The following is a 115,343-nucleotide window of genomic DNA, read 5'->3' as shown; positions in this document are numbered from 1 at the left end:
GGCCGTCGCGGCAGCCGCCGTACCGGCTGGGGAGGTCGTACCGGCTGGGGAGGTCGTACCGGCCGTTCCGGCCGAGGCGGTCGCGCCGTTGATCCGGGGCGTCTCCGTGCTGCGGCGACTCACCGACGCCGGGGGCACGTTGAGCCCGAGCGCGCTTGAGAGGGCCACCGGTCTCGCCCGCTCCACCGTGGACCGGATCACCTCCACCCTCGCCGCCATGGGATACGTATGCCTCGACGGCCGGGACGTCGTCCTCGCGCCCCGCCTGATGGAACTGGGCAACGCCTACCTGGCCGCCCTGCGCCTGCCCGCCCTCCTGGCCGCCCACGCGGACGCCCTCGCCGACGAGTTGGACGAGTCGGTCTCCCTTGCGGTCGGCGACCTCGACGGCATCCGCTTCATCCACCAGGCCACCCGCCGCCGCGCCATGTCCCTGAGCTTCCGCATCGGTGACCTGCTCCCGGCCGAACGCACCGCCCCCGGCCCGCTGTTCGCGTCGGAATGGACACGGGAGCAGTGGCGGGCGTGGCGGGAGCGCCGGGCGGCGGACCCGGAGGACCGCGGCTTTCCGGCCGTACCGCCACGGGAACGCACCTCCCCGGAGGCCGCCGCGGACTCCGCCGACTCCGACTTCGACTCCGACTTCGAACGGCGTGCCGCCCGTGCGCGCCAGAACGGCTGGGCGCTGGACGACCAGTTGATCGAACCGGGGCTGGTCGCCGTCTCCGTACCGGTACGGGATCCCGGTACCGGCCGGATCGCCTGCGTGGCGAGCGTGGTGAGCCACACCAGCCGCCACACCGCGACCGACCTGCGCGACACGCTGCTTCCCCGGCTGCGGACGGCGGTGGCGGAGATGGAGGGGGTGCTGCGGGATACGGGCGCACCGGAGCCGGTGTCCGGCGAGCCGACGGGCCTGGCAGCCTGGACCGGGGCGTCGAAGCAGAGGCTGGGCAGGGAGTTCATCGAGTCGCTGGCCCGTGGGCTGACGGTCCTGACGGCGTTCGGCGAGGGCAGGCCCGCGCTGACCCTGACGGAGGTGGCGCAGGCGACCGGCCTGGCGCGCGCGACCGCACGCCGGGCGTTGATCACGTACGAGCACCTGGGCCTGGTGGCCCCGGGCCCGCACCGCACGTTCGCCCTCACCCCCCGCGTCCTGTCCCTCGGCTTCCCGCCCCTCTCCCGCACCTCGCTCCCCCGCATCGCCGACCCGCACCTGGCGGAACTGGCCGCCCGGCTCCACGAGTCGGCGTCACTGGCGGTCCTGACCCCGACGGGCGAGGAGATCCAGTACACGGCCCGGGCAGCCGCGGACCGTGTGATGAGCGTGGACATCACGGTCGGTACGCGCCTCCCGGCACCGGCGACGTCACTCGGCCGTGTGCTGCTGGCGGCGCGAGAGGAGAAGGGGACCTCTTCCGTACCTCCCCAGGTACTGGAGGACGTACGAGAGCAGGGTTACGCCCTTCTCGACGAGGAGTGGGAGGACGGTCTGCGCTCGATCGCCGTACCGATCCACGACCGCACCGGCACGGTGGTCGCCGCGGCGAACGTGGCCCTGCACGCGGCCCGCCGCACGGCGGAGGAATGCGTCCAGGACATCCTGCCGGAGCTGAGGACGACGGCGGCACGCATCGAAACGGAGTTGGGAGTGGCGGGACGGTTCGTACGGCTGAAGCTGTACTAGTTACCGTCTGGCTGCTGGCCAACAGCCGTCTGACTGCCGTCTGGCTGTGTCACAGGTACCAGTTGGGCTGGACTCCCGCCTCACCCCGCGTACGCCCGGGCGGTCCGCCCCTCCCGCAGGGTGATCCCCCACCAGGCGAGCTGGTCGAGCAGCACGGCGGCCGCCTTGCCCACACCCTCCGGGTCCCGTGGCCGCCCCCGTTCGTCGAACTGCTCCCAGGCCATGTGAAAACTGACGGTGTCCCGGACCGTGACGGCATGCAACTCGGCGAAAACCTGCCGCAGTTGCTCCACGGCCCGCTGCCCGCCGGCCATCCCCCCGTAGGACACGAACCCGACCGGCTTGGCCTGCCACTCACGGTGGACATGATCGAGTGCCAGCTTCAGCGCGGCCGGATACCCGTGGTTGTACTCGGGCGTGACGACGACGAACGCGTCAACCTCACCGATCCGCTGCGCGAGCCGCGGAGCGTCACGGGATTGACCACCGGAGTCTTCACCGGAGTCCCCACCTGAGTCATCACCGGAGTCCCCACCGGAACCCCCACCGGAATGATCACCGGATCCGTCGACCCTCAGCCCCAGCTCGGCGGCGAGGGCGGGCTCGGCCAAGTCGATCACATGGATCTCCATGTCCTCCCGCTTCCGAGCCTCGGACACGAACCAGTCGGCGACCTTGTCGGCGAACCGCCCGGCCCGAACACTGCCGATGAGAACGCCGATCTTGAGCGGATGTGTATGCATGCAAGGAACGTAAAATCTCAACCTAACTTGAGGTCAAGCCCACACCGGCCCCCTGGCCACCGTGTCCTGATCCTTTCGGACATACGGGCAGCGATCGGGCACATCCCGGGCGGCTAGCAGGCAGCGACCTCCGCGCTCCAGCGCCCTCCACCGCGTCAACCAGGGGATCCACACTCCGAAAAACGGGCATATTCGGTCACGAACCGCGTCGCGGCGAACCTGGCCAGTAACCGCAATCGACTAGTAGAAATTTGGCCACCAGAGCCCGCCGGGCCGGGCTCCGGAACGCAGCCCACTCGGGCGCGACTTGCGGAGCCGTGAAACGGAGGTGTCGCCGTGGACACCGAGGAACGAAGACGCGGAATCCTGGAAACGGCACGCCGTGAGGGATCTGTCGATGTAGGAGAACTCGCCGCCGAACTGGGGGTCTCCAAGGAGACCGTGCGGCGCGACCTGAACGCACTGGAGAGACACGGGCTGGTCCGGCGCACCCACGGCGGTGCCCATCCCGTGGAGAGCGCGGGCTTCGAGACCACGCTCGCCTTCCGTACCACCATGCACATCCCCGAGAAGTCCCGGATCGCTGCCGCCGCGGCCGCACTGCTCGGGGACGCCGAGACCGTCTACCTCGACGAGGGCTACACCCCGCAGCTCATCGCCGCCGCCCTCCCCCGCGACCGGCCACTGACCGTGGTCACCTCCTCGCTGGCCACCGCGGGTGCCCTGGCTCCCGCCGAGAACATCGCCGTGCTGCTGCTCGGCGGGCGGGTGCGTGGCGGGACGCTGGCCACGGTCGACCACTGGGCGACCCGCATGCTGGCCGACTTCGTCATCGACCTGGCGTACGTCGGCGCGAACGGCATCTCCCGCGAGTACGGACTCACCACCCCCGATCCCGCGGTCGGCGAGGTGAAGGCCGAGGTCATGCGGGTCGCCAAACGCCGGGTGTTCTCCGGCGTCCACACGAAGTTCGGTGCCGTCAGCTTCTGCCGGTTCGCGAACGTCATGGATTTCGAGGCCATCGTCACCGACGCGGGGCTGCACACCTCCGAGGCCCACCACTACGCACTGCTGGGTCCCCAGGTCATCCAGGCCTGAGCCGCAGTTCCTCTCCCCATTCCACCCCCCGTAAGGCCGGGGCCCTGGTTCCCCATGCCCTCGCACACTCCTGGAGTCAGTCATGCCATCGACCAGATATGTCCTCCTCGCGGGCGCCGCCGCCACGGCCCTGCTCGCCACCGCGTGTTCCGGAGCCGGGGCCGGCGGGTCCTCCGGCGGCGGCAAGAGCATCAACGTGCTGATGGTCGGCAACCCGCAGATGGAGGACATCGCGAAGCTGACCAAGAGCACCTTCACCAAGGACACCGGCATCAAGGTCAACTTCACGGTCCTGCCCGAGAACGAGCTCCGCGACAAGGTCACCCAGGACATCGCCACCCAGGCCGGCCAGTACGACGTCGCCACCATCGGCGCCTACGAGGTACCCATCTGGACCAAGAACGGCTGGCTGCACGAACTCGGCTCCTACGCCGACAAGGACACCGGCTTCGACAAGGCCGACCTCCTCAAACCGATGGTCCAGTCCCTGTCCGGCTCCGACGGCAAGCTCTACGCCCTGCCGTTCTACGGCGAGTCGTCCTTCCTCATGTACAACAAGGACGTCATGAAGGCCAAGGGCGTCACGGTGCCCGAGCACCCGACCTGGCAGCAGATCGCCGACATCGCCGCCAAGGTCGACGGCGCCGAGCCCGGCATGCGGGGCATCTGCCTGCGCGGCCTCGCCGGCTGGGGCGAACTCGGGGCCCCGCTGACGAGTGTGGTCAACACCTTCGGCGGCACCTGGTTCACCAAGGACTGGAAGGCCCAGGTCAACAGCCCCGCCTTCAAGAAAGCCACCACCTTCTACGTCGATCTGGTCAAACAGCACGGTGAGGCGGGCGCGCCGCAGGCCGGGTTCACCGAGTGCCTGAACGCGATGAGCCAGAAGAAGGTCGCGATGTGGTACGACGCGACCAGCGCGGCCGGCTCGCTGGAGGACCCCGCCTCCAGCAAGATCGCCGGCCATGTCGGATACGCCTACGCGCCCACCGTCAAGACCAAGGCCAGCGGCTGGCTGTGGGCCTGGGCGTGGGCGATGCCCAAGACGACGAAGAACGCCGACGCCGCCTCGAAGTTCATGCTGTGGGCCTCCAGCAAGAAGTACGAACAGCTCGTCGGCGACAAACTCGGCTGGGCCCGCGTCCCGGCCGGCAAGCGGGCCAGCACCTACGACATCCCCCAGTACCAGAAGGCCGCCGCCTCCTTCGGTGACCTCACCCTGAAGTCCATCGAGGCGGCCGACCCGGCCAACCCCGGCATCCAGCCCCGCCCGACGGTCGGCGTCCAGTACGTGGCCATCCCCGAGTTCCAGGACCTGGGCACCAAGGTCACCCAGGAGATCTCCGCCGCCATCGCCGGCAAGACCAGCGTGGACACCGCACTCGACGACGGCCAAAAACTCGCCGAGACCGTCGCGAAGAACTACCAGAAGTGACCCTCAGCGCCCGGCCGGTGCTCCCACCGGCCGGGCGTCACTTCCCCGACCCCGGCCGTCACTGGCGGAGGAACCCTTCATGACCACGCTCACCGCACCCCCCGACACAGCACCACCACCCACCCGTGTCCAAAAGTCCTCCGGCTTCAGCAAATGGAAGCGCCGCGCCCCACTGCTGCCGGCGCTGATCTTCACCATCGTCGTCACCCAACTCCCCTTCGTGGCCACGCTGGTGATCTCCACCTTCCAGTGGAACATCCTCAAACCGGGCCAGCGCCACTTCGTCGGCCTGTCCAACTTCCGGTTCGTCTTCACCGACGAACGGCTGCGCACCGCCGTCCTGAACACCGTCGTCCTGACCGCGTCGGTCGTCCTCATCAGCGTCATCCTCGGCCTCGGCCTGGCCATGCTCCTCGACCGCAGGTTCTTCGGCCGGGGACTGGCCCGCACCCTGCTCATCTCCCCGTTCCTCGTCATGCCCGTCGCCGCCGCACTCTTGTGGAAACACGCCATCTACAACCCCGACTACGGCCTGCTCAACGGCACCCTCAACGCCCTCTGGCGACTCTTCGGCGCCTCCAACGGCCCCACCATCGACTGGATCTCCTCCTACCCCATGCCCGCCGTCGTCGTCTCCCTGGTCTGGCAGTGGACCCCGTTCATGATGCTGATCCTCCTGGCCGGCCTGCAGGCACAACCCGGCGACGTCCTGGAAGCAGCCCGCATGGACGGCGCATCCGCGACGGCCACCTTCCGCCACATCACCCTGCCCCACCTGCGCCAGTACCTCGAACTGGGCATCCTCCTCGGCACCATCTACGTCGTGCAGACCTTCGACGCCGTCTACACCATCACCCAGGGCGGCCCCGGCTCCCAGACCACCAACCTGCCCTACGAGATCTACCTGACCATGTTCCGCAAATACGAGTACGGCCAGGCAGCCGCCGCCGGCGTCGTCGTCGTCCTCGGCTCGATCGTGATCGCCACCTTCGCCCTGCGCACCATCGCATCCCTCTTCCGCGAGGAGGTATCCCGATGACCGCTCACGCAGCAATCGCCGCCCCAGGGGCAAGGTTCAAGAAGCTCCTGCGCCAAGGCGACGACCAGGGCGGTGCGCCTCGGCTGTCGCCGCTGTGGACGTTCGTCGCCTGGCTCGCCACCCTCGCCTTCTTCGCACCCGTGGCATGGATGGTGCTCACCTCCTTCCACCAGGAGGCGGACGCCGCGACCAACCCGCCCACCCCCCTGGCCCCCCTCACCCTGGACCAGTACAAACTCCTCTTCAGCCGGGACATCACCCCCTTCCTCCTCAACTCCGCCATGGCCAGCGTCATCTCCACCCTGCTGGTGCTCGCCCTCGCGGTACCGACGGCCTACGCGCTGTCCATCAAACCGGTCCGCAAATGGACCGACGTGATGTTCTTCTTCCTGTCCACCAAGTTCCTCCCGGCCATCGCGGCCCTCCTGCCGGTGTACCTGATCGTCAAGGACGCCGGGATGCTCGACAACGTATGGACGCTGATCGTCCTCTACACCGCCATGAACCTCCCGATCGCCGTGTGGATGATGCGCTCCTTCCTCGCCGAAGTCCCCAAGGAGATCCTGGAAGCCGCCGAGGTCGACGGAGCGGGCCTGCTCACCGTCCTGTGGCGCATCGTCGCCCCCGTCGCCATGCCCGGACTCGCCGCCACCTCGCTGATCTGCTTCATCTTCAGCTGGAACGAGTTCATGTTCGCCGTCAACCTCACCGCCACCCAGGCCTCCACCGCACCCGTCTTCCTCGTCGGCTTCATCACCAACGAAGGCCTCTTCCTCGCCCGCCTCTGCGCCGCCGCCACCCTCGTCTCCCTCCCCGTCCTCATCGCCGGCTTCGCCGCCCAGGACAAACTCGTCCGCGGCCTGTCCCTAGGAGCAGTCAAGTGAAAGCCGCTGTCATCGAAGCCCCCGGCAAGGTCAACGTCACCACGGTGCCCGATCCCACTCCCGGTCCGCGCGAGGTCGTGGTCGACGTGGCGGCCTGCGGGCTGTGCGGTACCGATCTCCACATCCTCCAGGGCGAGTTCGCGCCGAGACTGCCCATCGTCCCCGGTCACGAGTTCGCCGGGGAGGTCGTGGGCCTCGGCAGCGAGGTCACCGAACTCGCGCTCGGCGACCGGGTCGCCGTGGACCCCTCCCTGTATTGCAACGAGTGCCGGTACTGCCGGGCCGGCCGGAACAACCTCTGCGACCGGTGGCAGGCGATCGGCGTGACCGTGGCCGGTGGCGCCGCCGAGTACGCCGTGGCACCCGTCGCCAACTGCGTACGGCTGCCGGACCACGTGGACGTCCAGGACGCGGCCCTGATCGAGCCGCTGTCCTGCGCCGTACGCGGTTACGACGTGCTCAACAGCCGGCTCGGCTCCCATGTCCTCATCTACGGCAGCGGAACGATGGGCCTGATGATGCTGGAGCTGGCCAAGCGCACCGGTGCGGCCTCGGTGGACGTCGTCGACGTCAACGCGGAACGGCTGGCGACGGCCGAGAAGCTGGGCTGTTCACAGTCGGCATCGTCGGCCGACGAGTTGGGACGACCGACGGGCTGGGACGTGGTGGTCGACGCGACCGGCAACGCCGCCGCCATCCAGGACGGCCTGGACCGGGTCGCCAAGGCGGGCACGTTCCTGCAGTTCGGGGTCTCCGACTACGCGACGACGGCCACCATCTCGCCGTACCGCATCTACAACCAGGAGATCACCATCACCGGCTCCATGGCGGTGCTGCACAGCTACGAGCGCGCGGCGGAACTCTTCGCAACGGGAGTGCTCGACCCCCAGGTCTTCATCAGCCACCGCCTGCCCCTGACGGAGTACCCCCAGGCACTGGACCGGTTCGCCGCCGGCCAGGGACGCAAGATCGTCGTACTGCCCTGACCTCGCCACTCCCCGCCTGGACGGGGCCCCGTTTCAGGACGGACTACGGGACAGATGGCCGGTCCGCCCAGGTCGGCCTGTAGTGCGCGGGCACCAGGACACGTGAGTGGCTGGTCCGGGTGCACCAGGGGAAGACGGCAGCTGGGGACGATGCCCGGCGGGGCGCCGGAGTGAAGGGTTGGAGGCGCGTGAATCTCACGCCTTCCCCTTGCCTCACGGCGTCTGGAGTGATCAGCACATGGCGACATTTCCTTACCGGATCGGACGGTTGGCCTTCCGGCGGCGCCGGCTCGTGGGTGGTCTGTGGCTGGGTGTCCTGGTGCTGGCCGTCGCCGCCGCCGCCATGGCGCCGGCCGGGGAGGAGGACCTCTCCATGCCCGGCACCGAGTCGCAGAAGGCTTTCGACCTGCTGGACGAGCGCTTCCCCCAGAGCAACTCCCAGGGTGCGGAGGCCCGCTTGGTGTGCCGGGCCCCGGACGGGCAGCGGGTGACGGCCAGGCAGAACAAGGCGGCCGTCGAGGACACGCTCGGCTCGCTGGACGGAGGCGATCAGGTCGCGTCGACCACCGACCCCTTTGAGACCGGCGCGGTCAGCGAGGACGGCACCATCGCCTACTCCACGATCACCTACACCGCGGACGCCATCGACCTGACCGAACCGACGAAGAGCGCCCTCGAGAACCGGACAGCGGCACCGACCGCCTGCCGTAGCGAAGTCCGAGGCGGAGGCACTCTTGAGAGTGCGCGGGCGGGGGCGTGCCCGAAGTCAACGGCATTGTGGTCGGGCACCAAGCTGAGTGCGGTTGCCGTATCAAGACCGTTTCCAGTGTGGTGAGGCGGCATCCGGCCACGGAGCCTCCGCGAAAACCCGTTGGCGGACCACGGCGACCGTTGCTAGCCTCCCGGAGGCCGTGCGAGAGAACGAGGAGGTGGTACCCGTGAACGCAGTATCGACATGGGTGCTCCCCTCCGGGGTCACGGTCGGGCGATAGGTCGTCCGGGAGCGCCGTTCAGGAGCACTCCCGAAAGGCACGACCATGCGATTCACTTCTGAAAAGGGCCTCGACGACGGCGTCCTCGAGCGCGAATTCACCCTCGGCGAGATCCCCGGCACCCTGTGGACGCCCGGATCCGCACCGGCCCCGCTGGTCCTGATGGCCCACAACAACGGCCTGCCCAAGGCTGAACCCCGGCTGGTGGCCCGGGCCCGGTACACCGCGGCGCGCGGCTACGCGGTGGCCACCATCGACGCCGCCGGGTGCGGTGACCGTCCCCGCTCCGCCGCCGACGATCAGGCCCGTGCGGAACTCCGGCGGGCGATGCAGGCCGGCGAACCGGTCGACGAGATCTTCGAGTCCTTCATCGGCCCACTGGTCGAAAACGCGGTACCGGAATGGCAGACCACTCTGGACGCCCTCCTCGAGCTGCCCGAGATCGACGGCCCGGTCGGGTACTCCGGGGGATGGACCGCCCTCGGCATCCGGCTGGCGGTGGTCGAGCCGCGCATCGCGGCCGCAGGCTTCTTCGCCGGGGGGTACGTGCCCCGCGCCCAGCGCGAGGAGGCCCGGCAGGTCACCGTTCCGCTGCTGTTCCTGCTGCAGTGGGACGACGAAGGGAACCCCCGGCAACGGGCCCTGGACCTGTTCGACGCCTTCGGCAGCAAGGAGAAGACGCTGCACGCCAATCTGGGAGGCCACACCGGCACCCCGTCGTTCGAGCTGGAGGACGGATGCCGGTTCTTGGACCGACACCTGAAGTGAGGCCGGGCCGTCCGGCGGGCAGCAGACGGTAGGCGGTGCAGGCCAGGATGCCGTCATCGAGGACAGGTCACGGCCCTCCTCGATGGCGGTGGCCGGCAGATGCACAACCGCCCCGATCGCTGCGGTACCGGACATTGGGGGTACCGGACATCGGCGGTAACGGCCATCGGGGGTACCGGCCGGTCGGGGGTACCGGCCGGTCGGGGCGGCGCTCGGTCAGCAGCGCCTCCATCAGCTGGGACCACGCCATGTTCAAGGCCCGGCTGAAGTGCGCCGTGCTGCGGAAACCCCAGCGGGCCGCCACCCCCACGAAGGCGGCCCCCTGCACCGAGGACGAACGCCTCATCTGACCTGCACACCCGACAGCCAACATCACCAACCTCCAGCCGACGGCGCGCCAGCCGCTACACTGTGGGCGGTGGCACAGCTGCAGGCCAGCCCTGCCATCGCAACACTGTCGGCATCCTGTCTGCTTGAGGCCGGCCCACCTGGGCACCAATTTCAGACACGGTTTCCGACAGATCCCCGCCTTCGTAGCTCAGGGGATAGAGCACCGCTCTCCTAAAGCGGGTGTCGCAGGTTCGAATCCTGCCGGGGGCACAGCAAAACGCCAGGTCAGAGGCCCTTCCGTCCATCGGACGGGAGGGCCTTCGTACTCGCAGCACACATATGGCACACATGCGGCTGCGGGCAGAGGTGGGGAGCTGTGCGAGATGCCCGCGAAGGACGAGCTGGCCCGGCGCCGGCACGACAAGCTGGTTGACCGCTTGGAGAGCCTGATGCGGGCTTCACTGAAGCCTCGCCACCGGGGCTACCACGGGCAGCTGATCCTGAGCAGCGGCGATCTTGAGGAGATGGGCGAACTGAACGACGTCCGCCGTGCTGCACGCGAGGCGGGCCGTCGTCTCGGCTGGCAACCGAAGACCCACGTCGTCGACGCAAGACTCTTCGTGTACGACGACCGCGAGGTCCCCAGAGAGATCAGCGAGCTGGCCGCGAGGGATGCTGCTGACGCCGTCGACGCAGCACTCCGAAGAGGCGAGTAGAAGCAAGTACGGTCGGCCCTCGCCGCCCCACCTTTGCCGAAGGGCCTGCGCAGCATGCCGGAAATCTGTCGAACCCGACCCTGTGGTGGCTCTATCCTTCCCGCATGGCCCATGCCAAGACCTCGTACGTTTGCCTGCGCTGCCGGGCCTCGTACAAGCAGCCCTACCCCGGGTACCACGACCACGACCGGATCTGTCCACGCTGCACCGAACCACTGATCCACGTCGGCTCCGCCTTCGCGGCACCCAAGAGGCGGGACACCGCCGCCTGGCGCACCCTCTCCGTGCTGCTGCACGCCGGTGTGCGCTTCCACAAAAGCTGCTGCGGCGGCCCCGGCTACCGCCCACGCACCCTCAGCGAGGTACGCGAGCGGATGGCCTACGCCCGGGCCACCGGTGAACCGTTCGCTCAGGCGTTGGTCCGCCGCGACCTGCCCTAGCAGCCCGAAAGCAGGGGTCGCTCCGCCGCGCCGCCGAAGCAACCCCTGCTGTCATAGACAGCACGGATAAGGCACACATCACGCCGCGGGATCCTCCAGGACGGCCACAGCCTCGGCAGCCTTGCGGGCCTTCTTCTCCGCCTTCTCCAGCTTGGCCTTCGCCTTGGCCAGTTGCTTGGAGCGGCGCTTATGCATCTTTTTCGAGACCTCGTCCAGACGGTCCGGGAAGAGGTGCCCGTACGTGTCCAGGGTCAGCGTCGCGGACTTGTGGCCCAGCATCGTCTGTACGACGTTGACGTCCGCGCCGCTGGCGATGGCGAGCGAGGCTGCCGTGTGCCTCAGCTTGTGCGGGGTGACCTTGAGGTGTCCCAGTCCGGCCTTCGCGACCGCCGGTGCGAAGAACCGCTGGCGGAAGTTGCGGGCCCGCAGTGGCCCGCCCTGCGGGGCGGTGAAGAGCAGGTCCTCATCTCCCCGCCCCTGGACGTGAGGCTTCAACTCCTCGGCCAGGAACCGCGGGATCGGTACCGATCGGCGCTCGTGGTTCTTGGGGGTGTCGAGGTAGAGCTTGCCGTTGTCCTCGGCGTACGCCTCGACGATGTGCGCCCGGCAGGCATCAAGGTCGACGCGCCCTACCTTCAGCGCGGACCCCTCGCCCCAGCGCAGGCCGGTGTAGGCCAGCAGCAGGATGAACACCCGGTAGGCGCCTGACGCGTTGGCCAGCGCGTCGACCTGCATGTCGTCGAGGTAAACGTGGTCGGCCGGCATCGCCTTCGGCAGGGGCACACCGACCGCAGGGTTGACCACCAGACGACGCGCCTGGACCGCGTAGCCGAGAACGCGGCTGAGGACGACGTAAGCCTTGCGGACCGAGCGAGGGCTGAGCTTCCTGCCGCCGGTCGCCTCACCGGACAGCAGGTCCGCGAGCCACTCGGCGATGTCCTCGAAGTGGATGCGGTCCAGCGGGGTGGTGCCCCACTTGGGGATCACGTGGACGTCGAGAACGCCGCGATAGCGGACTCGAGTTGAACGCTTGAGATGGATCTGCGCAGACAGCCAGGACTCGGCTACCTCTGCGAACTTCACTCGCGCGGCGGCCGGATCGCGGTAGGAGCCGTCGTTGAGACGGGACTCCATCCTCGTTCGCTCCGACTCGGCGTCGACCTTGCGGGTGAAGGTCTTCATCTTCGGCTTGCCGTCAGGGTCGTACCAGCGCACGCGGTAGCGCCCCGGTGGCGTACGGCCCGCCCGCTTGGCTTCCGCGACGGACCGTGCGTACGCCGCGTGCCCTATGCGGTCCTCAATCCAGACCCGAGCCAACTAGCACCCCCTCCGGTCATCACTGGACACCGACGGGAGCGGCAGGAGCAGGGTTGCGGGAGGGACGCCGAGCGCAGTGGCGATGGCGACGAGATCGTCTACGTCGCAGCGCCGGTGGGCGCGTTCGGTTCGGCTGAGGGCGGTGTTGCTCATCGGGCGGCCCAGAGCGGTGCAGCGGGCGGCGAGCTGGTGCTGGGTCAGACCGAGCACGAGGCATAGGTGCTCGATGGCGCGGGCGGCGTGGAGGCCAGCGGGGCCTATTTCGACAGGTCGGTTGGGCATGACAGATAGCTGTAACTTGCAGTCGGCCGTTATGGCAAGAGTTAGTTCTTAAACTCTCCAAAAGTCGTTCAGGGGCGAAGTGGTGTTCGTCTCGTCGAATTCCGGTACATCACGAGCCGTTTCCGCAGGGAGGTTGTGCTACCTTCCCTCCGCGGCAAAGAAGTGGGCGATTTGAGCACCTATTGGATGCAGTGTCCGGCGGGCTGGCCGCGTCACTCCTGACCGCAGGACGCCACCTCTGAGCTGCCGAGGTACCGGATTCCGGCACCTCGTCCGGTTGCTTCTTCGCAGAAAATTTCGGCTTCCGCGGGAGCGATTTCGGCAACCGGCGATCCGCCCTTACTGTTTTGGTCTTCCCCGGCCACACCGAGGGAAGTAACGGGGCGTTTCAGAATTCACTCTGGACGCTCCATGGGTGGTGTGGCTGTGTTGCCCACGCCTGCCATCCAAAACCCTGATTCCGATATGGAGACCTCATTGCCGAACCACTCCCCGCGCCTTGCCGGCGCCGAGCGTGACCAGCTCGCCACTCCCACCGACGTGGCCGCGTATCTCGGGGTGCCGGTGAAGACGCTCTACCAGTGGAAGTACCGGGGCATCGGCCCCAGGGTCCACAAGGTCGGCCGTCACCTGCGCTACCGCTGGCGGGAGGTGGACGCGTGGCTGGATGCCCAGACGTCGTACGACCTCACGGCCTGACCCCGCGTCTGGCGCGGACAACGAAGCGGCCCCCGGCGCGCCAACGCCGAGGGCCGAAGACTTCCCAACTGATCGCCCATCCCTGAACGAATGAGCTGGTGAGGGGCGGGACCTTGCCCGTCCTGCCTCTCACCGGAGAGGAACGCCTATGGAGGACTCTACGTCCCCCAGCTCCACGAACACCTCCCCGACCGGCTGGCCCACTCCCGCCGTCCCCGGCGAGGGCGTCCCCTGGCGCCGCAGGGATCAGGCGGACACACGGTCCCCGGCGTCGGGCACCGTCGAGCACTCGGCGGATGTGGAAGCCCACGGAAACCGTCCCCAGCCGCCTGCAGATGCTGCCGTTGGGGACCGTCCCCGCGACGTGCCCGCTGCTCGGTCCCCGCACGTCCCGGTCCCCGTATCGACATCCGGCGCAAACCCGCAGGCCAGCGGCCTGAAATCGGGGACCGGTCCCCAAGAGGCTGCAGTTGCACCAGGGGACCGTGAGCACGGTCCCCGCCAGTCGCCGGGCACCCACACCCTCGTGGCGGACACCGTCCAGCAGGAGGGGACCGGTCCCGTCGACGCACGGGGACCGGAGCACGAGGTCGGTCCCCGGCCTCCTCGGGGGCCGGCAGACCCTGGGGAAAGGGGGTCCGGTGAGGGTGCGGAACTGCTGGATGAGCTGCGGGCGGCGATCGGCAAGTACGTCGTGCTGCCCAGTGACGAGGCGCTGACAGCGGCCACCCTGTGGGTGGCGGCCACGCACATCCAGACCGCGCTGCAGCACGCGCCGCGTCTGGCGGTCGTAGGCCCGACGAAGGGCGGCGGCAAGTCCCGGGTCCTGGACGTGCTCCACGAGACCGTCCACCAGCCGATCATGACGGTGAACATGTCCACGGCGGTGCTCTTCCGCATCATCGGCAAGAACCCGCGCACGATCCTGGTGGACGAGGCCGACACCATCTTCAGCAAGGCCGGAGACAACGAGGAACTTCGCGGCCTGCTGAACGCCGGACACCAGCGCAACCGGCCCGCCTGGCGTATCTCCGGTCCGGAGCACAAACCAACCCCGTATCCAACCTTCGCCATGGCCGCACTGGCCTCGATCGGCGACCTGCCCGACACGATCACAGACCGGGCGGTCGTGCTCCGCATGCAAAAGCGCAAGCCGAGCGAGAAGGTGACCCCCTTCCGCTCGCGCTACGCCACACCGGAACTGAACGCACTGCGGGACGAGTTGGCCGCCTGGCTGGGAACCCTGCGCGGCACGGCCGGCCTCATGGCGCCGACCATGCCGGTGGAGGACCGGGCGGCAGACACCTGGGAACCGCTGGTCATCATCGCCGACCTGGCCGGCGGCCACTGGCCCGCCAGCGCCCGTGCGGCCTGCGTGGCGATGACCCGGTACGAGGCCGTCCAGGACGAGCAGACCAACCTGAAGACACGGCTGCTGCGCGACATCCACCGCATCTTCGAGGCACACGGCAACCCCGAGGCCCTGTCCTCCCTGGATCTGGTCACCGCCCTGCTCCAGGACCCCGACGCCCCCTGGGCGGAGCACGGCACCAACGGGCTCAACGCCTATCACCTGGGCAGAATGCTGCGGGACTTCGACATCCGCCCGGCCAACTACCGGTTCGACAAGGGCAGGCAGGCCAAGGGGTACGCCCGTAACCGGTTCCTCGACAGCTGGGCCCGCCACTGCCCCGACCTCACCGAGACGGCGCCCGCCCCCGCGCACGACGCCACACCCGCGCGCCAGGCTCAGGGCAAGCCACCCGCCGCCCCGGCGGGCCAGCTGCCCATCGGCCCGCCCGGCGGACCCGCCGGCCCCCAACGCGCCCGCTGACCCGCCTCCGCCTGGGTCCGTATCACTGCGTCGCATCCGTCCCCGCGCAGGTCAGCGCGGGGACGGATGTCCTCACCGGGACGGACTTCTCCGTACCTCCTCGAGTGTCCGTACCTGTGCTGACCAGGCATGGGACGGATGCGACGCACCTGACGCACCTCCCGCCCCCTCAGCACCGGAGCACCACCATGCGCGAACAGCACCACGAACTGCCCATACCTCAGGAGCAGATGCACACCACCTCAGCCCCAGACAGCGCAGCAAGGTATCCCGCTGGACCGTCCAAGGGTCGGCTCAACGGGGATCCCTCCGCCCCGGGGGTGGCGGAGGGGCTCGGGCACCAAGGGGCGCCCAAGGGGAAACAGCCCGCAGGCACCGCCGTCGCCCAACTGCCGCGTGCCGCTGACGTCGCCGCGCTGCACCGCGTCGCCCGTCGCCGCCAGCGCGAAGCCGTGCAACGCAAAGAACGCGTCGATGTGCGCTACAGCGTCGACGAGAAGGCCGACATCCTCCGCGAAGCTCGCTTGCTGAACATCGCCGGCGCCCACTACGTCGGCGCCGTCGTCATGGCCCACGTCCATGGTGATCTCGCCATGCCCGGCCAGCGCACCGAACTCGACGACTACATCGACGAGCTGACCGCCCTCCGCAGCGAGGTTGCCAAGATCGGCCATAACATCAACCAGATCGCCAAGAAGCTCAACTTCGGCGGCCATCCACAGCCTGGGGACACCGCCGTCCTGACCCAGGCCGAACGCACCCTGACCGCGGTCGGCGCCACCATCCGCCACATCGCATCCGCCGCGAACCAGGCTGTCGCCAAGAAGGCGGCCCGATGATCGCGAAGATCAGCAGCGGCAAGGAAACCGCCGGATTGATCCGGTACCTGTTCGACACGAAGAAATCCAAGGACCACACCGACCCGCACCTGGTCGCCTCCTGGGACGGCTTCGCCCCCGACCCCGGCCGCACCAACGACTTCGACGCCACCACGAGGCTCCTCGTCGCCGACCTCGACCTGCACGTCAAGCAGGCCCGGAGGCTCGGCCGCGCCCCCGAGAAGTACGTGTGGCACTGCTCCATACGCGCCGCCCCCGAAGACCGCATTCTCAGCGACGAGGAGTGGGCCGCCATCGCCCGCCGCGTCGTTGCCGCCACCGGCATCGCGCCCGACGACGACCCGGACGGCTGCCGCTGGGTCGCAGTCCGCCACGCACCGGACCACATCCACATCGCCGCCACCAAGGTCCGAGCGGATCTGCGCACCGCGCGGCACTGGAACGACTACCTCACCGCCGACCGTGAACTCGCCGCCATCGAGAAGGAATACGGCCTGCACAAGGTCGTACGCGGGGACCGCACCGCCGCCAAGCGGCCCACCCGAGCCGAGCAGGAGAAGGCCCTCCGCGCCGGCCAGGAGAAGCCCACCCGCGAACGGCTGCGCACCACCGTGCGCACCGCCGTGGCCGCCGCCTCCAGCATGGAGGAGTTCATTCACCTGCTCAGCCACCTCAACGGCGTGCTCGTGGAAGTCGTGTATTTCCCCTCCGGCGATGTACGCGGCTACAAGATCGCGGCCGAAGACACCACCACCGCCGGCAAGGACCCCGTCTGGTTCTCCGGGTCCGAACTCGCCCCGGACCTGTCCTTCCCCAAGATCCGACAGCGCCTGGAGGCCATCGACCGGCAGCCCGCCGACCAGCCGGGCCGGCGCAGGCCCAACCCCTGGCACCAGGCCACCGCCGCCGCCGAACGCATACCCCACCACCTCGACCAGGACGACGACCAAGCCTCCCAAGCCCACCTCGCTGCCTTCGGCGAAGCCCTCGACGCCCTCTCCCTCCTCACGCCCCAGACCCTGAGAACTCAACTACGGGAAGCAGCCACGGCGTTCGAGCGCGCCACGCGCTCCCGCATCGGGGCTGCACACCACCACACTCGCGCTCTGCGCGGCGCCGTGCGGGCGATGGTCCGCGAGCCCGCCCCCAAGGACGGCGCCATCCTGGCGATGTTCCTGGACGCCGCGATCCTCGTCGCGATCGCCGCCTCCCGTTGGCACGAGCTGCGCCACCACGACCAGCAAGTCGCCGCCGCCCAAGAAACCCTGCACCACCTCCAAGCCGCCTACGACCAAGCCTCGGCCGAGCCCCTGGCCGCCCTCGCAAGCCGTCGGCCCCCTCGGCAGGCCGCAAATCGGCACATCCGACAACTACGCCAGGTAGTACCCGAGCACGTCGATCAGATCATCGAAGACCCCGCCTTCGACGCCCTCACCACCGCGCTCGCCGCGGCGGAGGCCGCTGGCCACAACGCGTCCACCGTCCTCAGCGAGGCGCTCACCCAGCGCACCCTGGACGACGCCCACAGCCCCGCACGAGCACTGACCTGGCGCATCCACCGTCTCGCCGACAGACACGTACCAGGCCCACGCACGCAGGCAGTAACCCGTGCGCATCACATCGCAGTGCCTTCCACGGCTCCGCGACCGGAGCGGTCTCGGGCTCGGCGGCGCTGATCACCTCTGTGCTGGGCCCCCACCGTCCGAAGTGGGTGACTGGGGTTTGCGGTGCTTGCCGGTGCCGGAGCCGAGCGGCTTCGGCACCGGCCCGGTCGGCGTCGGCTCATTGACCTCGGGATGCAGGAGGCCTTGGCCTCCGCCAGGTTGGCGACGAAGCCGTACGGCTCCCACGTATGTCCGTTCCAGCGCTCGATGGCTCGGGGTGCGTCCGGGTTCAGATGGGATGCCTTGGGGCCATCGCCGGAGACGACAGGTACGGCGCGGAGTCGGCCGATCTTCGAGTCACGGCGTTCCGCCCAGTCCTTCAGCGGCTCGTCGTCCATCCTGCGTTCCTCGCGTCGGCGGTGGTGGCTGTGTCAGGAGGGTAGCCGCCACTGCGGACCGCTCGGGTTTCCGAGCCAGACGACCTGTCCGTCGCGGGAGACGGTCACTCCGAACGCGGCGGTGCTCGGCGCGCCGTGCTCCTCCCAGGTGGCGATGGCCGACTCGATCCCGTCCCAGAGACGCCGGGGGCCGCCCTGCCGGACCTCCCAGCCGCTGTCGGCAGCGGTGAGTACGGCGAAGGAATCGGTGACGCTGTCCAGTACGAACGTGCTGAGCGGGCTGCCGTCGACCGCCATGGAGAAGAATCGGGCGTCCGGTGCGGCGAGTTGTGCCATGAACGCCGGCCCGGAGTCGGTAAGTGCCTCCGGTCCGTACGCGGCCTTCCGCTTCGTTCCGTCGGCAGGTCCCGGGACCATGCCGAGGCTCTCCGGCGCATCCTGCTGGCGGGCGATCATGAAGCTCGGGTCGTCCTCGCTGAACCAGCCGCTCGCGCTGTTGCCAGCGGCGATGAGTTTGACCAGGCCGAGGGAGCGCATCCAGCCGCGCAAGGTGGTGAGGATAACGCCGCCCGGCCGTACCTGTTCCAGCCAGGAGGGTGGGATGTTGCGGAAGCCGCAGGTGGCGATCAGCCGGTCGTAAGGCGCTCCGTCCGGGTGGCCGACGCGGCCGTCCCCCACCAGCAGGTGAGGGCTGTAGTCGGCACTGGCGAGAGCCTCACGGGCGCGTCGGGCCACGCCCTCGTCCGTCTCGATCGAGGTCACTCTGCCGCTGTCGAGCCGGTGGCACAGCAGGGCCGTCGAGTAACCAGTACCCGTGCCGATCTCCAGCACGTTCATGCCGTCGTGCACGTCCAGGTCTTCGAGCATCCGGACGACGAGGCTGGGCAGGGTCGATGACGAGGTCGGGGCCGCGTTGCTGATCGGCTTCGGGTCGGTCCAGTCGATGTCGTGGCCGTCGAACTGGGTCATCCATGTCTCGTCGGTGTAGACGAGCCGGAGCCACTCGTCCTGGTCGACAGTCTCCGGCGTCACGGGCTCCCAAGTGGTTACGCCAGGTGCGTCGCTCTCCCGGTAGAAGCGCGGGACGAACACGTGGCGAGGCACCGCTTCAACGGCGGCTCGCCACTGTGGCGACCGCAGCCGGCCGTCCTCCTTCAGCTGGCGGGCGAGCCGAAGCCGTAGATCGGCAGCGGCCGTCTCGATATCGGGCTCACTGGCCATGGACACCTCCTTCCAGGAGGTCGGCGAGTGCGGCGGTCATTGGCAGACCGGTGGGCGGCTCCATCCATGCCCACTGCCCGGAAGGATTGCACTCGATGAAGATCCACTCACCCGAGTCGGTCAGGGCGAAGTCGAACGCCCCGAAGACGAGCCCGAAGTGCTTCAGGTAGGCGTGCATCGACTGCTCCACCGCGGGCGGGGCCGCAAGCGGCGTGTACGTGTGAGTGCTGTAGTCAGTCCGCCAGTCGAGGAGACCGGAGTCGATCTGCACGGCGAAGATCTGCTCGCCGATCACCGTGACCCGGATGTCGGCGACCTTGTCCACGCGCTTCTGGAAGAGGTGCATGGTGCCGGTCACGGAGTTATCGATCTCGTTGGCACTCACTTCGGTCACCGGGACGGTCTGGGCCTGGCCGTCGACCAGGTAGAGCGGCACCGAGATCGGCTTGAAGATGGCCGGGCCGTACTCCTTGATGAAAGCCCGTGCGTCGTCCGGGACGTTGGTGATGACCGTAGGCGGCACCTTGAAGCCTGCCGCCGCCGCTGCCGCGAGGCCGGCGGGCTTGTACTCGGCGTCGCCGATGCGGTTGGGGTGGTTGACGTAGAGGCAGCCGGGCAGGGAGGTCAGGATGCCGCCGAGCCCGTAGCGAGCTTGGGTCACGGCAAACCGCGCATCCTGCTGGTCGAGGTGAGGGAAGGCGAATCCGGAGGGGCGCCGGTAGTACATGGAGCGGACGGCGCCCAATTCGGCATGTCGGCTCGGGGTCTGCACGCTTCCCCGCCAGCCGTCAGTGTCGCCGCCGATGGCGGCCGAGCACGACAGGGTGGCTGGGAAGTCACCGGAGTCGAACCGCACGACCGGGACACCCCGGTCGTGCAGCTCGGCAATCACGAAGTCCGCGGTCGGGTCGTCAAGGTTGGTGACGACCAGGACCGGACGCTCGTCGTTCGTCACCACAGTCACTGGTCGGTGTCGTTGCCCGTATCGCTGTCCGGGGAGTCGCTGTTGCGGTCCCCCTGGCCGGTGGTGCCGGTCTTGGGGTTCGTACCGGAAGATGTGCCGTGGCCGGGGGACATGGTGGGCGCCCCGGAGGCGTCGAAGTACCGGGCGGTCTGCGTCGCCGGGTCCAACTTCACCGTCGCGTAACCGGAGTCCTCGACGGGCGGGTACGGGGCGATCCGGCGCAGGCCCCATGGGACGGCGGTCAGGTGTCCCTGCGGCAGCGGGCTGCCCGTGGGAAAGCGATCCATGTGGTTGAACACAATCTTCCTTTCGGTGGTGGAAGTACCTGTGTGGTGACTGTCTTGCTTGCCCGCCGGCCACCTGCGGCTTTCATGTGCCCAGCGGGAGCAGTGAGTGCCGGTCGGCGCCATACGGGATCAGACCGGCGCGAGCACTTGCCGTCGAAGGCCCTCAAGCACACGCGTGAGCAGGGCTACTTCCGGCTCCCTGGCCTCGACGGCGGCTCGGCCCTCGGCGTACCAGCGGCCGAGATGCCGCTGCCATGCGTTGTCCGCTCGACCGACCTCGGCGCATATCTCCCCGAGCGCCAGGTCGGACTCCATATGCAGCTGGAGGAGATCGGCCGGTGTGATGCGCAGCGGCTCGGCGAACATCGACGAATCGCAATCGTCTGCCAGCTGGAGGGGCCCGAGTGTGACTTCCACGCAGGCGTCCGGGGCCGGATCGTCCACCAGCTCGTCTGCCCGCATGAGCCGTAACGAAATGCGGGGCCTCAACATGCGACCGGTGCTTCCGTGCCCGGCACTTCCAGCTCGGCCCACACGACCTTGCCCCAGCGCTTACGGTCGTAACCCCATCTCCAGCTAAGGGCTTCGACCAGGAGCAGGCCGCGCCCTCCCTCCGAGTCGTCATCGAGGTTGCCCGGCTCGGGAGTGTCCCGGCAGCTGTCGGCGACACCGATGCGCACCACGCGCTCGGCCGGCCGCGTGACCCGGACCCGGACGACACGGCACCGCGTATGACGGACCACGTTGTTGACCAGCTCGGCGACGACCTGGGCACCGTCCCCAGCCAACTCACCTATGCCCCAGGTATTCAGAGCAGCGGAGACGAGCAGACGGGCCCGGCGAGCGGATTCCGGCTCACACGGCATCGTCTCGGTGTACCCGGGCGCGCCGGTCGCAGTAGGTCGAGCTGCGGTCATGGTCACGAGAACATCACTCCGAGGGTGGGACGCCCGCCCCGCCGACGGGGTGACGACGGAACGGGCTCTTCTCCATGCCGCCGAGAGGAAGGGGGAATCGGAACCTCCCGACGGGCGATGACCAGTCAACGACCCGGAAGGGGACGGGAACAGGAAAGGTCGCTCCCTCGCCGGTCGCCTCGAACCGGAAGACTTTGCGGTCCCGTGATCTGAGGGCTGGTTCGCTCGATGCTGTCGGTCTACCGTCGGAGACATGGCAGCGAACGCCATCCTCAAGAGCCGGATGGACGAACTCGGTCTCACGCAGGAGGAATTAGCAGGCCGGATGAACACCGCACTCGCGGACATCACCGGCCGACCCGGCGACGTCTCCGCCCGAACGGTACGCAACCTGCTGAACGGAACCTCGCGCCGGCCCATCGGACGCACATGCGCCGCTCTGGAGCGGGTGTTCGGCTGTCCGGTCGAGGACTTAGGGTTCAGCGCACCACGCACCATGCACCACCCGCAGGAGGAGGATCCCGTGCGGCGTCGCACCTTCATCGCCTCGGCCACCGGGACCGCAGCTGTAGCCGTCCCCTTGGTGGCCCAACGCCGCGCCGTCGGCATGTCGGACGTGGCACGCGCCGCCGCCGGAATGAACGCACTCGTCGAAGCCGACGACCGCCAAGGCGGTCACTCCGAACTGGAAAGGGCAGCCGCCGCGGGCCGCGACGGCGTCCTGGAGCTGCAACAGCGCAACGCCAGTGAACGCGTCCGCCGCGCCCTGTATGCACTGGCTGCCGAGTACACCACCATCGCGGCCTGGTCCTGCATCGACGCCCGCAACCTCGACCAGGCCCAGAATTACCTGAACGAATCCGCGACCTACGCTGGCCTCTCCCAAGACGGCCCCACCGAGATGCGGGTATGGGTCAACCTCTCCATGCTCGCCTACCAGCGGCACAACTGGCCCGAAGCACTCGCGGCGGCACAAGCGGCACAAGCCTCCTACGCAGCTCGCCGGGACCCCTTCTTCGACTCACTGGGCCGGGTCCGCGCCGCCCTCGCATACGCGGCCCTCGGGGACAGGCGGGCCGGCCTGCGGTCCCTGGGATCTGCCCAGGACACCTACACCAAGACGGCGGAGCGCGAACGCCCTCGCTGGACGGCCTTTTACGGCCAGGCCGAACTCGACCACCTCGCCGCCATCGTGCAATTCAACAGCGGACGCCCCGCCCACGCCGAGGCCATGGCCCACCGCGCCCTGGCCAAGATCCCGGCAGCTTTCCGGCGCAACAAGGCCCTCGCCACCGCGCAGCTCGCCCTCGCTCAGCTCCACCAAGGCGAAGCCGAGCAGGCCACGGTCACCGCCTCCGACGTCTTCGCGATCATGGACGGCGATCCCCTGCCGGGCCGCATGCGCACGCTCATCGGCGACTTCCACCGGGGCCTGTTCGTCCGGGCTCCCTCCACCGCCTACGCACGAGACTGGGCAGACCGCATGCGCACCGAATGGAGTCGAGCGTGACCGACCTGCGTCACTTCCAGCACGGAAACCTCCCCGAGGGCTTCCGTCAGATGCTCATCGACGTACACGCTGACGCCTACGCCGACCAGATGGACGACCCCTTCCACCAACGCTTCGCCTGGTTCGCCGACCATTGGTCCGGTATGGACGGCTTCTCCTGTGTCGTCGCCTACGACGGAGAAGAACCGACCGGCTTCGCCTACGGCGCTCCGCTCGCGCCCGGCCGCGAATGGTGGCGCTCCACCGGGTACCGGCCGAACAATGGCTACTTCTCCACATACGCCGTGTCTGAGGTCATGGTGCGCCTCCACTGGCGCAAGCAGGGAATCTCTGAACGACTCCACGAAGCGCTCCTGAAGGAGCGAACGGAGGACCTCGCTGTACTCCTGGTCGACGTGACCCACCCCAAGGTGCAGGCGCTCTACGAGTCGTGGGGGTACGCCAAGACCGGCGAGCAGCAACCGTTCGCAGACTCACCGGTGTACGCCGTCATGGTCAAGCAGCTCCGAGCCTGACGCAGAAATCCGGGGAGACGCGTTGGGCGGCCCCAACTACTGGCGTACGCCCAAGCACACCGTCACCTGGCAGGCTGCCTGAGCCCAGCGGCAGGCACGGGCAGCGCCTTCAGTCCCGATGGCGCTCCCTTCCGTCGTCGGCACCCAGTAGATGGGACGGCCCAGCCAAGCTGGTCGGCCGGGCCCGTAGACGGGCAGCAGTTTCTTCACGCGCCCAGGCTCATGTCGGCTCCAGCAACTCCCCACCGGCGAATGCGGAAGGGCCACAATTGGACCATGTCACAACGAGATGATCTGCTGCAGGAAATCCGTACGCTCTCCGAGGCGGAGGCCGTTCGGGCGCTGACGGCACTGGTGGAGGATCGCGGGCTCATTTCCTCAGCCAACGACATGCCCGCGAAGGACGACGAGTTGAGAGTCGCCGTAGACACGGAGGAGACGGCGGAGTACCTGCAGTCGATCAGCTCTTCGGTCGGCGAGGGCGACTTGGCGCGCCTCGCGCTGGAGTACGCAGCAGCGCACGAGGACTTGGTGGACGTGGTCGTTGAGGCCGTCGAGTACGCACGGTCGCCGAGTGACCGTTTCGACCCTGTGTCCCTCTCCGTCGGTGTTCTGGCCGTCACGCTCCTCCAGACGGAGGTCATGGTCAAGCGGGATGCGCGCGGCAGATGGAGCCTAACCGTGCACAAGCGAGCCCTGCGGGACTCCACACTGAGTCGTCTGCTGACAGCGCTCCTGTCCCACCTCACCAACGGCAAGTAGTGGGAAGCCGGGGATGACGGTTTCGGTGAGGGCGCCCTACTCGTGGCAGTGCGAGGAGTGCGACAGGGAGTGCCGGGTCCCGGTGTGGCACATCGTCGACGGCCGTGAGCGTGCCGACGTCCTCGGAAGCCCTGGCGCTCCGGATGCTTTCGGCCCCGGCGTGTGGTGGGTGGACTGTCCTGGCTGTGGCACCCGGACGTACATCGAGGCGCCGCTGTTGATCCTGCGCCCAGGGGTGACGCCACCAGCGCTGTACGCGACTTCCATGGCGGAGCTCCAGCAGGATGGGCCGGTGGGAGCAGCTGTTCTGGTTGACCAGGCCGAGCGCGCCGGGGCGTTCCGCAGCGACTTCTTTGCCGGGCAGGTGATTCCACTGCCCCGCAGACTGTTGCCGTTCGCTCTGACCCGCGACGTTGACCGGGACCTGGTGGATCCCGAGAGAGCATGCCAGGAGCTGGTGTCGTACGGGGCGCCGACAGTTGCCAACTACCGGTTCTTCCTGGAGTGCGTGGCGGAGGACCAGGACGAAGAGCAGGCCAGGAAGCTGTTGCGGGCGATCATGGGAAGCCCGCCGGACCAGCTCGCTGACCTGGTTCGCGCCCACCCTGAGCTCACCGGCGACACCCGGGTGCGCGACGCTGGGATGGAGGAGCTGCGCTCGGCGGCCGGCACCCCGGTGGAGGCTGCGCTCCGCATCCGCCACGACCTGCTGGACGGCTTGTGTGGCGGCCGAGTGCCACTGGGGGTGGCGGTGGACCGCTACTTCGCGTCTTTGGCCGCCTTCGGTGACGACCTGCTGGCCCGGTTGCACGCGATGTACGTCGAGGTGCGTACCAGCGACAGCCTGGAGGTGATCCCGCTGGCCCGCGACGCGCTGGAGCTCGCCGAGCAGTTGGGCGAGGAGGAGGTAGAGACGGAACTCGCTGCCCGACTCGGCGAACGTTTGGTGGTCGCCGTACGCACCGGGCTGGATGCCGATCTGTCCGAGGCGCTGCGCGTCCTGGAACGCGCTCTGGTTCGGTTGCCCGAGGGCAGCCTGCAGTGGGTCGAGGTGGCGAACAACCTCGCTGCCGCCCAGCACCTTCGTGACGACGGCGACCGGCTGGAGTGCTGGGAGGCCGCCCGCGACCTACTCGCTCGCGCCACCACTCTGGACCGCCGCTCCCACCCAGAGTTCTGGGCGCGGATCCAGACCAACTACGGGCTGCTGCTCGCCGAACGCCCGAGCGGCGACTCCACTGACCTCACCCTGGGCATCGGCCACGTCAGGGCAGGGCTGAGGAACGGTCCCCCGAGCGCGGCCGAGTCGACTGGGCATACTCCATGCTCAACCTGGGACTGCTGCTGTATCGACGCGCCGAACCAGCAGACGTGCGGGAGGCGGAGCAGTGCTACCGGGACGCCCTGCGACACCTGCGCCCGAGTGATGACCCCGTGCTGTGGTCGCAACTGCAGTGCAACCTGGCCGACCTGTTGCTCTCCCACGAACCTGCGGACCCGCGCGGTGCCTGGGAAGCGGCTACCGCCGTGCTCGAGTTGGACTCCGAGCGCCCGGGCCTCCTCGACACCAGCCGAATCACCTGGCTCCTGGCCCAGGCCACCGACCTCCTCGACGGGCCAGGCAGCGTCGAGAGCGTGCGGCTGCGCCGCGCAGCCCTGGCTACTGCATCACCGCACGTCTCCCCATCCCTTCACCTCGCCATCGCCCGGGAAGTACTCAACGCCCTCGCCACGGCCGAGGACTGGGCCGGAGCTGCCGACGTCGCGTCGGACATGCTGACTGCCGTCCACGCGATGTACGACGCCCAGGTCACCGCCGCCGGCCGCCGGAGCGTGCTCGCCCAGGCAACCGGGATCGCCCGCTGGGCTGCCTTCCTGCTGGCCCGTGCGGGGCGCCCGGAACGCGCCATCGAAGCGATCGAACGAGGTCTGGCCTGCGAGCTGTCGGTGGTGGCCGGGCGAGGCGCGGTGGACCTGGAGGCGTTGAAGCGCGTCGACCCCACCATGGCCCGCCGCTACCAGCAGGCCCGCGAGCGGTACCGGGCCCTGGTCGCGGAAGCACCCGCAGCCTCACCCGGTGGCCCGTCCGTAGGAGCGGCGGACGTGCAGGCAGCGGCGGAACGCGCCATGCGCACGGTGATCGAGGAGATCCGCGCGATCCCCGGCTTCGAGGGCTTCCTGCGCACCACCGAGCTGACCGACATCGTGCGTGCCGCTGGCGGCACGCCGCTCGCATACCTGGTGAACGCTCCCTGGGGCAGTTACGTCCTTGTGATCCCCCGCAAGCCCGACACACCTGAAGCAAGCGGCGACATGCCCAGTGCGGCACTGGGGGCGCCCGCCGTACGGACCATCTTCGTCCCCGAGGTGAGCAGCACTTCGATCGTCCACCTCCTGGCCCTGGACCCGGACGATGCCGCCATAGGACTGCTCTTGGTCCAGCAGGCTGGGGTCCTCAAGCGCCGCCGTCTGCTCCCGACGGCCCTCGAACGCCTCCGGGGCCTCGCCCCGCTCCTGCGCCCCATCGCCCGGCTCCTCGCGGAGGACCCGCAGCGCGAGGTCGTCGTCGTGCCAACCGGTCTGCTGGGGCACGCGCCACTGAACGCCGTACCGTTCGGCCCAGGAACGGACGACGTATGCGACGCCATCGGGACGCTGATGCTCGCCCCGTCGGCGGGCGTGTACGCCGCCTCCCGTGCGGCGGCTGCGCGAACGCCGACTTCGGTGTCTCGGCTGGTGGCCGTCACCGACCCCGACGGTTCGCTCCCAGGCGCTCGGAGCGAGTACGCCGAGATTCGGGCGCTGTTCGAGCCATGGGGCGAGACCGTTTGCGCGGTGGGGACTGATGCCACCGTGAGCTGGTTGCTCGACCATCTCTCCGAGGCATCGCACCTTCATCTAAGCTGCCACGGGGGCGCGGACATCGTCAGTCGGGGCGCCTCATTGGCCCTCACCGACGGCCCTCTTAGCATGGACATGCTCATTCAGCGTCAACTCCCGCACTGCCGCCTCGTGGTGGCAAGCGCCTGCCAGTCGGGACACTACGAGATCATCGAGGCACCCGACGAGTTCATCGGACTCCCTGCGGGTTTTCTCCAGGCTGGAGCGGCCTGCGTGGTCGCCAGTCTGTGGCAGGTGGACGATGTGGCGACCGCCTTGCTGATGACGCGCCTGTACGAACTGCTCGCACCCACCGGTGCCACGCCCGGCGCACTCCCAGCACCCGCGCTGCGCCACTCGCGTACCTGGCTGCGCCATCTCACGTGGGATGACCTCGCGCGGTACACCGCCGCCCACCCACACCTGGCCGACCTGGCCAGGAGGTACGTCCGGCCTGCGAACGCCGTGGACGAGCGGCCTTTTGCCTCGCCCGTCCACTGGGCGGCGTTCACTGCGTGGGGGGTGTGAGCACGCGAAGACACGCGAGCCTGGCCCTCAGTGTCATCGCCCGCCGGAGTGGGCTGACCGGAATCCAGCTGTACCTTCGCCTTCCAGGACGCCGGGCTTCGTGCGTGCCCGATGCGTGAGCTGACGGTCCAGCGCAGGAGCAAGAATTTGACCCAACTCCGGCTGCTCGCAAGGCCGGACGCGGAGCGGCCCTCTTAACCTGCTCCAAGCACTCGGAGACGGCTCCCAGGATCCCCCAGACTACTCGGCGGGCGCAGAAGGCCGGGCAGACTTACCCGCCGAAGCTGCGAGTCACGTACACCAAGTGACCACTCTGTGAAAGAAAAGGCACTCGGATGACGTATGCCTCATGCGAGGTTAGGAAATCTCGGGCGCCATCCGAACTGCCTGAGTCCGACTCTGTCAACGACGACGGCATGGTGCCCCAGTCTCAAGGTGAACGCCTCCTCGGAATAGTGCAGGCCCCGCTTCGGCAGATCCGGACGCTTGAGCATCTCCACAACGCTGCGAAGCGACGGCGGGTCTCCGGCCTCGATGAGATAGCGCAACGAGGTCGGGTAGATGCCCTGCACGGAAATCGGCCGTAGACAGAGCTGCTGGGGTGTGCCCACGCCCCAGGTCATCTCGATCTCACTGAGCTGGGGCCATCCGTCCGACAGCTCGGCCACGGCAGTCCCTGACTCCAGTTCGCCACGCACCCTTCCCAACTGGTCTGCGGCAGAGGTGACCCAGTTCTCCACTTTACCTACTTCCCGCCGCGTGACAGCGTCGATGGGCCACTTGATTTCGAGGCAGATTCCCAGCTTGTTCTCGGCGTCGACAGCTATGACGTCCAGGTCGCCCGCGCGTTTTCCATCAGCACGCAGCACCTTCACACCGCTCCGGGCTACTACCCCCGGAATCGCGGCAAACCAGTCCTCCCACTCTTTTGCCCGTTTCCCCAAGGTATGCCCCACCCGACCGAACCGACTCGCATCTTGAGCCGCCGTTCTCAGCGCAATGACATCAACCGCCCTCGAAGTGATGAGAGGAGGACAAAGAATGATCTTCTCTCCACTCTCAACCAGAGGCGCGGTCCGGGCCGAACGGCCCACCCGATAGGTCAACCGCTCAAGCAGGTCGTCGATATGCGCGGGCGGAACTTCTGGGCACAGCTGGCTCAAGGCATCGACCATCACCTGCCGATCCAGATGAGCAAGCGTGCTCTCCAGTCTCACGGCAGAGCGTGCCGCAAGTTCACAGAGGTCGGCAAGCCCCATGATGCCGGCCAGGAGAACCGCGGCTTCCCTCATAGTGAGTCCGTTGCCGAGGGCGAAGGAATCGGGCAAGTATCCTTCCGGCGCAGACTTCCTCCAAGCGTCAATAGACACCATTGCCCGATCTGCGGACGCCTTCAAAACCTCGAACGGCGGCCCCTCGCGCGAGTCGACGGGGCGAGCCCGCGCCCACCTCCGTTCCACCTCGGAGAGCGGTGGTAGTTCTCTGGGGCGTGCTCGTGATTCCAGATACATGTCGGCTGCCTCAAGGGCCACATCCCAGGCGTGGCGAACTCGAAGATCCCTGCCTCTTCGTCTAACCGAGTAACCACCCATGCGGATACTGTGTTCTATCTGCTCCCACCGTGAGAACTCGATAGCGGAGGTGAGTACTTCGAAAGCCGCCTCCTCATCACATTCACCGTCACCAAGCGGAAACTGGTGATGCCACTCAACCAAGAACTCGAAGAGAGTTTCCCAGGGAACATCAGTCTGCATCCCGGCGTCTATCTCCCTGGCCCTGAACTCGGCCGCCTTCCGCAGTAGCGCGTAGATGCGTCCCTCTCCCGCACTCCATGCACGGTGTAGCCGCAGTGCTGACCTCTTCCTGGAAATCTCCTCCAGAAGCTCTTCCGCCGGTTTCATGTCTCTCCCCCCCCTCACCATCCGAGACCCTCGGCATGGCATCAGTCAGATACCTGGACGCATCCAAGCGCAGACCACGGTCTTGGTCCCCATGTGATCCTCGTACATCAAGCAGTACGACACCACCAGATTGCCAGCACCACATGCGTTAGGCCCCCCGCCCCAGGTGACCCTCCATCGGTCAAAAACGATCACTGCATGAAAGCCGAGATCAGCTATAGACGGTCAATCCGACCTCACCCCGAGCACCGCCGATCGCTTCGGCCTGGACGTCCGTACCGGCGGCGGGCAGCACACCCGCATTGGCTACGACACCACAACCGGCGAGGTCTACATCGACCGCACCGCCTCCGGCGCCACCGACTTCGACCCCACCTTCGCCGGCGTCCAGCGCGCTCCCCTCGACCTGCACGGCGGTCAACTGAGCCTGCACGTCCTCGTCGACGCCTCCTCCGTCGAGGTCTACGCCCAGAACACGCCCGGCGAACAGGTGGTCCTCACCGACCAGGTCTTCCCGAACGCTTCCAGCACCGGGATCTGTGCGAGACCGTCGTTGACGTGCTGAGTTAGACGGTCCGGAGAGCCACGGGGCTCGCCTCCGCCGTGCAGCGGGGGCGGTGGCAGCCTCTCGGGCGCCCCCCAGAACGGATCCAGCACACATGAGGACGGGAAACCCCGTGAACATGCGAGAACCGCAGAGGGCTCTTATCCCAGGCCAGACGCCCTGAAGTACGCATCTCCGCAGGTCACAGCCCCGCCCAGGGAAAACTCCTAAAGCGGGTGTCGCAGGTTCGAATCCTGCCGGGGGCACCAGGCAAAAGGCCCCGGACCGATCATGGTCCGGGGCCTTTGACATCCACTTCTGACATCAACGAGGGCGGTCACTCACAACCGGCCGCCGCTTGAGCAGCCGGTCCATGTGGCTGATGGCCTCGCGCTGCGTGTCCTGAACGACGTGCGTGTACACGTCCGTGGTGATGCTGATCGACGTAACCGGACTCGTGCCACTGCTCCCCCGCCTTGGCCCGAGCCGCCGTCTGCCGCATCCGGTGCCAGCGCAGGGGCGCGATGGACAAGGCAAAGGAGCAGGCCAGCTCGACAAGGCGTAGCCCTGGGGCCCCGGCTGTCGGCGGGCCCCGCTAGCATCGCGGCTCGGCAGCGCGACGATCTGGGGAGAGACCGTGCAGGAAACGAGCACCGTGGAGTTGGCCTACGTGCCGACGACCGCGGACGCAACGGGGGCACTCCGCGCGCGGATGCGGGCCACACCGGCGGGGCGGCTGCAGAGCGGGATTATCCTCGCCAGCGCGATCGTCGTGCTGGGCGCTCTTGTCGTGAGCCTCACGTTGCCGAAGGGACCGCACCTCGGGTTGACGGTGCTCTGCCTCGCGGCGCTGGCCCTGTGCATCGGTGTGTACGTGCTGGTACCCGCCCTGCAGGCCCGGCAGGTACACCGGATGGTCGCCCCGCAGGGGGAATTCCGGGCTGTTGTGGGCGAAGCCGGGGTGCGGCTGACCTCGCAAGACAGCGAGACGACGTTCCGGTGGCCGATGATCACCCGGTACGCGGAGACTGACACGCTCTTCGTGCTGATGACACCCGACAAGCACAGCGTCGGCATCGTCGTCCTCCCCAAGCGCGGCGCCGCGATACCGCCGGATGTCGACCGCTTGCGGGCCATCCTCGACCGGAACGCCACCCGGGTCTGATCCAGGGCATCGCCATACTGCAAGGCTGCCAGTGCGGGCTCACGGTCACCGCGCTCGTGCCAAGCTCATCCAGGCGTGCCCGCGACGTGCCCGAAGCGCGGGGAACCGAAGGGAACAGCGGGGAATCACGGCCACGGCAGCGACAAAGCCCAGGTCACTGGAGTCCCAGCTCAGGCCCCATCTGCATACGCGATCTTCCAAACCGGTGCTCTCGCAATGCTGGCGGCCCGCTCTCTGTAGGCTCGCCGGCACGCGGTACGGACGAGGAGCGTCATGGAGTTGTCGCCGTCGACGTTGAACCGGCTCGCGAACAGCGGCCTCGGAGCCATCCCGGCAGTTGTGGGCGTTGCTTATGGGACTCAAGCCAGTGACGGGTCCCAGCGGCTCGTGGCTTGGGGCGCCGTGATCGGGTTGGTGTTCATCGCTGTCCGGGGATATCGACTCGGTGTCACCTGCGACAGCGATAAGGCGACGATCCGTGGCTACTTGCGCACGCGAGTGATCATGAGAGAGCACATCACCGCGGTCTCGGACTTCCCTGCCATCAGGTGGACGACTGGCACGGGGCGCAAGCGATGGACACCGATCACGGCGTTCATGACAAGCCCGAGCGAGACCGCAGGGACCCGACTCTCGAAGGAGCGCATCACCGCGAAGCTGCGGCGGTGGGCAAGGCCCTAGGTGCGCTGTCCCGGGACGTTGGTGGTTCGGTGTGGATTGCGACATCTACAACCGGCAGCCAGGAGGCCCTCGTTGTCCCACCGTAACGCCCCGCGTCCCACCGTAACGCCCCGCTGACCCCGGAAGCGGATGCGGATTGACACCGGCCTGTACCGTGAGCGCCGCAGGCCTCGGTGAAGGATTGAGTGAGTGTCCATGCAGGTGATCAGACGTGTCGTTGCCGGCGCTCTCCTGCTCTGTGGTGCCTTGCTCAGTGTGCGGGAATTCCAGCGGCAGGCTTCCAGCCGCAACGGGAAGAAGAGCCTGATGTGGCTTGCATTCGTCCTGTGCGCTGTCGGAGTGCTGATCAGCCAGGCATAGCGGAACTCCTCGTCGGTGAACCGAGGCCGGCACCCACCCGCATACGCGATCTTCCAAGCTGGTGGTGGACAGCGCATCGCCGCCATCGACGCCGCGCGTGGCGGCGCTCCATGGGCTACGAGCCGAACAACGGCCACACCCCCACGGACGCCGTGTCCGAGGTGAGGGTGCGTCCGGGCCGGCGCGAGCGCGGCATCTGCGGGCGGCTCCGCCAGGCGCTGTTGAAGCAGCGAGCGGAAAACGTTGCCGTACTCCTGGTGGGGCCCCATGGACCAGTCCCGGCGGCAGGTGCATAAGGGCTGGTGAACGAGCCAGTGGCGCGGTGTGCCCGCGCGGCGGGGCAGGAAGGCTGGGATGCTGGGTGAGGGAGCGCTGCCCGTGACGTGGCCCTGACGGACGGGGATGGTGAGCGGCGTGGCCGAGACCTATGAGAACGCCCGAGGACCGACTCCTTCGATTCCGATCGTTGCGTCTGTTCCGTCCGTTCCGCCTGTTCCGTGTGCCGATCCGCTGGGAGACCCGTTTCTGCGCACCCGGTTCGCCGTCCCCGCGAGGCCCGCCACGTTCCTGCGGCGGCAGCGGCTCGTCCAGCACCTCGACCAGGCTCTCGGCACGCCGTTGACACTGGTCAACGGGGCGGCCGGGGCCGGCAAGACCCTGCTGGCCGCCGACTGGGCCGACGGGCTGCGGCCGCCGGTCGCCTGGCTCACCGTCGAAGTGGGGGACCGGCGTCCCGGCGTGTTCTGGGCGTACGTCCTTGAGGCACTGCGCGCCTGCGGTGCGTCGGCGTCCGACGTGGTCGGTGCCCCCGCGGACGCGACCGGGGTGGACCACAAGCTGCTGGCGGCGCTCGCCGCCGAACTGAACGACCGCGACCGGCCCGTGGTCCTGGTGCTCGACGAGTACGACCGCGTGACCGCTCCCGAGGTCGCGGAGCAGCTGGATTTCGTCCTGCGCCATGCCGGGAGGGGGTTGCGCCTGGTCCTCGTCACCCGCACCGAACCGCTGCTTCCGTTGCACCGTTACCGGGCGGCCGGCGAGCTGACGGAGATCCGTGCCGCCGAGCTGGCCTTCACGCCGGAAGAGGCCGTCGTACTCCTCGAACTGCACGGACTGAGCCTGCCGGTCCACGCCGCGGGCGCCCTGGTGGACCGCACCCGGGGCTGGGCCGCCGGACTGCGCCTGTCCGCCCTGGCCGCTCTGGAGAGCGCCGACCCGGAGCTCTACCTGAAGGAGTTCGAAGCGGACCGCAGTACGGTCGCGGACTTCCTGCTGGCCGAGGTCCTCAAAGGACAGCCGGAGGAGACCCAGGGTCTCCTGCTGCGTGTCAGCGTCCTGGAGCGTTTCTGTCCCGATCTGGCCAACGCGCTGACCCTCCGGACCGATGCCGGGCCGATCCTCGCCGGGCTGCACCGCGACAACGCGTTCGTCGAGCACCTCGGGCACTCGTGGTACCAGCTCCACCCGCTGTTCGGGGAGATACTCCGGGCCCATCTGCGCGAGCGCCTGCCCGGCCTGGAGCCCGAACTCCATCTGCGGGCCGCGCGGTGGCTGCGCCGTTGCGGATTCCTGCCGGAGACACTCGCCCACGGCGCCGCCGCCGGCGACTGGAATCTCGCCGCCGGCGCGCTCGTCGACGACCTGGCGATCGGACAGTTCTTCACCGGCCTGCGCTCGGGTGACCTGGCCGAGTTGTTCTCCCACATGGGGTCTGAGGCCAGGAGTCCAGCGACGGGCCTCGTGCACGCGGCCCGCGACCTGTCCCGGTACGACGTCGACCGCGGACTGACCCGCCTGCGCCACGTGAAGGAGCATCTGGCCGACGCCGCGCCCGATGCGGCGCCCGAGTCGGCGGCCGTCCGGCTGAGCTGTGCGCTCCTCGAGGCACTGGCCGCCCGTCTGACCGGATGTCCCTCGCAGGCCGAAAGGGCCGCCGAAGCGGCCGACGAGCTGCGGCACGAAGTCCCGGCACACCTGCTGGACAGTCATCCGGAACTCACCGCTCTCCTGCTGACCCATCTGGGCTCGGCCCGCCTGTGGGCCGGGCGCTTCGAGGACGCGCGCGCCGCCCTGACCATGGCGGCCGGCGCTCCCGGCGGGGCCTCCACCGCGCTGCCCCGGGAGGACTCGATGGAACACCTGGCCTTGCTCGACTATCTGAACGGCTGGCCCGGCCGGGCGGAGCGCAAGGTCCTGGCGGCGGTGTCCGAGGCGGAGCGGGTCGGTCTTCCCCAGCCGTCCGGCTCCGGCATCGGAAAGCTGGTCCTGGCCGCCGTGGCCGTCGACCGCCATGAACTGGGCCGGGCCCAAGCCCTCCTCGACGAGACGGCCCGACTCCTGTCGGGAACGCGTGATCCGGTGATGGCGGCGGGACGAGCCCTCGCCACAGCTCGTCTCCTGCTGGTGAAGGGCAGGGCACGCGCCGCCGTCGAGGCGGCGGACCCGGCCGTCTCCGCCGCCGTGGCCTCACCCTGGGCGGCGGGCAACGAAGCGCTCGTCGCCTCCGCCGCCCACCTGGCCGAAGGACGCCCGGACGAAGCCGCCGAGGTGCTCCAGGGTGTGTCCGCCGACCAGCCGGCGTGTGCGGTGGAGGCCGCGGCGATCCACGTCGCCGCAGGTCGCACCGGGGCGGCCATGGACCTGCTCGACAGCATCCGCACCGGAGGTCCGGCCGGGCCGGCGGTGACCGTGCGGGCAGCGCTGGTGCGGGCTCGGGCCGCGGAGGGGGCGGGCGACACCGCCACCGCCCGCAGGCTCGTGGCCCAGGCGCTCCTCGATGCTCGGCGGGAGCGGCTGCGGCGTCCGTTCCTCGACGCGGGAGCGTGGATCCGGCCCCTCCTGGCCACGGCTCCGCTCCACGAGCTGGCAGCGGGTTGGCTCACGCCCGGCCCGCCACGACACGGTGGGCAGCCCCGGCCGGAGTCGATTCCCCCGCCGCTCGTCGCGGTGGAGCTGAGCGGTCGCGAGCGCGACGTCCTGGAGCGGCTGGCCCGGATGATGTCGACGGAGGAGATCGCCGCCGACCTCTACGTGTCGGTGAACACGGTGAAGACGCACCTCAAGAGCGTCTACCGGAAGCTGGCGGTGAACCGGCGAGGCGACGCGGTGCGCCGCGCGCGCGACCTGAGACTGCTTTGAGTCGCGCGTCGACGAGAGCGTCCGGCGCCCACCCTCCCCACCAGCAGGACGTCACGGGAATGCCGCCTCCCCACCCGCAGGACGCCACAGGAATGCCGCCTCCCCACCCTCAGGACATCACAGAGGCGCTGTCGTTCCCCCGTGGCGGGTGAGGCACGAGGCGCCCGCTTCGGTTGCGATGGTCGGGAGCGGCGGGGGCGTGTACCGGCCAGTGCCCGGCCGACTCCGTCGGCGTACTGGGGCGGACGGCGGACGACTCGGCGAGGTGGACAGCGTGAAGCGGTGGCGGGCTCTGATCGTCCTCGGTACGGCCCAGTTCCTGATGGTCCTGGACACCTCCGTGATGAACGTGTCCATCAGTCAGCTGGTCGAGGACTTCGACACGGAGGTCACCGCCATCCAGGCCGTCATCACCCTGTACGCGCTGGTCATGGCGGCGTTCATGGTCATCGGCGGCAGGTTCGGGGACATCCTGGGGCGTCGCCGCATGTTCCTGCTGGGGCTGATCGTCTACGGCGTGGGGTCGGCCCTGACCGCCGTGGCCCCCACGCTGTGGGTCCTCACGCTGGGCTGGTCCGTCATCGAGGGACTCGGAGCCGCCATGGTGCTGCCCGCCATGGCCGCCCTCGTCGCGGAGTCGTACCGCGGGCGGGACCGGGCCGTCGCCTACGCGGTCATCGGCGGGCTCGCCGGCGCGGGCATCGCGGTCGGCCCGCTGCTGGGCGGCTGGGTGACGACGTACCTGACCTGGCGGCTGGTCTTCGCCGGCGAGGTCGTGGTCGTCGTGGCCGTCCTGCTGTGCCGCCGGGTGATCGCGACGCCGGCTCCGAGCGGCCCGCGCCCCCGGCTGGACGGGGTCGGTGCGGTGCTCTCCGCGGCCGGACTGGGGCTGGGCGTCCTCGGGGTGCTGCAGAGCAGCACCTGGGGATGGGTGCAGCCCCGCAATCCTCCCTTCACTGTCTTCGGCTTCGCCCCGACGCTGTTCGTCGTCGGCGCCGGGGCGGCCGTCCTGGCCGTCTTCCGGTACTGGGAGCGGCGGCGGGAGGACGCGGGCGCCGACCCCCTCGTACACCTGTCCCTGCTGGGCAGGCCCGTACTGCGGTCCGGCCTGCTGACGCTGCTGAGCCAGAACCTCATCCTGCTGGGGCTGTTCTTCACCATCCCGCTGTACCTGCAGGTGGTTCAGGGGTTCGACGCCTTCGAGACGGGGCTGCGCCTGCTCCCGGTGTCCGCCACCATGCTGGTGACCTCGCTTTCCGCGTCCTCGCTGGGGCGGGTGTGGGGGCCGCGCAGGGTGGTCCGGCTCGCCCTGGCGACCCTGGCGGCGGCCATCGTGTGGCTGCTGGCCACCATCGACCCGGTCATCGACGACGCGCAGTTCGCCGGAGCCATGGCCCTGCTGGGCGTGGGCGTCGGTCTGCTCGCCTCGCAGCTGGGCAACGTCGTGCAGTCCGGCGTCGGCGAGGAGGAACGCAGTGAGGCCGGAGGACTCCAGTTCACGGCACAGAATCTGGGCTCCGCGCTGGGCACCGCTCTCATCGGGTCGATCCTCATCGGTGCGCTGGCCCACGCCTTCACCTCGCAGGTGGCGGACAACCCGCAGCTGTCCGCTGAGACCCGTGAGCAGGTCGGTGTCGCTCTCGAGGCCGGGATCACCTTCGTCCCCACCGATCAGATGCGCTCGGCGGCGGAGCGTGCCGGGTTGCCACCGTCCGAGGTCGACGCCGTCGCGGATTCCTACGCCTCCGCGCAGCTGGACGGCCTGAAGGCGGCGATCCTGGCCACCGGCGGCATCGCGCTGGCCAGTTTCCTGGTCACACCACACCTGCCGACTGCCCGGGACAGCCGGCAGCGGCAGCCGGACGCCGACCCTCCCGCCGGAGTGACCGGATCGACGCGTTGAGTCCGGAGGGAGTCACCGATGCCCAGGACCAGAGTCCGGACCGGCCCGGCCACGGCCCGCGCGGAGCGCCGTTCAGAGCGCCGGGCCCACGCGGACTACACGGGCGGCGTGTACGGATCCATGCTCGCGGCGTCCGTGGTGATCGGCGCCGGCTCGCTGGGCTCGTTCCCGCGCACCGAGCTGGTACTGCTGCTGTTGCTCACCGGCGTGGTGTTCTGGATCGCGCACGTGCATGCCCAGCTGTTCGGGGCGCGCCTGGCGCGACAGGCTCCGGACCGCCGGGTCGTGCTGCACGTCTGCCGCGACGAATGGCCGATCGTCAAGGCCGCCGTCCCGCCGGCCGCCGCGGTGGCCGTCAGCCCGCTCCTGGGCCTGGACGTGCTCGGTGCCCTCTGGCTGGCTCTCTCGGTCGCCGTGGCCGGACAGGTGGGCTGGTCCATGGCGGCGGCACGCCGCGCCGGTGCTTCGCGGCGGCTTCTGGCCGCCACCGCGTCGGTCAACCTGCTGCTCGGCCTGCTGATCATCTCCTTCAAGATCGTTCTTACGCACTGAGGACGCGTTGAGAACACGTTGATCCGTGGTGGCCGTCGCCGGGCCACGGGTCACCTGTACGGGGTGAGGACCGAGGAAGCGCGGAGGCGCACGATCGCAGTGAAGGGCACCGTCCGCCTGTCCAGGCAGTCCACGGGAGGACAGCTCGTGCGCTACGAGATCCGAGTCGAGGGACACCTGTCGGAAACGCTGGCCAAAGCCTTTCCGGAGCTGGGCCACGTGGTGATGTCCGGCCAGACCGTCCTGTTCGGCCCCGTCGTGGACGAAGCACACCTGTACGGGCTGCTGGCACGTTGCCAGTCACTGGGACTGCGTGTCATGGAGATGCGGCAGCTGCCGGAGTGACGGGACCGGGTCGGTGGCCGGGACCGGACGGTGCGCGAGACCGTCCGGTGCGCGGGACCGGATGGTGCGCGGGACCGGATCGGCTTTGACGAGGGCTACAGCAACTCGACGAGGGCTACAGCAGCTCAGAGCCTCTCCGCCCTGATCCGGCCGGAGGGGCAGGCGGCTTCCAGCGCCTCGAAGTCCCGCTCGTTCTGGTCGGCGTAGGACTGGGCGAACTCCGTGAGCGCGCGGTCGAAGCGGTCGCTGCCGCCCAGGTAGGTGGCGAGGGCGACGGGATCGCCCGAGCGGGCGTGGGCCCGTGCCAGGCACGCCCCGCACAGCCGGCCGAAGAGGGTGAGCAGACCCGGCCCCATGGTCTCGGGCTGCGCGATGCCCTTCCAGTCCCACAGCTGGCGCACGTAGAAGTCCCGGCCCTGCCCGTCGAGGCCCACGACGTGCGTCCAGCCGAGGAAGATGTCGCCGGCCGTCTGCATCAGGCGTTGTCCCGTCACCACGCGGCGGCCCTGGTTGTCGTAGCGTTCGCCGCCCGTGTGGGCGGCCAGTACCGACTCCTGGGCCTCCTTGGCCTGCAGCAGCAGTGGGTCGTCGTCGTCCCTGCCGAGCAGGAGCAGCACCCAGCAGCGCGTACCGACGCTGCCGACGCCGACCACCTTCCGGGCCATGTCCACCAGGTGGTAGTGGCGCAACAGGTGCCGGCGTTCGGGCGGCAGGGTCCGCGCGTACCCGTCCAGGAGGGTCTGGAGTTCCTTCTCCCGCCCGGTCTCCGACGAGTCGGTGGCCGGCAGTTGGCCGAGCGGGGTGATCAGCGGTGGGTCGGGGGCGATGCGCCGGCCCTCGGACGTGACACGGGTGAGCTTCTCGAAGGCCCGGAGGTGCGTACGCGTGCGGGCCCGCGCCGTGGCCTCGGCGGTACGGCGCCTGGCCTCCCTGTCCAGGGACTTGGACCTGTCGTTCGACGACGCCAGCAGTTCCCGCAGCCGGTCGGCGTCGTCCTGGGCATACCAGATGTCCAGGGTGCGCATGCCGGCGAACTGGCGCATCCGCTCCCGGTAGGCCCGCACGCAGGCCCGCACGGTGCTGTTCTGCTCCTTCAGCGAGAAGCCGTTCGCCCTCCCCGCCGTCACGAGACCGGCCGCCAGCCGCTTGACGTCCCATTCGAAGGGCCCGGGCAGGGTCTCGTCGAAGTCGTTGATGTCGAAGACCAGGCGGCGCTCCGGCGAGGCGAGCAACCGGAAGTTCAGCGGGTGGGCGTCCCCGCACAGCTGCACCTGCAGCGCGGTGCTGGGGAGGGGCGCCAGGTCGGCTGCCATGATCGCGGCAGCGCCGCGGTAGAAGCGGAACGGCGACTCGAGCATGCGGCCGTAGCGGATCGGCACCAACTCCCGTACCCGCTCCTCGGACTGACGCTCTATCACCTCGATCGGGTCGGGTCGCCGCTGCGCCGTCTCGTACCAGCCGTGGCACGAACGCGGCGCGCGTCTGCGCGCGTTCCTGCCGTACGCCGCTCGCTCGGCCAGGGACAGGGACGCGGTGAAAGCGCTGGGTACGGTCATGGTCCGGCCTCCCGGTCCGGCGTCCCGGCGTCCGTGCCGGAACGCGGCTGAGCCGACGGCTCCCGACGCTGCCGGCGCAGCCCCGTCTGGACCGCGCTCGCCAGCACCCGTACGGCGATGCTGACGAGCAGCAGCCCTCCCACTATCTGCAGCATCGTCAGCACGCGCCCTGTCTGGGAGTGTGCCGTGAGGTCACCGTAGCCGACGGTGCTGAAGGTGGTGAGTGTGAAGTACAAGGCGTCCGTCCTGGTCAGCGGCTCGCTGAAGGAGCCCGGGGTGGAGCGGTCCAGGAGGTAGTAGGCGCCGGCGAAGAGGACCAGGAACAGCACCAGTGTGGCGGCCAGTGCCTCCACGGCCTTCAGGCGCGGGTGGGGTGAGCGGGCGATGACCCGCACCTCCCACCAGAACACCAGCAGCACCGCCGCCAGGCCGCACACAAGCAGCGCCAAACCGCCGGCCGTACCGCTCTTGTCCAGGGGCAGCAGGTAGTAGGCGGTGACAAGGCCGACGGCGATGAGCACGGCGCGGGCGACCGAGACGACCGCCGACCACCGGCGGGCGCGGAGCCGTCGGCGCCACCGGTGGGCGTCCGGCCCGGGCCGGACGCGGTCCGTAGGGGCAGTGCTCGGATCGCTCATCTCGGGTCTCTTGGTTCCGTCCGGCCGGAGGGCGGGAAGCGGAGGGGTCGGTGGGCCGGTGGGCCCGGTGGGCCGGGCGCCCGTGGAATACCCACTCCACCGCTTCGGCGGGGCCGGCGGATCACCCGTGGTGGGTGACCCCGGCACCGGGCGACAGGCGTGACCCTGGAGCGGTCAGGTCCTCGCACACCGCGCCCTCATACAGCGCCCCGGGCCCGCATCGCCGCGGGGATCGTGGTGCACACGCTGCGGGCCGAGTCGGTCCGGGCCCTGACCCGGCTGCTCGGCCTGTGGCCCGTCCTGCTCGGCCTGGGCGAGGCGGCGGTCGCCCTGGCGTGGGCGGCCGCACTCCGAAAGGGGCGCCTTACGGGGCCGATTCCCCCGCCGAGACGGCCTGATACCGCACTCGCCGCTCGGGCGGGCGCGGCAGACACACCGGACCCTGCGGTCGCCTCGACCACCGTCCCCCCGAGCGGCGACCGTCCGTCCTCCCGAGCGGCGACCACCGTCCTCCCGAGCGGCGACCGTCACGACGGCAGCGGCGCACACGGAAAGGAGCACCCATGAACCCGGCCGCGACCCCGGATTCGCCGGACTCCGGCGGAGACTCGCACCAGAAGCACGTCATGACCGCCGAGGAGCGAGCGGAATACGACCGACTGCGCCGGCACGCGGCGGTGCGCCACCGGCGGGTACGTCAGGCAGGCTCCTCCGTCCTCCTCCTGCTGGCCCTGCTGCTCGCGCCCCTGGCCGTCGCCGCGGCCTGGGTCCAGGACACGGTCTCCGACACCGACCGGTACGTGGAGACCGTCGCGCCGCTGGCGTCCGACCCGCACGTGCAGCAGGCCGTGATCAACCGGCTCACGGACCGCGTGGTGGCCAACGTGGACGTCAAGGCGGTGACGGACTCGCTCAGCAGGACTCTCAAGGACGCCGGGGCACCGCCCCGCGTGGTGGCGGGGGCCGAGTCCCTTGAGGGTCCGCTGCGCGAGGCGGTCAGGACCGTCGTGGACCGCACCGTGACCCGCGTGATCACCAGCGACGCCTTCCAGCAGGTCTGGGAGGGCGCCAACCGGCGGTCGCACGCAGCGGTGGTGAACATGCTCACGGGTGACAGGGAGGGTGCCCTGCGCGCGGAGGGCGACACCGTCCAGCTGAACGTGGGAGCGATAGTCGACCAGGTACGGCAGCGGCTCGTCGACGCGGGCTTCGAGAAGGCGGCCGCCATCCCGGACACCGACCGGACGATCACGCTGTTCGAGACCCAGCAACTGGGCAAGGCGCAGGACATGATGCGGCTGCTGGACATCCTCGGCACCTGGCTGCCCGTCGTGACCGTCGTACTCGCCGCGCTCGCCGTGTGGACCGCTCCGGCGCACCGGGCGATGCTGGTGGTCACCGCGACGGGTGTCGCCGTGATGATGGTGGTGCTGCTCGTGGCGCTGGCCGTGGCGCGACGGGTCTATCTGGACTCGGTCCCGCCCACGGCGCTGCCCAGCGACGCGGCCGCGGCGATCTACGACACGTTCGTCCGCTTCCTGCGCGACAGCACACGCACGCTGCTGGTCGTCGCGGTGATCACGGCACTGGTGGCGTACCTGTACGGTCCCGGGCGCCCCGCCCGCGCCGTCCGCACGGCTGCGGATCGGGGCACCACGGCCGCCGGCCGGGGGCTGCGCCGCGTCGGAGTGCGCACCGGGTCCACCGGTCGCTGGCTGACGGACCACCGGGCATGGACCACCGGTGGCGTCATCGCGGCCGGAGCGCTGGCGCTGCTGCTCTGGAACCACCCCTCGGCCGGAGCTGTGGCGCTCGTTCTGGGCATCGCCGTGGCCGTCCTGATCGTGGTGGCGGTCCTCGCGGCCGCCGCCGGCCCGACCGCCGGGCACGAGGACCGGGCGGCGGCCGTGTGAGCCATGGAAAGGAAACCCGGCCCCGTCCCGGCGTCCCGCAGGCGCACAGCAGCGGAACGGGCCCTGACGAGCCTGCGGACCGGTCCGATGGCCCGGCTGCTTCCCCGCCTGGCGGCGCTCAACATCGTGGAGGGCTCCGTGCGGCTGGCCGCGCAGGCCTTCATCACCGCGCTCCCGCTGCTGATGACCGTCGCGGCGTTCGCCCCCCACGGGGTTCAGGACCTGCTGACCGACTCCCTCCGTTCGGTTCTGGGGGTACGCGGTGACACGCTCCGCGAGGTACGCCGTGCCTTCACCGCCACCGGCACACCACGGGACGCCACCGGAGCCGTGGGCGTGGTGGTGACTCTGATGTCCGCCACGGCCTTCAGCCGGGCGCTTCAGGCGGTCTGCGAGCGGTGCTGGCACCTGCCGCGCGCACCCTTGCGGGCGGCGTTCTGGCGCTGGCTGCTCTGGCTGCTGGTCTGGCTGGGCGTCCTCCTGGTCCAGGCACCGCTGCGCGGCGGGTTCGGCGGCGGCGTGGTGATCGGCGGGGCGCTGTCCGTGCTGTCGGCGACTCTGCTGTGGTGGTGGTCCCAGCACCTGCTGCTGAGCGGCAGGATCGGCTGGCGGAACCTGCTGCCGGGAGCGCTGCTCGCGGGCACCGGCACGGTCGTGCTGAGCTGGGCCGCCGGCCTGTTCGCGCCCACGGTCATGGAGCGCAGCCTGCATGACTTCGGCCCGCTGGGGCCCGTCTTCACGTTCCTGTCCTGGCTGATCGCCGTGTTCCTGGTGGCCGTCTCGGGCCTCGCCCTCGGCCAGTACGTCGCCTCCTCCGACTGGTACCGGACAGCCTCCGTCCCCCGCCGTACGCGGGACGGACCCTGATCCTGCCGCGCAAGCGCATCCCTCGGGTGCCGAGCCGCCCGCAGGGTCACCCGCGTCGGGTGAGGCCACCGGGCCGTGACCGTGCCCACGCTGAAGACAGCACGCAACGGCGACCGGGCGAGCGCCCGGGACGGAGAAGTGACATGAGCGCGCAGACGTACCTGGCGTACGACTATCCCTTGCTGAGCGTCTTCTGGAGCATGCTCCTGTTCTTCCTGTGGATCATGTGGTTCGTCCTGCTCTTCCGCGTCGTCGTCGACATCTTCCGCGACGACGAGATGAGCGGGTGGGCGAAAGCCGGCTGGCTGGTGTTCACCATCCTGCTGCCCTTCCTGGGCGTCTTCGTCTACGTGATCGCCCGCGGCAAGAACATGGGCCGCCGGGAAATAGCGCAGGCCCGAGCACAGCAGGAAGCCTTCGACGCCCACATCAGGGAGGCCGCGGGCGGCACGGGCCGGCCCAGCAACATCGACGACCTCGCCAAGCTGTCCGAGATCCGCGCCCGCGGCGACATCACGGACGAGGAGTTCCGCAGGGCCAAGGAACTGGTCCTGACCGGCCACGGCCCGTCGGAGCCCGGCGGCTCCACCGCCGGCACCTCCGGTCGCTGAGCATCCACACCCGACGAATCGAGGCGCAAGATGACCACGACACACACCCGGCCGGCACACACGGCGAAGCAGGAATGGGCAAGCGGGATGACGGCCTTCGCGGCCGTGATGCTCTTCCTCGTCGGCCTGCTCAACATCTTCCGGGGCATCATGGCCATCGCCGAGGACGACATCTTCCTCACGACGCGCAACTACGTGTTCGAGTGGGACCTGACCGGCTGGGGCTGGATCCACCTCGTTCTGGGCGCGCTCGCCGTGATCGTCAGCATCGGACTGCTCAAGGTCTCGGTGTTGGCGCGCGCCGCCGGCGTGGTCATCGCCGGACTCGTCATCATCGCCAACTTCCTCTCGCTGCCGTACTACCCCGTCTGGTCCGTGGTGATGATCACGATCTCGGGCTTCATCATCTGGGCCCTGTGTGTGGTCAAGCGCGACAACCTCTTCGACCTGTCCGAGGAGCGCCCGTCGCACAGGGCGTAGGCGGGAGAGAAGGGCCGGCAGGTGGGACCACGCAGCGGCGGAGGGAACGCGAGCGGACTCGGCGAGGCAGGGACCGTATCGGTACGCGAGGGCAGTGCCGTACGGGCTCGCCTCGCCGTGCTCGCCCTGCTGGGCAGCATCCTGGTGCCGCTCGTCACCGCCGGTCTGCGGAGCGCACTGTGGGCGCTGGCCGGCATCGGTGGACTGGCACTCGCCGCCGTCGGGGTGTGGTGGGCCCTGGCGCACACCGGTGCGCTCCGTGCCCTCGGGGCGGCTCTGTCGGTGATCGCGCCCGTCGCTGTCCTCGCCCTGTATGCCTCGTTCGGCATGCTGGGGCCGGCCTTGCTGTCCCTGGGCCTGTGGCTGCTGGCCGTCATGGCGGCCCGTACGGCCGTGGCACCTGCCGGCCGCACCGCCTCGGGACAGGCTGTCGGGGCGCCCCACGCCCCCTGGGTCCTCATGAATCCGCGCTCCGGCGACGGCAAGGTGGGTCGTTTCGATTTGGTGGAGAGGGCCCGGGCCGCGGGCTGCCGGGTGGTCCTGCTCGACGTGGGCCGGCACCAGGACGTCACCGAACTGGCCCGGCAGGCCGTCGCCGAGGGGGCCGACCTGCTGGCGGTGGCGGGCGGCGACGGCACCCAGGCGCTGGTGGCCGAGGTCGCGGCGTGCCACGACGTTCCCTTCGCGGTGATTCCCGCCGGTACGCGCAATCACTTCGCCCTCGATCTCGGCCTCGACCGTGACGATCCGGCAGCCGCCCTCGCGGCCCTGACCGATGGCGTCGAACTCCGTGTCGACCTCGGGTACGCCGCGGACCGCGTCTTCGTCAACAACGCCTCGTTCGGCACGTACGCGTCCGTCGTCACCGACCCCGCCTACCGGGACGCCAAGACCCGCACGACCCTGCGCACCCTCCCCGGGCTCCTCACCGGCGAGGACGCGCCGAGGCTGCGCGCGCGGGCCGGCCGGACGTACGTCGACGGGCTTCAGGCACTGCTCGTCAGCAACAATCCCTACGGACGTGCCGTCGACGCGGCCCGACCGGGGCGCAGGGAGCGGCTGGACTCGGGGCTCCTCGGTGTGGTGTGCGTGCGGGTCGGCAACACCGCTCAGGCGGCGCGCATGGTGCGCGGTCCGCGCTCCGGGGTGCTCATCCGGTTGAACGCCGCGGTGGTCGTCGTCGAGACCGACACGGACAGCCTCCCGGTCGGCATCGACGGAGAACACGTCGTACTGCCGTCACCCGTCGTGTGCCGCAGCGCGCCCGGGGCGCTGCGGGTCCGCGTGCCGCGCCGTCGCCCCGGTACACCTCGGGCGGGCGGGGCGGCGGCCGACTGGCCACGCGTGGCACGGCTGGCGCTGGGCCGTCCGCTCCCGGGCCGGGGGCAGCAGGTCACGGTGGTTTGAGTCGTCTGGTCCGGCTCCTTCTGTTCGAGACGGTGCCAGATGAAAGCCGGCCTGATCGTGTCGTGAGACCTGTTCCCGTCAGCGGCTCAGCGTCTGTCGGAGGCCGTGGGACCCGTCCGGTTCGTCCCGCAATGGAAGTTCAGACAACTCGCAAAGGCCATCTGGGCGAAAAGAGCTCGTACTAATCTGATCACCCTCAATGGCTTTTCGAACCACTGAACAGGCGAAAGGTGACCGGTGATGTCACTGAGCCCCGGCGATCCGGAGTCCATAGGCGGCTATGCGGTCGTCGACCGGCTCGGCAGTGGCGGCATGGGTGTCGTCTATCTGGGCCACTCGGAATCGGGGCGGCGGGTCGCGGTCAAGGTCGTGCACGCGCAGTACGCGCAGGACGAGGAGTTCCGGACGCGTTTCCGGCAGGAGATCGCGGCGGTCCGCCGGGTGAGCGGGGCGTTCACGGCCCCCGTCGTGGACGCCGATCCCGACGCCGTACAGCCGTGGATGGCGACGCTGTATGTGCCGGGCCGCACGCTGTCGGACATCGTGACCAAGGACGGCCCTATGCGCGGACGCGAGTTGCGCACGCTCGCGCTGGGCCTTGTCGAGGCGTTGCGGGACATCCACCGGGCGGGTGTCGTGCATCGTGACCTGAAGCCCAGCAACGTCCTGATGGCCGAGGACGGACCCCGTGTCATCGACTTCGGCATCTCGCACGCCGTCGACAACGAGGCCCTCACGGTGACCGGGCGGCTGATCGGCACCCCGCCCTTCATGTCCCCGGAGCAGTTCGCCACACCGCGGGACGTCACCACCGCCTCGGACGTCTTCTCGCTGGGGTCGCTGCTGGTGTACGCGGCCACCGGCAACCGTCCGTTCGACGGAAGCAGCCCATATCTGACGGGCTATCAGGTGATGTACGAGACACCGGACCTGGACGGAGTCGCCGAACCGCTCCGGAGCATCGCCGAACGCTGCCTGGACAAGGACCCGGCCGCCCGGCCCGAACTCGCCGAACTGCAGGGGATGCTTCGGGGGTTGCCGGATTCGGTCGCGCCGGTCGCGCCGAACGCACCGAAGGTGCAAGTCGCTCCAGTCGTACCAGTCGTGCCGAACGCGGCCGTCGCGCCCGAAGTGGTCGACGCGGCAGAAACCCACCTCCAGGTTTCCCGTCCGCCCTCCGATCCTCGGGACCCGGCCACCGCAGCGGGGGCGAGGGGAACGCACAGGGCCCGCACCGGAAACAGACGCCGAGGGCGGCACATCCTCGTCGGTCTCGCCGCAGCCGTGGCCGTCACCGGGCTGAGCATCGCGGCCGTAAGACTCGGGTCGCACCAGACCGGCGACTCTCAGGCGCCCACTGACCACACATCCACGTCCGCGCCCGCCACCGCGGTCGTCCTGCCGCCGGAACACGTGCCGTGGGACTACCAGATCGGCGGCGCGTACCCCCTGTCGACCGGTGTGCGGGTGGTCAGTCGCAGCCACGAGGATCCGGCCGCGCCGGGTGCGTACAACATCTGCAACATCAACGCCTTTCAGGCGCAGGAGCACGCGGAAGGTGACTGGGATTCCGACCTGCTGCTGCGCGACGCCAACGGAGATGTCGTCTACGACAAGGACTGGGGCGAGGCGGTCCTCGACATCCGCACGGACGCCAAGCGGCAGCGCATCGCCGCCAAGCTGAACAAGTGGATCGACGAGTGCGCGGCCAACGGGTACAAGGCCGTCGAGCCTGACAACTACGACTCCTTCAGCCGCTTTACGAAATACCTCACAGCCGACCAGGCCGAGGCGCTCATGAAGCTGCTGGTGACACATGCCCACGAGAAGGGTCTGGCCGTCGCCCAGAAGAACACCGCGGAACTCGTGCGCGACCGAGCGTCGGTGGGCCTGGACTTCGCCGTGGTCGAGGATTGCGGCCAGTGGAACGAGTGCGGCGAGTTCGCGGAGGCGTTCGACAACAACGTGCTCGTGGTCGAGTACACGGCGAAGGGCATGTCGAAAGCGTGCTCCAGCTGGAGCAGCCGACTGAGCATTGTCCGCCGCGACCTGGATGTCGCGGCCAAGGGCGCGAGCGGCTACCTCCGCGAGACCTGCTGACCAGAGCCCGTCGAGCCGACGGAACACGTCAGCGGGAGCGTAGGCCGGCCGCGGGCTCGGCAATCACCGGGTCCGCTTCGGGCAGCAGGCTCATGCAGGCGCCGGTCGCCCTTGGGTGGGCGAGATGGCGGCTTTCCTCGGTGTGCCGGAGAGGGCACCGCCTTCCGGCGTGGAGAACCGCCGCCGGTGGCCGCGGCCGGGGATCCGGAGGCCGCGGTCGCGTTGTTCTCGATCAGGACGAGAACGCGCCTCGACGGGTCAGCGCCTTCCGGCGACGCCCGTTGCCGAGAGCGCAGCCGCGAGGTCGCGGCTCGGCGTCACCGTGAGTGCGGCTGGCTGTGCGTGCGGGACAGGAGGGAGGAGGGAGGAGGGACGAGGGAGGAGAGAAGGGTGAGGTTGAGGGGCCGAAGCGTTCGTGGAGCCCGGTCCGTCCTGCGCGGATGCCGGGAACCTGGGAAACAGATACGCCTGCCTCGCGGCCACGTCAAGGGCATCACGGCAACTCCCCTGTCCGCGAGATGCCGCGCGGAAGGCACCCGAAGACCGTGCCCGATACATCTCGGCAACACCCTTGCCATCCGGCGTCGCCGTCTGCATCATCATGGGCATCATCAGGGTTCCTGATATCCGGCGCACTGCCGGCCCTACCGGGACACGAAGGAACCCGCCACTTCTTCCTGTCGCCGACTCCGGCTTCCCCGGCGGCTCCAGCCGCCCCCTTCCGGCCCCCTCGCAGCCTCACCTGCCTTCACTTACGGCTCCCCCGCGGCCTCACCGCCTTCACTTCCGCTCCCTCGACGTGCCCGGAGGCATTCATGAGCACACCCGTCAACGCACCCGCGAACGGCGATTTGTCCCGAAGATCCGTTCTCCGGGGGACTGCCGGAGCCGCCGGTCTGGTCACCGCAGGCGGTCTGCTGACCGCCTGCGGCGGCATCAAGCAGTCCTCGGCACAGACCGATTCGGTGCTCCGGATCGGCTATGTCTCGCCCGACACGGGCCCGGCCGCGGGATTCGGCGAGCCGAACGCGTTCCTGATGAGGAAACTGCGGACCACCTTCAAGAACGGGCTGAAGATCGGCGGCAAGAAGTACTCGGTCGAGATCGTCGACCGCGACAGTCAGTCGAATCCGCAGACCGCCTCGCAGGTCGCGACCGACCTGATCAACAGCGAGAAGATCGACCTGATGCTCGTCACCTCCACGCCGGAGACGGTCAACCCCGTCGCCGACGCCTGCGAGGCGGCCAAGATCCCGTGTCTGTCGACCGCCGTGCCCTGGGAGGCCTGGTACTTCGGCCGCGGTGCCACCCCGGAGAAGCCCTTCGCGTACACCTACCACTTCTTCATAGGTGTCGCGGAGATCCATGCCGCGTACATCTCCCTGTGGACGAAGGGCGGGGTGGAGACCAACCGGCGGGTCGGCGTCATGTGGCCCAACGACCCCGACGGCAAGGCGATCCGGCAGGGGCTCGGGCCGCAGCTGAAGAAGAGCGGGTTCACCATCGTCGACCCAGGGGCGTACGAGGACGGGACGAACGACTACTCGGCACAGATAGCGGCGTTCAAGCAGGCGGACGCGGAAATCTTCAACACCTTCCCGCTGCCGCCCGACTTCGCCACCTTCTGGAAGCAGGCCCGGCAGCAGGGCTACCGGCCGCGCATCGCGTCCATCGCCAAGACCGGTCTCCTCCCGTCCCAGATCGAGGCCCTCGGCTCCCTCGGCCACGGCCTCAGCGCCGGCTTCTGGTGGTCGCCGCAGTTCCCATTCACGTCGACCCTCACCGCCCAGACCGCCCGGCAGCTGGCCGACGACTACGAGAAGTCGACGGGCAAGCAGTGGAACCAGGTCATCGGGTCCAACATGGCGCTCTTCGAGGTCGCGGTCCACGCTCTGAAGGCGACCTCCGACCCCAAGGACCGCAAGGAACTGGCGGCCGCCCTCGGCAAGGCCAGGCTCACCACCGTCGCCGGGCCGCTGGACTTCACGTCCGGGCCGGTGAAGAACGTGTCCACGGAGCCACTGGTCATGGCGCAGTGGCGTGCGGCCACGGGGGGCAGCAGGTTCGCCGTCGAGCCGGTCATCGTCGACAACGGCGCCTTCCGCGACATCCCGCTCGGAGGCGAACTTGAGCCCCTCCGCTGACCCCGTGACCGGCACGGCGGAGACAGGGGCGGCTGCCCCGGCAGCCGTCCCCGCCCCGCCGGTACTCGCGGCGAACGGCATTCACCGGCGCTTCGGCAGCCTGGTCGTCCTCGAAGGCATCGACATCGCGCTCGCCCCCGGCGAGGCCCTGGGCATCGTCGGCCCGAACGGCGCCGGAAAGACGACCCTGCTCGACATCCTCTCCGGGGCCCAGGCCCCCTCCGAGGGCAGCGTCACCTTCCAGGGTCAGGACGTGACCCGCTGGAAGGTCGACCGCCGCTGCCGCAGCGGCATCGGGCGCTCCCACCAGGTGCCGCGCCCCTTCACCGGCATGACGGCCTACGAGAACGTGCTGGTCGCCTCGGTGCAGGGCGGCTCGCACCGGCGCCGGGCCGCGCAACAGCACGCACTCGGCGTACTCGAGCGCTGCGGCATGCTCGGCCAGGCCAACCGGCCCGCGGCCGCACTCACCCTGCTGGAGCGCAAGCGGCTGGAGATGGCGCGGGCGCTGGCGACCGATCCGCAGGTGCTGTTGCTGGACGAGATCGCGGGTGGCCTCACCGACGCGGAGACGGACGAACTCATCGTCACCATCCGGCAGTTGCGCGCCGACGGTATCGCCATCGTCTGGATCGAGCACGTCATCCACGCGCTTCTGCGGGTGATCGACCGGCTGGTCTGTCTCGCGCAGGGCCGGGTTCTGGCCGAGGGCGAACCGGACGCCGTCATGTCCGACCCCCGGGTCGTCGAGGCCTACCTCGGGAGCGCGGCATGAGTCTGCTGTCGGTCGAGAACCTCGAAGTACGGCACGGTCTGCTGCGCGCCGTCCGCGACGTCTCCTTCGCCGTGGACGAGGGCGAGGTCGTGGCGGTGGTCGGGGCCAACGGTGCCGGAAAGTCGACCCTCATGCGGGCGGTCGCCGGAGCACACCGGCCGGCCGAGGGCCGTATCGGCCTGGACGGTGTGGATGTGACGGCCCGCCGCGCCCACGACCGTGTCGCGGCCGGGATCGCGCTGGTCCCGGAGGGGCGGCGGCTCTTCGCCGACCTCACCGTGGAGGAGAACCTGCTGGTCGCCTCCCGGGTGCGGCGCCCCGGACGGTGGGACCTGGCAGCCGTCGTGGCCGCCTTCCCGCTGCTCGACGGGCTGCTGAAGCGGCGCGCCGGCAACCTGTCGGGCGGCGAGCAGCAGGCCGTGGCCATCGGCCGGGCGCTGATGACCAACCCCCGGCTGCTGCTGCTCGACGAGGTCTCGCTGGGCCTCGCGCCCATCGTGGTCGACACCCTCTACGACTCGCTCGGCACGATCCTCTCCGGCGGCACGACGGTGCTGCTGGTGGAGCAGGACCTCGGCCGCGCCCTGGGGGTGGCCCGGCGCGTGCTGTGCATGCTCGAAGGCCGCGTCGTCCTGGACGAAGCCGCGGACGCGGTCACCCGCGAACAGGTCGTCGAGGCGTACTTCGGGCTCAGCCGCGCCGCGGCCGCGACCGTACGGGAGGAGCCGGCATGAACTGGATCAACGCCGTCGTGCAGGGCGTCATGCTCGGCGGCCTCTACGCGCTCTTCGCCTGCGGCCTCTCCCTGATGTTCGGCGTGATGCGGACCGTCAACCTGAGTCACGGCGACCTCTCTGTCCTCGGCGCGTTCCTGGTCGCGGTGCTGGCCGCCGCCGTCGGCATCAGCCCGTTCTTCGCGGTACTGCTGGTCCTGCCCGTGATGGGCCTGGCCGGCGTGGCGTTGCAGCGGGGCATCCTCAGCAGGGCCCTGCGCACCGGCGAGATGTCGTCGATGCTGGCCACCTTCGGTCTCGCCATCGTGCTGCAGAACGTACTGCTGGAGATCTTCAGCGCCGACTCCCGCTCGCTGGACGTCGGTTCGCTGTCCACGTCCGGTCTCCAGCTCGGGTCGTCGGTGAGCATCCCGTACCTCGGCCTGCTCACCGTGGCGGTGGCCATCTCGCTGCTCGGCGGGCTGCAGTTGCTGCTGGCCCGTACGGGCGTCGGCCGGGCGATCCGCGCCACCGCCGCCGACGCGGACACCGCCGAGCTGGTCGGGATCGACAGCCGCCGGGTGTACTCCTGGGCCGCCGCCATCGCCGTCGCCACCGCCGGCCTGGCGGGAGCGTTCTTCGCGATGCGGTCGTCTTTCAGCCCGTCCACGGGGCCGACGCAGCTGCTGTTCGCCTTCGAGGTCGTCGTGATCGGGGGGCTCGGTTCGCTGTGGGGGACGCTCGTCGGCGGGATGGTCCTCGGCGTCGCCCAGACGGTCGGCGCGCAGGTGGATCCGCGCTTCTCCATCGTCGCCGGACACGTGGTGTTCCTCGCGGTCCTGGCCTTCCGTCCGCAGGGAATGCTCGGCATGAGAAGGAGCCGCACATGACCACCGCGTCACCGGTGGCGCCCGCCGCCACCACCGTCACCATCCACCGGTGGACCCCCGTCTCCCGGACGGCGTCCAGTGCCCTGGCCGCCCTGCTGCTCGCCCTGGCGTTCGCGCCCTTCGTCTTCACACCCGAGGCGACCGCGAAGCTGACGACCCTGTTCGTCCTCGTCATCCTCGCGGCCATGTGGAACGCGCTGGCGGGCTACGCCGGTCTGGTCTCCGTCGGCCAGCAGGGCTTCATCGGCCTCGGGGCGTACGGAGTGTTCCTCCTCGTCGACCGAGGCGTCAGCCCCTTTCTCGCGGTCGTCCTGGCGGCCCTGCTCGCGGGTGCCGTCGCCGTACCCACCTCGCTGCTCGCGTTCCGGCTGACCGGTGGGCAGTTCGCCATCGGCATGTGGGCGATCGCGGAGTTCTTCCGCCTGGTCGTGGTGAACACGCCTTCGCTGGGCGGCGGTTCCGGCCGCTCGCTCACCGATCTGTCGGCCACCGATCCGGCGGTACGGCAGGCCCAGGTGTACTGGCTCGCCCTGGCGCTGATGAGTGTGCTGCTGCTGGCCGTGTTCGTGCTGCTGCGCAGCAGGCTGGGGGCCTCGCTGGAGGCGATCCGCGACGACCCGGTGGGCGCGGCCTCCGTCGGGGTACGGGTCACCTCGGCGAAGCGGCTGGTCTTCGTCCTGGCGGCGGTGGGCGGTGCCGCCGCCGGTGGCCTCACCCTCACCAGCACCCTGCGCGTGCAGCCGGACTCCATCTTCGGGGTCCACTGGTCCGCATACATGATCTTCATGGTGGTCATCGGCGGCCTCGGCACCTTCGAGGGACCGATCATCGGGGCGATCGTGTTCTTCCTGGTGCAGGACTGGTTCGGCGACAGCGGAGGCACCTGGTACCTGATCGGGCTCGGCGCCCTCGCCATCGTGATGACGCTGTGGATGCCCCATGGGCTGTGGGGTACCGTGGCTCGCCGACGTGACCTGGAACTGCTGCCTGTCGGCTACCGGGTGAAGACACCGGCCGTCTGACCTCGACGACGGCCTCGCCCGACTCCCCGACGACCGACCAAGAGGTGCGAACGATGGCGGAGGCAGCCGACCGGGATCCGGACCCGGCTGAAGGTGCGGATCCCGATCCGGGCCCCGAGGGCCACAAGGGCCCGCTGACGATCTATCTCGTCAAGCAACTCGAACTGGCCATCCGCTCCTTCATGGATGAGGCCCTGCGACCGTACGGGCTCACGACGTTCCAGTACACGGCCCTGACCGTGCTCCAGCACCGAGGCGAGCTCTCCTCCGCCCAGTTGGCCCGCCGCTCCTTCGTCAGACCCCAGACGATGCACGAGATCGTGCGCGCGCTGGAGGAGCGCGGCCTGATCGAGCGCGCCCACGCCCCGGGCAACCGGCGGATCATGGGGGCCCGGCTGACGCAGAAGGGGGAAGAACTGCTGGCGGAGTGCGCGCCGGCGGTGCAGAAGCTGGAGGACCGGTTGCTGCTCGACATGCCGGAGAAACAGCGGTCGGCGTTCCGTCAGGGCCTGGTGGACGGACTCGCCTCTTTGACGGGGCGGCAGCACGGCTGACGACCTGGATGGGCGGGTTGCCGCCCGGCCCGCCCCGCTTCCACGCAGCACCAGTCCCGGAACTCCGGCGGCCCGTCGAGGATTTGCGAGCGAAGACGAAAAGCGGGTGTGCCCTCGCCGCTGCGGGAATCCGGGATGCCGCCCGCGGTCGTCCATCCCTGCCTGATCAGTGCGCCGCGGCTGACGTGCCGTGCTTCTTCAAGCTTCTCTGCACCAAGCTGAAGATCGCGGTCGCTGTGGGTGGTGCGTGGTGAGCACCGGAACGGCTATCGAGTGGACCGAGGTCACCTGGAATCCGACAACCGGGTGCGATCGCATCTCGCCAGGCTGCGACCACTGCTATGCGCTGACTTTGGCGAAGCGGCTCAAGGCAATGGGCCAGGCGAAGTACCAGCGTGACGGTGATCTGCGGACCAGCGGACCCGGTTTTGGGGTCACGGTGCACGAGAAGGCCTTGTTCGAGCCGCTGCGGTGGCGTCGGCCGCGGAAGGTCTTCGTGAACTCCATGAGCGACATCGGCCATGCCCATGTCCCCACGGAGTTTGTGGCCAGGACCTTCGCGACGATGGCGCTGGCGCCGCAGCACCAGTTCCAGGTACTCACCAAGAGGCCCCGGCGTCTGCGTCGTCTACTGGCATCGCAAAAGTTCGTGGACGCGGTCTGGACCGAGATGGAACGGTTGTCAGAGGACGATGCTGTTCCGCTGGCCAGGCCTGTGCGCGAGGACGTGCGCAAGCGTGTGGCCAACTGGAACGCCTTGAGTTTCTGGCCGCTGCCCAATGTCTGGATCGGCACGTCGATCGAGTCGGATGAGTACTGCTGGCGGGCTGATGAGCTGCGGGGCATCCCTGCGGCTGTCCGGTTTCTGTCGCTGGAGCCGCTGCTTGGGCCAGTGCCCTCCCTGGAGCTGTCGCGGATCGACTGGGTGATTGTCGGTGGTGAGAGTGGCCCGGCTCACCGTCCGCTGGACTTGGCCTGGGTCCGTGACATTCGAGATCGGTGTGTCGATCTTCAGGTGGCTCTGTTCTTCAAGCAGGTCGGCGGGGTGACCCCGAAGGCTGCCGGCCGCCTGCTCGATGGCCGGACCTGGGATGAGTATCCCGCCACGGCGGACGTGATGGGTGCGTGAGGCCCTCGGAGTATCGGAACGCTGATAGCCCGCGGGCCCCTTGCTCAGAGGTGGCCCGCCGTTACGCCGCTCCCTCCTGGCTGGCCTGTGAAGCTCACGCTGCCAGTCGCGACGACATGTTCGGCAGGTGCGGTGAGGTGCCCGGCTGTCCAGGGTTTCTCGGATGCGCTGGGTGAGGGGGTGTCGGTCGGCCCGCATGCGTGATCACCAGACACACGCGGGTTGCCGGTTACTGTGACTGAATACGCTAGTTGGCGTGCTCAGTCACAACCCTGACCCACGCTCCTAGGGCCCGTCGTTTGGATCATCCCGGCGTCGCGGGGCCTGGCACGCACATCTGCCGCGTTGTCGTCACTCGCCGACGCTCCGCGTCGACTCCCTCCTCCGCCTTGCAGCTGCACGCACCAGGCCCCGCTCGGGTAGGCCGAAACGCACCGCACCTCACAGCCGGCCTGATCCAAACGACAGGCCCTAGCCGATCGGCGTTCGAGATGCCGTGAACGACTGAGCGATCTTATGTCAGTGGCGGGTGGGGCGCGCCGGGTGGTCGTCGCGGCCGACGGACAATTGGGCCGGGTAGTACGGGACATACGCCGCGCCGTCCAGACCGAGCGCGGTGGCCGACCGCTGGAGCGCGGCCGGAGTCGCGACGTTGTCCCAACGGCCGGTGCTGACGCGGTGTTCGAGCGCGTGCAGGGCGGCCACGGTCTCTGCGGTGGTGAACGTGCAGTGGCCCTGTCGCTCGACGAACGCCTGCCGCAGCAACGCACCGTCGCCGGAGGCGCGCACACGGGCGGCGAAGCGGTTCTCCTGCTCCACCGGAACCAGGTTGTCGCCGGTGGTGTGGATGTCGAGCAGGGGTACGTCGAGTCCTTGGCCGGCGGAGGACGTCTGCTGCGCTCTGCGGACGGCGGCGGGATCGGCGGTGATGGTGGCGCCCTTGGTCAGCGCGCTCAGGTCGGCCCGCAGGTCGAGGCCGGCCGCCTGGTAGAGGGCGTGGACCTGGGGTGCGTGTGGGGAATTGGCGAACAGGCCGGCGTAGTCCACGCCTTGGTTCCAGGAGTTGTTGCCGCCGACGGACTGCTCCATGGCGTACCGGGGGATCTCGAGGAAGGTCAGGAGGCCCTGCGTGAACCAGTCGTACTGCTGTGCCTCCTGCCCCGCCCAGTCGGTCGCGGCGGGCCGGTCCTTTCCGGGCGACCAGCCGGGCAGGTTGAGGTAGGCGGCGGCCAGCGCGATCCGGGCCCGGCCCTGCGGTGTGGCCTGGGCGGCGGTGACCGCCTTGGTGAGCAGGGTGGCGGTGGCGGTCGCCTCGTCGGCGGAGCCGAAGCGGACCAGCTTGACGTCCTGCCCGGGCAGGAGCAGCTGGGCGATGGTGTGTTCGGCGTCGAGCTGGTAGTTGTCCAGGTCGGTGCCGCCCGCGACCAGGCCGCACTGGTCGAGCGCGCCGTCGATGCGCCCGCCGCCGTCCCGGGCGATCTGCGCGTTGATGAGCCCGCCCATCGAATTGCCGATGGCCAGCGTGCGGCGTGGGGTGCCGATCTGCGAGGTGACGGCGTCGAGTGTGGCGAACTGGTCGCGTTCGGCGCTGTTCAGGGCCCACAACGAGCCGTTGGGGTCGTACGACGACCCGGCCATCGCGTAGCCCTCGGCGAGCAGTTCGGTGCGTACGGCGTCGGTGGGGGCGTCCTGGGCGGTGAGGGTGCCGAAGCCGTGGCTGAACAGCAGCAACGTGCCGTTCCAGTGGTCGGGTACGTCCGCGACCCAGGTGGCGTCGTCGGAGAGGGTGCCGGTGAGGTGGGTGGTGGCTGGCGTGTCCGCCTCGGCGGCCGACAACGGAATGGAGACGAGGGCGACGGATGCCAACGCGGCCAGGGCGATACGCAGGCGGGTGCGGCCGACGCGAGGACGGATGCTTGCAGACATGGAACAGCTCCTTGAGAGCGGCTGCGGAAAGGGACACGGGCTGATACTCAGTGCACTGAACGAAGAGGCCGAGGAATGTTGGGCTTGTTTCTTGCAGCCCTCAAGAAAATGCACAACATTGTCTCGTCTGAGGGCAGTTGGCCCACTTGGCGCCGTTGTCGGCCACATAGCGGACCGCGTCGATCATCTGCCTGCGGCAGAAGCCCTTGGGTCGGCCGCCCCGCCCTTCCAAGCAGGCAGGAACTGGCAGCACGACCCGGATGACCTGCCACTCCGCCTCCGTCATGTCGGAGGCATGGGACGGGGTGCAGTCCGGCCGGTCCGCCCGTTGCCGACCTGTACGCGAGGCAGTCACACGACAGGGACGGAGAGTTGGACTCCACGCACACGGGCACGAGAGGCTGCGGCAACAGGACAGCCTGGGGATCGGTTTGGTTTGCACCCCCGAGCTACCAAGAGGCCCTGCTGTCATGCGCCGGCCCTTGCACGATCACCCGATCAGGAAACCTGTCCGGCCAGGCCGGCCCCGTGATCGGTAAGCGGATGGCGTCCAAGCGGCGGCTGGCGCAGCGGCACGAGGTCGGCTGCGTGTAGCCGCTGAGGCTCCGCTCGGCGAGTGCTTCTAACGCCGTCGGGTCGACTGTCAGACTTGGTCGTGGCTGCACATAGCCGACGACGACTTCTCCCCATTTCTCGGCGCGGGCGCCGATCACGGCGGTCTCGAGGACCGACGCGTCACCAGCCACCACGTCCTCGACATCCTTGGGGTAGAAAACCGCTACTCATCAGCTTTTGCGAAGCTGAGCCGTGGTCGGCGCTGAGCTCGATTGCCTTTCCGGCAAATGGGGGTGTGCCCTGCGCGTCATCGCCTTTCTGGTCCGGCGATCAGAACAGGCCGTTGTCGTGCGGCAGGGTGTCCGGGATGGGGGCGACGATGTCCCAGTGCTCGACGATCTTGCCGTCGGCGACCCGGAACAGGTCCCAGTACGCGACCGGCACATCGAACACGCCCTCGGTGACCACCAACACGAAGTTGCCCTCGGCGATCACCCGGTGAGTCGTCCCGTAGGCGATCTTCTTGCCCTGCTCGGTCCACGCGGCAAAGGCGGCGCCGAGCCCGGCAAGCCCGTCAGCGACCTCCGGGTGGTGCTGGTCGTACTGCTCGGTGGAGATGAAGTCGGTCACCACGGAGAAGTCACCACCCTTGAGGATGTTCTCGACGAACCCGAGGACCAAGGCGCGGTTGGCCTCGGTCTTGTCGAGGTCGGTGACCTCTGCCGGGCCGTCGACCTGCGTGCGGCCCGAGACAGTCTTGGTGGCCTGGGGGGTGAGCGCGTCCCAGTGCTCGGCGAGCTTGCCGTCGGCGACGCGGAACAGGTCGAGGGCGACCAGCGGGTCCGGACCGAAGCCGTAGTAGACGCCGTGGACCGCGACCAGGTCGCCCTCGGCGATGACCCGGGCGACCTCGTGACGGACGTCGCCGCTGAGGGACTCGATCAGCCCCCGCAGGCCTTCGGGGCCGTCGGGCGCGGCCGAGCTGTGCTGGCGGTAGTCGGCGGCGACCCACCGGTCGACGGCGGTCACGTCCTTGTCGCCGAAAAGCTCCTTGACCGCGGTGAGGACGGTGGTCTTGTTGTCGCTCATGTTCGTCATTCCCTCGTGCTTGTGGCCTGGTGGGCGGCTTGTGGTTCTGGCATCAACATTGGGCCAAAATTCGGTCGGTGCTGCGGTAGATTCTGGTCTCGTGATGGTGAATTTCGGACAGAGCACCGGCATCCTGAGGGTGGACTTCGACGCGGGCGTCGGAACTCCGGCCGGCGTCGAGGTGATGTCACTGGCCGAGTTCCGGCGGCGTGGGGCCGTCAGGTTCACGACACCGCAACGCCCCGATTTCCACCACCTCATCGCCGCGGTCAGCGGGACGCTGAGGCAGGAGGTCGACTTCACCACCTACGAGGCGACCCCCGGGAGCTGGTTGTGGGTCCGTCCGGGGCAGGTCCACAGGTGGGGAGACCTGCGCAAGGTCGAGGGGCATCTCGTGCTTTTCGAGAGCGACTTCCTCGATCCGATGGTCGCGGCGCGCTTGGAGACGCCGGGTGGTCCGGTGCTGTACGACGCCGTCGACGACCATGCCGTCGATCTGGCGATCGAGCACCTCTGTCACGAGTACGGTGCCGTCGGCACGAGTCCGCTCGACGTGCACATCGCCATCCTGCGGCATCTGCTGTCCGTGCTGGTGCTCCGGCTGGCCGACCGGCCGGGTGGGCTTCCCGGCCCTACGGAAGACAGCGAGACCTTCCGCCGATTCCGCGAGGCAGTCGAGCGTGACTTCACCAAGACCCATCAGGTCGCTGACTACGCGAGAGCCCTGGGCTACTCCCCGCGCACGCTGAGGAGGGCAACCGCATCAGCGGTCGGCACCAACGCCAAGGAGTTCATCGACGAACGAGTCATGCTGGAAGCCAAGCGCCGCCTGGCCCACAGCGACGAGACCGCCGCCCGCATCGCCGCACACCTCGGCTTCAGCAGTGCCACCAACTTCAACAAGTACTTCCAGTCCCGAACCGGACAGAGCCCGATCCAGTTCAGGAACGCGGCCCGACATCCACGAGGTGGGGCCTGACGCCGCGAACGGCACTCGACAACGCGACCTCGGCACGGCCACGACCACCGGAGCGACCGGTCCCCACGGCCGCACCGCAGTCCCGCCCAAACCACTCAGCCGCAGATCCGCAAGATCGTGCACCTGGAAGCAGCGGCTGGCCCCGGTACCAAATCGCCGGGACGGCTGAGCATGCCCGCCTCAACACCGCGTGCAGCAGGGCCGCGGAGGTCATGCGCCGTGGCCGGAGCGGTGCCGGGACCGTGTGGGCATGCCCAGGTCCACGCCGGCTGTGGCGGCGGCTCGGTGGGCCTGGGCGCGTTTGCTGCGCAGGAACCTCAGGGTGAGGTCGAGTCCTTCGACCTCACCGCGCCAGCCTTCGTCGATCGCGCGTTGGCGGCGGGCCAGCAGGTCGGCCTCCAGCTCGTCGAGCCGCGGCAGCATCTTGGGGTTGATCGACAGCATCGGGCATCGAATGCAGGCGTGCTCGTGCGCGCAGGGCGTGCCGTAAGGGCGTCCGCAGGATCCGAGTTCGACCTTGCGCTTGTCGAAGTGCTCCTGGAAGTCACTCCACTCCTCGCCAGTGGGTCGGCGGTACTCCGTCGGGGGCCGCTTGGTCCGTCGGCGGTCGAGGAATTCGGAGTAGTGGGCGATGACCTCCTCATCGAAGACGGCCACGTAGCCGCGCGTCGACGGTGAACTGCTCGCCGAGTCGGGCTTGTTTCGCCGCGTCCAGCAGGGTGCGCAGGCGGTGCCATTCGGTGGTGACGTGCTCGGAGAGGATCGCCAGCAGCGGCTGACGTTCGCGGGTGCGGTTGGCCATCCGCTCCTGCAGGCGGCGCCGGCGGATGTGGAACCAGCGCAGATCGGTGTCCCGGATCGGGCAGGGAGCCACCCAGCGTCCCCAGCGTTCGGGCTCGGCCGCCGACCAAGTCTGCAGGTCCAGGTAGAAAGCGCGGACGGCCAGGAACGGGCCGTCGATGTGCTGACGGGGCGTGCCGTCCTGGCGGACGAGCAGCCGTTCCTTCCAGGCTTGGACGATCTCTTCGCTCAGCCGCAGGTCGGCCTGGTCCGGGTTGATCTCTTCGACGATCTTCCAGAAGTAGCGGGCCAGGTTGCGCACCAGGTTGTCCAGCGTGCCGTAGTCAACCTCGACGGCGCGGCGGCGGATGTAGTCGACCAGTAGGTCACGGACCTCGCGGTTACGCAGCTGGTGGCGGTCGACCAGGTCATCGACGGACTGACGGCCGCGAACCCTGGCGTCCTGCAAGGTCCGCGGGACCCAGGCCGGCAGTACACCCATGTCCCGCAACAGCGGCCAGGCACCGGTGATCCCGCATCCGGGATGGGCGTTGGCATAGTGCACCAGAGCGCCCGGGGTCAGGTAGGCCAGGCCGATCCCGTAGACGGTCAGGGCCCGGGACAGATGCCGGATCGCGCTCTTGCGTCCGTCGGCGCTGACCGGGTGCCGCTGCAGCCGGGTGCAGAACTCCTCCAGAAGCGGATCACGGCTGAGGGCGAGGAACTTCTCGGTGTACTGCGGAGGGCTGGTCGCCCGAAAGGCGTCCTCGGTCGGCTGGATCAGCCGCATGGCGAAGGTGATCCCGGCAGCCCGGGTGAGCCGACTGCGCCACTTGGGGTCGCCGTCGGCGAGGTCGGCGACGGCCCGGCCGGGCTGGTTCAGGCCGGCCGCCTCCCATCGTTCCTGCCAGGTCTGCCCCGGCTCGGCGGCCAGCTGCTGCAGCAGGCGGCGCATACCGTGCTTGTAGTCGGCCTGGGCGTTGCGGTTGACGTAGGTGAACTCCTCGGCGACGAGCGCGACGATCTGGTCGATCGGGGCGGACGACAGCTCCCCGAGCGGACGTGGCGGCCGGTCCGGGACTGGCGGCGGCTCCGGCGCGATCTGGGTGAGATGCCCGTCCGGCAGCGAGGTGGCGGGCTCGGCGGCATGGCGGTGGATCCGGTTCGAGGTCAGGTGTGGGCGCATGTTCGGCCCGACGGCGCTATCGGTCACCGAAGACCGCCGCAATGTCGTCGGCGTCGTACGTCGCTGACCACCGGGCCGGCTCTGTCGGCCGCCGGTAGTGCTCGGCGAGCTGATCGAGCAGGTCGTCCAGGCGCACTGCCGTGTAGAGGGCCGTGGTGCTGAGATGTGCGTGCCGCAGGATGGTCTGCACCTCCACCAGCGTCAGCGCCGGGTCACGCGCCATCCGGGTCGCCGCGGTATGCCGAAGATCGTGCAGCGTCCAGTTCGTGCCCAGCTGCTCGTCGGCACGCTGGAGGATCCGTCGCGCCGCCCAGTAGCTCAACGGCCTCGGCTCGCCTCGCCGGGTGCGCCAGACGGGATCGCCACCTGCGGGCAGGCCCGCTTCCTCGAGGTAGCCGGCCAGGTAGGTCAGGGCCTCCGGGGAGACGGGGACCGCCTGCCGCAGCCGGGTCCCCTTGGAGATCACCCACAGCTGGCCCCTGGTCCATTCGACGTCTCCGAGCTGGACACCCAGCAGCTCCGAGGCGCGGGCACCGGAGGAGACGTAGCACGCCAGCAGGGCCCGGTCACGGACACAGCGCATCGCGGCGAACAACTCCTCCCACTGCGAATCGGGGATCGCCCGCGGCTGCCGGGCCGGGACCTTCGGCCGCAGCCGCGCCCGCCGATGCGGCCTGGCGGGCTCGATCGGCGACACGTGCGCCAAGGCCCGTCGGCGGGATCTGCTGTCCGGCACCGGATTGACGACAGGTCCCCGGCCGAAGTGCAGGTGGAAGGCGTAGAAGCCGTGCACCACCGACTTCTCTGCACCAAGTCTGAGGTCGCGGCCGCTGTCGGTGGTGCGCGGTGAGCACCGGGACGGCCATCGAGTGGACCGAGGTTACCTGGAACCCGACGACTGGGTGCGACCGTATCTCGCCGGGCTACGACCACTGCTACGCGTTGACTTTGGCGAAGCGGCTCAAGGCGATGGGGCAGGCGAAGTACCAGCGTGACGGTGATCTGCGGACCAGCGGACCGGTTGTCAGAGGACGAAGCTGTTCCGCTGGCCAGGCCCGTGCGCGAGGACGTGCGTAAGCGTGTGGCCAACTGGAACGCCTTGAGTTTCTGGCCGCTTCCCAATGTCTGGATCGGCACGTCGATCGAGTCGGATGAGTACTGCTGGCGGGCTGATGAGCTGCGGGGCATCCCTGCGGCTGTCCGGTTTCTGTCGCTGGAGCCGCTGCTTGGGCCAGTGCCCTCCCTGGAGCTGTCGCGGATCGACTGGGTGATTGTCGGCGGCGAGAGCGGCCCGGCTCACCGAGCGCTGGACTTGGCCTGGGTTCGCGATATTCGAGACCAGTGTGTCGATCTTCGGGTGGCCCTGCTCTCCAAGCAGGTCGGTGGGCTGACCCCGAAGGCTGGCGGTCGCCTGCTCGATGGCCGGACCTGGGATGAGTATCCCGACACGGCGGACATGGTGGCTTTGTGGCCCAGTCATGAGAAGAGCCCCTGGGGGGATCTTGAAGCTCTGACCAGCCCGGCGTCAGAGCGCCTGGCCGAGAGGCCGGGTGCCGCGTGTACCTGACTGCGCGCAGCAGGGGCAGTGGACTGGCGGCCGCTGAGAGGGGTCTCTCGCCTTCCAGCAGCGTCAGCCCCTCAACCCTTTGACCAGCGCCGGAACACCACACCGCCAGACCGGCAACCACTGAATCTCGCCGCCCCCGACACCGAACCGGGAACCAGGGCTTGCCTGTCGGCGAAGCTTCGGCGGGCGGTGAAGGGGTGTTCGTCTTCGATCGTTCGGAAAAATCTTGCCCACACATATGGACGCCGCGTTCATTACGAGCTTATATGTACGTAGCGTTCATTTGATGGTTCGGAAGGAGAACACCATGAGTACCCCAGTCACCAACCGCGTCGCGTTGATCACCGGCGGCTCGGGCGGCATCGGCCGTGCCGTGGCCGAGCGGCTCGCCCAGGACGGTTTCGCGGTCGCCGTGCAGTACGCGGGCAACAAGGCCAGGGCCGAGGAAACCGTGTCCGCGATCACCGCGGCCGGCGGCCGGGCCCTGGCAGTGGGAGGCGATGTCGCCGACGAGAGCGCGATGAGCGCGGCGTTCGAAGCGGTCGAGGCGGACTTCGGCGGAGTCGACGTGGTCGTGAACACCGCCGGCATCATGATCCTGGGCCCGATCGCGACGTTCGACCTCGCCGACCTGGACCGGATGCACCGCACGAACATCCGCGGCACCTTCGTCGTCTCTCAGCAGGCGGCGCGCCACGTGCGCCCGGGTGGCGCGATCGTCAACTTCTCGACCTCGGTGGTCCGCACCCAGCTGCCGGCCTACGGCGCCTACGTCGCCAGCAAGGCCGCCGTCGAGGGCCTGACCCTCACCCTGGCCCGTGAGCTGCGCGGCCGGGACATCACCGTCAACGCCGTCGCGCCCGGCCCCACCGCCACACCGCTGTTCCTGGACGGCAAGGACGACGCCACGATCGCGAAGTTCGCCCAGGCGACCCCGCTCGAGCGGCTGGGCCGGCCCGAGGACATCGCCGAGGTCGTCTCGTTCCTCGCCGGCCCCGCGCGCTGGGTCAACGGACAGGTCCTCTACGCCAACGGCGGCCTCGCCTGACCCCTGCCGCACACGCAGAAGACCCGCCCCCGCCATCACTGCTGAAAGGAACCACGTCCATGTCCACCACCGGCAACGTCATCGTCATCACCGGCGCCTCGAGCGGCTTCGGGGCTCTGACCGCCCGCGTCCTGGCCGACGCCGGCCACACGGTCTACGCCGGCATGCGCCAGACCACCGGCCGCAACGCGCCCCAGGTCCAGGCCGCCGCCGACTACGCCCACGAGCACAAGGTCGACCTGCGCTCCATCGAGCTCGATGTGAATTCCCAGGACTCGGTCGACACCGCCATCGCACGGATCGGGGCCGAGCACGGTCGCATCGACGTGCTGATCCACAACGCCGGGCACATGGTGACCGGGCCGGCCGAGGCGTTCACCCCCGACCAGCTCGCCGAGCTCTACAACGTGAACGTGCTGTCCACCCAGCGCGTCAACCGCGCCGCGCTGCCGGGCATGCGCCGGCGTGGACAGGGCCTGGTGGTCTGGGTGTCCAGCACGAGCGTCAAGGGCGGCACCCCGCCCTACCTCGCCCCCTACTTCGCGGCCAAGGCGGGCATGGACTCCCTCGCGGTGTCCTACGCCGGCGAACTCGCCCGCTGGGGCGTGGAGACCTCGATCGTCGTTCCCGGCTCGTTCACGAGCGGCACCAACCACTTCGCCCACTCCGGCCGCCCCGACGACACCACCGTCGAGGCCGAGTACGAGACCAGGTACGCCGGCCTGATGGATCAGGTGGCGGCCAAGCTCGCCGCTCTCGCCCCGGAGGGCGCGTCCGCGTCGCTGGTCTCCGACGAGATCGCCCGTATCGTCGCCCTGCCCGCCGGAGAGCGCCCCTTCCGCGTGCACATCGACCCCGCCGACGACGGATCCGAGGAGGTCTCCGAGGTCGCCGACCGCATCCGCCGTGAATTCCTCACCCGCATCGACCTCGCCGACCTGCTCACCGTCCAGCGCTGATACCCCGGGCCCGGGACGGGCGAGGGACGTCAGCCTTCCCCCCGTCCCGACTCCCCTCACCACCGAGGCAATCACCATGACCACCATCGAAACCCCGGCCGCCATCCAGACGTTCATCGAGGCGACCAACCGCGGCGACGCCGAGGCGTTCGCCGCCGCGTTCACCCACGACGCCGACCTCAACGACTGGGGCCGCGCGTACCACGGCCGCGACGGCGTGCGCGCCTGGGACCGCACCGACAACACCGGCGTCCAGGCACACTTCGACCTGGATGCGATCCAGCCCGGCTCGTCCCCCGACACCTACGTCGCGACCCTGACCGTGACCGGCAACGGCCACAACGGCACCGGCCCCATGACCTTCCGCCTGCGCGACGGGCTGATCGCGAGCCTGCGGATCACCCCGTGACACCGGCCGCAACGGAAACTGACCTGACCCCCGGCAACCGATCAGGAGCACACGTGGCGAACAAGGCGAACGGCCCCACTGCCAAGGAAGGCACCGGTCGCGGACGAGGGCGCCGGCCCGCGGACGAGGTCCGAGCAGACGTCCTGCGCACCGCAGGCGACCTGCTCCTCACCGAAGGCATCGCCGACCTCACCTTCGAACGCATCGCCCGGGCATCGGGCGTCAGCAAGACCACCCTCTACAAATGGTGGCCCTCCAAAGGAGCACTCGCCCTGGACGGCTACTTCCACGCCGTCGAGGAAACGCTCGCCTTCCCCGACACCGGAGACATCCGCGCCGACCTGCTCACCCAACTTCGTGCCTTCGCCCACGTGATGACCCACACCCCAGGCGGGCGCATACTGACCGAGCTGATCGGCGAGTCACAGACCGACGAGGACCTGGCGACCGCCTACCGGAAGCTGTACTCCTCGCACCGGCGCCGGCTGGCGGCGGAACGCCTCCGCCGGGCTCAGGAACTCGGCCAGATCCGCACCGGCATCGACGTGCAGGTCCTCGTCGACCAGCTCTGGGGCGCCGTCTACCACCGACTGCTCATCCCCGACGAACCTGTCACCGACGACTTCGTCGTCGCGCTCGTGAACAACCTCCTGGACGGAGTCCGCCCGAAGTAGGGCGGTCGTGACCGCGGTGAACGCGGTGGTGATGGCGGCGCGGTGGCCGATCAGCCACCTGCCCGGACCGTCGTCCAGAGGCTACGGACCACTGTGGCCGTCATGTTCCGGCAAGGGCGGTGACCGGGGCCCAGAACAGAACAGCGGGTAATCGGCCTGGGGCTACGGGCATAAACGGATCAGGAACAGCGCTGACCAACGTCGGCCGGCTACGGCACTCGGTTCCTTGATGACTGAACCGGCCCACCACATCGCACTGCCAATGGAGTACCGGGTCCTGATCCGCGCTCCAGGAACGGCCGCTGAAACTGCGGAAGTCATGCGCCGTGGCCGGGGCGGTGCCGGGACAGTATGGGCATGCCCAGGTCCACTCTGCCTGTCGCGGCGGCCCTGTGCCAACTGATCGCCAGCAGATCAACCAGATAGTGCAGTCAACGGAGCAGTGGCGTGCGTGGGCGCCTTCCGGCGTACCTGTGCCCGGTGCGGACCGGCGAGACGTTCGGCCAGGAACTCTCGCTCGGCCTCGTTCCCGGCCAACTCCAGCGCGTGGCGGTAGGCGATCGAGGCCTCCTCCCAGCGGCCCAGCCGCTGCAGCAGGTCCGCCTTGATCGCCGGCAGGTAGTGGTATCTCGTGAGCCGGCCGTCCTTCTCCAACGCCGCAACCTCTGCCAGCGCCTGCGCCGGCCCGGAGACCATCGACACCGCCACCGTACGGTTCAGCGCCACCACCGGCGAGGGCCACACCGACAGCAGCTCGTCGTACAGGGTCACGATCTGCGGCCAGTCCGTCTGGTCGTAGGACGGTGCCTCGGCGTAGAGCGAGGCGATCGCCGCCTGCAGGACATAGCGGCCCGGCCGCCCGCCGCACAGCCCGTCCACGATCAGGTCGTGCGCCTCGGCCATCGCCGAGCGGTCCCAGAGCGATCGATCCTGGTCCTCCAGACGTTGCAGGCGACCGTCGGCGTCGACCCGGGTGGCACGCCGGGCGTCGGTGACCAGCAGCAGGGCGAGCAGCCCCCGCACCTCCCCCTCGTCGGGCATCAGCTCCCGCAGCGTCCGGACCAGCCGCAGCGACTGGTCCACCAGGTCGCTACGCACCAGCGATGCGCCGGACGGCGCGGTGTGCCCGGCGGTGAACAGCAGATGGATCACGCCGAGCACCGCACGCAGCCGATCCGGCAGCTCAGCCTGTCCGCGCCTCCGGATTGTTCGGGATCCCCTCACGTGCCCAGCTCACCAGGGCCGCGGCATACGCCTCCTGCACGCACTCCTCGGCCAGGTCCAGGTCGCGCGCGACGCGCGACGTCGCGGCGAGCACCAGGGCCCACCCGCGACGGTGCGCGTACGCGACCGCCGTTTCGACGTCTGGCAGGGACGTCATGCCGCGGCGGGCCCCTCCGCGATGAAGCCGCCTTGGACAGGCCGCACCTCGACACCGCCGCCCTGCTGGGTGGCGGGATTGGCCCGAGCGATCTTCAAAGCGGCGTCCAGGTCGGGCGCCTCGATGATGGCGAACCCGGCGATGACCTCCTTGGCGTCGACGAACGGGCCGTCCGTGATCACGTCGCCGCGGATCGAGGTTGCTGTGTCTGCGGCGGGCTGCAGCGCGAAAGCCGCGACCAGGGCGCCGGCCTGCACCATGTCCTGGAAGTGGCGGTCATGGGCCTCCCGCGCCCCGGGAACGACCTCGGCCTCGTCGACGTGGGTCTTCGCGTAGATGAGGATCGCGTACTGCGCCATGTGGCTGTCCTTCCAGGTGGTTGCTGTTGCCTGACACCCCTACGTCGAACGGCCGGCCCGGATTCGACAGCCCTGCTCGAGATTTCTTCGGCGAATACCCCGCGGCATTTCTTCGGCCGATACCCCGCGGCGTGAGTGGCCCCGTCCCCCTTGTCGTGCGAGGGCGCACTCGTCCTCCGCACCGTCGCTGGGCAAGCAGTGTGCCAGGCGCCATCACTGCGTTGCCACGCCTCGGGAATCCGCCAGACGGGGCGGGAATCCGGTATTGCTCGCCGGTCAAATGGCGGCCGGGGCCTTCTTGTACCAGTCCGTGATCACCTTGGTCAGGTGCACGACGTTCTGCTGCCGCATGATCGGGGCGGAGGCGTTCGGCTCGAAGTCCTCGTTCGCGTCCGTGGTACGCCAGATGCTGTCCTCGGTGACCGGGGCGGTCATGTGCCGGTCGAGCCGCTTGAAGAACTCCTGGACGTCACCGTCCTCGGCTCCGGCCTCCCGCAGGTTGCGGTAGACGCCGCCCAGGACGCGGAGCATGCCCACCGAGCCCAGGAGCGAGGACTCGCGCAGCCCCATGGCCTTGGTGGGGGGCGCCGGCGGCTCGTTCTTCTTCTTGTCGGAGAGCGAGGGGTCGTAGTTGTCCACGTCCTCCTCGGTGATCTCGGCGAGCGCGGTGAAGGCGATGGAGATGACGTCCAGGAAGCCGCGCACGCTCTCAATGACCTCGTTGTCGGTCAGCGATTCGACCTTCTTGCTGACGCGGCCACCGGGACCGGCGATGACGGCCCGCGTGATGTCGGCGACGTGCTTGGCGCCCATCAGGTTGCGGTTGGTCAGGGTCATCCGGTCTCGCTCGATGTCGATCTTGCCCAGGAACAGGGGGTGGGTGACGATGTCGCTGAGCGTGCGGTTGGCGATGCGCGAGGTGTCGAAGCGGGCCCGGACGGCACCGGAGATGCCCTTGGCGTTGTCCGCGACGTCGACGAACATCTGCTGCCCCTGGACGCCGTCGGGCTCCACGTAGATGTCGATGCCGACGAACTCGTCCTTGAGTCGCTGCATTCGGCCGATCAGAGCCTCGCGGTCCTGCTCCAGCTTCGCCTTCCTGGCCTCGTTGGCACGGTGGATCTCCCGGTCGATGCGGGAGACCTCGTCCGTGATGCGCTTCTTCTCCAGGTGGACGCCGAGAATGCGGTGCTGGCCGTCGATCGTGATCAGGCGTCCGATTCCGCCGATCGACCACGGGACGGTGAGGTAGCCGACCGAGCCGTCTTCGCTGATCGGCTCGAAGCGGCAGCCGCCGGTGTCGCGGATGAGGAGGGCCGGAGCCACCCAGCCGGGATTGTCGGCGAGGTACTGGCCGAAGCCCTTGGCGTGGGCGATGTCCACCTTGCGGTTGTCCGGGTCCGGCTTGGCCGGGTCCGGGATGGTGAGGATGACCGAGAGGTCGGCCAGCGGTATGCGCGTCGTGTAGACGGTCCGGCCGCCCTGGCTGGTGCGGATCGCCAGGTAGGTGGACTCCTCACGCACCAGGGAGAGGCGCGACGAGTCGACGGTGATGGTCATGGATGACTTCCTTTCCGAGCAGGTAGCCCTCGGGGGGCAGCGGGAGCGGAGGTGAGCAGCGCGTGACGCCCACCGGGTGGGGCGTGCAGGTCAGGCGCCGGCGACGCCAGGTGGGTGGACCTGACCGTGGACGGTGATGAACAGCTCCGGGTCGGCGCGTGGTTCGGGTGGGGCGTGACCGGAGGCGAGGCGGTTGCGCCCGGTCGGAGCGACCCTCCGTATGGCCGTCTGTCGCCGTTGCCGACTTCGGCGGGACGCGGGCGGCGGCAGGGAGAGGGGAACCGCCGGGTCCGGCAGGCAGGTGCGGGACGGCGTGGGTTCCGGCTACAACGTCAGTAGTTGCCGTTGCTCAGGATGTCGCCGCCGGCGTTGTAGACGGTGACAAGGCCGTTCTTGCTGGCCTTGCCCCGGCCGGCCTGGAAGTCGGCGAAGGCCGAGGCGAGCAGCTTGGCGTTACCGGTGTCCGCGCTGGCCAGGTCCCCGGTGTAGTCCGTGTAGATGTCAGCCGTGTCCAAGATGTCGTTGTTCTCGTCGGCGCCCTGGACCTTGGTGACATGCGCCGCGGCCTCCCGCGTCTTCGCGGACTCGTGCTTCTTCACGTACGCCTTGAAGGCGTCGACGGTGGACTGCCGGGGCGCGGCGGTCTTGGAGGAGTCGTCGGTCTTGGACGAGCCGTCTGTCTTCGAGGAGCCGTCGTTCTTCGAGGAGCCGGTCGCCTTGGAGGAGCCGGCAGACGCGGCGGAGTTCGCGGCACTGGACGAGGAGTCGCCCGAGCCGGACCCCACCGCGGCCGCGATACCACCGATGACGAGCGCGGCCGCCAGGACGCCACCGCAACCGAGGCAGCCCAGCTTGGCCTTGGACCGCTTCTTCTGCGGCAAGGGAGGCGGCGGACAGCCCGGCTGCTGCGGATAGCCGGACTGCTGCGGGAAGCCGGGCTGCTGCGGGGGCTGGGTGGTCATCTGGGTTCCTCCTGTTGCGAGCGCGAGGTGCGGCGAGTGGCGAGTGGCGACCGTGACGCGGGATGGACGCGGGATGGACGCGGGCCGGGAGCGACCCCGCCTGTGGCGTTGCGATGGAAGTGATCGGCAGGGGTGCGTAGAGATCGGATGCGCGGAGCGGTACGGCGACGAGGGTCCTCAGCGCGGTGACCCGGCAGCCGCTTCCACTCGGAAGCAGGATCAGATAAGCACGTCACTGAAAGCACTGTCAAACGGATTGACGGACTTGACGACCGCTGTACGGTGTTAACCATCCACTGTCCGACTGGCCCGAGAGGTGCGGAACCCCACGCCATGCCCCAGCAGCCACCAGCCCAGCCGGCGCCCTCCGCGTATGTGACGGCCGCCGAGATCTCCCGCATCGCAGGGGTCACGCGCGCCACCGTCAGCAACTGGCGCCGCCGCCACGACGACTTCCCGGCCCCCAGCGCGGGCACGGAGACCAGCCCGCTCTACGACCTGCCGGCCGTCCAGGCTTGGCTGCGGGGACGCGGGCACACCTCCACCGCCTCGCCGACCGAGGAACTGCGCACGGCGCTACGGCTGCTGGGACCCGGCTCGGGTGTGGCCGCGCGACTGTTCCCGCTGGTGGCTGCCGCGTCCCGGCGCACGCCGAAGGAGCTGGCAGACCTCGCCGCCGTGCCCGACGACCAGCTGATCGCCCAGGCGGAGAAGACCGCGGGCGAGCTCCCGGTCGCCGTACCCGAGGCCGAGCCGGTCCGCTACGGTCCGGACGACGTGGGCGCGGTCCGCGCGCTGCTGGGTTGCGTCCGTGAGGCGGGGGCACAGGCCGCCGTGGACGTCCTCGCCGAGCGCGAACTGGACGAGGGCGCCGTCAGCGGCGTCTACCAGACCCCGGAGGGCCTGGCCCGGCTCATGGCACGGCTCCTGCCCGCCGGCGCGTCCCGCGTCCTCGACCCCGCCTGCGGCAGCGGCACGCTCCTCGCCGCCGCCGCCCGGCAGGGCGCACGGGAGCTGTACGGGCAGGACTCGCTCCCCGTCCAGGGCCGGCGCACCGCGGTCCGGCTGTTGCTCGCCGCACCCGAGGCCGAGACGGCGATCCGCGTCGGTGACAGCCTGCGCGCCGACGCCTTCCCCGACGTCACCGTGGACGCCGTCCTGTGCAACCCGCCGTTCGCCGACCGCGACTGGGGTCACGACGAGCTGGCCTACGACCCGAGGTGGGCGTACGGGCTCCCGCCGCGCTTCGAATCCGAACTGGCCTGGGTGCAGCACGCTCTCGCGCACCTGGAACCCGGCGGTTACGCGGTCATGCTGCTGCCGCCCGCGCTCGCCTTCCGCTCCTCCGCCCGCCGCATCCGCGCGGAACTCATCCGCAGCGGGGCCCTGCGCGCCGTCGTCTCGCTCCCGGCGCGTGCCGCGTATCCGCTCCACATCGGCCTGCAGATCTGGGTGTTCCGACGCCCCGAGCCGGGCGGCCCGGACCGTACGACGGTGCTGTTCGTCGACGGGGAGAGCGAGCAGCGGGACGGAGCCGCGGGCACGCCGTCCGCCACCGACACGGCCACGGCCGGCGCCGGCACCCGCGGCGGCTCACGCCCCCGCCGATCCGGCTTGTCCTCTTCCGCCGCCTCCTCCGCCCCCGCCTCGTCGCCCTCCGCCTCCTCCTTCGACTGGGCGGGGCTGACCGACCGGGTCCTCGCCCAGTGGTCCACGTTCACCACCGCCTCCGACGCCTACGCCGACGAGCCCGGCGTCGCCCGCGCGGTGCCGCTCGTCGACCTCCTCGACGACGTCGTCGACGTCACCCCGGCCCGCCATGTGCGGGTGACCGCGGCCGACATCGACCCGGCCGCCCTGGCCCGCCGCGTCCACGACCTGCACGGTCGACTGGCCGAGCAGGTCGCCGCCCTGACAGCCGCCTCCGCGTCCGGCGGATGGCGGCCGTCCGGGGCCTCGGCTCGCGAGTGGCGTACGGCAACCGTCTCCGACCTGGCACGCGGCGGGGCCCTGACCGTGCTGCGGGCGGCGACGCCCGGCACCCGAGGCTCCAAGGGCGGCGCCACCCCCACCATGGACCGGCCGGTCATCACGGCCCAGGACATCTCCGCCGCAAATCCCCCGTCCGGCGGGCCGGTTGACGTCCCCGCCGACGCCACGCAGCCGGTCGCCGCCGGGGACGTCCTCGTACGCGCCGTCGCGGGCGGCGGCGACGGGGCCGCGATGACCCGGGTCGCGGACGAGCGGGACGCCGGAGCCCTGCTCGGTCCGCACATCCACCTCCTGCGCCCCGACCCGGCCCGCCTCGACCCGTGGTTCCTGGCCGGATTCCTCGGCGCCGAGGACAACATCGCCTCCGCGTCCACCGGTTCCACCCTCGTGCACGTCACACCGGGCCGCCTGCGCGTACCACTGCTGCCCCTGGAGGAACAGCGGCGCTACGGGGAGGCCTTCCGCCGCGTGTACGAGCTGCGCGCGGCCGTCCGCCGGACCGCCGACCTCGCCGCCGACACCGCGGCCACCCTCACCACCGGTCTCACCGCCGGCGTACTCCTGCCGCCGGACGCCCCAAACAGCCCGGACACTCCAGACCACAATTCCGCCTGAAACGCCCCACACGTCCCACCGCACACGACCACACTGGATCCCTGCCGTCCCCGCCCGGACGGCGCTCTTCGAAAGGAAGCCGGGACCTCTTGAACAGCAGCAAGCACACGGAGTTGGCGAACCACGCCTGGTCCGTCGCCGATCTCCTGCGCGGCGACTACAAGCAGTCCGACTACGGCAAGGTCATCCTGCCGTTCACCGTGCTGCGCCGCCTTGAGTGCGTCCTGGAGCCGACGCGCGACAAGGTCGTCGAGACCGTCGCCAAGTTCGCGGGCCAGGAGATCGACACCGACCACTTCCTGCGCAAGGCCTCGGGCCACTCGTTCTACAACAAGAGCGACCTCACGCTGCGGAAGATCGCGGCCGACCCGCAGAACGCGGCGAAGAACCTGCAGATCTACGTCGGCGCCTTCTCCGACAACGCCCGCGAGGTCCTCGACAAGTACGAGTTCAACCAGCAGGTCAGGAAGCTCGACAGCGCGAACCTGCTCTACCAGGTCATCGGCAGGTTCACCGACCTCGACCTGCACCCCGACGTCGTGCCCAACCACAACATGGGCTACATCTTCGAGGAGTTGATCCGCCGCTTCGCCGAGCAGTCGAACGAGACCGCGGGTGAGCACTTCACCCCGCGCGAGGTCATCAAGCTGATGGTCAACCTGCTGGTGGCGCCCGACGCGGACGCACTCAGCCTGCCGGGTGTCGTCCGCACGGTCATGGACCCGGCCTGCGGCACGGGCGGCATGCTCAGCGCCGCGGACGACCGCATCAAGGCCCTCAACCCGGACGCGACGGTCGAGGTGTACGGGCAAGAACTCAACCCCGAGTCCTGGGCGATCTGCCGGTCCGACCTCATGATCAAGGGTCAGGACCCGGAGAACATCCGCTTCGGCAACTCGTTCTCCGACGACGGCCACGCCCGCCGCAGGTTCGACTACCTCCTCGCCAACCCGCCGTTCGGCGTGGAGTGGAAGAAGGTCAAGGACGAAGTCGAGTACGAGCACAAGTCGCTCGGCGACGCCGGCCGCTTCGGCGCGGGCCTGCCGCGCATCAACGACGGCTCGCTGCTCTTCCTCCAGCACATGATCTCGAAGATGAAGCCGGTGGACGTGAACGGCGGGGGCGGCTCCCGCATCGCCATCGTCTTCAACGGCTCCCCGCTGTTCAGCGGCGCGGCGGGGTCTGGTGAGTCGGAGATCCGACGTTGGATCCTGGAGAACGACTGGCTGGAGGCGATCGTCGCCCTGCCGGACCAGCTCTTCTACAACACCGGCATCTCGACGTACTTCTGGATCCTGACCAACCGCAAGGACGCCGACCACAAGGGCAAGGTCGTCCTGCTCGACGCGCGCGACCAGTGGCAGAAGATGCGCAAGTCACTCGGCGACAAGCGCAAGGAACTCGGCGACGGGACGAACGGCCGTCCCGACCACATCGGCGACATCACCCGGCTGTACGCGGAGGCGCTGCAGGTCGCGGGCGACCCCGAACACGCTCTGCACGGCAAGGTCAAGGTCTTCTGGAACGAGGACTTCGGCTACCAGCGCATCACCGTCGAACGCCCCCTGAAGCTCCGCTTCGAGGTCACGGAGGAGACGTTGGCGGCGCTGGCGGAGGCCAAGCCGGTCGCGAAGCTGGAGCGGAGTGAGGAGTTCGTCGCGGCTGTGCGTACGTTGCTCGGCTCGTCCTGGACGACGAAGTCCGATGCTTTCATCGCCCTCAAGGACGCCGTGGTCGCGGCCGGGCTGACGTGGCCGTCGGGAGCGCCGTTCGCTAAGGCGGTACGGGAGACGATCGGCGTCCGGGACCCGGAGGGCGAGGTCCAGAAGATCAAGGGCACGCCGGAGCCGGATGCGGACCTGCGGGACTTCGAGAACGTTCCGCTGGGGGAGGACGTCGAGGAGTATCTGAAGCGTGAGGTGCTGCCACACGTGCCGGACGCGTGGATCGACCATACGAAGACGAAGATCGGGTATGAAATCCCGTTTACGCGGCACTTCTACGTGTATCAGCCGCCGAGGCCGTTGGCGGAGATCGATGCGGAGTTGAAGTCACTGGAGGCTGAGATTCAGGTTCTGCTGGGGAAGGTTGCGGGATGATCGACAGCAACGAACTTCCTGGCGGCTGGGCGATTCACCCCTTGCGTCGACTCCTTTCGAAGGAGAACCGAAAGCCCTCGACTGATCAAGGGGTAGTTACGGCATATCGAGACGGGCAAGTGACGCTTCGGTCGCATCGACGAGAGGATGGCTACACATTCTCGGACAAGGAGCAAGGATATCAAGGCGTTGAAGTCGGCGACCTTGTTTTCCACGCCCTTGATGGATTTGCCGGTGCCGTTGGAGTGTCCGATTCGAAAGGTAAGTGCTCACCCGTCTACCATGTATGTTCCCCAAATGGTAGGAGCGACCCCGGATTCGTTTCCTATGCTCTGCGAGCCATGGCGCATTCCGGTTTTTTGGAGCTGCAGGCGGGTACGGTGCGACAGCGTTCAGTCGACTTTCGCAGCTGGGAAACATTTGCGCGTTTGCCAATTCCAACGCCGCCACTGGAGGAGCAGCGCCGCATCGCCGGCTTCCTCGACGCAGAGACCGCCCGCATCAACCGCTTGGCCGATAGTTACCAAAAGTTGTCAGATTTGGCGGTTGAACGGGCGCGAGCAGTAATCGACAAAACTTTGACCGGGCTCTCCGCGGAATTTTCCGTCCCGGCATCTGCTGTCTGTAGCGCAATTGTGGACTGCGTGAACAAGACAGCCCCGACATCGACGGAGGTGACGCCGTATAAAATGATCCGAACATCCAATATTCGGAACGGAGAAGTGGATCTGTCCGAGACTTTCTCCGTGGAGCGTCGAGTCTTCATCGAGTGGAATCGTCGCGGCACCCCCCGAAACGGAGACATCCTCTTCACACGCGAAGCCCCACTCGGGCAAGTAGGCATGTTGCGCACGGACACCTCGGTCTTCCTGGGGCAGCGCATCGTACTCTATCGGGCAAATGAAAATGTAATCAAGAAGGAGCTGTTGCTCTACAACTTCTTGGGATCACACATGGACAGGCAATTGCGGCTCCTCGGCGCAGGTTCGTTGCATGCGCACATGCGTGTTGGAGATTGCCTGAAGCTGCGCATTTACTGTCCGCCACGTACACAGCAAGACGAACTCGTGGCAGAAATTGAGGCTGGAAGGGCACAGAGTCTCCGCCTCGCCAAGCTCGCAAAGCGGCAGCTTGCTCTCCTCGCTCAACGCCGCCAGGCACTGATCACCGCCGCCGTAACCGGCCAGTTCGACGTCTCCAGCGCCAGCGGACGCAACGTAACGGACGGAGTGAGCGCGTAGCCATGAGCCCGATCCACACGGAGTCCGCTTTCGGTGACGCCATCGTCGCCGCCATGGTCGAGCGCGGTTGGCGCGAGGCCAGCCCGCAGGATTACCGGGCCGATCTCGGTCTGGACACCAACGAGTTGTTCACCTTCATCGGGGCGACCCAACCCGACGAGTGGACCGAGCTGCTCACCGTCTACGGCGGCGACCCGAACGAAGCGCAGCGTGGGTTCGCCGGCCGTCTCGACCAGGCCATCGCCACCAACGGGCTCCTCGATGTCCTCCGCAACGGCGTCAAGGACCGCGGCGTCCTCCTCCGCGTCGCCTACTTCAAGCCCAACCTCGTCGCCCACGACTCCGTGCTGGACGGATACCGGGCCAACCGCCTCACCGTCGTCCGGGAACTCGCGTACGCGACGAAGCAGGCCGACTGGGGCAACCGGCTCGACCTCGTCCTCTTCCTCAACGGAATCCCGGTTGCCACGGCCGAGTTGAAGAACCCGCTGACCAAGCAGGGGGTGGAGCAGGCCAAGGAGCAGTACCGGACCGACCGCGACCCCACCGAGCTGATCTTCACGCGCCGGGTCGTCGCGAACTTCGCCGTGGACCCGGACCTGGTCTTCGTCGCCACTCAGCTCAAGGGCGAGAAGACCCGCTTCCTCCCGTTCAACACCGGCTCCAACGGCCCCGGTCAGCCGGGCGGCGCCGGAAACCCGGCCCCCACCGCCTACGGCACGTACGCGACCTCCTACCTCTGGGAGCAGGTCTGGCAGCCGGACAACTGGCTGGACCTGCTCCAGCGGTTCGTGCACCTGCACAAGAGCAAGACGCCCGGCGGCGGCACGACGAAGACGATGGTCTTCCCGCGGTTCCAGCAGTGGGACGCGGTCAAGAAGCTCACCGCGCACGCCGCCACGCACGGCGCGGGACACGACTACCTGGTCATGGCCTCGGCCGGCTCGGGCAAGTCGAACACCATCGGCTGGCTCGCGCACCGCCTCAGTGACCTGCACACCTCCACCGACCCCCGAGAACTCGACCCCGAGGCCATAACCAAGGGCCTCAAGCCCGGCGTGCCCGTCTTCGACAAGGTCATCGTCATCACCGACCGCCGCAACCTGGACGCCCAACTCCGGGAAACGGTCGGCAATTTCGAGCAGACCGCAGGTCTTGTCGTGAAGATCGACGAGAAGCACGGGGCGAAGGGCGAGCAGTTGGCCAAGGCTCTCTCCCGCGACACCGGCAAGATCGTCACCGTCACCCTGCACTCCTTCCCGGCGCTGCTCGACTACCTCCAGCGCAACCCCACCGAGATCCAGGGCAGCAGCTTCGCGATCATCGTGGACGAGGCGCACTCCTCTCAGTCGGGCGACGCCGCCACCGCCGTACGGGCCGCCCTGCGTGATCTCGGCCTGGACTCCGACTCGGAGGACGCGGGCGCGACCACGGTCAAGGCCGACGCCGCAACCCTCGACGAGCAGCTCAAGAAGAGAGCCGAGCAGCGTTCCCGCGCCGCGAACCTCTCCTACTTCGCGTTCACCGCCACGCCGAAGGCCAAGACCCTCGAACTCTTCGGCACGCTGCAGGACATCGACGGCAAGGCGACGTACCGGCCCTTCCACACGTACTCCATGCGGCAGGCGATCGAGGAGGGCTTCATCCTCGACCCGCTGCGCAACTACGTCACGTACAACACGTACTGGAAGCTGGTGAACCAGAACCCCGACGAGCGGGAGGTCGACCCGTCGAAGGCGAATTCCCTGCTCGCCCGGTACGCGCTGACCCATGACTCGACCGTCGCCCAGCACGCCCAGGTGATCGTGGAGCACTTCGTCGCGCACAGCCGGGGCCGCATGGGCGGCCGGGCCAAGTCCATGGTGGTGACCCGCTCCCGGCAGTCCGCCGTGCAGATGGCGCGCGCGATCAAGAGCTACATCAAGGACCGGGACTACGACACCAAGTACCCCGACCTGGGTGTCCTGGTCGCCTTCTCCGGCTCGCTCACGATCGACGGCGAGGAGACCACCGAGCCGAAGGAGAACGGCGGGCTGTCGGAGAGCGCGCTGCCGAAGGCGTTCGCGTACACGCGCGCCGACGACAAGGCCGCCCGAGCCGGCGGTGCGGGCCAGCGCGAGTACAGGATCCTGGTCGTGGCGGAGAAGTACCAGACCGGGTTCGACCAGCCGCTGCTGACCACGATGTACGTCAACAAGCCGCTGACCGGCATCTCCGCCGTCCAGACCCTGTCCCGGCTGAACCGGACCGCCGAGCGCAAGACCCAGGCCGACCTGGCGGTCCTGGACTTCGTCAACGACGCCGAGGACATACAGGAGTCCTTCCGCCCGTACTTCGAGGAGGCGCACACCCTCCCCTCCGACCCCAACCTGCTCTACACCGCGCAGAGCCGGGTCATGCAGGCATCGATCCTGTCCGGGCAGGAGATGGACGAGTTCGCCGCCGCGTACTTCGCCGCCAAGGAGAAGGCGGCAGGCTCGCAGTCGAAGTGGGAGAAGCTGCACGCCGAGCTGTACCGGCTGCTCTCCCCCGCCGTCGCCCGCTTCACGCACTTCCTCGAAAGCGAGGACGAGGACGACCAGGAGACGGCGGAGGGCTTCCGCGCCGACCTCAACGACTACGTCAGGAAGTACGGCTTCCTCGCGCAGATCGTCCCCTACCAGGACGCCGAACTGGAGCGGCTGCACCTCTACGGCCGCTACCTCCTCAACCGCCTGCCACGCCGCGCGGACGGCGGCGTGGACATAGGTGAGGTCGACCTCAGCCATATGCGGGTGGAGAAGACGGGCGAGTACGACGTCTCCCTCACGGCGGAGGGTCCGACGACAATGCAGGGCTTCGGCGACGGCTCGGGCGGCGCGAAGGAAGCGGAGAAGTCGCTGCTCTCGCAGCTGATCGACAAGTTCAACGAACGCTTCGGCACGGAGTTCACCGAGCAGGACGTCATCCGGCCCTTCGAGGAGGCCAAGGCCGACCCCAAGGTGCGGGCGGCGGCCGTCGTCAACGACGAGGACAACTTCGGCCTCGTCTTCGACAACGTCTTCGCGGACAAGATGGCCGACCACATCGACACCATCGCGGGCATGGGCCGCCAGTACTTCGGCCCCGACAAGGGCTTCAAGTCCAGCCTGGACCGCAGCGCCCGCAAGGCCGCCTGGCGGATGATCCGCCGCGAGGAGGGTCTGGACGACGACGTCTGATGCGTACGCCCTGGCTGGACATGCTGGCCGGGGCACCCTTTGGAGGACATCGTGAGCACACAGCCGGACCACGGCACGGAGCTGGTCCCGCGCCCCGAACCTGAATGCGTATACGTTCGCCAAGTGACCTGGATCTGATCCCTGCAAGACTTGGGGCCCAGCCGCCTGTGCGACTGGGCCCCACGGGGGTACGAATGTACGGCTCAGACGGTCTGGTCGGCGGCCAGCCGGACGAGCCCGGACCACGCCTCGGGGGCGACCATCAGAACCGGTCCGGATCGGACCTTCGAGTCGCGGATGTGTATGCCGTCGACGGCGGCTGCGATCTCGACACACTCACCACCCCCGCCGCTGCTGTAGCTACTCGTGAACCAGGCCGACACCGGCACAGTCGACTCGGTGTGCTGAACACTCATTTCTCTCCCAGCAGTTCCTCGATGAAGGCCAGCGACTCACACGGGGTGAGTGCCTGTGACCGGAGAATGCCATACCGGGCTTCGAGCTCACGGATCTTTCCGGTGCTGGTGTACAGGCGGCTGTCGTCCTGTACCTCGGTGTACGCGATGCGTCGCCCTTCGGCAGTGTCGATCAGATTGAAGGGTCCGCCCAGCCCTGCATGGTCTTCTCGCTCGGTTGGCATCACCTGAATCTCCACGTTGCGGTTCTGCCCTACGAGCAGGATCTGCTCCAACTGCCCTCGGAGTACCGCACGTCCACCGATTGGCTTGCGCAGCACCACTTCCTCGATGATGAAGCTCAGCAGCGGTGCCGGCCGACGAGTGAAGATGACTTGCCGCACCATCCGAGCCTCCAGACGCTGTTCAATGACGTCGTCATCGAGTAGCGGGCGCTGCATGCGGAAAACAGCCCTCGCATACTCCTCTGTCTGCAGCAGGCCAGGCACAGCATGCGTCGCGTACACGCACAGGCCGACCGCGCCTGCCTCCAACCGCGCCGCGTCCCGGAAGAACGCCGGATACTGCGCCCGCCCCACCTCCTCCTTCAGTGCCTTCAGCACGCCCCTGGCGTCCAGCACCTCGTCCGCGCGGTCGATGAACCTCGGCGGGGGAATCCGCCGCCCCTGCTCGAAGGACGCGATCGACTGGGCCGCGTAGCCCGTGAGTTTCCCGAACTCCGACCGTTCCAGGCCGGCCCGTACCCGCAACAGCTTCAACTGCCGCCCGAACGCCGTGACCACGCCGGATCCCGGCTCGTCCTCCGGCCTCGGCCCGGCGTCTTCCCGCGCTCCCTCGGCCTCGCCCTGCTCCACCGACCCCATCGGCTCCACCGCCTCCCCGGCCCAGTTCCCCGGCCCAACGCGCCCACCCCGAGCCGGTCACGCGGCGCGCCTCGTACACCTCCCGCCCCGTCGCGTACAACCGGCACGCGACGGCGCGTCACCACTGGTCACGCTACGCCACTGCCGGAAGCGTTGAGGGCATGAACAATGAGATCGCCGCTCCTTCTCGTATCGGGCAACCCGTCAGCCCCACAGGGCACTTCGCGATGCGGTTCAGCTCCACCCCGCGCGGCGCGCGGCTCGCCCGGCGGCTTGCCGGGCAGCGGCTCGACGCGTGGGGCATCCCCTACGACTGCGACGCGCACCACGCGCTGACGCTGATCGTCGCCGAGCTCGCCGCCAACGCCGTCCGGCACGGCCGGGTCCCCGGCCGCGACTTCCACCTCGCGTTGGCCTACGACGCCACGACCGTACGGATCGAGGTCACCGACACCCGTACCGAAGGCGTACCGGTCGCAGCGACGCCCACGGACCTCCGCGACACCGGCCGCGGCCTGCTCCTGGTGGAGCACCTCGCCGACCGCTGGGCCTGGCACCCGCGCCGGGACGGCCCCGGCAAGACGGTCTGGGCGGAGTACGTCCTGCCGGGCAGAGGTTGACCAGCCACAGCACCCTCCCACCCGTCACCCACCCCAAACTTCGCCGCAGCGTTCACCGACGGGAGGTAGTACCGTGTACTACATGGAGACGACCGCGCGTGAGTTCAACCAAAACGCCTCAAGGATCCTCGCCGCTGCCGAACGTGGCGAGCGCATCACGGTGACCAAGAACGGACGGCCCGTGGCCGTACTGGCCCCGGTGGGCGACCAGGGCGTCGCCCCGTACCCGACGGACCCCATGGGCCCGGACGATGAGGCTCCGGTGTTCCACAGTGGTTCGGCCGTGGACTGGGACGCGGGACGCAACGACTATCTGCGGGGCTTCGGCGCGTGACCGTTCTGATCGCCGACACATCAGGGCTGTACGCGTACTACGACGGAAGCGACTCGGAGCACCAGCGGTGCCGCGAAGCAGTGGCCGCCGCCGCCCACGTGGTGGTGTCGCCGCTGGTGTTGGCGGAGCTCGACCATCTGCTGAGTTCGCGGATCGGCCCCGAGGCCGCGCACGGGGCACTCGCCCACGTTCGCGACCGTGTCGCCGCACGGCGGTATGCGGTGCCCGAGATCGAGCCGCACCTTTCCACCGCTTTGGTGACCATGCTGCGGTATCCGCAGATCGGCATCACCGACACCATGAACGTGATCATGGCCTCCGAGTACCTCACGGATTCGATCCTGACCCTCGATCGCCGGCACTTCCGAATGGTGCGCCCGCTGACCGGGCACACGGCGTTCCGTCTGTGGCCGGACGATCTCTGAGCCCTTCCGGAGCCACACGTCTGCGCGGAGTACGTCCCGCCGGCGGGAGGCTGACGGGCCGCCGCACCCTGCCCGTCGTCCATTGACAGCCGCCCACAAATCCATGTCGCACCGCGAGCCCTGGACGGCAGATCGACACAGCGGTCACACTTGACCCCAGACCGTGACTGTTCATCACGCACACCGGGGGCAAGGTGCCGCAGGAGGCGATCTCCGACCGTTACGAACTCCTGGAGGAGCTCAGCCACGGCGGCATGGGCGACGTGTGGCGCGGTTACGACGCCGTCCTCGACCGGCCCGTCGCCGTGAAGCTCATCCGGCAGGCGTCGGTCACCTCCCCGCGGCTGGCCGAGGAGTTCGCCAAACGCTTCCGTCGCGAGGCCCGCATCACCGCGCGCATCCAGCACCCCGGCGTGCCGCAGGTGTACGACGCGGTGCTCGACGCGTCGTACGAGCGGCTGTTCCTGGTGATGGAGCTCGTCGACGGCGTACCGCTGTCCACCTACCTCGACCCCGGCCGGCCACTGCCGGTCAGCTGGGCGGCCGCCGTCGCCGCGCAGGTCGCGACCGTGCTGTCGTACGCGCACGACGTGCCGGTGATCCACCGGGACCTCAAGCCGGGCAACATCCTCGTCGCCCGTGACGGCACCGTGAAGGTACTCGACTTCGGCATCGCGGCGATTCTGCGGACCGACGTCACCAAACTGACCGCCACCGGCAGCCCCATCGGCACCCACCAGTACATGTCGCCGGAGCAGGTCCGCGGCGGACGTATCACCCCGCAGACCGATCTGTACGCGCTGGGCTGTGTGCTGCACGAACTCCTCGGCGGACGTGTCGTGTTCGAGGCGGAGAACGAATACCTGCTGATGTACCAGCACGTCAACGCCGCCCCCACCCCACTGCGGCAGTTGCGGCCCGACGTCCCCGAGGAGCTGGAGGAGCTGGTCCTGCACCTGCTGCGCAAGGCGCCCGAGGCACGGCCCGCCGACACGCAGGAGGTGTACGCGCGGCTGCTGCCGTTCCTCCCGCAGGTAGGCCAGGAGCCCGGCGCGGCCGATGCCGGGCCGGCCGGCGCCCCCGACCCGACGGGCGTGTTCCGTCAGCCTTTCGCGCCCCACGCCCGCGCCCAGGCCCCCGCACCCGGTGGTTCGACGCCGACAGCCGTCCTCCCGGGGCCCCAGCCGGTGCCCGTCCCCGCCCAGTTGCGCGAGGACATCAAGGCGGCGTACGCCCACTCCGACGCCCTGCTGGAGGAGGAGCGGTTCGCGCAGGCCGCCGAGGTGCTCGGCGAGGTCATCGAACCCGCGGCCCCCGCCCTCGGTTCCGAGAGCAAGCAGGTCCTGGCGCTGCGCCGGCGGCGAGCGGCGATCCGCCTCCTCGGGGGCGACTTCCGGGCCGCCCTGCCCGAGTTCGACGCCCTCGCCGACGCGTACGCCCGCATCGCCGGAGCCACCGGTGAGCAGGCCCGCGCCTGCCGCGCCCAGGCGGCCCGGTGCCGGGCCGAACTCGGCCAGGTCACCGACGCGCTCGCCGCGCTGCAGGGCGTGCTGAACGTCGTGCGGGCCGTCGACAGCGACGTGAGCGAGGAAGCCGTGGAGCTGCGGCACAACATCGGGATGCTGCTGCTCGCCCAGGGCCGGGCCGCGGAAGCCCGACAGGTCCTCGAACCGCTCCACCAGGACATGTGCATGGTGTTCGGCCCCGACGACGAGATGACCGTCGAGATCGCCGATGCACTCGCCGTGATCCGCCTCGGCCTCGACGGTCCGGCTTCCTGACCCCATTCCTCCAGAAGCGGCAACAGCGGTCGACCAGCAGAACCGCTGATCACCCACGGCCCGGACATAGAGGCCGCCGTCCGGGTGCTTCCGGCCGTGGCTCGTCATCCCCGCGGCGAGTCCGCCCTTAGCGTGCTGAGCACTCCCGTCTCCGGAAAAGGGAAAGAAAACGTGCTCAAGGGCTTCAAGAACTTCCTGATGCGCGGCGACGTCATCGTGATCGCCGTCGGTCTGGTCACCGCGCTGGCCTTCTCCACTCTGATCAAAGCGTTCACCGACTTCGTCATCAACCCGATCGTCGCCCGGTTCCAGGGCGGTGGCTCCGCCGGACTGGGCTGGCAACTCGGGAAGGAGGGGAACGACGCGACGTACCTCGACCTCGGGCAGTTCATCTCGGCGCTGATCTACTTCCTCATCTTCATGGCCGTCGTGTACTTCCTGATCGTTGTGCCGTACAAGCATTCCGAGGCTCGCCGGGGTGTCACCGTGTTCGGGGACCCGCGGCCGGTGAAGACCTGCCCGGCCTGTCTGGCCGAGGACATCCCCGAGGCGGCGAGCAAGTGCCGTTACTGCGCCACCCAGCAGCCGCCCGCGGGTGCGCCCGCCTGACAGGGCCCTCGTTCGAACGGTCTCGGGACACGCACACTCCGCTGATCAGGCCGTGCAGGGCGGCCCCTGAGCCTCGCTCGACTCGTCCTGACGGTAGGCGCCGCAGGCAAGGACGGCCTCCGGGAGGTTCCCCGACTGGCGAAGCAGGACGAGGGTCTTGTCGTGGGGCGGGGCGTTGGCGCCGTCGTAGGAGACGTATCCCGTCGCTCCGTCGAAGGCGATGCCGCTGCCGAGGACCAGCAGGACGGACTTGCGGTCGATGTCCGGGTCGTGCAGTCCGGCCTCGCGTACCGCCTGCGACAGGACGTGGAAGGCGTCGTACGAGACCGCCGAGTGCCCGTCCTGCCGCCAGGGGTCCGTGCCCTCGGTGGTGGCCTCCACATAGGCGTCGTACTCGGCCACGAACTGCCGGGTCCTTTCGCTCGCGCCCGGAGCGTCGGCGGGCAGCCGGTGCGCGGAGTAGTACAGGCGCAGCCAGTCCTTCTTGGCGAAGGCCCCGGTCTGCGCCACGTTGGTCAGCTCGTTGCCGCCGAGCACGGTCAGGTCGCGCGCGGTGCATGTCCCGGCGGCGTCCATGGAGTTGATGAGTGCGGTGAAGTCCTTGGCCCGAGCCGACCAGTACACAACCGAGTCCGGCTTGTTCTTGAGCGCGTCGCACAGCGCCCGCGCCAACTGGCCGGCATCGGGCTGGCTGACGGCGCCGCTCAGCGGAGCGGGGCCGAAGTCGCCCTCCTGATTGAAGTCGAACACCTCGTGCGTGCCCTTGAACGCGTTGACGAACTGGCCGGCGAGGCTGTGGCTGTACAGGTCCACGGAACTCTCGATCACGATCGCGTGCCGGGCCGGGGTGCAGACGTCCTCGGCACCCGGCTCGGTCACGATGTTCTCCGTGTACGCGAAGTCCGCCTCGATGCCGGCCTCGCGCGAGTTGAGCGGCGTGGACGGCCAGTAGGTCCGGGTGGCCGGGCCGGAGAGCATCTCGTCGGCGGTCGCGGTGGTGCCGATCGTGGGGATGCCCGCCTCGCCGAGCACCCGGAGGGCGGCCCGGGTCTCGTTCCGGCTCTGCGCGAAGGCGAGGACGCCGACGACCCGCTCGCGCGCCGGAACGCTCTTCTCGTGCGCCATCTCCGCGACGAGTTTCCTCGCCTCGCTCTCGGCGTCGCGGAAGGCGACCCCGGCCTGGCGTACGTCCACGCGCAGGGGTATCAGGGAGTCGTCCGCGGCAGCCTCCTTGTTCAGCCTCTCCTGCCACATAGCGATGCCGCGCAGCTCCGGGATCGTGCCGTCGAAACGCGTCTCGGCGTCGGTCTTCGGCGGGGCGGACACGAAGGCGACGACGGTCCGCACGGTCCGGCCCTGGCCGGCGTACTGCGCGACCCGCTTGTTCTGCTGCGCGATGGTCCGCACGGCCGCCTGGTACCAGCCGACGGTATCCACCTGTATCGGCTGCGCGGGGGCGGACTCCGCCACAGACCCGGTGCCGCCGAGGCAGTGGCGGGCAGCGGCGAAGACGGGCGGGAGCGTCAGCCCCAACGCGAGCAGGGCCAGGACGGTCACCCCGCTCGCGATCGAGGTCGGGACATACCGGCTGAATCTGAACGTCCGTAGGTTCACGGGCGGGACGGGTACGCCGCGCGCCGCGAGGGCTCCTTCCAAGATGGTGACCAGGACCGGGGGTTCGCCGGCGGAGGCGTTCTCGGCGAGCCGCACGCTCGCATCCGGAAACGTACTCTCGGACGGATTGCCCAGATCGGCCAGCAGGGTGTCGGAGGGCACGCCCACGGCGATGACGAGCGGGCCCGGCGGCTTGACCGTGCCCTGGGCCCGGTACAGGGAGCGCAGAAAGCGCTCCGCGGCCCGGGCGCCGGGCTCTCCCGCCGGAGGGATCCTCACGAGCAGGACCGGGCGGCAGGTCCGACGGCGCCTGCCGGGCAGAATCCGCCCGATCGCGGGTCTGCGCAGGTCCTCCAGGAGGGCCCGCAGGACGAGCCAGTCGAACTCCTGCAGCGCCTCCTCGTCGGCAGGGTCGTCCACGAGCTGCACGGAACGCACCGCGGCCACCTGGTCCATCACCCGGAACAGGTTCTTGCTGCCCTGCGCCACCCGCTCCGCGCCGAGCCAGCTCCGCACGACTGTGCGGGAGATGCGGTTGGCCCAGACCCGCCGGGGCAGCAACTGGACGAACGACAGCCAGCTGAGCTTCGTCAGGAAGCTGGCAATGCCGCCCCCGTCGGCCGGGCCCTGCATCCTTGTGAACGCCAGCAGACCGCCCCGCTGGGCCCGTCGCTCACCGGCGTCCTTCCGCAGCGCCGCTTCCATGTCATCGGTGGTGGCCGCCCACTTGCCCGGGTTGGACCTGACGTACTCGACAAGGCCGCACATGACGTTGAACTGCGGGAAGCGGTCGGGCGTCATGTTCTCCGGAGCACTGCGGAACAGCTGTCTCCCGGCATCCACGGAGAGCAGAGTGGAGTCGGGGGCCGCCCTGGCAGAGCCGGCGTCGTCCCTGGTCCCGGCGGGCAGCTGGGCGTAAGGCACGCGCTGGCTGAGCGCCCCGGCCAGGGCCGCTACGACGCGGTTCACGCCACTCTGGTACGACGCCTGCGGCACGCGCAGGAGGAACAACGGCGGACTCGTCTCCAGCTTCGCCCGGTTCTCGTACCTGGGGGCCACAGTCGTCTGGAACTCCCGCACGAAGTCGGTGGCCTGGTCGTTCGGGAATCCGGGGCTGTCGAGAGGTGCGGTCATGAGGAACTCCCCTGGTCATCCTGACGGATCGCGCCACGAGACGACACTGACTCCTGGCCAACTTGGCGTACTGCGAAGGAAGTTGCGGAAGGGATGCGGAGAAAGGGAAGTGAAGGGTACCCGCGGTGTGGGCGGGGTCACAATAGGTTGCCGGAAGCGCTTCGACACTCTTCGCATGCGCCCCCTACGCACTCCCCGCGCGCCCCTCCGGCTCAGGGGCTGTCGGGGTGTGGTCTCACTTGCCGGATCATGATCGTCGGACAACACGTCGTCATGGACTGTCCGACGGGGAACGGGAGTTCGCCCGTCCGCCGATGTCGGCCCCCACGATGACGTGCCCCGTCCGGCGCTCCGCGCGGATCACGGCGCGGGCCGCGGCGAGGACCTCCTCGTCCTGCTCCACCCCGGAATCCGTCAGGACTTGGAGCAGCCGGGTCCGCCAGACGTCGGGGTCCGTCTCGTACGCGTCCAGCACCCGGACGCCGTAGCCGCCGGCACTGCCGTAGCGGCCGACACCGCCGTTGCCGCCGACACCGCCGTAGCGGCTGACACCGCCGTTGCCGCCGTCCCCGCTGGGTGCACCTCTCCCGCTGTGTGCGCCGCCCCCGCCCAATCGTCGGCGTACCGCCTCTCTCAGCTCGGTGTGAAGGTCGTGGACGGTTCCGCATGCGGAGCCCGTGAGTCCGGCCGCCGTCCCTGTGGCCAACGCGGTGGCCACCAACTCCACTTCGGTCACTCGGTCCCCCTCAAGTTGTGCGGGTTGTGCGATGTCGCGTCCGTCACCATGGCCTGAGGTGCTGCAATGCTGATGAAATTCCGATGAAGCACGGAAGCGGGGGCTCGGGGTGGGCGGGACATCTCCTCAGCGGCTTCGGATCGAGGTGCTCGGTCCGTTACGGTCCTGGCGGGGCGAAGTACCCCTGGAGCTGGGGCCTCTCAAGCGGCAGGCCGTGCTGGCCGCGTTGCTGCTCCGCCAGGGGGCTGTGGTGAGCCATGAGCAACTGCTCGACGGGGTGTGGGGGTCGGAGCCACCCGCATCGGGAAACAAAGTGCTGGCCAGTCACGTCAACCCGCTGCGCAGGACACTCGACTCCGAAGGCACCCGGCACACGGAGTCGGTGATCCGCAGCGGCAAGGGCTGGTACCGCTTCGTCGCCGACGACGTCCGGCTCGATCTGTCGGACCTGGCCGAGCGAGGCGATGAGGCGCTGCACACAAAGGCGTCCGGCGATCTGGCCACCGCGACGGACCGGTTGTCCGCGGCGCTCGCACTGTTCCAGGGCGAGCCCTTGGCCAACGTGCCCGGACCGTTCGCGCAGGCCGAGCGGGAGCGGCTGCTGGAGCGTCGGCGAACGCTCAGGACGGCCCGGCTCGAATGCCTGGTTCTGCTCGGCAGGTTCGCCGATGCCCTGGACGACCTGGCCTGCCTGCCCGAGTCGGATCAGTACGACGAGTCGCTGCTGGCGTTGCGGATGAGAGCCCTGTACGGCTGTGAGCGCCAGGCGGAGGCGCTGAACAGCTATGAAGACATGCGCGTACGGCTGCGCGACGAGCTCGGCGTCGATCCCGGTGAGGAACTCCGCCGGGTGTACGAGGCGGTGCTGCGCCAGGACGACGCCCTTCTCGTCGGTCCGACGGCGAGGCGCTCAGCCGCTCTTCCTGACCGGTCACGGCCCCGCCCCACGATCAATCAGCTGCCGGGCGACACCGGGCAGCTCATCGGGCGTGAGGACGAGCTGGCGCTGTTGGCGGCGCCCTCTTCGCCGGACTCCGTCTCCGTCGTGGCGGTGGACGGTCCGGCCGGGGTCGGCAAAACCGCCCTCGTCGTACGCGCGGCCCATCGGATCCGCGGTCACTACCCGGACGGCTGCCTGTTCGTCGAACTGCACGCGTACAGCACGGAGCGTCAAAAGCTCTCGCCGCAACGCGTGTTACGGCGATTGTTGCGCTCCGTCGGCGCGGACGGCAGCGAGGTGCTGGACGACCTCGACGAGCTCATGACCGTCTGGCGCGCGGTGACCAGTTCCCTGCGACTGCTTCTCGTGCTGGACGATGCCCTGGATACACAGCAGATACGGCCGCTGCTGCCCGCCGGGCCGGGCAGCAGGGTGATCGTGGCCGGTCGACAGCGGCTGGCGGGACTGGACGCCGATCGACGGGTCACCCTGGAAACCCTCGGCACCGGCGACGCCACGTCCCTGCTCCGGCACATCGTCGGGCAGGAGCGCACGGACCACGAGCCCGAGGCGACGCGGGAGTTGGTCCGGATGTGCGACGGACTGCCCCTGGCACTGCGCATCGCCGGTACGCGGCTGCAGACCCGCCCCGCGTGGACATTGGCGTACCTGGTGGACCGCATGGCGGACGACAAGGACCGTCTCGGTGAGCTGAGCGCCGGGGACCGCAGCGTGGAGGCGGCCTTCCGGCTGTCGTACGACCAGCTCTCAGCGACACAGCAGCAAGGGTTCCGTGTGCTGGGCCTGGCGCCGACGGTCGAGTTCGACCTGCGGACACCGGCGGCCATGCTGGGCTGGTCGCCCCGCGACGCCGAGCAGATCCTGGAAAGTCTGGTCGACACGAGTCTGCTGCAGCAGCCACGTCCGGGCCGCTACCGGTTGCACGACCTGGTTCGGGTCCATGCCCGGCGGCTGGCCGAAGCCGCGCCCGCTGAAGCCGGCACGGCACGCACGGCTGCCTTCCGCCTCTATCTGGACGCGGGCCGGGTCGCCAGCGAATGGGGCTACGGCGGTTTTCCGACCGGCCCGCAACCCGACGGAGCACCGTTCACGGACTGGAGGGACGCGGCGGTCTGGCTGGACGCGGCCGGCGGAGAGCTCGTGGACGTCGTCGGTCACGCCGCGGCGGCCGACGAAGCCGACCACGCCTGCTGGATCGCCGAGGCGCTGACAGACCACTTTCTCGGCCGGGGCCGCTACCACGAGTGCCAGACCGCCATCGAGATCGCGCTCGCGCACGCGGACCGGGCCACCGACCGGCGGATGGTCCTCGCACTGCGGAACTCCCTGGGTCTCACCCTCATGCACCGGGCCCGGTTCCAGGAGGCGTTCACCTGCCTCAGCCACACGCTCGACCTCAGCCGCGAACGCGCGGACCGGCACGAAGAGGCCCGAGCCCTGATCGGGCTGGGAACCATGATCGGTCTGGGAACCACCGGGCTGAGCACGGACCGGGGCGAACGTGGGGCCTCCCATCTCAGCGCCGGCCTGGAACTGGCTCAGCGGTGCGAGGATCACTGGCTCGTCGCGATGGGGTCCTTCGCCCTCGGCCTGGTCCGCCACAGCCAGGGGCGGGACGAGGAGGCGCTGGCCTGCTTCCGCGTCGCGCATGCCCGCGGCATGGCGACCGGCCGCCCTCGCGCGATCAGCAGAGCCCTGACCTCCAACCTCGACCTCCACCTCCACGTCTACCCCGACCACCCCGGGGCCGGGACTCTGCTCCGCCGGGTGGCAGACCTCATTCAGCAGACCGGGGACGTCCTTCTGCACACGCTCACCCTGGCCCGGCTCGGCACCGCGGAGCACAGCGCGGGAAACCTGAGCGCCGCCGCGGCCCTCTATCAGCAGGCTCTCGCGCAGCACCGGACTCTGCCCCCACTCGCCGATCCCGACTACGGCCGCCGGGAGATGGACATCCGCTGCCGACTGGGCCGCACCTGCCGCGCGGCGGGCAAATTCGCCGAAGCGAGGGCTCAGTTCCGGACGGCGCTCGCCGTACCCGGCGCGGAGATGTACCCCAAGGAGCACGCGCAGGCGGTGGAGGGCCTCAGCGCCTCCGGAGAAGACATGTTCGGCTGAGGGAGCCGTGCTCGTGGTCACCGGCAGGTGCCTCGGTCACCGAAAAGTGCGTTCTTCCATGTCAGCGGCCACTCTCTTACAGTTCCCGAGTAACCATCAGAGACCGGCGAGGAGCCGGAAGAACAAGGAAGTGGACGGCATGGCCATCACCCTCATGAACTCGCCTGGACTGCCGGAGATCGATGTCTACCGGCAGGTGTCCGTCGCGACCGGCTCGAAGCTGGTATTCATGGCCGGGCAGGTCGCCTGGGACGCCAAGGGGGTCACGGTCGGCGAAGGGGACCTCGCCGCTCAGGTCGAGCAGAGCTACCTCAACGTCGGCACCGCACTGGCCCAGGCCGGGGCCTCCTTCCACGACGTGGCGAAGCTGACCGTCTACGTCGTGGACTGGACTCCGGAGAAGCTTCCCCTGTTCCTGGAGGGAGTCGCCCGGGCGTCCGCAAAGCTCGGGGTCACCCCGGTGCCGCCCGCCACACTGATCGGCGTTGCCGCGCTGCACGTACCCGAGCACCTGGTCGAGGTCGAGGCCGTCGCGGTCATCGACTGAGGGTGCCTGCGCCTACGGCCACCGCCATGGGCGAGGGGCGAGGGGCGAGGGGCGAGGGCTAGCATCCGAGCATGACGACTGCAGACAGCAACGGCAATTCTCCCCTCTCTCCCCTCGACACCGAGATCGGCGCTCTCAAGGGCGGTTCCGCGGACCTTTCGCAGTACGCCGGGCAGGCCGTGCTCGTCGTGAACGTGGCCTCCAAGTGCGGGCTGACCCCGCAGTACAACGGGCTGGAGCGGCTGCACGAGCAGTACGCCGGGCGCGGCTTCACCGTCCTCGGGGTGCCGTGCAACCAGTTCATGGGACAGGAGCCCGGCAGCGCCGACGAAATCGCCGAGTTCTGCTCGGCGACGTACGGCGTGACCTTCCCGCTGACCGAGAAGGTCGAGGTCAACGGCGAGGGCCGGCACCCGCTCTACGACCGTCTGGCCGGCTTCGCCGACGCCGAGGGGCACAGCGGCGACATCCGCTGGAACTTCGAGAAGTTCCTGATCGGGCGGGACGGCGCGGTCGTGGCCCGCTTCTCCCCGCAGACCGAGCCGGAGTCGGCGGAGGTCGTGGCCGCGATCGAGGCGCAGCTGGCCGGTTGACCTGCCCCTGAGCACCCGGAGGGTCCGGGGAGCGGAGCAGTACCGGGCAGAGCCGAGCCCTCTCGGCAAGGACGGCGATCTGGTCGAGAGGGCTCCTGACATGGCGCTGTGCAGTTGTCTGTGCAGTTGTCTGTGCAGTTGTCTGTGTAATTCTTTGTGTAATTGTCTGCGTAGTTGCCGGTGACGCATTTCGGCTACGGATGAGGCCAGTGGGAAGTTCTCCCCTACGCCTTGACCGAGGCCACGAAGGCGTTCCACGCGTCCGCGGGGAACCTCACCTTGATTCCGTCGGGGCCGACCTTGGTGTCCCCCACGTCCAGCGACGCGTCAGTGGTCGACCGGACCATCACGCAGGCGCCGTTGTTGTTCGTGTACGAGGACGTCAGCCACGTTTCCGTGACACCCAGGCGAATTGCCATGTTGTTTACTCCGTTGGGCAGTAGCGCTGTTCGGTTTCCGCCAACCTTCACTGATCGCTGGCGTGATCGACGCTACTCGCCGACCCCTCCTTTCGGAGCAGCCGTTCACTCTTCCGTGCGGCATATTCCAGGTGAGACTTCCAGGCGAGGCATGCCGCAGTGTAGGATCCGGCCCTTTCGCTCGGAAGGACTCAACGGCCGTACTCCCGGGCGTACTCCCGGGCATACTCCTTCGCCACGTCCTCGATCAGCTGGCGCGACTGGTCGGCGTTCAGCGCCTGGGCTCGCAGGTGCTCGTACATCACCGTGTACTTCTGCACGTCATGCGCCTTCTCCAGGTACAGGTCGCTGGTGACACCCTCGATGTACACCACGCTCGAATCGGCGGCGTCGGCGAACTCCAGGATCGAGTACTGGCCGTTGATGCCGGGATGCGCGCCCACGTCGAAAGGCAGCACCTGCACGGTGATGTGGGGCCGTTGGGACATTTCAGCCAGGTACTCCAGCTGTTCGCGCATCACCTGCCGGCTGCCCACGACCCGGCGCAGCGCCGCCTCGTCCAGAACCACCCACAGTCTGAGCGGCTCCCCCTCGACGGCAATACGGTCCTGCCGTCGCAGCCGGACCTGCGCGCGCTTGTCGATCTCGGCGTCCGAGGTCTCCGGCGAACCGCCCCTGATGATGGCCTCGGCATAGGCCCGGGTCTGCAACAGCCCGGTGATGATCTGGGGTTCGTAGACGCGCAGCGACTCGGCGTCGGTCTCCAGGCCGATGTACACGCTGTACGGGATGTCCCCGAACGCGTGCCACCATCCCTGCTGCCGCGAGTCCTTGGCCATCTGCATCAGGGACTCGACGATGCGCTGGTCCTCGACCTCGTAGACCCCGCACAGGTCGCGGACGTCGCGCTGGCTGATACTGCGCCGCCCGTTCTCCAGACGGCTGATCTTCGACTGCGAGACCAGCAACCGCTCGGCGACTTCCTCGGCTGTCATGCCCTTGAGCTCACGGAGCCGGCGCAGCTCCTGGCCCAGCCGGCGCCGCCTGACGGTGGGATTGACATTGGACGCCACGGGACGTGCACCTCCGGCTGCGTGCCTCATACTTGCCACTTTGTGTATCTGCTGTTGAGCAGACTGCCACCAAGGGGCTTCCTACCGCTGGGAAACGGTGGATATGCGCTGCCCGCACGGGTGCTGACGGTTTTTCGCCACACGTCGCCGCACGTCTGCCCCACGTCGTCACACCTCCCCGCACGCCGTCACATCTGGCGAACAAGGCGCTGATACGTCGTCACACCTCCCGGGCATACGGCCGCGCGGGGCGACGGGACCGTTTCTTCGTCCGGTGGCCCGGACTACGGTCCCGTCACCCCGCGCGGACCAGCGGCTCCCGTACCGGTCTTGGGGACTGCGGTGCGGCGGCTCGGTACAGCGTGGTGCGTGGTGCCCTGTGGTGCGTGGTGCCCTGTCGTGCGTCGTGCGTGGCGCCGTGGGACTGCGGCTCAGTGGGCCACGGCGCGCGCCATGGAACCGCGGCGCGGTTGCATCGGAACGCCACGGGCGGGTTCCGACGCGGACCTGGCTCCGGGAGCGGCCTGACGGCCTGCCGCCGGTGCCGGGCTGCGGCGCGGCTGGGCCGCCACGCCGTTCTGGACGTCCATCACGGCGTGCGCGACAAGACCGCCCATGGGGTCGTGCCTGATCAGATCCCTGAGCCGGGAGCGGGAGGACCGCCCCTCGTTCCCGGGGTACAGATGCTTGCCGAGGCCGACCGCGTGCGCCAGCGCGGCGAGCGCCGCGGTCCGCGGGTCCGGCGGTACGCCGGTGCGGATCGCGGAGTCCAGTCGGGTTCGGATCTCCCGGCTGATCTCGGTCTGACTCGCCTGATAGCGAGTCGTCGGCAACACCCCGCACATCTGGCCCGCCACGGCATGCACCATGCCGCACCGCTCCAGATGCGAGAGGTAGGTCTGGCGGAGCCCGAGACGCGGCCCGCCAATCCAGTTGACCGCCCGTACGGGAGCGCCACGCCTTCGCAGCAACTCCAACGCGCAGTCCAGTGTTGGATCTCCAGTCGGCCGTGGGGACACCACGGCGATACGATCCCCGTCTGGGGCTATCCGTCCGGCCAGCGCCAGCTCCACTAGCTGCGCTCCGGCCAGACCAAGGTCGAGCGACTGCGGCTGTGCGGTGGTACCCGTGGTCGGGTCCAACGCCAGCAGTAGAAGCTCCTCCGGAATACTTCTGCGGCTCCTGCCCATCCATGCCTCCCCGCGTGGATGAATGACAGGGTGACCCCTCTCACATTGGTCTGTCGAGGGTGCGTGACCTGTTTGTAAGGGAACCGGTAGGTATGTCGTTCTCGTCTACCGCTGTAGCCAAGCCCGCACACAGGACACTGGTACATGGTTCGGACATCGCTTCCTGGCGGTGTCCCGGGCGGCTTTTCACGGTTCGGTAGCCGCGCGGAGGTCGTGTGGCGCATGGAGGAGGCATCGGTGGCGGGCGAGTCCCCCGACAGGTCGAAGCAGCACGAGTCGTCGGCAGAAGCGACGTCGGGGAGCGCGGGTCCGGTTCCCGAGGCCAGGAACGAGACGAGCGCGCCCCGCGACCCCCGGCTGGCGGTGGCCCGCGAATCGTCGCCGAGGTCGACGTCGGCCTCGCGGGGAGGCGTCGATACGGCGACGAGGGTGCTGTCGGTGCGCGAAATCGCGGAGGCGACGGAGCGCTCCGGGGAGGCCGGGCAGGCCACGGACGCGGACGCCGACGCCGACGCGGAATCCGCCGAGGGCGGCTCCGGCGCGGCTGACGCGTCCGGCGACGGCCCGGACGCTTCCGACGCGCGGAGCGGGGACGGGGACGGCGACGGGGACCAAGACCGTCGCGACGCGGAGGCGGCTGCCGCTTTCGAGGCTCCCGAGGCTCCCGAGGCTCCCGAGGACAACGATGGCTCCGAGGGCCAGGAGAAGGCTGCTGCGGGCGGGGACGACCGGTTGCGGGAAGCTGTGGCCGCGTGGGTGAAGTCGGCGGACGAGAAGCCGACGGCTGCGGCCGAAGACGCCGACGAGGCGGCCGAAGGGGCTGTTGAGGGCGAGCAGGAGGGTGCTGGAGCCGCTGAGGGCGCCGGGGAGTCCCAGGAGGGCTCCAGGGAGCCTGAGGGCGCCCAGGACGCCGTAGCGCCCGCGGAGGACGGTGCGGGGTCCGGGGCCGAGGACGCGCGGGGCGCCGACGCGGCATCGGACGCCGACACGGACGCGGGTGAGTCTCCGGCCGAGGGCGCCAGGAAGGTCGCACCGGCACCTGCGGCTGCCGACTCGGCGAAGGCCGAGGGCGAGGCCGACGCGGAGTCCGAGTCGACGCCCGATGCGGCTGCGGGGGCCGACACGCCGGATGAGGCGGAAGCCGCGGCCGAGACCGACGCCGAGGACGAGGACGACACCGACACCGACGCCGGGACTGACGCTGCGGACGACGCCTCCGCCGAGACCGGGGACCGAACGACCTCCCCGGCCGACGCCAAGAGCAGCGCCGTGACCGAGGCACCCGCCAAGGACCCCGAGACCAAGACCCCGGCCGACGACTCCACCGACACCGACACCGCCCCCGAAGACGAGGACGAGGACGAGGACGAGCCCGGCCATCGGGTACCCAAGGACTCTGCCTCCGCCGGCACGGAGGACGCGGACGCAAAGATCGCCGACGCAAAGACCACCGCCGCCGTCGACGACGCCGAAGGCACCGAAGGCACCGAAGGCACCGAAGGCACCGACGCCACCGACGCCACCGACGCCACCGACGCCACCGACGCCACCGACGCGAAACCTGCCGAAGACCCCCGCGCCCCCAAGGACGCTCCCTCCGACGCCCCGCCCGTCGATCAGCCCACCGCCGTCTTCAAGGCGCCCCGGCCCTCCGCGCCCGCCGTGGATCAGCCGACGACCATGCTGAAGTTCGGTGGGGCGGGTACGGCCGAGAAGGGCCGCGAGTCCGAGGCCGAGGCCGAGCGGACCAGCAAGTTCGTCGCCTTGAAGCCGTTGGACGATCCCGCGACGCGCAAGCCGAAGGCGGCCGACGCCACCACCGCGCTGCCGCGGGTGAAGCGGACGCCCGACGTCGCCTCGCCCGTGCCGCAGGTGGGCCCGGAGCGGACGACCCAGCAGCCGTTGCCGCCGAAGCCTCCGCTGGATCTGCTGGCGGAGCTGACGAACACGCCGCCGCCCCCGGACACACCGGTCCGTACGGCGATCCGCCGGGTCAAGATCTGGACCCCGCTGGTGCTGCTGCTGGCGATCGTCTTCGCGGTCGTACAGGCCGTACGCCCGCTGCCGACCCCGGAGCTCCAGCTCACCGCCGAGGACGGCTACACCTTCGAGGGCGCCAAGGCCGACCTGCCCTGGCCGGCCGACGGGCAGGCCGCTCTGGACGTGCAGGGCATCGGCAGCTTCGGCTCGTCCGGTGAGCAGCGGCCCGTTCCGATCGCCAGTGTCGCCAAGGTCATGACCGCGTACCTCATCCTGCGTGAGCATCCCCTGAGGAGCGGCGCCGCAGGGCCGAAGATCCCGATCGACCAGCCCGCCCAGGACCAGTCGACGGCGGGCCAGGAGTCGACCGTCGACGTGACCAAGGGCGACTCCCTCTCCCAGCGCGAGGCCCTGGAGAGCATCCTGATCGCGTCCGCGAACAACATCGCGCGCCTGCTCGCCCGCTGGGACGCCGGGTCCGAGAAGTCGTTCGTGAGCAAGATGAACGACGCCGCCAAGGACCTCGGCATGACCAACACGACGTACACCGACCCGTCGGGCCTGAACAACACCACCGTCTCCACCGCCGTGGACCAGGTGAAGCTGGCGAAGGCCGCGATGACGGAGCCCGCCTTCCGCGAGGTCGCCGCGATGATGTCGTACGACGACTACAAGGGTGTCAACCACTCCAACTGGAACCACCTGGTCGGCAAGAACGACGTCGTCGGCATCAAGACCGGCACCACCACCTCGGCCCTCGGCAACCTCGTCTTCGCCGCGAAGAAGGAGGTCGGCGGGGAGACCCGGACCATCGTCGGCGCGGTGCTGCGCCAGCCCGCGGGCGGCACGGACAACACCATCCTGGGTGGCGCGCTGGACGCCGGTGACAAGCTCATCCGGGCCGCGCAGGGCGAGCTGAAGTCCGCGACGATCCTGAAGAAGGGCGATGTCGTCGGGTACGCCGACGACGGGCTCGGCGGCCGGACGCCGGTCGTCGCCACGAAGGACGTCACGGCCGTCGGCTGGGCCGGCCTGACCGTGAAGCTGACCTTCGCCGCCGACGACCTTCCGCACACGGCGAAGGCCGGCACCAAGGTGGGCTCGCTCACCGTCGGTGACGGGTCCGGCAGCGCGGTCAAGGTCCCGGTCACCCTCCAGCAGGACCTCGTGGAGCCGGGCTTCACGGACAAGTTGACGCGCCTCGGCTGAAACGGGTGAAGAAAGCCCGCCTCGCACCCCGTCGACCGGAACCCGTCCCGGTTCCGGTCGGCGGGGTGCGTGCTAGCGTCACGAAACGGGGCAGTAGCCGCTGACGGGACGCGGTCACCGAACCGGGAACACGCAGGCGGCCGGCACCACACGGGGAACGGGACACGGCCGAGAACAGACGGGACACCACGGGGAGTGCCTTCAGGTGGCCACAGCGGAGCCGACACGCGCCGACGACACCGAACCGGGCCCGGGAACCGGCCCGCGAATACGGATGTCCGCGGCCCGTAAAGACGACAGCGGCACCGACAGCGCCGACAGCGCCTGTGTCGACAGTGCCGACACAGGTAGTCCCGACGCAGGTAGTCCCGACACAGGTAGTCCCGACACAGGTAGCGCAGATATCGACAGTGCCGATACCGGTCACGGCCATACCGGTGAAGCCGATACCGGCAGTGCCGAGGGCGCCCCGGCGGCCTCGGGATTCGTCGCCGGGCGGGTCGCCGCGTTCGCCGCCGCGTTCGCCGGCCTCCGCGCGTGGGGGCGAAGCCATCCGGTCCTCTTCCTCACCGCCCTCTCCGGCGCGCTGCACATCGTCTGGTTCTTCACCTTCGCGAACAGCGGCGGCGATCTCGCCGCACAGGACGCCTGGGCGGAGTTCGTCGGGCGGCACCCGGACTCGGCGTACAACCTCGCCTGGTACGGCGGGATGCACCCGGTGTCGTACAGCGTGGTGTCGCCGTATCTGATGTCGGTGCTCGGCGTCCGTACGACGATGATGATCGCGGGAACGTTGTCGGCGACCCTGCTGATGCTGATCCTCGTGCGCAGCAAGCCGGTCAAGAAGCCGCTGTGGCCCGCCCTGGCGGGCGTGTTCGCCTTCCTGGGCAACGCGGTGTCCGGGCGGGTGACCTTCGGGCTGGGCACGATGTTCGCGCTGGGCGCGGTCGCCGCCGTGTTCTGCTGGCCGTACCACTTGCGTTACAAGCGCTGGGCCAAGGCGTGGTGCGCGGCGCCGCTGGCCGCGCTGGCCACCATGTCCTCACCGGTCGCCGGCCTGTTCGTGGGGCTGGTGGCGGTCGCGCTGTTCCTGCAGAAGCGGCGGCCGGGCGCCTGGGCGCTGGGCCTGGCGCCGGCCGTCGTCGTGGCGGTGTCGGCCTGGCTGTTCCCGTTCTCCGGCACCCAGCCGATGTCGTTCTTCACGGCACTGCTGCCGCTGGCGTACGCGGCCGCCATCTTCGCCCTGGTGCCGCGCGAGTGGACGACCGTCCGGATCACGTCGGCCGTGTACGGGCTGTCGGTGCTGCTGGTGTGGCTGATCAGCTCCCAGATCGGCTCGAACATCACCCGGCTGCCGATGCTGTTCGCGGGGGTCGCGCTGATGGCGGCGCTGCCGTTCACGGTGCCGCGCTCGCGCAAGTGGTACGCGATCGTGGTGGCCTTCGCCGGGTTCGTCGTATGGATCGGGGTCAAGTCGGTCATCGACATCATCCACACGACACCTGCGGCGTCCTGGGCGCGTGAGCTCGCGCCGCTGGTCAACGAACTCCAGCAGGTCGGCGCGGAGAAGGGCCGGGTCGAGGTGGTGCCCGCCCGCTCGCACCGCGAGGCCTCCGCGCTCGCCCCGTACGTGAACCTGGCCCGCGGCTGGAACCGGCAGGCCGACATGGAGCGCAACCCGCTCTTCTACGACGACACCCTCAACTCCGCCAACTACCACGACTGGCTGCAGCGCTGGGCCGTGCACTTCGTGGTGCTGCCGAAGGACGAGCCGGACGGTGACGGCGGCGAGCGGGAGCGGGAGCTCGTGCAGCGGGGGATGCCGTATCTGCGGCAGATCTGGGGCGACGCGAACTGGCAGCTGTTCCGGGTGACCGACCCGGCGCCGCTCGCCGAGCCGAACGCGGTCGTGGACCGGGCGGCGCAGGGTGAGCTGACCATGGACGTGAAGAAGGCGGGCCGGATCCGCATCAAGATCCCGTACTCGCCGTGGCTGAGCATCGTCGACGTGGAGGGCAACAAGCTGAAGCCGCCGCAGGAGACGAAGGCGTCGAAGAACCGTCCCGACGGTTCCGTGAAGACGTACGACAACGTCAACGGGTGTCTGATGGAGACGGAGGAGGACGCGGAGGGGGATCGGTGGACGATGCTGGTCGCGCCGAAGGCGGGGACGTATCGGCTGGCGGCGCCGTACACCTTGCCGCGGGGCACTCCGTGTCCGGACGAGTTGAAGTGACCGTACGCCGGGGACGGGCCTCGCTGGGAGGCCCGCCCCCGGCCGTTCTCAGCCCTTCCCCGCCCTTCCCCGCCGCCGCAGATCCGACTCCCCCACCGCCGTCTCTCCCAATCTGACGCGTAGTCAGCTAGACCGGATCCATGACAGACGACGCGACGCACACAACGGAAACCCGCAGCGATCTCAGCGACCTCAGCGACCTCTATGCGGAACTGGCCGCCGTCGGCCCCTACGGAGCCGACCTCGGGCACGCGCTCATCACCATGGTCGAGCCGCACCTCGGCCGGGAGCGTGAGTACAACCGCTGGTACGAAGACGACCACTACATCGCCGGTGCGATGGCGATGCCATGGATGTACGCGGGGCGCCGCTGGGTCGCCACACGGGACCTGCAGCTGCTGCGCTACCCCCGGAACTCCTCGGTCGCGCAGCCGGTGACGGCAGGATGCTACATATCCGTCTACTGGATGACCGCCGGCCGCTACGCCGACCACATGCGGTGGACCGTCGGCATCAACAAGCGTCTCAACCGCGACCACCGCGTCTTCCAGGATCGCACCCACGTCTTCACCGCCTTCCAGGACCATGCGGCGACCGTCTACCGCGACGGCGACCACGGTCCGCGTGACATCCACGCCCTCGACCACCCCTACACCGGGCTCGTCGTCCAGGTCATCGAGGCCAACTCCCCCGAGGGGCGCGGAGAACTGCTCGCGTGGCTGCGCGAGGACCACCTACCGAAACGGCTGGCGGGCTCCCCCGCGGCGATGGTGACCGTCTTCACGCCGACGCCGCTGCCCTTGGACCGGATGACCTACGTCAAACAGGTCGAGGGGGTCGGGACCCGGCTGACCCTGCTGTGGTTCCTCCAGCACGATCCCCGCGACCACTGGCTCGACCACTTCGCGGACCTGGACACGGCGGTGGCGGCTTCGGGGCTGGGCGACGTGCGGTTCGTCGCACCGTTCATACCAACTGTGCCAGGGACGGACCGCTACGTGAATCAGCTGCGTTGACTTGCCCCTCGGGCTGAAGCCCGGGGATTCTGGCCTTCTCGATCGTTGCTGTGCCGCTACGCGGCACGGGGTTCGGTCGGGAGTCCGTGGCTTCCTGTTTCTTCGCGCTGTGCCGGGATTGCTCCTGGTCTTACCGGCGCTCCGCAGGCCGATACCGCCAGTCCGGCGGCCGTCTTCACGTTGATCGCGGCGTTGATGTCCCGGTCGTGGACGGTGCCGCAGGCGGTACAGGTCCATTCCCGGACGTTCAGGGGTTTGGGTCCGTCCTTGATACCGCAGGTGGAGCAGGTCTGGGAGGTCGGTGTGAACCGGCCGGTCTTGACCAGGGTGCGGTCGTACCGTTCTGCTTTGTATTCCAGCATGCTGATGAACGATGCCCATCCGGCGTCGTGCACGGACTTGGCCAGCTTCGTGCGGGCCAGTCCCGCCACCGACAGGTCCTCCACGGCGATCCCTTGGTTCTCGGAGATCAGTTTCGTGGAGAGCTGGTGGTGGAATTCGCGGCGTGCGTCAGCGACTTTGGCGTGGGCGCGGGCGACCTTGAGGCGGGCCTTGGCGCGGTTCCTTGATCCCTTCTGTTTGCGGGACAGCTCCTTTTGGGCCTTCTTCAGTTTCTTCTCCGCGCGCCGCAAAAAGCGCGGTGAGTCGATCTTCGTGCCGTCTGAGAGGACCGCGAAGTGGGTGAGGCCGAGATCGATGCCGATGGTGCGGTCGGTCTGAGGCATCCGTGTCGTGTCGGCGGCGGGGTCGGTGTCGATGACGAAGGAGGCGAAGTACCGCCCGGCCGCGTCCTTGATGACGGTGACGGAGGTGGGGGTGGCGGGCAGCGTGCGGGACCATTTCACCTTCACCGCGCCGATCTTCGGCAGGTTCAGACGGCCGCTGTCGGTGATGTTCCAGCGGGCGTTGGCGGTGAACCGGATCGACTGTCGCGTGTCCTTACGGGATTTGAACCGTGGTGCTCCCAGCTTCGGTCCCTTACGCGTGCCCTTGAGAGAGGAGAAGAAGTTGCGGTAGGCGCTCTCGGCGTCCCGCAGGGACTGCTGGAGCACCACCGCGGAGACCTCACCCAGCCAGTAACGCTCGGCTGTCCGCTTCGCCTCGGTGATCAGCTTCCGGGACAGCTGACCGGCCGTGGGGAACGGCTGCTCGGCCTTACGGGCGTCTTCACGGGCGCGGACCGCGTCGTTGAACACGACGCGGGCGCACCCGAACGCCTTCGCCAACGCGGTCTGCTGGCCGGTGTCCGGGTACAGGCGGAAGCTGTACCTGAGCTGCATGACCGTCACGCTACATACTGGGTTATGGGTGAGATGCAGGAGATCAGAACTGGTCGGCACTGTGCTTTCGTGATGCATGTGCACTCGGTCTTCGTGACCAAGTTCCGGCACAAGGTGTTCACCGATGCCCACTTGAGGCGGATGGAGGAGATCATGCGGTCGGTGTGTACGGACTTCGAGTGCGACCTGGTGGAGTTCAACGGCGAGGACAACCACGTCCACCTGCTGGTGAACTTCCCGCCCAAGGTCGCCGTGACCAAGCTGGTCAACTCCCTCAAGGGCGTCTCCTCCTGTCGGCTGCGCCAGGAGTTCCCCGACCTGGTACGCCACTACTGGCGGGCCAACAAGCTCTGGTCCGGGTCCTACTTCGCCGGCACCGTCGGCGGCGCCCCGCTCTCCGTGGTCAGGCAGTACATCGAACAGCAGAACCGGCCCGTGTGAGCACCACCCGGCTCCGCCGGGACCAGCCCTCACGGCGCTCCGCGCCGCAAGAAAAGAACTGGGGTGTCCGGCTCCGCCGGACCTGAATCCGCGACGCTCCGCGTCGCGACCATCAGATTCGCTTCACCACCGGCCAGAAGGCCGATGCACTGCGAATGAATTCCGGTAGCCCTGGAGCGGACTCGAACTGCAGCCGGCGAACAACTGGGCCGCAGAACGCAGTTGGCGTCGCCGGGGGCCAGGCGCCCGGCGCCATCGGCGGACCCGTCTTTCCCTGGCCGTCGCCGGTCATCACAGGAAGTGATCTTCGCCACCCATCTTTGCGGGGCCGTGACGTTTCGCGACCGGGCTGCGCTGGCAGTACGGGCCATCCGTGTGACGGATGTGCCTTCTGTGGCTTCCTTCTGCGGCCTTCCCGGCCTTCTTTTTAAGGTGGATCGTCTTGAGTCGGCGTACTTCGCGTGCCTACAGACCGCTGAGCATGAAACGGCGGGCCTGGCTCACACTCGGAGCGGTGATCGTGGGAGGCGGGGGCCTGGTGACCTACGCCGTCGCCAGTCCCTCCGCCGATCCCGGTGCGACAGGCCGGGCCAAGCGGCCTGTGAAGGTCTACGACCTGTCCCTGCAAGGCACCACCGGCGACAAGCGGGAACTGCCGCGGACGGGCACCCGGCAGTTCTCGATGCTGGGCGTCTCCTGGACGGGTGCCGGCAAGCAGCTCGACGGCACGGTGCGGGTACGTGTCCACAGCCGTGACACCGCCGAGTGGAGCGCATGGCAGGACCTGGAACTGGACGTCGACCCGCTCGACAAACCGGGTCCTCGGGTGCGCGGGGCGTCCGAGCCGCTGTGGGTCGGTCCCTCCGACGGCGTCGAAGTGCAGGTCGCCCGCAAGAACGGCACCACCCGCTCGCTGCCCAAGGGGCTGCAGGTCAACCTGGTCGACCCGGGTGTGGTGACCGACGCCGAGGCCAAGGCCGGCGGCAGCGGTGCCGAGCCTGCCGCGTTCGCCGCCGACGTGAGCCCGGACACCACGGCCACCGCACCCACTGACTCGCCCACACCCACGGACTCCCCCGCACCGACCGACGCCACCACCGCCACACCGACGGACGGCCAGAGCGCCACGTCCCCGGCGCCGACCGACACGACGCCCGCGGCCACCCCCACGGCGTCCGGATCCGGTTCGCCCTCCCCGAGTACGTCGGCCAGCGCGTCGGCCACGCCGCCCTCCGCGCCGCCGTCCACCGTGCCCGAACCGCCGATCACCTCGCGCGCCGGCTGGGGTGCCGACGAGTCGATCAGCTCCGACCCGTCGGAGTACAACGCCGACGTGAAGGCCGTGTTCGTCCACCACACCGACGGGAGCAACGACTACTCCTGCGCCGACTCGGCGTCGATCGTGCGCGGCATCTACGCCTACCACGTGCAGGTCAACGGCTGGAACGACATCGGCTACAACTTCCTGGTCGACAAGTGCGGCACCGTCTTCGAGGGACGCAAGGGCGGCGTCGACCTGCCGGTGCTCGGCGCCCACACCTACGGCTGGAACCGCGAGTCCGCCGGCATCGCGGTGCTCGGTGACTACACCTCCACCGGCGCCTCCAACGCCGCGCTGGCCTCCATCGCCCGCGTGGCGGCCTGGAAGCTCGGCCAGTACGGCGCCGACCCGGCCGGGACCGTCCAACTGAACGCCGGCGCCGGCCAGACGAACTACTTCGGCACCAAGTTCACCGCGGGCACCAAATACACGTTCAACCGGATCTCCGGCCACCGCGACGGCTACAACACCCAGTGCCCCGGCAGCTCCCTCTACGCCCAGCTGCCCACCATCCGCTCCTGGGCGGCCGGCCCGGTGCAGGGCCTGAAGGTCACCTCCGTCAGCGGTGCCGCCCTGTCGGGTACGACGTACTACACCAAGGGCGCCATCACGGCTCGCTGGACGGCGACCACGCCCGCCTCGCTCATCTCCCGGTTCGAGCTGCTGGTCGACGGCAAGGTCGCGGCCACCGCCTCCGGTACGGCCACCTCCGCGAACGCGACCCTGGCGGCGGGCAGCCACACCGTCGCCGTGCGGGCCGTGCACCAGTCCGGCAAGACCGCCACCAGTGCCGCGCTGACCGTCGTCGCCGACACCACCGCACCCGCCTTCACCACCACGCCGAAGCTTTCCCTGCGCACCGGCACCGTCAACACCACCGCCGTCCCGGTCTCCCTCGGCTGGAAGGCGACCGACGACAAGGCGCTGCGCGAAGTGAAGCTGGTGTCCCCGACGGCTGCCACCTTCGGCCCGACCACGACGGCCTCCAACCGCACTGCCAACTCCGGGACGGCCGCCACTTGGTCGATGCAGGCGTACGACTACGCCGGTAACTACCGCACCGCGTCCGCCTCCTACACGCCGGTGATCCTGCAGGAGACCTCGGCGGTCAAGTCCGGCAGCTGGACCACCCGTTCCTCCACCAGCTACCTGGGCGGCAAGTCGTACTCCAGCGGGTCCAAGGGCGCCAGTCTCACCTGGACGTTCACCGGCCGCTCCGCCTCCTGGGTGGTCTCCCGCGCCTCCAGCTCGGGTCAGGCGTACGTCTACGTCGACGGCGTCAAGGTCAGCACGGTCGATCTGAAGTCCTCCACCACCCTGTACCGGCAGGCGATCTGGACCAAGACCTGGTCCAGCAGCGCCAAGCACACCGTCAAGATCGTCGTGGTCGGCACCAGCGGCCGCCCCACCGTCACCACCGACGGGCTGGTCTACATCAAGTAACACCTGAGGAGCCTGGTCACCGCGCGGTGCTCGTCGACCGTGCGGTGGCAAGGCCGGCGTGCGTCTCGCTGCGGGTGTCCTCGGTCATGGGCGCTTCCCCTCCCGCTGCCGCGTTCCCTTCCCCTCCGCGTTCCCTTCCCCTTCGGCATTCCCCTCCGCGTTCCCTTCGGCTTTCGCGTTCCCTTCCGTCCTCCTGCGGTCGCCCCTATTCTGACGATCCGTCAGATAGTGCGCCAGAGCTGAGGAGGCCATCGATGTCACTGCTCGCGGGCAAGACCGTCGTCGTGTCAGGGGTCGGGGCCGGGCTCGGTCACCAGGTCGCGGCGGCCGTCGTACGGGACGGGGGGAACGCGGTGCTGGGGGCGCGTACCGAGGCGAACCTGGCGAAGAGCGCGGCCGAGATCGATCCGGTCGGGACGCACACGGCGTACCGGGCGACGGACATCACCGACGAGGGGCAGTGCGAGGCGCTGGCGGGGCTCGCGCGGGAGCGGTTCGGGCGGGTCGACGCGGTGGTCCATGTGGCGGCCTGGGACAGCTACTTCGGCGGGCTGGAGGACGCCGACTTCACCACCTGGCAGTCGGTGATCGACGTGAACCTGCTGGGGACGCTGCGGATGACGCGGGCCTGTCTGCCGGGGCTGAAGGCGGCGGGGGGCGGAGCCGTGGTGTTCATCGGGACACAGTCGGCGGTGGCGGCCCCGTCGCAGGTGCGGCAGGCGGCGTACGCGGCGTCGAAGGGTGCGTTGACGAGCGCGATGTACTCCCTGGCGCGGGAGTTGGGCCAGTACCGGATCCGGGTCAACACCGTGCTGCCGGGCTGGATGTGGGGACCGCCGGTACAGGCGTACGTGCAGTTCACCGCAGTGACGGAGGGGGTGCCGGAGAGCGAGGTGCTGGAGCGGTTGACCGGGCGGATGGCGTTGCCCGAGCTGGCCTCGGACGCGGATGTGGCGGACGCGGCGGCATTCCTGGCCTCGGACCGGGCGCGGGCGATCACCGGGCAGTCGTTGCTCGTCAACGCGGGCGAACTGATGCGCTGACCTGACCCTTTTCAGTCAACCCGAGGGTCGGGCAGCGGCTTGGCATCGACTCCCATTTGTTCATGTCTGTGAACATGGGACACCACACCGAACTATTTTACTACCTCTTGACCTTCCTCTTCCTTGCCGTGAGCATGCCCCCCAACCCAGAGTTCACATGCCTGACCCTGGCGGCGGACTCTGGAAGGAGGCCCATGAACAGTCTCGACTGGGCCGTGCTCATCGGCTACTTCGGCGTGATGGTCGCGATCGGAGTCTGGTCGCACAAGCGCGTGGACAACGTCAGCGACTTCTTCACCGCCGGCGGCAAGATGCCCTGGTGGCTGTCCGGCATCTCCCACCACATGTCGGGCTACAGCGCGGTCATGTTCACCGGGTACGCGGGCATCGCCTACACCTATGGCGTGACCTCCTTCGTCACCTGGTCCTTCCCGATCGCCCTCGGCATCGCGATCGGCTCGAAACTGTTCGCGCCGCGCATCAACCGGCTGCGCTCGCGCCTGCATGTGGCTTCCCCGCTCGAGTACCTGAAGAACCGTTACGACCTGAAGACCCAACAAGCACTCGCCTGGTCGGGCATGTTGCTGAAGATCGTGGACGTGGGCGCCAAGTGGGCCGCGATCGCCACCCTGTTGTCCGTGTTCACCGGGGTGTCCCTGAACCAGGGCATCCTCATCACCGGTGCGATCACCGCCGTCTACTGCACCATCGGCGGCCTGTGGGCGGACGCGCTGACCGAACTCGGCCAGTTCATCATCCAGTTGCTGGCCGGCGTCTCGATGTTCGTCGCGGTCGTACTGAAGCTGAACGACAAGGGCATCGGCTTCTTCGGCGCCTGGGACGAGCCCGCCCTGCAGGGCCACGGCAAGCCCCTGGTCGGCCCCTACGGCACCGTCTTCCTGCTCGCCTTCCTCTTCATCAAGCTGTTCGAGTACAACGGCGGCATGCTCAACCAGGCCCAGCGCTACATGGCGACGAGCAGCCCGCACGAGGCCACCCGCTCGGCCCGCCTGTCCGCCGCCCTCTGGCTGATCTGGCCGGTCGTCCTCTTCTTCCCGATGTGGATGTCCCCGCTGCTGGTCCACGCCCAGAAGCCGGACGGCTCCGACTCCTACGGCCTGATGACCGAACAGCTCCTGCCCCACGGCCTGTTGGGCCTGGTCATCGTCGGCTTCTTCTCCCACACCATGGCGATGTGCTCCTCCGACGCCAACGCGATCGCCGCGGTCTTCACCCGGGACGTGGCTCCGGTGGTGTCGGCGCGGGCCCGGGCGTGGGGCCAACGCTCCGGTCTGATCGCGGCCCGCGTGACCACGGTCGTCTTCCTCGGCCTGTCCATGGCGGTGGCGACGCAGGTCAACTCCCCCGCGTTCAAGGACATCATCACCGTCGTCATCAAGTGGGTCGCCGGTCTGATGGGCCCGATCGCGATCCCGATGATGCTGGGCCTGCTGCGCCCGTTCCGCCGCTCCGGGCCGACGGCGGCGCTCACCAGCTGGTCGATGGGTCTGCTGGCCTTCTGGCTGGTCAACTACCCCATCAACTGGAACGTCGACGGCGGAGTACCGCTCGAGTACCAGGTCTCGATCCCGCTCGCCGTCTCCCTGGTCCTCTACATCCTCGTCGGCTACCTGAAGCCGGAGGACACCCCGAACCGCCTGGCGATCATCGAGAAGGTCAACACGGACGGCGACAGCAGCGCCGCGGCGGCGGTCCCGACGCCGGCCCCGGCGGGCGACGACGTGGTGGGGACGACACCGGTGAAGGACTGACCACCGGGTTCGGACTTCGGGAACCTCGAACTCCCGAACGGCCCTCCTCCCGGCCTACCAGGCCGGGGGGAGGGCCGTCTCACCGTGCGGGGCGCCGGGGGTTCGCCGCGGGTGCGGTGCGCTGGGTGAAGGCACCGGGGCGCGGGACCGGTCCGGCGGACCCGACCCGGCCGTCAGGCCCGCGGATAACGGGCCAGCCACCCCGGCGACGACCCCGCAGGCCCGTGCAGCGCGGGTCCCTGGGTCATCTCCATCGCGAAGTCGTCGGCCAGCTCCAGCAACGTGGGACGGCCCTCCAGCTCGGCCAGCCAGGCCGGCGGGAGGGCCGTCTCACCGTGCAGGGCGCCGAGGAGGCCGCCGGTGAGGGCGCCGGCGGCGGCCGAGGGTCCGTCGTGGTTCACGGCGAGCCGCAGCCCGTGCCGTACGTCCTCCCCGACCAGCGCGCAGTACACGGCGGCCGACAGCGGCCCCTGCGCCGTACCCTCCGCGAGAAGCTCCTCGACCCGGCCGGGGGTCGGCATTCCCTGCCGTACCGCGCCCAGCGCGTGCTGCAGGGCGTCCGAGACGGGCTGGTGGCCGGAGCGGGCGGAGAGCAGGGCGAGTGCCCGCTGGACGGCCGTGTCCAGGCTCTCGCCGAGAGCCAGCGCGTGCACGATCACCGCGTACGCGCCCGCCGAGAGGTAGGCGGTGGGGTGGCCGTGGGTCTGCGCGGCGCACTCCACGGCGAGCTGGACGACCAGCTGCGGCTCCCAGCCGACGAGCAGCCCGAAAGGCGCGGACCTGGCGGCGGCCTCGGGCCCGGCCTCAGCAGGGTTCTTCGGTGACTCCAGCGTGCCCATGGCCTCGTCGCCGAGCCCGAGCAGGAGCGAGCGGGCGGGATCCCGGCGGGCGTACAGCCACTCCTCCCGCGCGAGCCACCCGTCCTCCTTGCGCCGCTCGTCGGGCCCCCAGTCGTGCTGGGTGGCCGCCCAGCGCCGGTACGCCCGGTGCAGATCGGTCGGCGGGTGCCAGGCGCCGGTGTCGCGGCGGACCTGGGCGCGTATCAGCCCGTCGACGGTGAACAGGGTGAGCTGCGTGAGGTGGGTGACGGCACCGCGCCGCCCGTACCCGAACCCGAGGTCGACGAGCCCCTCCGCCCCGTACGTCTCCCGGATCTCCGCCAGCCCGAGCCCGTCGACCGGCGCGCCCAGCGCGTCCCCGACGGCCGCCCCCAGCAGCGTGCCGCGCACCCTGCTCCGGAAGTCCTGCTGCTCGGCCCGCCCCCAGACGGCCCCGGCTGTCGCACCCACCAAGACCTCCCACGGCACCGTCCGGACGTACGACAGCAAAGAACTGTAATCGAACGGGGACGGTGGGTTCAGGGGGAGAATCGGTATGCGAGGTGTGGGACAAGTGGTCGCGGGCGGTCCAAGATGGTCGCAGGTGATCCCGTCTGCCGTCCTGGCTGGCCCTGACTGGCCCTGACTGGCCCTGACTGGCCCTGACTGGTCGAATATCAGCCGAACCAGGTCACATCGCGGACGTATTGCGCACGCGTGCGTGCCGCACTCGACGCCCGGCCGTGGCGCCAGGGCCAGTCCATGGTGGAATACAGATCGGTTGACTTCGGAACGTGTTCCGAAGTAGCGTGAGGTCATGTCCACTCCCACCGTCGCGTTCTCCGAACTCTCGAAGAACTCGAAGCGCGTCGCCGAGACCCTTGATCGGACGCAGCGTGTGCACATCACGCGTCGGGACGGCGAGGATCTCTATCTGACGACAGCACGTCACGACCAGCAGCGGGAAGAGACGGCGGACATCACGGCACGTCTCCTCGCCGCCCTTGTACGCAGTGATGCCGGTGAGCGAGCGATACTGCGCGCACTGCCTTCGGTCTTCCCGTGGGTGCGTCATCTGTCTGCAGACGAGCTGAAGCAGTTTGTGGCCGAACTCATCGATGCCACGCACGACGCGGCCCAGCTGGATGTTCACGCCAATCTCCACCGAGTCGTCGTCGAATGGCGCGCAACAGCACGTGTCCTCGCCGACCCCGACCTCACCGCACAGCTCACCCGCCGACTGCCGGACGAGGACCACGGCGACGTGACCGCACCGTGAGCCCAAAGCGCGGCGATGATGTCGCTCCACCGCTGGTGGGCGAGGAATGGCGGCTGCGATTCGCTACGAACGAGGCGGCGAAGGGGTGGGGTGAGCTGGGCGCGGAGGCCCCGGGAAACACCCGGCGCTGCTTCGAGGCACTGCGCAGCGCCCCTGAGTCCCGGGGGGATCCCGACAGACAGCACCGGCTGCGCGGTCGTCTGGCCGCAGGCAATCTCGGTGGTCGGGAGTATCCCCAGTGGGAGTACGAGGTGACAGCGGGTGGTCGTGTGCGCTATCTCATCGACGAAGCACGGCGAACAGTCCATATCGTTTACGCGTCCACCCGCCACCCCAAGGACACCGAATAGCCCCAACAGCGGCCAGTTTCCGGCTCATTGGGTACGGCACACCGTCCTGCCGGGTGGAAAATGATCGGCATGTCCACGACCCCCCGCACCCCCCGCAGCGCCCTGTTCCTCGGCGCCACCCTTCTCACCGCCACCGTCGCCCTCTACATGGCCCTCGTCGCCTTCGGGAACATCACCGACTTCGGTACCAACCAGCAGTTCGTACGGCACGTCCTCGCGATGGATACGACGTTCAAGGACGACGACCTGATGTGGAGAGCCGTCACCAGCAAGGGACTTCAGGACGCGGCGTACATCGCCATCATCGTGTGGGAGACGCTGGCGGCCCTCGTCCTCGTCTACGGCACCTGGCTGTGGGCGCGGCGCGACCAGGACCGTGCCCGCCGGTTCTCCACGTACGGCCTGGTCATGGTCATGCTGCTGTTCGGCGCCGGGTTCATCGCGATCGGCGGTGAATGGTTCTCGATGTGGCAGTCGAAGGACTGGAACGGACTGGACGCGGCGACGCGGGCGTTCCTGTTCAGCGGGGTCGTACTGCTGGTGATCAACCTGCCGTTCGGGCAGCCGGGCAAGCAGTCGGCTACCTGACCACCACGACCGTCGTCCCGCTCTCTCCGAACGTCCACAGCGCCGACCCGTCCGCCTTGCCCATCCGGATGCCACTGGTCTGGATGCCCGAGGCGGGCGGGGGCGAGGAGCCGTCCACCGCGTTGGAGAAGGCGATCCACCGGCCGGACTTGGAGGCGAAGTACAGGATGTGTTCGATCTGTACGCCGTCGGAACCGGTGGTGGCCTCCGTACGCTGGGAGATCTTGTAGCTGCCGGGGTCCGGGCCGACCGTGCCCGGCCACACCGTGAAGCTCCGGCGAGAGACGTCGCTCGCGTCGACCAGCCACACCCGCTTCTGGCCGAGGGAGTACACGACGCGCCGCCCGGTGCCGGAGTCGTCCGGCACCGCGGTGGGCCTCGCGGACTTCGACGCGGAGGGCTGCGGGCTCGCCGAGGCACTCGGCCGGGTGGCCGTGACGGTGGGGTGCGGACCCTTGTCCGCCTGCACGGTCAGCACGACGACCGCCGCCACCGCGCCCGCCGTCAGACCGGTCACCCAGACCCACGAGGGAAGCCGTCGGGCAGGCACGGGCACGCATCTCCTCAGGTACGAGACCCCTCACACGAGAGGTCCGATCATCGTACTGTGAGCGGCCTGAGCTCCTCTCCGCCGTCCGGATCAGTCCAGCACCGGCAGCAGTTCCGGCAGATGCCCGTCCGAGATCGTCGCCGCCCGCTGCCGCTCCTCCGGGACCTCTTCGTACAGCGTCGTGCGCGGCCTGGCCGGCCGCCCCGCCGCCTCCGCGACCGCGATCAGGTCCTTGACCGACTTGTACGAGCCGTAGGAGGAGCCCGCCATCCGGGAGATGGTCTCCTCCATCAGGGTGCCGCCCAGGTCGTTCGCGCCCGAGCGGAGCATCTCCGCCGCGCCCTCCGTGCCCAGCTTCACCCAGCTGGTCTGGATGTTGGGGATGTGCGGGTGGAGCAGGAGTCGGGCCATCGCCGTCACCGCCCGGTTGTCCCGCATGGTCGGGCCGGGGCGGGCGATGCCGGCCAGGTACACCGGCGCGTTCGTGTGGATGAACGGGAGGGTGACGAACTCCGTGAAGCCGCCCGTGCGTTGCTGGATCCCGGCGAGGGTGCGCAGGTGGCCGAGCCAGTGCCGGGGCTGGTCCACATGCCCGTACATCATCGTCGAGGACGAGCGGATGCCCAGTTCGTGCGCGGTCGTGACGACCTCGATCCAGGTGGCCGTGGGCAGCTTGCCCTTCGTGAGGATCCAGCGGACCTCGTCGTCGAGGATCTCGGCGGCCGTGCCGGGGATCGAGCCGAGGCCCGCCTCCTTCGCGGCCGTCAGCCACTCGCGGATGGACATGCCGGTACGGGTCGCGCCGTTCACCACCTCCATCGGGGAGAAGGCGTGCACGTGCATGCCGGGCACCCGCTCCTTCACCGCCTTCGCGATGTCGAAGTACGCCGTCCCGGGCAGGTCCGGGTGGATGCCGCCCTGCATGCACACCTCCACCGCGCCCACCTCCCAGGCCTGTTGGGCGCGGTCGGCGACCTGGTCCAGGGAGAGGGTGTACGCGTCGGCGTCCGTGCGGCGTTGCGCGAAGGCGCAGAAACGGCAGCCGGTGTAGCAGACGTTGGTGAAGTTGATGTTTCTGGTGACGATGTACGTGACGTCGTCGCCGACCGTCGACCTGCGGACGTCGTCCGCGATCCGGCACAGCGCGTCCAGCGCCGGGCCGTCCGCGTGCAGCAGCGCCAGCGCCTCCTCGTCGGTGAGCCGCGTCGGATCGTCGGCCGCCGTCGCCAGGGCCTGGCGTACGTCCGTGTCGATGCGCTCCGGCACCATGCCGGGGGCGGCCGCCTCGCGCAGGGCGCCCCAGTCGCCGTACACCTCGTCGAAGTCGTCGCGCCGGTCGGAGGTCCGGCCCTCGGTGTCGATGGTGCGGTGCAGGTCGGTGCGGCCGGTCGACTCGAAGACCTCTTCCGGTTCCTGCCAGGGGTGGCCCTCGACGACGGCGTCGGGAAGCGCCAGGCCCGTCTCCGGGTCGGCCAGCGCCGTCACGTGCGGGCGCAGCCGCGGGTCCAGCCAGGGCTCGCCGCGCCGCACGAACTCGGGGTACACGCACAGACGTTCCCGCAGCTCGAAGCCGACGGCCGCGGAGCGGGACGCCAGTTCCTCGATCTGCGGCCAGGGGCGCTCCGGGTTGACATGGTCGATGGTCAGGGGCGAGACGCCGCCCCAGTCGTCGATGCCCGCCCCGATGAGCCGCTCGTACTCGGAGTCCACGAGGTTCGGCGGGGCCTGGAGGCAGGCGGAGGGGCCCATGATGTGGCGGGCCACGGCCACCGTCGCCACCAGCTCGTCGAGTTCCGCGTCCGGCATGCCGCGCATCGCGGTGTCCGGCTTGGCGCGGAAGTTCTGGATGATCAGTTCCTGGATGGAGTGGTAGGCGCGCGAGATCCTGCGGAGCGCGAACAGGGACTCCGCTCGCTCCTCGTACGTCTCGCCGATCCCGATCAGCAGCCCGGACGTGAAGGGCACGGAGGAACGGCCGGCGTCCTCCAGGACGCGCAGGCGTACGGCGGGCTCCTTGTCGGGGGAGCCGTAGTGCGGACCGCCCGGCTCCGACCAGAGCCGCTCGGCCGTCGTCTCCAGCATCATGCCCATCGACGGGGCGACGGGCTTCAGGCGCTGGAAGTCGGTCCACGACATGACGCCCGGGTTCAGGTGGGGCAGCAGGCCCGTCTCCTCCAGGATGCGGATGGAGATGGCGCGGACGTAGGCGATGGTGTCGTCGTAACCGTGCGCGTCGAGCCACTCGCGCGCCTCGGGCCAGCGGTCCTCGGGCTTGTCGCCGAGGGTGATCAGGGCTTCCTTGCAGCCGAGGGCGGCGCCGCGCCGGGCCACGTCGAGCACCTCGTCGGGCGACATGAACATCCCGTGCCCCTCCCGGCGCAGCTTGCCGGGGACGGTCACGAAGGTGCAGTAGTGGCATTTGTCCCGGCACAGCCGGGTGAGGGGGATGAAGACGCTCTTCGAGTACGTGATGACCCCGGGGCGGCCCGCCGCGTCGAGGCCCGCGTCCCGCACCCGGGCGGCGGACGCGGTGAGGTCGTCGAGGGCCTCACCGCGGGCCTGGAGCAGCACCGCCGCCTCGGCGACGTCGAGGGTGACGCCGTCCCGGGCGCGTTTGAGGGCGCGACGCATGGAGTTCTCGGTGGGGCCGGTTCCGGGGGTCGCGGTGCTCGTCATCCTTCGAGCATACGGAGAGGCTCCGCCGGTTCAGCGGGGACGGGGGGTCTCGGGGGCTGCGGTGCGTTGCGGGATGCGGGCTCGTCGTAGCTGGTCGCGCCCGGGCGGCGGAGCCGCATATCGATACAGCCCCGCGCCCCCGGGTCGGCAGCCCGGCCGCCCGGCTAGATGTACTGCCCAGGCAGGTTGGTCAACCTGGTGATGGGCGGTTTGCCGCCGGTCGCGGTGTGGGGGCGGTGGTGATTGTAGTGATGGAGCCAGGCT

At 69.3% G+C, this 115,343-nt stretch carries 101 protein-coding genes, 1 tRNA gene and 3 pseudogenes (1 of these 105 running past the window's edge); 69 read left to right on the top strand and 36 right to left on the bottom strand.

Going from position 1 to position 115,343, the window contains the following annotated elements; genetic code table 11:
• Window positions 1–1,687, top strand: the 3' portion of a protein-coding gene (locus ACIBK3_RS35855; protein WP_399372019.1) for an IclR family transcriptional regulator C-terminal domain-containing protein. The gene continues 11 nt to the left of window position 1, outside the view; 1,687 of the gene's 1,698 nt are visible here — the last part of the coding sequence; the start codon falls outside the window, past its left edge; its stop codon occupies window positions 1,685–1,687.
• An 80-nt stretch (window positions 1,688–1,767) separates the two neighbouring features.
• Here ACIBK3_RS35855 and ACIBK3_RS35850 read toward each other — a convergent pair whose 3' ends face one another.
• Window positions 1,768–2,430: an NADPH-dependent FMN reductase gene (locus tag ACIBK3_RS35850; protein ID WP_399371841.1), complete on the bottom strand. Its 663-nt coding sequence runs from the start codon at window positions 2,428–2,430 to the stop codon at window positions 1,768–1,770.
• A 336-nt stretch (window positions 2,431–2,766) separates the two neighbouring features.
• On the opposite strand from ACIBK3_RS35850, the gene ACIBK3_RS35845 reads away from it, so the two are divergent.
• The 11 genes and pseudogenes from ACIBK3_RS35845 (at window position 2,767) to ACIBK3_RS35795 (ending at window position 11,118) form a co-directional block, all read left to right on the top strand.
• A complete protein-coding gene (locus ACIBK3_RS35845) occupies window positions 2,767–3,528 on the top strand; it encodes a DeoR/GlpR family DNA-binding transcription regulator (RefSeq protein ID WP_399371840.1) in 762 nt (253 codons plus the stop codon).
• Between the two features lie 82 nt (window positions 3,529–3,610).
• On the top strand, window positions 3,611–4,963 hold the full coding sequence (locus ACIBK3_RS35840; protein ID WP_399371838.1) for an ABC transporter substrate-binding protein: 1,353 nt from the start codon (window positions 3,611–3,613) through the stop codon (window positions 4,961–4,963).
• 79 nt (window positions 4,964–5,042) lie between these two features.
• Window positions 5,043–6,002 (top strand): carbohydrate ABC transporter permease, encoded by a 960-nt coding sequence (locus tag ACIBK3_RS35835; protein WP_399371837.1) that lies wholly within the window; start codon window positions 5,043–5,045, stop codon window positions 6,000–6,002.
• Window positions 5,999–6,886 carry a carbohydrate ABC transporter permease gene (locus ACIBK3_RS35830; protein WP_399371836.1) on the top strand — a complete coding sequence of 296 codons (888 nt, stop codon included), beginning with the start codon at window positions 5,999–6,001 and terminating at the stop codon, window positions 6,884–6,886. Before ACIBK3_RS35835 ends, ACIBK3_RS35830 begins: the two co-directional genes overlap by 4 nt.
• Entirely contained in the window at window positions 6,883–7,872 is a 990-nt protein-coding gene (locus tag ACIBK3_RS35825; protein WP_399371835.1) for a zinc-dependent alcohol dehydrogenase family protein, read from the top strand. The genes ACIBK3_RS35830 and ACIBK3_RS35825 overlap by 4 nt, the downstream gene beginning before the upstream one ends.
• Window positions 7,873–8,110: 238 nt before the next feature.
• A pseudogene (locus ACIBK3_RS35820) lies at window positions 8,111–8,555 on the top strand (MMPL family transporter); the annotation flags it as partial.
• A 354-nt stretch (window positions 8,556–8,909) separates the two neighbouring features.
• On the top strand, window positions 8,910–9,632 hold the full coding sequence (locus ACIBK3_RS35815; protein ID WP_399371833.1) for a dienelactone hydrolase family protein: 723 nt from the start codon (window positions 8,910–8,912) through the stop codon (window positions 9,630–9,632).
• 134 nt (window positions 9,633–9,766) lie between these two features.
• Entirely contained in the window at window positions 9,767–9,982 is a 216-nt protein-coding gene (locus tag ACIBK3_RS35810; protein WP_399371832.1) for a hypothetical protein, read from the top strand.
• A gap of 177 nt (window positions 9,983–10,159) precedes the next feature.
• Window positions 10,160–10,232: transfer RNA gene (locus tag ACIBK3_RS35805), tRNA-Arg, on the top strand.
• 113 nt (window positions 10,233–10,345) lie between these two features.
• A complete protein-coding gene (locus tag ACIBK3_RS35800; RefSeq protein ID WP_399371831.1) occupies window positions 10,346–10,678 on the top strand; it encodes a hypothetical protein in 333 nt (110 codons plus the stop codon).
• Between the two features lie 104 nt (window positions 10,679–10,782).
• Window positions 10,783–11,118 (top strand): deoxyxylulose-5-phosphate synthase, encoded by a 336-nt coding sequence (locus ACIBK3_RS35795; RefSeq protein WP_399371829.1) that lies wholly within the window; start codon window positions 10,783–10,785, stop codon window positions 11,116–11,118.
• A 78-nt stretch (window positions 11,119–11,196) separates the two neighbouring features.
• Here ACIBK3_RS35795 and ACIBK3_RS35790 read toward each other — a convergent pair whose 3' ends face one another.
• Entirely contained in the window at window positions 11,197–12,435 is a 1,239-nt protein-coding gene (locus tag ACIBK3_RS35790; RefSeq protein WP_399371828.1) for a tyrosine-type recombinase/integrase, read from the bottom strand.
• Window positions 12,436–12,717 carry a helix-turn-helix domain-containing protein gene (locus ACIBK3_RS35785; RefSeq protein WP_399371826.1) on the bottom strand — a complete coding sequence of 94 codons (282 nt, stop codon included), beginning with the start codon at window positions 12,715–12,717 and terminating at the stop codon, window positions 12,436–12,438. It abuts the gene before it with no gap.
• Window positions 12,718–13,182: 465 nt separating this feature from the next.
• Here ACIBK3_RS35785 and ACIBK3_RS35780 point away from each other — a divergent pair, with 465 nt between their 5' ends.
• From ACIBK3_RS35780 to ACIBK3_RS35765, 4 genes are all read left to right on the top strand, one after another.
• Entirely contained in the window at window positions 13,183–13,416 is a 234-nt protein-coding gene (locus ACIBK3_RS35780; protein WP_399371824.1) for a helix-turn-helix transcriptional regulator, read from the top strand.
• A gap of 526 nt (window positions 13,417–13,942) precedes the next feature.
• Window positions 13,943–15,250 (top strand): DUF3631 domain-containing protein, encoded by a 1,308-nt coding sequence (locus tag ACIBK3_RS35775; RefSeq protein ID WP_399371822.1) that lies wholly within the window; start codon window positions 13,943–13,945, stop codon window positions 15,248–15,250.
• A gap of 188 nt (window positions 15,251–15,438) precedes the next feature.
• Window positions 15,439–16,089 (top strand): plasmid mobilization relaxosome protein MobC, encoded by a 651-nt coding sequence (mobC, locus tag ACIBK3_RS35770; protein ID WP_399371821.1) that lies wholly within the window; start codon window positions 15,439–15,441, stop codon window positions 16,087–16,089.
• On the top strand, window positions 16,086–17,765 hold the full coding sequence (locus tag ACIBK3_RS35765) for a relaxase/mobilization nuclease domain-containing protein (RefSeq protein ID WP_399371820.1): 1,680 nt from the start codon (window positions 16,086–16,088) through the stop codon (window positions 17,763–17,765). Before mobC ends, ACIBK3_RS35765 begins: the two co-directional genes overlap by 4 nt.
• Here the strand turns inward: ACIBK3_RS35765 and ACIBK3_RS35760 are convergent.
• The 6 genes from ACIBK3_RS35760 to ACIBK3_RS35735 form a co-directional block, all read right to left on the bottom strand.
• The gene (locus ACIBK3_RS35760; protein ID WP_399371819.1) at window positions 17,705–18,091 is read right to left on the bottom strand and encodes a DUF6087 family protein; all 387 of its coding nucleotides are present in this window, start codon (window positions 18,089–18,091) and stop codon (window positions 17,705–17,707) included. The two genes, ACIBK3_RS35765 and ACIBK3_RS35760, sit on opposite strands and share 61 nt — an antisense overlap.
• Before the next feature lie 33 nt (window positions 18,092–18,124).
• Window positions 18,125–19,312: an ATP-grasp peptide maturase system methyltransferase gene (gene tgmC, locus ACIBK3_RS35755; protein ID WP_399371818.1), complete on the bottom strand. Its 1,188-nt coding sequence runs from the start codon at window positions 19,310–19,312 to the stop codon at window positions 18,125–18,127.
• Window positions 19,302–20,267 (bottom strand): ATP-grasp ribosomal peptide maturase, encoded by a 966-nt coding sequence (gene tgmB / locus ACIBK3_RS35750; protein WP_399371817.1) that lies wholly within the window; start codon window positions 20,265–20,267, stop codon window positions 19,302–19,304. Before tgmB ends, tgmC begins: the two co-directional genes overlap by 11 nt.
• Window positions 20,268–20,272: 5 nt before the next feature.
• On the bottom strand, window positions 20,273–20,575 hold the full coding sequence (tgmA, locus tag ACIBK3_RS35745) for a putative ATP-grasp-modified RiPP (RefSeq protein WP_093501793.1): 303 nt from the start codon (window positions 20,573–20,575) through the stop codon (window positions 20,273–20,275).
• 117 nt (window positions 20,576–20,692) lie between these two features.
• Complete coding sequence (locus tag ACIBK3_RS35740; protein ID WP_399371816.1) at window positions 20,693–21,025, bottom strand: hypothetical protein; 333 nt, start codon at window positions 21,023–21,025, stop codon at window positions 20,693–20,695.
• A gap of 23 nt (window positions 21,026–21,048) precedes the next feature.
• The gene (locus tag ACIBK3_RS35735; RefSeq protein ID WP_399371815.1) at window positions 21,049–21,480 is read right to left on the bottom strand and encodes an ATP-binding protein; all 432 of its coding nucleotides are present in this window, start codon (window positions 21,478–21,480) and stop codon (window positions 21,049–21,051) included.
• A gap of 253 nt (window positions 21,481–21,733) precedes the next feature.
• On the opposite strand from ACIBK3_RS35735, the gene ACIBK3_RS35730 reads away from it, so the two are divergent.
• From ACIBK3_RS35730 to ACIBK3_RS35710, 5 genes are all read left to right on the top strand, one after another.
• Window positions 21,734–22,990: a helix-turn-helix domain-containing protein gene (locus ACIBK3_RS35730; protein WP_399371814.1), complete on the top strand. Its 1,257-nt coding sequence runs from the start codon at window positions 21,734–21,736 to the stop codon at window positions 22,988–22,990.
• Window positions 22,975–23,505 carry a GNAT family N-acetyltransferase gene (locus tag ACIBK3_RS35725; RefSeq protein ID WP_399371813.1) on the top strand — a complete coding sequence of 177 codons (531 nt, stop codon included), beginning with the start codon at window positions 22,975–22,977 and terminating at the stop codon, window positions 23,503–23,505. The genes ACIBK3_RS35730 and ACIBK3_RS35725 overlap by 16 nt, the downstream gene beginning before the upstream one ends.
• A gap of 276 nt (window positions 23,506–23,781) precedes the next feature.
• The gene (locus tag ACIBK3_RS35720) at window positions 23,782–24,267 is read left to right on the top strand and encodes a hypothetical protein (protein ID WP_399371811.1); all 486 of its coding nucleotides are present in this window, start codon (window positions 23,782–23,784) and stop codon (window positions 24,265–24,267) included.
• Window positions 24,268–24,559: 292 nt separating this feature from the next.
• Window positions 24,560–26,047, top strand: coding sequence for a hypothetical protein (locus tag ACIBK3_RS35715; protein WP_399371809.1), 1,488 nt, complete (start codon window positions 24,560–24,562; stop codon window positions 26,045–26,047).
• A complete protein-coding gene (locus ACIBK3_RS35710; RefSeq protein ID WP_399372018.1) occupies window positions 26,041–27,675 on the top strand; it encodes a CHAT domain-containing protein in 1,635 nt (544 codons plus the stop codon). The genes ACIBK3_RS35715 and ACIBK3_RS35710 overlap by 7 nt, the downstream gene beginning before the upstream one ends.
• Window positions 27,676–28,022: 347 nt before the next feature.
• On the opposite strand, the gene ACIBK3_RS35705 is transcribed toward ACIBK3_RS35710, so the two are convergent.
• Window positions 28,023–29,576, bottom strand: coding sequence for a hypothetical protein (locus tag ACIBK3_RS35705; protein ID WP_399371808.1), 1,554 nt, complete (start codon window positions 29,574–29,576; stop codon window positions 28,023–28,025).
• A gap of 217 nt (window positions 29,577–29,793) precedes the next feature.
• On the opposite strand from ACIBK3_RS35705, the gene ACIBK3_RS35700 reads away from it, so the two are divergent.
• Window positions 29,794–30,141 carry a GH32 C-terminal domain-containing protein gene (locus tag ACIBK3_RS35700; RefSeq protein WP_399372017.1) on the top strand — a complete coding sequence of 116 codons (348 nt, stop codon included), beginning with the start codon at window positions 29,794–29,796 and terminating at the stop codon, window positions 30,139–30,141.
• 303 nt (window positions 30,142–30,444) lie between these two features.
• Here the strand turns inward: ACIBK3_RS35700 and ACIBK3_RS35695 are convergent.
• A pseudogene (locus tag ACIBK3_RS35695) lies at window positions 30,445–30,655 on the bottom strand (site-specific integrase); the annotation flags it as partial.
• A gap of 135 nt (window positions 30,656–30,790) precedes the next feature.
• On the opposite strand from ACIBK3_RS35695, the gene ACIBK3_RS35690 reads away from it, so the two are divergent.
• From ACIBK3_RS35690 to ACIBK3_RS35670, 5 genes are all read left to right on the top strand, one after another.
• The gene (locus ACIBK3_RS35690; RefSeq protein WP_399371807.1) at window positions 30,791–31,285 is read left to right on the top strand and encodes a YcxB family protein; all 495 of its coding nucleotides are present in this window, start codon (window positions 30,791–30,793) and stop codon (window positions 31,283–31,285) included.
• 1,455 nt (window positions 31,286–32,740) lie between these two features.
• Entirely contained in the window at window positions 32,741–35,464 is a 2,724-nt protein-coding gene (locus ACIBK3_RS35685) for a LuxR C-terminal-related transcriptional regulator (RefSeq protein ID WP_399371806.1), read from the top strand.
• Between the two features lie 274 nt (window positions 35,465–35,738).
• Window positions 35,739–37,367 carry an MFS transporter gene (locus tag ACIBK3_RS35680; protein ID WP_399371804.1) on the top strand — a complete coding sequence of 543 codons (1,629 nt, stop codon included), beginning with the start codon at window positions 35,739–35,741 and terminating at the stop codon, window positions 37,365–37,367.
• Window positions 37,368–37,385: 18 nt separating this feature from the next.
• Complete coding sequence (locus tag ACIBK3_RS35675; protein WP_399371802.1) at window positions 37,386–37,919, top strand: hypothetical protein; 534 nt, start codon at window positions 37,386–37,388, stop codon at window positions 37,917–37,919.
• A gap of 147 nt (window positions 37,920–38,066) precedes the next feature.
• The gene (locus ACIBK3_RS35670; protein WP_069925412.1) at window positions 38,067–38,264 is read left to right on the top strand and encodes a hypothetical protein; all 198 of its coding nucleotides are present in this window, start codon (window positions 38,067–38,069) and stop codon (window positions 38,262–38,264) included.
• A gap of 125 nt (window positions 38,265–38,389) precedes the next feature.
• On the opposite strand, the gene ACIBK3_RS35665 is transcribed toward ACIBK3_RS35670, so the two are convergent.
• Together ACIBK3_RS35665 and ACIBK3_RS35660 are read right to left on the bottom strand one after the other, a co-directional pair.
• A complete protein-coding gene (locus ACIBK3_RS35665) occupies window positions 38,390–39,820 on the bottom strand; it encodes a DUF2252 domain-containing protein (RefSeq protein ID WP_399371800.1) in 1,431 nt (476 codons plus the stop codon).
• Entirely contained in the window at window positions 39,817–40,458 is a 642-nt protein-coding gene (locus ACIBK3_RS35660) for a potassium channel family protein (protein WP_399371799.1), read from the bottom strand. The genes ACIBK3_RS35665 and ACIBK3_RS35660 overlap by 4 nt, the downstream gene beginning before the upstream one ends.
• Before the next feature lie 219 nt (window positions 40,459–40,677).
• Between ACIBK3_RS35660 and ACIBK3_RS35655 the strand changes: the two are divergent.
• The 14 genes and pseudogenes from ACIBK3_RS35655 to ACIBK3_RS35590 form a co-directional block, all read left to right on the top strand.
• Window positions 40,678–40,842, top strand: a pseudogene (locus ACIBK3_RS35655) (HdeD family acid-resistance protein); the annotation flags it as partial.
• Between the two features lie 179 nt (window positions 40,843–41,021).
• On the top strand, window positions 41,022–42,371 hold the full coding sequence (locus ACIBK3_RS35650) for a hypothetical protein (protein WP_399371798.1): 1,350 nt from the start codon (window positions 41,022–41,024) through the stop codon (window positions 42,369–42,371).
• A 3-nt stretch (window positions 42,372–42,374) separates the two neighbouring features.
• On the top strand, window positions 42,375–43,238 hold the full coding sequence (locus tag ACIBK3_RS35645; protein ID WP_399371797.1) for a YhjD/YihY/BrkB family envelope integrity protein: 864 nt from the start codon (window positions 42,375–42,377) through the stop codon (window positions 43,236–43,238).
• Window positions 43,239–43,381: 143 nt separating this feature from the next.
• The gene (locus tag ACIBK3_RS35640) at window positions 43,382–43,849 is read left to right on the top strand and encodes an SHOCT domain-containing protein (protein WP_399371795.1); all 468 of its coding nucleotides are present in this window, start codon (window positions 43,382–43,384) and stop codon (window positions 43,847–43,849) included.
• Between the two features lie 30 nt (window positions 43,850–43,879).
• A complete protein-coding gene (locus tag ACIBK3_RS35635) occupies window positions 43,880–44,329 on the top strand; it encodes a hypothetical protein (RefSeq protein ID WP_399371793.1) in 450 nt (149 codons plus the stop codon).
• A gap of 144 nt (window positions 44,330–44,473) precedes the next feature.
• Entirely contained in the window at window positions 44,474–45,736 is a 1,263-nt protein-coding gene (locus ACIBK3_RS35630) for a diacylglycerol/lipid kinase family protein (RefSeq protein WP_399372016.1), read from the top strand.
• A 240-nt stretch (window positions 45,737–45,976) separates the two neighbouring features.
• Window positions 45,977–47,836, top strand: coding sequence for an endo alpha-1,4 polygalactosaminidase (locus ACIBK3_RS35625; RefSeq protein ID WP_399371792.1), 1,860 nt, complete (start codon window positions 45,977–45,979; stop codon window positions 47,834–47,836).
• A gap of 815 nt (window positions 47,837–48,651) precedes the next feature.
• Entirely contained in the window at window positions 48,652–49,980 is a 1,329-nt protein-coding gene (locus ACIBK3_RS35620; RefSeq protein WP_399371790.1) for an ABC transporter substrate-binding protein, read from the top strand.
• A gap of 4 nt (window positions 49,981–49,984) precedes the next feature.
• Window positions 49,985–50,755, top strand: coding sequence for an ABC transporter ATP-binding protein (locus ACIBK3_RS35615; protein WP_399371789.1), 771 nt, complete (start codon window positions 49,985–49,987; stop codon window positions 50,753–50,755).
• Window positions 50,752–51,489: an ABC transporter ATP-binding protein gene (locus tag ACIBK3_RS35610; protein ID WP_399371787.1), complete on the top strand. Its 738-nt coding sequence runs from the start codon at window positions 50,752–50,754 to the stop codon at window positions 51,487–51,489. Before ACIBK3_RS35615 ends, ACIBK3_RS35610 begins: the two co-directional genes overlap by 4 nt.
• A complete protein-coding gene (locus tag ACIBK3_RS35605) occupies window positions 51,486–52,358 on the top strand; it encodes a branched-chain amino acid ABC transporter permease (RefSeq protein WP_399371786.1) in 873 nt (290 codons plus the stop codon). Before ACIBK3_RS35610 ends, ACIBK3_RS35605 begins: the two co-directional genes overlap by 4 nt.
• The gene (locus ACIBK3_RS35600) at window positions 52,355–53,380 is read left to right on the top strand and encodes a branched-chain amino acid ABC transporter permease (RefSeq protein ID WP_399371785.1); all 1,026 of its coding nucleotides are present in this window, start codon (window positions 52,355–52,357) and stop codon (window positions 53,378–53,380) included. Before ACIBK3_RS35605 ends, ACIBK3_RS35600 begins: the two co-directional genes overlap by 4 nt.
• A gap of 53 nt (window positions 53,381–53,433) precedes the next feature.
• Complete coding sequence (locus tag ACIBK3_RS35595; protein ID WP_399371784.1) at window positions 53,434–53,934, top strand: MarR family winged helix-turn-helix transcriptional regulator; 501 nt, start codon at window positions 53,434–53,436, stop codon at window positions 53,932–53,934.
• Window positions 53,935–54,184: 250 nt separating this feature from the next.
• Window positions 54,185–55,063, top strand: coding sequence for a DUF5131 family protein (locus tag ACIBK3_RS35590; RefSeq protein ID WP_399371783.1), 879 nt, complete (start codon window positions 54,185–54,187; stop codon window positions 55,061–55,063).
• Window positions 55,064–55,582: 519 nt separating this feature from the next.
• On the opposite strand, the gene ACIBK3_RS35585 is transcribed toward ACIBK3_RS35590, so the two are convergent.
• From ACIBK3_RS35585 to ACIBK3_RS35570, 4 genes are all read right to left on the bottom strand, one after another.
• Window positions 55,583–56,989 carry an alpha/beta hydrolase gene (locus ACIBK3_RS35585; RefSeq protein WP_399371782.1) on the bottom strand — a complete coding sequence of 469 codons (1,407 nt, stop codon included), beginning with the start codon at window positions 56,987–56,989 and terminating at the stop codon, window positions 55,583–55,585.
• Between the two features lie 100 nt (window positions 56,990–57,089).
• Window positions 57,090–57,275, bottom strand: a complete 186-nt coding sequence (locus ACIBK3_RS35580) for a transposase (protein WP_399371781.1) — start codon at window positions 57,273–57,275, stop codon at window positions 57,090–57,092.
• 163 nt (window positions 57,276–57,438) lie between these two features.
• On the bottom strand, window positions 57,439–57,735 hold the full coding sequence (locus ACIBK3_RS35575) for a hypothetical protein (RefSeq protein ID WP_399372015.1): 297 nt from the start codon (window positions 57,733–57,735) through the stop codon (window positions 57,439–57,441).
• Between the two features lie 139 nt (window positions 57,736–57,874).
• Window positions 57,875–58,633, bottom strand: a complete 759-nt coding sequence (locus tag ACIBK3_RS35570) for a nuclear transport factor 2 family protein (RefSeq protein ID WP_399371780.1) — start codon at window positions 58,631–58,633, stop codon at window positions 57,875–57,877.
• Between ACIBK3_RS35570 and ACIBK3_RS35565 the strand changes: the two genes are divergently transcribed.
• Window positions 58,632–59,612 (top strand): helix-turn-helix domain-containing protein, encoded by a 981-nt coding sequence (locus ACIBK3_RS35565; RefSeq protein WP_399372013.1) that lies wholly within the window; start codon window positions 58,632–58,634, stop codon window positions 59,610–59,612. The two genes, ACIBK3_RS35570 and ACIBK3_RS35565, sit on opposite strands and share 2 nt — an antisense overlap.
• Window positions 59,613–59,822: 210 nt before the next feature.
• Here the strand turns inward: ACIBK3_RS35565 and ACIBK3_RS35560 are convergent, their stop codons facing one another.
• Genes ACIBK3_RS35560 through ACIBK3_RS35550 form a run of 3 tightly spaced genes read right to left on the bottom strand, consistent with a single transcriptional unit; the run spans window position 59,823 to window position 62,371 of the window.
• Complete coding sequence (locus tag ACIBK3_RS35560; protein WP_399371779.1) at window positions 59,823–60,269, bottom strand: hypothetical protein; 447 nt, start codon at window positions 60,267–60,269, stop codon at window positions 59,823–59,825.
• Window positions 60,253–61,578 (bottom strand): hypothetical protein, encoded by a 1,326-nt coding sequence (locus ACIBK3_RS35555; protein ID WP_399371778.1) that lies wholly within the window; start codon window positions 61,576–61,578, stop codon window positions 60,253–60,255. The genes ACIBK3_RS35560 and ACIBK3_RS35555 overlap by 17 nt, the downstream gene beginning before the upstream one ends.
• Window positions 61,579–61,594: 16 nt before the next feature.
• Window positions 61,595–62,371 carry a tyrosine-type recombinase/integrase gene (locus tag ACIBK3_RS35550; RefSeq protein WP_399371776.1) on the bottom strand — a complete coding sequence of 259 codons (777 nt, stop codon included), beginning with the start codon at window positions 62,369–62,371 and terminating at the stop codon, window positions 61,595–61,597.
• Between the two features lie 53 nt (window positions 62,372–62,424).
• On the opposite strand from ACIBK3_RS35550, the gene ACIBK3_RS35545 reads away from it, so the two are divergent.
• The 6 genes from ACIBK3_RS35545 to ACIBK3_RS35520 all read left to right on the top strand — a co-directional run bounded on the left by ACIBK3_RS35545 (window position 62,425) and on the right by ACIBK3_RS35520 (window position 66,235).
• Window positions 62,425–62,655 carry a DUF5131 family protein gene (locus ACIBK3_RS35545; protein ID WP_399371774.1) on the top strand — a complete coding sequence of 77 codons (231 nt, stop codon included), beginning with the start codon at window positions 62,425–62,427 and terminating at the stop codon, window positions 62,653–62,655.
• The gene (locus ACIBK3_RS35540) at window positions 62,570–63,145 is read left to right on the top strand and encodes a DUF5131 family protein (protein ID WP_399371772.1); all 576 of its coding nucleotides are present in this window, start codon (window positions 62,570–62,572) and stop codon (window positions 63,143–63,145) included. The genes ACIBK3_RS35545 and ACIBK3_RS35540 overlap by 86 nt, the downstream gene beginning before the upstream one ends.
• A gap of 307 nt (window positions 63,146–63,452) precedes the next feature.
• Window positions 63,453–64,193, top strand: coding sequence for an SDR family oxidoreductase (locus ACIBK3_RS35535; protein WP_399371770.1), 741 nt, complete (start codon window positions 63,453–63,455; stop codon window positions 64,191–64,193).
• 59 nt (window positions 64,194–64,252) lie between these two features.
• Window positions 64,253–65,152: an SDR family oxidoreductase gene (locus ACIBK3_RS35530; protein WP_399371768.1), complete on the top strand. Its 900-nt coding sequence runs from the start codon at window positions 64,253–64,255 to the stop codon at window positions 65,150–65,152.
• 76 nt (window positions 65,153–65,228) lie between these two features.
• Window positions 65,229–65,561: a nuclear transport factor 2 family protein gene (locus ACIBK3_RS35525; RefSeq protein ID WP_399371766.1), complete on the top strand. Its 333-nt coding sequence runs from the start codon at window positions 65,229–65,231 to the stop codon at window positions 65,559–65,561.
• 53 nt (window positions 65,562–65,614) lie between these two features.
• Window positions 65,615–66,235: a TetR/AcrR family transcriptional regulator gene (locus ACIBK3_RS35520; RefSeq protein ID WP_399371764.1), complete on the top strand. Its 621-nt coding sequence runs from the start codon at window positions 65,615–65,617 to the stop codon at window positions 66,233–66,235.
• A gap of 414 nt (window positions 66,236–66,649) precedes the next feature.
• On the opposite strand, the gene ACIBK3_RS35515 is transcribed toward ACIBK3_RS35520, so the two are convergent.
• The 5 genes from ACIBK3_RS35515 to ACIBK3_RS35495 form a co-directional block, all read right to left on the bottom strand.
• Entirely contained in the window at window positions 66,650–67,387 is a 738-nt protein-coding gene (locus ACIBK3_RS35515) for an RNA polymerase sigma factor (protein ID WP_399371762.1), read from the bottom strand.
• A 31-nt stretch (window positions 67,388–67,418) separates the two neighbouring features.
• Window positions 67,419–67,616, bottom strand: a complete 198-nt coding sequence (locus ACIBK3_RS35510) for a hypothetical protein (RefSeq protein ID WP_399371760.1) — start codon at window positions 67,614–67,616, stop codon at window positions 67,419–67,421.
• Window positions 67,613–67,975 (bottom strand): YciI family protein, encoded by a 363-nt coding sequence (locus ACIBK3_RS35505; RefSeq protein WP_399371758.1) that lies wholly within the window; start codon window positions 67,973–67,975, stop codon window positions 67,613–67,615. The genes ACIBK3_RS35510 and ACIBK3_RS35505 overlap by 4 nt, the downstream gene beginning before the upstream one ends.
• A 276-nt stretch (window positions 67,976–68,251) precedes the next feature.
• A complete protein-coding gene (locus tag ACIBK3_RS35500; protein WP_399371756.1) occupies window positions 68,252–69,535 on the bottom strand; it encodes a DNA sulfur modification protein DndB in 1,284 nt (427 codons plus the stop codon).
• Between the two features lie 332 nt (window positions 69,536–69,867).
• Window positions 69,868–70,497 (bottom strand): hypothetical protein, encoded by a 630-nt coding sequence (locus ACIBK3_RS35495; RefSeq protein WP_399371754.1) that lies wholly within the window; start codon window positions 70,495–70,497, stop codon window positions 69,868–69,870.
• A gap of 375 nt (window positions 70,498–70,872) precedes the next feature.
• Here ACIBK3_RS35495 and ACIBK3_RS35490 point away from each other — a divergent pair, with 375 nt between their 5' ends.
• From ACIBK3_RS35490 to ACIBK3_RS35475, 4 genes are all read left to right on the top strand, one after another.
• Complete coding sequence (locus ACIBK3_RS35490; RefSeq protein WP_399372012.1) at window positions 70,873–73,104, top strand: N-6 DNA methylase; 2,232 nt, start codon at window positions 70,873–70,875, stop codon at window positions 73,102–73,104.
• A gap of 89 nt (window positions 73,105–73,193) precedes the next feature.
• Window positions 73,194–75,203, top strand: coding sequence for an N-6 DNA methylase (locus tag ACIBK3_RS35485; RefSeq protein WP_399371752.1), 2,010 nt, complete (start codon window positions 73,194–73,196; stop codon window positions 75,201–75,203).
• Window positions 75,200–76,444 (top strand): hypothetical protein, encoded by a 1,245-nt coding sequence (locus tag ACIBK3_RS35480; RefSeq protein WP_399371750.1) that lies wholly within the window; start codon window positions 75,200–75,202, stop codon window positions 76,442–76,444. The genes ACIBK3_RS35485 and ACIBK3_RS35480 overlap by 4 nt, the downstream gene beginning before the upstream one ends.
• Window positions 76,445–76,446: 2 nt before the next feature.
• Window positions 76,447–79,644, top strand: coding sequence for a type I restriction endonuclease subunit R (locus ACIBK3_RS35475; protein WP_399371748.1), 3,198 nt, complete (start codon window positions 76,447–76,449; stop codon window positions 79,642–79,644).
• A 203-nt stretch (window positions 79,645–79,847) separates the two neighbouring features.
• Here the strand turns inward: ACIBK3_RS35475 and ACIBK3_RS35470 are convergent, their stop codons facing one another.
• Window positions 79,848–80,060 (bottom strand): DUF397 domain-containing protein, encoded by a 213-nt coding sequence (locus tag ACIBK3_RS35470; protein ID WP_399371746.1) that lies wholly within the window; start codon window positions 80,058–80,060, stop codon window positions 79,848–79,850.
• A complete protein-coding gene (locus tag ACIBK3_RS35465; protein ID WP_399371744.1) occupies window positions 80,057–80,923 on the bottom strand; it encodes a helix-turn-helix domain-containing protein in 867 nt (288 codons plus the stop codon). Before ACIBK3_RS35465 ends, ACIBK3_RS35470 begins: the two co-directional genes overlap by 4 nt.
• Window positions 80,924–81,084: 161 nt before the next feature.
• Between ACIBK3_RS35465 and ACIBK3_RS35460 the strand changes: the two genes are divergently transcribed.
• The 5 genes from ACIBK3_RS35460 (at window position 81,085) to ACIBK3_RS35440 (ending at window position 84,692) form a co-directional block, all read left to right on the top strand.
• Window positions 81,085–81,543: an ATP-binding protein gene (locus ACIBK3_RS35460; protein ID WP_399371742.1), complete on the top strand. Its 459-nt coding sequence runs from the start codon at window positions 81,085–81,087 to the stop codon at window positions 81,541–81,543.
• 82 nt (window positions 81,544–81,625) lie between these two features.
• On the top strand, window positions 81,626–81,877 hold the full coding sequence (locus ACIBK3_RS35455) for a type II toxin-antitoxin system Phd/YefM family antitoxin (RefSeq protein ID WP_399371740.1): 252 nt from the start codon (window positions 81,626–81,628) through the stop codon (window positions 81,875–81,877).
• Complete coding sequence (locus tag ACIBK3_RS35450) at window positions 81,874–82,302, top strand: PIN domain-containing protein (protein ID WP_399371738.1); 429 nt, start codon at window positions 81,874–81,876, stop codon at window positions 82,300–82,302. The genes ACIBK3_RS35455 and ACIBK3_RS35450 overlap by 4 nt, the downstream gene beginning before the upstream one ends.
• A gap of 194 nt (window positions 82,303–82,496) precedes the next feature.
• Window positions 82,497–84,083 carry a serine/threonine-protein kinase gene (locus ACIBK3_RS35445; protein ID WP_399371736.1) on the top strand — a complete coding sequence of 529 codons (1,587 nt, stop codon included), beginning with the start codon at window positions 82,497–82,499 and terminating at the stop codon, window positions 84,081–84,083.
• 171 nt (window positions 84,084–84,254) lie between these two features.
• Window positions 84,255–84,692 carry an MscL family protein gene (locus tag ACIBK3_RS35440; RefSeq protein WP_399371734.1) on the top strand — a complete coding sequence of 146 codons (438 nt, stop codon included), beginning with the start codon at window positions 84,255–84,257 and terminating at the stop codon, window positions 84,690–84,692.
• Between the two features lie 45 nt (window positions 84,693–84,737).
• Here ACIBK3_RS35440 and ACIBK3_RS35435 read toward each other — a convergent pair whose 3' ends face one another.
• On the bottom strand, window positions 84,738–87,440 hold the full coding sequence (locus ACIBK3_RS35435) for an ABC transporter substrate-binding protein (protein ID WP_399371733.1): 2,703 nt from the start codon (window positions 87,438–87,440) through the stop codon (window positions 84,738–84,740).
• A 271-nt stretch (window positions 87,441–87,711) separates the two neighbouring features.
• On the bottom strand, window positions 87,712–88,176 hold the full coding sequence (locus tag ACIBK3_RS35430; RefSeq protein WP_399371731.1) for a hypothetical protein: 465 nt from the start codon (window positions 88,174–88,176) through the stop codon (window positions 87,712–87,714).
• 109 nt (window positions 88,177–88,285) lie between these two features.
• On the opposite strand from ACIBK3_RS35430, the gene ACIBK3_RS35425 reads away from it, so the two are divergent.
• The 3 genes from ACIBK3_RS35425 (at window position 88,286) to ACIBK3_RS35415 (ending at window position 92,395) form a co-directional block, all read left to right on the top strand.
• Entirely contained in the window at window positions 88,286–91,255 is a 2,970-nt protein-coding gene (locus tag ACIBK3_RS35425) for a BTAD domain-containing putative transcriptional regulator (protein ID WP_399371730.1), read from the top strand.
• A gap of 139 nt (window positions 91,256–91,394) precedes the next feature.
• The gene (locus ACIBK3_RS35420; protein ID WP_399371728.1) at window positions 91,395–91,802 is read left to right on the top strand and encodes a RidA family protein; all 408 of its coding nucleotides are present in this window, start codon (window positions 91,395–91,397) and stop codon (window positions 91,800–91,802) included.
• Window positions 91,803–91,873: 71 nt separating this feature from the next.
• Complete coding sequence (locus ACIBK3_RS35415; RefSeq protein ID WP_399371726.1) at window positions 91,874–92,395, top strand: glutathione peroxidase; 522 nt, start codon at window positions 91,874–91,876, stop codon at window positions 92,393–92,395.
• A gap of 224 nt (window positions 92,396–92,619) precedes the next feature.
• On the opposite strand, the gene ACIBK3_RS35410 is transcribed toward ACIBK3_RS35415, so the two are convergent.
• The 3 genes from ACIBK3_RS35410 to ACIBK3_RS35400 form a co-directional block, all read right to left on the bottom strand.
• Window positions 92,620–92,814: a DUF397 domain-containing protein gene (locus ACIBK3_RS35410; protein WP_399371724.1), complete on the bottom strand. Its 195-nt coding sequence runs from the start codon at window positions 92,812–92,814 to the stop codon at window positions 92,620–92,622.
• 191 nt (window positions 92,815–93,005) lie between these two features.
• A complete protein-coding gene (locus ACIBK3_RS35405) occupies window positions 93,006–93,887 on the bottom strand; it encodes a helix-turn-helix domain-containing protein (protein ID WP_399371722.1) in 882 nt (293 codons plus the stop codon).
• A gap of 431 nt (window positions 93,888–94,318) precedes the next feature.
• Window positions 94,319–95,077, bottom strand: coding sequence for a GPP34 family phosphoprotein (locus ACIBK3_RS35400; RefSeq protein WP_399371720.1), 759 nt, complete (start codon window positions 95,075–95,077; stop codon window positions 94,319–94,321).
• 222 nt (window positions 95,078–95,299) lie between these two features.
• Between ACIBK3_RS35400 and ACIBK3_RS35395 the strand changes: the two genes are divergently transcribed.
• The 3 genes from ACIBK3_RS35395 to ACIBK3_RS35385 all read left to right on the top strand — a co-directional run bounded on the left by ACIBK3_RS35395 (window position 95,300) and on the right by ACIBK3_RS35385 (window position 101,518).
• Window positions 95,300–98,266 (top strand): D-alanyl-D-alanine carboxypeptidase, encoded by a 2,967-nt coding sequence (locus ACIBK3_RS35395; protein ID WP_399371719.1) that lies wholly within the window; start codon window positions 95,300–95,302, stop codon window positions 98,264–98,266.
• A gap of 205 nt (window positions 98,267–98,471) precedes the next feature.
• Window positions 98,472–100,502 carry an MFS transporter gene (locus tag ACIBK3_RS35390; RefSeq protein WP_399371717.1) on the top strand — a complete coding sequence of 677 codons (2,031 nt, stop codon included), beginning with the start codon at window positions 98,472–98,474 and terminating at the stop codon, window positions 100,500–100,502.
• Window positions 100,503–100,642: 140 nt separating this feature from the next.
• Window positions 100,643–101,518: a hypothetical protein gene (locus tag ACIBK3_RS35385; RefSeq protein WP_399371716.1), complete on the top strand. Its 876-nt coding sequence runs from the start codon at window positions 100,643–100,645 to the stop codon at window positions 101,516–101,518.
• A 56-nt stretch (window positions 101,519–101,574) separates the two neighbouring features.
• Here ACIBK3_RS35385 and ACIBK3_RS35380 read toward each other — a convergent pair whose 3' ends face one another.
• The gene (locus ACIBK3_RS35380; protein WP_399371714.1) at window positions 101,575–102,798 is read right to left on the bottom strand and encodes an RNA-guided endonuclease InsQ/TnpB family protein; all 1,224 of its coding nucleotides are present in this window, start codon (window positions 102,796–102,798) and stop codon (window positions 101,575–101,577) included.
• Window positions 102,799–102,822: 24 nt separating this feature from the next.
• Between ACIBK3_RS35380 and tnpA the strand changes: the two genes are divergently transcribed.
• From tnpA to ACIBK3_RS35360, 4 genes are all read left to right on the top strand, one after another.
• On the top strand, window positions 102,823–103,239 hold the full coding sequence (gene tnpA, locus ACIBK3_RS35375) for an IS200/IS605 family transposase (protein ID WP_399371713.1): 417 nt from the start codon (window positions 102,823–102,825) through the stop codon (window positions 103,237–103,239).
• A 481-nt stretch (window positions 103,240–103,720) separates the two neighbouring features.
• Window positions 103,721–106,003 carry a peptidoglycan recognition protein gene (locus ACIBK3_RS35370; RefSeq protein WP_399371712.1) on the top strand — a complete coding sequence of 761 codons (2,283 nt, stop codon included), beginning with the start codon at window positions 103,721–103,723 and terminating at the stop codon, window positions 106,001–106,003.
• A 254-nt stretch (window positions 106,004–106,257) separates the two neighbouring features.
• Entirely contained in the window at window positions 106,258–107,046 is a 789-nt protein-coding gene (locus tag ACIBK3_RS35365; protein WP_399371711.1) for an SDR family oxidoreductase, read from the top strand.
• A 194-nt stretch (window positions 107,047–107,240) separates the two neighbouring features.
• Window positions 107,241–108,818, top strand: a complete 1,578-nt coding sequence (locus ACIBK3_RS35360) for a sodium:solute symporter family protein (protein ID WP_399371710.1) — start codon at window positions 107,241–107,243, stop codon at window positions 108,816–108,818.
• Between the two features lie 173 nt (window positions 108,819–108,991).
• Here ACIBK3_RS35360 and ACIBK3_RS35355 read toward each other — a convergent pair whose 3' ends face one another.
• On the bottom strand, window positions 108,992–110,107 hold the full coding sequence (locus ACIBK3_RS35355; protein WP_399371709.1) for an ADP-ribosylglycohydrolase family protein: 1,116 nt from the start codon (window positions 110,105–110,107) through the stop codon (window positions 108,992–108,994).
• Window positions 110,108–110,453: 346 nt separating this feature from the next.
• Between ACIBK3_RS35355 and ACIBK3_RS35350 the strand changes: the two genes are divergently transcribed.
• Both ACIBK3_RS35350 and ACIBK3_RS35345 read left to right on the top strand, forming a co-directional pair.
• Window positions 110,454–110,915, top strand: coding sequence for a prevent-host-death family protein (locus ACIBK3_RS35350; protein ID WP_399371707.1), 462 nt, complete (start codon window positions 110,454–110,456; stop codon window positions 110,913–110,915).
• Window positions 110,916–111,334: 419 nt separating this feature from the next.
• Window positions 111,335–111,853, top strand: a complete 519-nt coding sequence (locus ACIBK3_RS35345; protein WP_399371706.1) for a DUF2165 domain-containing protein — start codon at window positions 111,335–111,337, stop codon at window positions 111,851–111,853.
• On the opposite strand, the gene ACIBK3_RS35340 is transcribed toward ACIBK3_RS35345, so the two are convergent.
• Window positions 111,846–112,409, bottom strand: a complete 564-nt coding sequence (locus tag ACIBK3_RS35340; protein ID WP_399371704.1) for a hypothetical protein — start codon at window positions 112,407–112,409, stop codon at window positions 111,846–111,848. The genes ACIBK3_RS35345 and ACIBK3_RS35340 overlap by 8 nt on opposite strands.
• A gap of 84 nt (window positions 112,410–112,493) precedes the next feature.
• On the bottom strand, window positions 112,494–115,079 hold the full coding sequence (locus ACIBK3_RS35335; protein ID WP_399371703.1) for a bifunctional FO biosynthesis protein CofGH: 2,586 nt from the start codon (window positions 115,077–115,079) through the stop codon (window positions 112,494–112,496).
• Window positions 115,080–115,343 lie beyond the last annotated feature (264 nt).

Source organism: Streptomyces sp. NPDC050287 (assembly GCF_044459385.1).
In the GTDB taxonomy this organism is placed as follows: Bacteria; Actinomycetota; Actinomycetes; order Streptomycetales; family Streptomycetaceae; genus Streptomyces.
Note: the sequence above shows the minus strand (reverse complement) of the source record. Positions and strands in the feature narration are given on the sequence as shown.

Bases quoted from the DNA above. Each gene is read 5' to 3' on its own strand.
- ACIBK3_RS35570 (WP_399371780.1), bottom strand. From the start codon at position 58,633: ATGAGCGACAACAAGACCACCGTCCTCACCGCGGTCAAGGAGCTTTTC.
- ACIBK3_RS35780 (WP_399371824.1), top strand. From the start codon at position 13,183: ATGGAGACCTCATTGCCGAACCACTCCCCGCGCCTTGCCGGCGCCGAG.
- ACIBK3_RS35360 (WP_399371710.1), top strand. From the start codon at position 107,241: ATGAACAGTCTCGACTGGGCCGTGCTCATCGGCTACTTCGGCGTGATG.
- ACIBK3_RS35470 (WP_399371746.1), bottom strand. From the start codon at position 80,060: ATGAGTGTTCAGCACACCGAGTCGACTGTGCCGGTGTCGGCCTGGTTC.
- ACIBK3_RS35725 (WP_399371813.1), top strand. From the start codon at position 22,975: ATGGAGTCGAGCGTGACCGACCTGCGTCACTTCCAGCACGGAAACCTC.
- ACIBK3_RS35455 (WP_399371740.1), top strand. From the start codon at position 81,626: ATGGAGACGACCGCGCGTGAGTTCAACCAAAACGCCTCAAGGATCCTC.
- ACIBK3_RS35370 (WP_399371712.1), top strand. From the start codon at position 103,721: ATGAAACGGCGGGCCTGGCTCACACTCGGAGCGGTGATCGTGGGAGGC.
- ACIBK3_RS35495 (WP_399371754.1), bottom strand. From the start codon at position 70,497: ATGACCACCCAGCCCCCGCAGCAGCCCGGCTTCCCGCAGCAGTCCGGC.
- ACIBK3_RS35815 (WP_399371833.1), top strand. From the start codon at position 8,910: ATGCGATTCACTTCTGAAAAGGGCCTCGACGACGGCGTCCTCGAGCGC.
- ACIBK3_RS35660 (WP_399371799.1), bottom strand. From the start codon at position 40,458: ATGAGCGATCCGAGCACTGCCCCTACGGACCGCGTCCGGCCCGGGCCG.
- ACIBK3_RS35765 (WP_399371820.1), top strand. From the start codon at position 16,086: ATGATCGCGAAGATCAGCAGCGGCAAGGAAACCGCCGGATTGATCCGG.
- ACIBK3_RS35835 (WP_399371837.1), top strand. From the start codon at position 5,043: ATGACCACGCTCACCGCACCCCCCGACACAGCACCACCACCCACCCGT.
- ACIBK3_RS35460 (WP_399371742.1), top strand. From the start codon at position 81,085: ATGAACAATGAGATCGCCGCTCCTTCTCGTATCGGGCAACCCGTCAGC.
- ACIBK3_RS35710 (WP_399372018.1), top strand. From the start codon at position 26,041: ATGCTGACTGCCGTCCACGCGATGTACGACGCCCAGGTCACCGCCGCC.
- ACIBK3_RS35740 (WP_399371816.1), bottom strand. From the start codon at position 21,025: ATGCGGGCAGACGAGCTGGTGGACGATCCGGCCCCGGACGCCTGCGTG.
- ACIBK3_RS35600 (WP_399371785.1), top strand. From the start codon at position 52,355: ATGACCACCGCGTCACCGGTGGCGCCCGCCGCCACCACCGTCACCATC.
- ACIBK3_RS35735 (WP_399371815.1), bottom strand. From the start codon at position 21,480: ATGACCGCAGCTCGACCTACTGCGACCGGCGCGCCCGGGTACACCGAG.
- ACIBK3_RS35335 (WP_399371703.1), bottom strand. From the start codon at position 115,079: ATGACGAGCACCGCGACCCCCGGAACCGGCCCCACCGAGAACTCCATG.
- ACIBK3_RS35415 (WP_399371726.1), top strand. From the start codon at position 91,874: ATGACGACTGCAGACAGCAACGGCAATTCTCCCCTCTCTCCCCTCGAC.
- ACIBK3_RS35650 (WP_399371798.1), top strand. From the start codon at position 41,022: ATGAACCCGGCCGCGACCCCGGATTCGCCGGACTCCGGCGGAGACTCG.
- tnpA (WP_399371713.1), top strand. From the start codon at position 102,823: ATGGGTGAGATGCAGGAGATCAGAACTGGTCGGCACTGTGCTTTCGTG.
- ACIBK3_RS35785 (WP_399371826.1), bottom strand. From the start codon at position 12,717: ATGCCCAACCGACCTGTCGAAATAGGCCCCGCTGGCCTCCACGCCGCC.
- ACIBK3_RS35645 (WP_399371797.1), top strand. From the start codon at position 42,375: ATGGAAAGGAAACCCGGCCCCGTCCCGGCGTCCCGCAGGCGCACAGCA.
- ACIBK3_RS35800 (WP_399371831.1), top strand. From the start codon at position 10,346: ATGCCCGCGAAGGACGAGCTGGCCCGGCGCCGGCACGACAAGCTGGTT.
- ACIBK3_RS35705 (WP_399371808.1), bottom strand. From the start codon at position 29,576: ATGAAACCGGCGGAAGAGCTTCTGGAGGAGATTTCCAGGAAGAGGTCA.
- ACIBK3_RS35505 (WP_399371758.1), bottom strand. From the start codon at position 67,975: ATGGCGCAGTACGCGATCCTCATCTACGCGAAGACCCACGTCGACGAG.
- ACIBK3_RS35350 (WP_399371707.1), top strand. From the start codon at position 110,454: ATGTCCACTCCCACCGTCGCGTTCTCCGAACTCTCGAAGAACTCGAAG.
- ACIBK3_RS35830 (WP_399371836.1), top strand. From the start codon at position 5,999: ATGACCGCTCACGCAGCAATCGCCGCCCCAGGGGCAAGGTTCAAGAAG.
- ACIBK3_RS35525 (WP_399371766.1), top strand. From the start codon at position 65,229: ATGACCACCATCGAAACCCCGGCCGCCATCCAGACGTTCATCGAGGCG.
- ACIBK3_RS35610 (WP_399371787.1), top strand. From the start codon at position 50,752: ATGAGTCTGCTGTCGGTCGAGAACCTCGAAGTACGGCACGGTCTGCTG.
- ACIBK3_RS35595 (WP_399371784.1), top strand. From the start codon at position 53,434: ATGGCGGAGGCAGCCGACCGGGATCCGGACCCGGCTGAAGGTGCGGAT.
- ACIBK3_RS35510 (WP_399371760.1), bottom strand. From the start codon at position 67,616: ATGACGTCCCTGCCAGACGTCGAAACGGCGGTCGCGTACGCGCACCGT.
- mobC (WP_399371821.1), top strand. From the start codon at position 15,439: ATGCGCGAACAGCACCACGAACTGCCCATACCTCAGGAGCAGATGCAC.
- ACIBK3_RS35475 (WP_399371748.1), top strand. From the start codon at position 76,447: ATGAGCCCGATCCACACGGAGTCCGCTTTCGGTGACGCCATCGTCGCC.
- ACIBK3_RS35720 (WP_399371811.1), top strand. From the start codon at position 23,782: ATGTCACAACGAGATGATCTGCTGCAGGAAATCCGTACGCTCTCCGAG.
- ACIBK3_RS35365 (WP_399371711.1), top strand. From the start codon at position 106,258: ATGTCACTGCTCGCGGGCAAGACCGTCGTCGTGTCAGGGGTCGGGGCC.
- ACIBK3_RS35380 (WP_399371714.1), bottom strand. From the start codon at position 102,798: ATGCAGCTCAGGTACAGCTTCCGCCTGTACCCGGACACCGGCCAGCAG.
- ACIBK3_RS35420 (WP_399371728.1), top strand. From the start codon at position 91,395: ATGGCCATCACCCTCATGAACTCGCCTGGACTGCCGGAGATCGATGTC.
- ACIBK3_RS35535 (WP_399371770.1), top strand. From the start codon at position 63,453: ATGAGTACCCCAGTCACCAACCGCGTCGCGTTGATCACCGGCGGCTCG.
- ACIBK3_RS35730 (WP_399371814.1), top strand. From the start codon at position 21,734: ATGGCAGCGAACGCCATCCTCAAGAGCCGGATGGACGAACTCGGTCTC.
- ACIBK3_RS35625 (WP_399371792.1), top strand. From the start codon at position 45,977: ATGTCACTGAGCCCCGGCGATCCGGAGTCCATAGGCGGCTATGCGGTC.
- ACIBK3_RS35620 (WP_399371790.1), top strand. From the start codon at position 48,652: ATGAGCACACCCGTCAACGCACCCGCGAACGGCGATTTGTCCCGAAGA.
- ACIBK3_RS35760 (WP_399371819.1), bottom strand. From the start codon at position 18,091: ATGGACGACGAGCCGCTGAAGGACTGGGCGGAACGCCGTGACTCGAAG.
- ACIBK3_RS35795 (WP_399371829.1), top strand. From the start codon at position 10,783: ATGGCCCATGCCAAGACCTCGTACGTTTGCCTGCGCTGCCGGGCCTCG.
- ACIBK3_RS35530 (WP_399371768.1), top strand. From the start codon at position 64,253: ATGTCCACCACCGGCAACGTCATCGTCATCACCGGCGCCTCGAGCGGC.
- ACIBK3_RS35555 (WP_399371778.1), bottom strand. From the start codon at position 61,578: ATGCGCCCACACCTGACCTCGAACCGGATCCACCGCCATGCCGCCGAG.
- ACIBK3_RS35840 (WP_399371838.1), top strand. From the start codon at position 3,611: ATGCCATCGACCAGATATGTCCTCCTCGCGGGCGCCGCCGCCACGGCC.
- ACIBK3_RS35635 (WP_399371793.1), top strand. From the start codon at position 43,880: ATGACCACGACACACACCCGGCCGGCACACACGGCGAAGCAGGAATGG.
- ACIBK3_RS35665 (WP_399371800.1), bottom strand. From the start codon at position 39,820: ATGACCGTACCCAGCGCTTTCACCGCGTCCCTGTCCCTGGCCGAGCGA.
- tgmC (WP_399371818.1), bottom strand. From the start codon at position 19,312: ATGGCCAGTGAGCCCGATATCGAGACGGCCGCTGCCGATCTACGGCTT.
- ACIBK3_RS35400 (WP_399371720.1), bottom strand. From the start codon at position 95,077: ATGGGCAGGAGCCGCAGAAGTATTCCGGAGGAGCTTCTACTGCTGGCG.
- ACIBK3_RS35395 (WP_399371719.1), top strand. From the start codon at position 95,300: ATGGAGGAGGCATCGGTGGCGGGCGAGTCCCCCGACAGGTCGAAGCAG.
- ACIBK3_RS35580 (WP_399371781.1), bottom strand. From the start codon at position 57,275: ATGACGGAGGCGGAGTGGCAGGTCATCCGGGTCGTGCTGCCAGTTCCT.
- ACIBK3_RS35345 (WP_399371706.1), top strand. From the start codon at position 111,335: ATGTCCACGACCCCCCGCACCCCCCGCAGCGCCCTGTTCCTCGGCGCC.
- ACIBK3_RS35585 (WP_399371782.1), bottom strand. From the start codon at position 56,989: ATGTCTGCAAGCATCCGTCCTCGCGTCGGCCGCACCCGCCTGCGTATC.
- ACIBK3_RS35410 (WP_399371724.1), bottom strand. From the start codon at position 92,814: ATGGCAATTCGCCTGGGTGTCACGGAAACGTGGCTGACGTCCTCGTAC.
- ACIBK3_RS35675 (WP_399371802.1), top strand. From the start codon at position 37,386: ATGCCCAGGACCAGAGTCCGGACCGGCCCGGCCACGGCCCGCGCGGAG.
- ACIBK3_RS35435 (WP_399371733.1), bottom strand. From the start codon at position 87,440: ATGACCGCACCTCTCGACAGCCCCGGATTCCCGAACGACCAGGCCACC.
- ACIBK3_RS35500 (WP_399371756.1), bottom strand. From the start codon at position 69,535: ATGACCATCACCGTCGACTCGTCGCGCCTCTCCCTGGTGCGTGAGGAG.
- ACIBK3_RS35605 (WP_399371786.1), top strand. From the start codon at position 51,486: ATGAACTGGATCAACGCCGTCGTGCAGGGCGTCATGCTCGGCGGCCTC.
- ACIBK3_RS35565 (WP_399372013.1), top strand. From the start codon at position 58,632: ATGTTCGTCATTCCCTCGTGCTTGTGGCCTGGTGGGCGGCTTGTGGTT.
- ACIBK3_RS35640 (WP_399371795.1), top strand. From the start codon at position 43,382: ATGAGCGCGCAGACGTACCTGGCGTACGACTATCCCTTGCTGAGCGTC.
- ACIBK3_RS35465 (WP_399371744.1), bottom strand. From the start codon at position 80,923: ATGGGGTCGGTGGAGCAGGGCGAGGCCGAGGGAGCGCGGGAAGACGCC.
- ACIBK3_RS35480 (WP_399371750.1), top strand. From the start codon at position 75,200: ATGATCGACAGCAACGAACTTCCTGGCGGCTGGGCGATTCACCCCTTG.
- ACIBK3_RS35850 (WP_399371841.1), bottom strand. From the start codon at position 2,430: ATGCATACACATCCGCTCAAGATCGGCGTTCTCATCGGCAGTGTTCGG.
- ACIBK3_RS35385 (WP_399371716.1), top strand. From the start codon at position 100,643: ATGACAGACGACGCGACGCACACAACGGAAACCCGCAGCGATCTCAGC.